Annotated in this window: 17 protein-coding genes; 5 read left to right on the top strand and 12 right to left on the bottom strand. The window is 73.2% G+C overall.

Annotated features, from left to right (window positions below; all coding sequences use genetic code 11):
- Nucleotides 1-80: 80 nt before the first annotated feature.
- Together AB0M59_RS41165 and AB0M59_RS41160 are read right to left on the bottom strand one after the other, a co-directional pair.
- Nucleotides 81-929 (bottom strand): ABC transporter permease, encoded by an 849-nt coding sequence (locus AB0M59_RS41165; RefSeq protein ID WP_364626743.1) that lies wholly within the window; start codon nucleotides 927-929, stop codon nucleotides 81-83.
- A gap of 3 nt (nucleotides 930-932) precedes the next feature.
- Nucleotides 933-1,949 carry an ATP-binding cassette domain-containing protein gene (locus AB0M59_RS41160; protein ID WP_364626741.1) on the bottom strand — a complete coding sequence of 339 codons (1,017 nt, stop codon included), beginning with the start codon at nucleotides 1,947-1,949 and terminating at the stop codon, nucleotides 933-935.
- 181 nt (nucleotides 1,950-2,130) lie between these two features.
- Here AB0M59_RS41160 and AB0M59_RS41155 point away from each other — a divergent pair, with 181 nt between their 5' ends.
- The 4 genes from AB0M59_RS41155 to AB0M59_RS41140 all read left to right on the top strand — a co-directional run bounded on the left by AB0M59_RS41155 (nucleotide 2,131) and on the right by AB0M59_RS41140 (nucleotide 6,001).
- On the top strand, nucleotides 2,131-3,345 hold the full coding sequence (locus AB0M59_RS41155) for a macrolide family glycosyltransferase (RefSeq protein WP_364626739.1): 1,215 nt from the start codon (nucleotides 2,131-2,133) through the stop codon (nucleotides 3,343-3,345).
- A gap of 7 nt (nucleotides 3,346-3,352) precedes the next feature.
- The gene (locus AB0M59_RS41150) at nucleotides 3,353-4,537 is read left to right on the top strand and encodes a cytochrome P450 (RefSeq protein WP_364626737.1); all 1,185 of its coding nucleotides are present in this window, start codon (nucleotides 3,353-3,355) and stop codon (nucleotides 4,535-4,537) included.
- 404 nt (nucleotides 4,538-4,941) lie between these two features.
- Entirely contained in the window at nucleotides 4,942-5,634 is a 693-nt protein-coding gene (locus tag AB0M59_RS41145; protein WP_364626735.1) for a LuxR C-terminal-related transcriptional regulator, read from the top strand.
- A 220-nt stretch (nucleotides 5,635-5,854) separates the two neighbouring features.
- Nucleotides 5,855-6,001, top strand: a complete 147-nt coding sequence (locus AB0M59_RS41140) for a hypothetical protein (RefSeq protein WP_284748679.1) — start codon at nucleotides 5,855-5,857, stop codon at nucleotides 5,999-6,001.
- Between the two features lie 755 nt (nucleotides 6,002-6,756).
- Here AB0M59_RS41140 and AB0M59_RS41135 read toward each other — a convergent pair.
- Both AB0M59_RS41135 and AB0M59_RS41130 read right to left on the bottom strand, forming a co-directional pair.
- Nucleotides 6,757-7,812, bottom strand: coding sequence for a ketoacyl-ACP synthase III family protein (locus AB0M59_RS41135; RefSeq protein WP_364626733.1), 1,056 nt, complete (start codon nucleotides 7,810-7,812; stop codon nucleotides 6,757-6,759).
- A complete protein-coding gene (locus AB0M59_RS41130) occupies nucleotides 7,809-9,023 on the bottom strand; it encodes a macrolide family glycosyltransferase (RefSeq protein WP_364626731.1) in 1,215 nt (404 codons plus the stop codon). The genes AB0M59_RS41135 and AB0M59_RS41130 overlap by 4 nt, the downstream gene beginning before the upstream one ends.
- Before the next feature lie 264 nt (nucleotides 9,024-9,287).
- On the opposite strand from AB0M59_RS41130, the gene AB0M59_RS41125 reads away from it, so the two are divergent.
- Nucleotides 9,288-10,472, top strand: a complete 1,185-nt coding sequence (locus AB0M59_RS41125; RefSeq protein WP_364626729.1) for an aminotransferase class I/II-fold pyridoxal phosphate-dependent enzyme — start codon at nucleotides 9,288-9,290, stop codon at nucleotides 10,470-10,472.
- Between the two features lie 44 nt (nucleotides 10,473-10,516).
- On the opposite strand, the gene AB0M59_RS41120 is transcribed toward AB0M59_RS41125, so the two are convergent.
- The 8 genes from AB0M59_RS41120 to AB0M59_RS41085 form a co-directional block, all read right to left on the bottom strand.
- Nucleotides 10,517-11,767 (bottom strand): activator-dependent family glycosyltransferase, encoded by a 1,251-nt coding sequence (locus AB0M59_RS41120; RefSeq protein WP_364626727.1) that lies wholly within the window; start codon nucleotides 11,765-11,767, stop codon nucleotides 10,517-10,519.
- Between the two features lie 13 nt (nucleotides 11,768-11,780).
- On the bottom strand, nucleotides 11,781-12,539 hold the full coding sequence (locus AB0M59_RS41115; protein ID WP_364626725.1) for an alpha/beta fold hydrolase: 759 nt from the start codon (nucleotides 12,537-12,539) through the stop codon (nucleotides 11,781-11,783).
- Nucleotides 12,532-22,887: a type I polyketide synthase gene (locus AB0M59_RS41110; RefSeq protein ID WP_364626723.1), complete on the bottom strand. Its 10,356-nt coding sequence runs from the start codon at nucleotides 22,885-22,887 to the stop codon at nucleotides 12,532-12,534. The genes AB0M59_RS41115 and AB0M59_RS41110 overlap by 8 nt, the downstream gene beginning before the upstream one ends.
- A gap of 31 nt (nucleotides 22,888-22,918) precedes the next feature.
- Nucleotides 22,919-31,732, bottom strand: coding sequence for a type I polyketide synthase (locus AB0M59_RS41105; protein ID WP_364626722.1), 8,814 nt, complete (start codon nucleotides 31,730-31,732; stop codon nucleotides 22,919-22,921).
- On the bottom strand, nucleotides 31,729-56,061 hold the full coding sequence (locus AB0M59_RS41100; RefSeq protein WP_364626720.1) for a type I polyketide synthase: 24,333 nt from the start codon (nucleotides 56,059-56,061) through the stop codon (nucleotides 31,729-31,731). Before AB0M59_RS41100 ends, AB0M59_RS41105 begins: the two co-directional genes overlap by 4 nt.
- A gap of 37 nt (nucleotides 56,062-56,098) precedes the next feature.
- The gene (locus AB0M59_RS41095) at nucleotides 56,099-69,511 is read right to left on the bottom strand and encodes a type I polyketide synthase (protein WP_364626719.1); all 13,413 of its coding nucleotides are present in this window, start codon (nucleotides 69,509-69,511) and stop codon (nucleotides 56,099-56,101) included.
- Between the two features lie 169 nt (nucleotides 69,512-69,680).
- Nucleotides 69,681-83,996: a type I polyketide synthase gene (locus tag AB0M59_RS41090; RefSeq protein WP_364626717.1), complete on the bottom strand. Its 14,316-nt coding sequence runs from the start codon at nucleotides 83,994-83,996 to the stop codon at nucleotides 69,681-69,683.
- Nucleotide 83,997: 1 nt separating this feature from the next.
- Nucleotides 83,998-95,715 carry a type I polyketide synthase gene (locus tag AB0M59_RS41085; protein WP_364626715.1) on the bottom strand — a complete coding sequence of 3,906 codons (11,718 nt, stop codon included), beginning with the start codon at nucleotides 95,713-95,715 and terminating at the stop codon, nucleotides 83,998-84,000.
- Nucleotides 95,716-95,902 lie beyond the last annotated feature (187 nt).

Raw genomic sequence — 95,902 nt, 5'->3', positions numbered from 1 at the left:
AGGTGGGGTGGATCGCTGCGGCATCCGAGGGATAGCGATGCGCAAGCGTTCGACCCCGCCGCGGCAGACTGCTTAGGGGGTCAGGCGGAGCGGCGGAAGCCCCGCGTGGCGACGATCGCGCCGGTGAGGCCGATCAGGCCGGCCGCGCCCAGCGCCGCCAGGCCGCCGATCCCCACCGGGTTGCCCAGCGCCAGGTTGCGCGACGCGTCCACCGAGTAGGTCAGCGGGTTCACCGTCGCCACCGCGCGCAGCCAAGCCGGCAGCGAAGACAGCGGCACGTACGCCGAGGACGCGAACATCAGCGGGAACATCACCATCGACGTCACCCCCTGCATCACCTCGACGTTGCTGATCCAGACGCCGATCGCCATGAACATCCAGCTGAGCGACCAGCCCACCGCGATGCACATCAGCCACGCCAGCAGCACGCCGGTGAAGCCGCCGCCGGGCGAGAACCCGAACAGCGTCGCCGCCAGCACCAGCATGATCGCCAGCTGCAGCGCGTGCCGCACGACGTCGGCGAGGCTGCGGGCCACCAGCACCGACGCCGACGCGATCGGCAGTGTGCGGAACCGGGCCACGACGCCGTTGCGCATGTCGTCGAGCAGGCCGACGCCCGACTGCAGCGCCACCGACAGCGACCCCATCACCAGCACGGCGGGCATCAGGTAGTCGATGTAGGACACCCCGGCCGGGAACGAGCTGGTGCCGGCCAGGCTCGCGAACACCTGGCTGAACAGGATCAGCATGATGAGCGGCTGCAGCAGGCCCAGCAGCACCAGCGCGCGGGACGCCACGACCGCCCGCAGCGAGCGGCCGGTCAGGATGATGATCTGCATCGGCACGCTCGTGCCCCGCCAGGGACCGCCCGCGGCCGGACCGGACACAGTGGACCGGTCCGAAGGGGACAGTGTCGTCGGTGCGCTCATGGGTCAGTGCCTCTCGGTGTCGGTGTGGGAATCCCGTGGCCCGCCGGAGAGCGCGAGGTACACGTCGTCGAGCCGGGGGTCGACCAGCGCCAGCTCGACCGGCTCGACCGCGACGTCGTCGAGCGCCCGGACGACACGCACGAGGTCGGTGGACTTCTCCACCGGCACCGTCAGCGCGAGCCCGGCCAGTTCGTCCACTCCGGACACCCGCGGGTCCATCCCGGCGAGGCGCACCGCGTCCGCGGCGCGTTCGGCGTCGGCCGCGTCGGCCAGCGTGAGGGTGACCGTGCGCTTGCCGACCTGCGCCTTGAGCGAGGCGGAGGTGCCCGCGGCGATCACCTTTCCCTGGGCCAGCACGACGATCTTGTCGGCGAGCCGGTCGGCTTCGTCGAGCATCTGGGTGGTGAGCAGCACGGTCGAGCCGTCGCGCACGAGCTGTTCCACGATCTCCCACATGGCGATCCGGGCGGCCGGGTCGAGGCCCGTCGTCGGCTCGTCGAGGAAGATCACGTCGGGGTGGCCGACGAGACTGGCGGCCAGGTCGAGCCGCCGCCGCATGCCCCCGGAATACGTCTTCGCCGGGCGACCGGCCGCGTCGCGCAGGCCGAACGCGGTCAGCAGCTCGTCCGCGCGTTCCTTGGCCGCCTTGGTGGACGCGCCGAGCAGGCGGGCGATCAGGATCAGGTTGCGGAAGCCGGAAAGCTGCTCGTCCACCGACGCGAACTGGCCCGTGAGGCCGATGCGGCTGCGCAGGGCCACGGCGTCGCGCTGCACGTCCAGCGCGGCGACACTGGCGCGGCCGGAAGTCGGTGTCACCAAGGTGGTCAGCACGTTGACCAACGTGGTCTTGCCCGCGCCGTTGTGGCCCAGCAGCCCGCACACGGTGCCGCGCGGCACCTGCAGGCTGACGTCGTCGAGCGCGCGGACGTTGCCGAAGTTCTTCGTGACCCCTTCGACTTCGACCATGACGTCGGCGGTGGCGGCGACCGGCGCCGGCACCACGGGCAGCGTGCCGGTCACGGCGCGAACCTGCCGGAGATCGGGTGCACGATCAGGATCACGACCGGTTCCTCCAGTTCGCCGAATCGGACATGTCTACGGGTAGCACACGGCGAATCCCCTTTTCCCTGCTCACCGCGCGACCCGAGGGGTTCGCCTAGACATGGTTGACTGGCCGCCGGGCCCGACTAGCTTTCGAGACATGACTCCCCCGCCGGGAAGCCACGTCGCCTTCCTCACCTATCCCGCCCACGGGCACCTCAACCCGACGCTGCCCGTCGCGGCCGAGCTCGTGCGGCGCGGCCACCGGGTGAGCTACGTCGTGGCCGAGCAGTACGCCGATGCCGTGCGCGCCACGGGTGCCACCGTGCTGCCGTACGAGTCCCACGTGCCGAAGTCGTGGGACACCGTGGCGATCCCGGAAAAGATCACCGGTGACGTCGTCGCGGAGGCGGGTCTCGCCCAGGCGCTGGAAGGCTTCGCGCCGCTGCGGACCGCGCTCGGCGCCTTCGAGACCGACCGGCCGGACGTGTTCCTGTACGACGCTTTCGGTTACCCCACCGGACGTCTGCTGGCGCGCAAGTGGGAGATCCCGGCTCTCCTGCTCTGCTCGACGTTCGTCGCGAACGAGAAGTTTTCGCCGTACGCCTCGATGGCGGGCAAGGTCCCCGCGCCCGATCCGGCGCACCCCGCGCTGGCCAAGGCCGCGTCGGTCGTCGGGGACGTGCTCGCCGAGCACCTGCCCGGCACGTCCGCGGCCGAGTTCGCGGAAGCCCGCGAGGACACCAAACTCGTGTTCCTGCCCCGGGAGTTCCAGCCCGGCGGCGACACGTTCGACGACGGGTTCGCCTTCGTCGGGCCGTGCCTCGGCGACCGCGCGGGCGGCTGGACCCCGCCGGACGACCGGCCGGTGCTGCTGATCGCCATGGGCAGCTTCGGTTACCACCACCAGCGCGAGTTCTTCGCCTCGTGCCTCGAAGCGTTCGCCGGGTCGCCGTGGCACGTCGTCATGACGATCGGGCGCTTGGTCTCGCCGGCGGAGCTGGGCCCGGTGCCGCCGAACTTCGAGCTGCACCCGTGGGTGCCGCAGCCGGCCGTCCTGAGCCGGGCGAGCGGGTTCGTCTCGCACGCCGGCATGGGCAGCACCATGGAGTCGCTCGCCCTGGGCGTCCCGCCGGTGGTCGTGCCCCGCACGCTGGAGCAGGAGATCGTCGCCGACCGGCTCGCCGAGCTCGGTCTCGGGGTCCGGCTGAACCCGGACGACGTCGACGCGGCGTCGCTGTGGAAGGCCGTCACCGGACTCGCCGAGGATGCCGGCGCGCATGAGCGGGTGGCCCGGATGCGCGAGCACATCATCGACGCCGGGGGCGCCGCGGCGGCCGCCGACCGCGTCGAGGCCCGACTGACCTGGGAGTGATTTCCACGTGGACACCACCGAGCCGACCGCTGCCCCGGAAATCGCCCCGGACGGCGGCGCTTCCCTGCTCACCTGGCTGGAAAAGATGCGGGCCGACACGCCCGTCTGGCAGGACGAGGCCGGCGCCTGGCACGTCTTCCGGTCCGCCGACGTCCGCCGCGTCAGCACCGACGCGCAGCTGTTCTCTTCGGACACGACGCGCCTGACCTCGCCCGGTGACCAGGCGCCCCCGGGCACCCTGCTGGTCATCGACCCGCCCGAGCACCGCAAGCTGCGCCGCCTGGTCAGTCAGGCGTTCACGCCGAAGGTGGTCGCCGACCTCGCGCCGCGGATCACCGAGCTCACCCGGGAGCTGCTGGCCGCGGTCGAGCCGGGCGCGACGGCGTTCGACCTGGTCGACGTGCTGGCCTACCCGCTGCCGGTGATCGTCATCGCCGAGCTGCTGGGCGTGCCCGCCGGCGATCGCGCGCTGTTCCGGGGCTGGGCCGAGGCGCTGATGGCCCTGCAGGTCGACGACCCCAGCACCGGCGAGAAGCTGGCCATCGCGATCGAGGAGATGGAGGCGTACCTCAACGCCCAGATCGCCGACCGGCGTGCCCAGCCGCGGGACGACCTGCTGACGCGGCTGGTGGAGTCGTCGATCGACGGCGAGCGGCTGACCGACGAGGAGGTCGGCAACTTCACCGCGTTGCTGCTGCTCGCCGGGCACGTCACCACCACCATGCTGCTCGGCAACGTGCTGCTCTGCCTGGAGGACGCCCCCGGTGTCTACGAGCAGGTCCGGGCCGACCCGTCGCTGGTGGAGCCGCTGCTCGAGGAGGTGCTGCGGCTGCGGCCGCCGTTCCCCCGGGTGGTCCGGGTGACCACGGCCGACGCCGAGGTGGCCGGCACGGTGATCCCCGCCGACTCGATCGTCTGGGCCTGGGTGGTGTCGGCGAACTACGACGAGCGCGAGTTCACCGACCCCTGGCGGTTCGACCTGACCCGCAAGCCGAACGCGCACGCCGCGTTCGGGCACGGCATCCACTTCTGCCTGGGTGCGCCGCTGGCGCGGCTCGAGGGGCGGATCGCGCTGGAGCTGCTGTTCGAGCGCTTCGAGCACCTGCGGGTCGCCCCGGGTGCGGAGGTCCCGTTCCACGCCGGCGGCGTGTTCGGCGTCCAGCAGCTGCCGGTCACGACGACCGCCCGCTGACCGCCGGCCGGCGTCGCGCGAAACTGCTCCCGAGCGGAGGGTGAACGCGCCGTGGCGGGCCGGTACCGCACTACCGAAGGTGCGCCGCGGGGTGCCGTACCTCCGGCCGGGCGGACCCCAGTGTTAGCCCTCAACCCTCCGACCGGCATTGACGGGCCATACCCCGTTGGCTAGCGTACGAGACGTCGTTTGGTTTGTTTCCAACGAAACGGACCGAAGCGGACCTGTTCGGGTGGACTCGAGGATCCTTCTGGGGAAGGGCTCGAGGTTTCCGCTGGGGTGGTGTGAATAACCCATCCGGACAGGTGCCGTTGACCCTCTTGAGGGGAGCTCGGGGGTCGTTGACGCCTTTTGTCCGTGGACAATGCCTCGAAACGTAGAACGAATCTGGGGGTTCGAACTCGATGAACACGCGTGTCGATTCCTTGGTCGAGCGGCCGGCGGCGGTCCCGCACGGCCTCCCGGCCGTCGCCGAAAGACAGAACCAGAACGTCCCCGCCTTCGACCTGTCCGATGTCTGCATCGCGAATCTGGGACCCGACCTCCGGGTGATCGAGGCCAATGGCGATTTTCTCCGTCAGCTGGGCCGAACCGCGTCCGACGTTTTTGGACAGAGCTTTGTGGACTTCGTGCACCCGAGTGCCGAACAGTTCACCCTCCAGCAGCTGGCGCGGCTGAACGAAGGCCGCCGGGACCGCTTCAGCGCGCGTCTCGTGGGCGTGCGGCCCGCGCAGCCGGTGCTCTCCGGCGGGCTGACCGGCATCGCGGTGCGCAGCAAGTCCGGCCAGGTCACCACGATCGTCGTGCTGATCAAGCCGGACCGCGCCGCGGAGACCCCGCGGCCGGCGATCGAGAAGACCAAGCTCCTCAGCGAGCTGGACGCGAAGGTCCTCGAGGGCGTCGCAGCCGGGATTTCGACCGTGCAGCTGGCCTCGAAGCTGTACCTGAGCAGGCAGGGCATCGAGTACCACGTCGGCGCGATGCTGCGGCAGTTCAAGTCGCCGAACCGTTCGGCGCTGGTCTCGAAGGCGTACTCGCAGGGCATCCTGTGCATCGGCCAGTGGCCGCCGAAGGTCACCCCGCAGTACATCCGCTGAACGCTTTCCCCAGGGCCGGCCGGGCACGCCCGGGCGGGATCGATGTCCGGTTTGCACCGGTATCGACACCGCCCCGGCGTGCCCGGCCGGCCCTTTCCCGCGGGGTGGAAATCCCCTCGAATGCGGGTCGCGAAGGGTGCGCCCGGCAGTACCCTGCGCTATCCTTCTAACGCTGGGGTGGATTTTCTCAGCGGCCGACGCAAAGAAGGGATGAGGCGCAGTGGGTATTTTCGGAAAAAAGGAAGACGATTCCAAGAAGAAGCCTTCCGACTCCAAGGCGGACAACGCCAAAGCCGACGACGAAAAGAACCGCAAGCGCCGCAGCCGCCTTCTGGGCGGCGCGTACGGCGGCGGCAGCGGCGGCTGATCCGGCACGCACAGCCGACGAAGTGAATCGGGTGGGCCGAGGGAGACCTCGGACCACCCGATTCGCGTTTCCGGAGGTTTCGTACGAGATGTTCACGGACTGTTGGTCAGTTTCCACCCGCCGCGGCGTCTGGCTACTGTGCGGCAGCTGTGGTCATACCCGGAGTAGCCGGCGTGGGCGGTTCAGGGCTGGGTCCGGCGTGGTCCGTACGGGTGGGTGCGGGGTAGCCCGGGCGGGTCAGTGGCGGTCGTGCGGGCGAAGGTCATGAAAGGGTCGTTCACCTCGTCCGGCGAGGTGAACGACCCTTTCATGACGTCCGGACCGCCGCTCTCACCGACTGCCGCGCTCCTCCGGCGGCTGCCGCGGTGTCTTGAATGAGTCATTCAGGGCCTGGGAGGTCCTGAATGACTCATTCAGGACGTGGCGGCCGGTCGCGGCTTGCTCCGCCGGCGGGAAACTCGCCCCGGTGGAGTCCGCGGCGCCGGTGAAGCCGGCTTCGCACGCTCGGGAGGGTTTCGGGCCGCAGCAAGCCTGCCCGCCTAACCCGCCGCACCGCCGCACCGCCGCACCGCCGCACCGCCGCACCGCCGCACCGCCGCACCGCCGCACCGCCGCACCGCCGCACCGCCGCACCGCCGCACCGCCGCACCGACCATGCAAGCCTCGCCCATCGCACCCCGACGCCGCACCCGCGCACGCGAAAGGCCGCCGCCACCGAACCGCGTCCGGTGAAGGCGACCTGAGACCCGCCTGCCTCAGCCCCTGGGCACGACCGGCCCAGCCCACTCCGGCACATCCAGAATCTCGACGACCGCACCAGCCACACTGACCCCCGGCGCGATCCCGACCATCAGCACGTGATCCCCCGGCGCCAGCTGCCCCGTCCCGAGCATGTTCGCCAGCGACGCCACCTGGTCACTCGCCCCGAGGTGCCCCAGCCCGCGCCCGAAGTCCCAGTTGGACTTCTCCAGCGGGATGCCCAGCATCGCCAGCAACCCGTCCTCGACGTACTTGCGCGAGCCGTGGTTGTACGCGATGCGGCTGACCCCGTCGATGCCGATGCCCGCCTCGGCCAGCACCCGGTCGATCAGCTCCGAGCGCGTCTTCAGCAGGTTCAGGCCACTGTGGAGCATCGTGTCGCGGTTTTCGAACCCGAAGAAGTCGATGCGCTCGGCGAAGTCCATGAACCGGCCGATCGTCGCGCCCGGGGGGAACATCGGTTCGTCGCCGCGGTGCATGCCCTCCAGCTCCGGCACCGTGATCGAGTTAGCCGACTTCAACCGCGCGAAGCCGGATGTCGTGTTCAGGACCACCGCCGTCGCGCCGTCGCCGATGACGAAGTCCGGGCGCAGGCAACGCCAGCGGTTCACCAGCGGGGACGTCGAGTTGTCCGACGCGACCGTCATCGCGGTCCCGCCGCCGCGGGCGATCAGGTACGCCGACGCCAGCTCCAGCGCCCCGAACATGCCGTTGCAACCCTGGCGCAGCTGCGCCGCCAGCAGATCACCGCCGACCAGGTGCCGCTGCAGCCAGAACTGCGGGAACCAGCCGTCGGGGCCGGAGTGGTAATTGTCCGCGTACAGCAAAACGTCCAGCGCCTCCGGGTCGACGCCCGCCCGGGCCACGGCTTCCTGCCCCGCCCACAGCGCCATGTCCGGGGCCGGGGTCTCGCCAGCGCAGGCCGCGCCGGTCAGCCCGGACGTCTCGGCGTCCTCGGCGGTCATCCACCCCTGCTCGATCGCCGCCTCGACGCCGGTGGTCGGCGGCACGTACGTGCCGATCCCGCTGAGGTAGACCTCCGCCAGCTTCACTTCGCCTCCACTTTCGCTCGCAGCCACGACTCGACGGCGTCGGCCGCCCGGGTTTCCCCGCCGGCCAGCGCGACCTGCTCGCTCATCCACCGGACGCGCCGGGCGACCACGGGATCGGACGCGGTCGCGGTGACCGCTTCGAACAGTTCCGCCTCGGTGACGTCGGTGCGCGACACCACCCGGCCCAGCCCGAGGTCGGCGACCCGCGCCGCGGTCACCACCTGGTCGCTCTGGGACGGCGTCATCACCATCGGGACGCCGTAGTGCAGCGCCTCCATGGTGCTGCCGAGCCCTCCGTGGGTGACGAAAACCCGGGTGTGCGGCAGCAATGCCGCGTGCGCGACGAACGAGTGTGCCTCGATGTTGGCCGGCAACGGGCCCAGCTCAGCAGGGTCGACCCACCGGCCGAGCGTCAGCACGACGTGGTACGGCTGCCCGGTGAACGCGCGCACGCACTTGCGGAAGAAGCCGACCTGCTCCCGGCTGCGCGAGGTGCCCAGCGAAATCAGCACGAGCGGCAGGCCGTCCGCGGGCGGGGTCCACTCCCCCGGTGGCACCGTCCGGTCGAAACACGGTCCGATGAAGGCGAAGCGGTCGTCGAAGGTCTCGCCGCGAATCTGGAACGCCTTCGGCAGGTAGACGAGATGGTAACCGGGGTCGCCGCCACTGGTGTCCACATCGGACAGGCCGTGCTCGGCCAGCAACCGCCGGGTTTCCTCCACGAACGTCGTCAACGCGGGGTCGGTGAGGTCCGGTGGCCCGGCGGAGTCCGACTCGGCCTGCGCCTCGTTCAGGCGGAAGTGCTCGTTGGAGGCGAACTCCGGGCACGACTGCACCGTGGGCACCGACCACTTGCACGCGATCAGCCGCGCCGTCTCGGACGCCGCCAAGTCGTGGACGACCAGGTCCGGCGGGTCGTCGGCGAACCGTTGCATCGCCGCGGGAAGCGGCGCGAGGCCCTCGCCCATGAACGCCAGCATGGCCCGCAGCGCGTACCCCTCGGAGGCGGTGTCGCCCAGCCCGGTCGCCCACGGGAACGTCGAGGTGTAGGGCAGTACTTCGGCGCCGGTCGCCGCCACCGTCCCGGCGAACTCGTCCACCACGGCGAAGGTGACCCGGTGACCGCGGCGCACCAGCTCGGCGACGATCGGGAGGATCGGCGCGACGTGGGCGTACGCGGGGAAACTGAAGACGGCGATGTGCCTGCTCACCGCTGCATCGTCGGGCACCGGGACGCCGGGACGCACCGGCTACCACGCAAGTTCTGGCTATTTCCCCCCAAAACGGCTTTGAACGTTTCTACGCCGGGACGACTAGGGGGTTCCACAGAGTTTCCCGGCAAGATCCGTCACTCCCCCGCGGCGTACCTATCCTGCAGACGACCGTACGAGGGGGGTCTCAACAGCTGTTGCAAAGCAACGAAATGCACGTCATCGCGGGAAAGGGCAGACCGCGACCCTGGGGAAGGACCTTTCATGAAGACGAGCGTTGACGACCTGGCACTGTTCGGCGGCCCGATGGCCTTCGAAAAGACCTTGGTGGTGGGGAAGCCGAGCACCGGGGACCGGGCGAAGTTCTACGAGCGGCTCGAAGTGGCCCTCGACAGCGGGCGCCTCACGAGCGGCGGCCCGCTGGTCAAGGAGTTCGAAGCGCGGATCGCCGACCACGCCGGGGCGAAGCACTGCGTCGCCACCTGCAACGGGACGATCGCGCTCGAGGTGATGGCCCGGGCGGCCGGGCTGACCGGCGAAGTCATCATGCCGTCCATGACCTACGTCGCGACCGCGCACGCGATGCGCTACCTCGGCCTGACGCCGGTCTTCTGCGATCTCGACCCGGCCACCGGCTGCATCGACCCCGAGCAGGTCGAGCGCCTGATCACCGAGCGCACGACCGGGCTGGTCGGCGTGCACCTGTGGGGCCAGCCCGCCGCCGTCCAGGAGCTGGAGAAGATCGCCGAGCTGCACAATCTGACCCTCTTCTTCGACGCCGCGCACGGCATCGGCTGCAGCTTCGGCTCCCAGCCCCTCGGCGGGTTCGGCAAGGCCGAGATGTTCAGCTTCCACGCGGCGAAGGTCGTCACCACCTTCGAGGGTGGCGGGATCGTCACCAACGACGACGACTTCGCCCAGCTCGCGCGCTACACCCACAACTTCGGCTGGGGCGAGGAGCACGTCACCGAGTTCGCCGGCACCAACGCCAAGATGAGCGAGGCGTCGGCGGCCATGGGGCTGACCTCGCTCGACGCACTGCCCGCGACCATCGCCGCCAACCGCGCCCACTACGAGCAGTACACCGCGGAGCTGGACGGGCTGCCCGGCCTGGAGATGCACCGCTACGACGAAGAGAACCGCAACAGCTACCAGTACAACGTCGTCAAGGTCGACGAGGAGGTGTGCGGCCTGTCCCGTGACACCATCCTCGACCTGCTGCGCGCGGACAACGTGCTGGCGCAGCGCTACTTCTCCCCGTGTGTGCACGAGTGCGAGCCTTACCGGACCGAGCGTCCGGTGTCGCTGCCCGCCACCGACGCGTTCTCCGCGCGCGTGCTGACGCTGCCGACCGGACCTTCGGTCACGAGTGCGCAGGTCCGCGAGGTTTCGGCGATCGTGGCCTTCGCGATCGAGCACGCGCCCGAGATTCGCCGCCGCCTGGGTTAGAAGAGGTCGTGAGTGAGAAACAGTGTTCTAACCCTGTTTCTCACTCACGACCGTTCGGCGACCAGCTTCTCCAGATCCGCGACCAGCTCGGCCGGGGTCGGCTGGGCCAGCGCGAGGTCGCGCAGGCGACGCGCGTTGGCCGTGAACTCCGGTTCCCCGACCAGCCGGGCCACCGCGGACCGCAGGTCATCGGCGGTGAAACCGTTGTGGGTGAACAACAGTCCCGCGCCCTCGTCGACCAGGCGCTGGGGACGCAGGAGGTGGTCGGCGATCGGCGTGGTCACCGTCAGCTGCGGGACCCCGGCCACCAGCGCCGCGCCGTAGCTGCCGAAGCCGCCGTGGTGCACGATCGCCGCGCAGCTCGGCAGCACTGTGTGCAACGCGACCGACTCGACGACGCGGACGTTGCCGGGGACCTCGTCCAGCAGCTTCCGCTGCTCGGGCACCAGCGCGGCGATCACTTCGATGTCCAAAGTAGACAAAGCGGCCAGGATCTCGGGGATCGAAACGTAGTCGCCGCCGAACGCGTCCGTGTTGGACGAACCCAGCGTCAGGCATACCCGCGGCCGCGACGGCGGATCGCGCAGCCAGTCCCAGACGACCGCCCGGCCGTTGTAGGGCACGTGCCGCACCGGCAGCCGCCGGACGCCGGAGCGCGCGCCGAGCGACTCCGGCAGCGGGTCGATCGTCGCCTGGCCGGTGACCAGCTCCTCGTCGAAGTCCACCCCGTACGGCTGGCCGGTCAGCTCCAGCCAGTCGTAAAGCGGGTCTTCCTGCTCCTCGGCCGGCTGTGCGGCCATCACCTTCAGGAAGGTCGCGCGCATGGCGCACCAGACGTCGGCCCAGCACAGCTGCCGGACGTGCGCGGCGCCGCACGCCTTCGCCGCGATCGCCCCGGCGTAGGTCAGCGCGTCCCAGACGACCAAGTCGGGTTTCCACGACAAAGCGTGGGCGACCAGGTCCCCGACCATCTCGTCGTTGTAGATGGCGAACCCGGCCCACACGGTGAACGTGTAGCGCTGGTGGAGGGCCTCCCAGGTGTGCGACGCCGGGTCCGTGTCGTTCCAGTTCGCGATGTCGGCTTCCTGGGCGTCGCGGTTCTGCTTCATGCCCTCGTGCATCGTGTTGTCCACGCCGACCGGGACCGCGGTCAGCCCGGTGCCGGTGATGACGTCGGCGAACCCCGGCGACGCCGCCACCCGCACCTCGTGCCCGGCCGCGACGAGCGCCCAGGCGGCCGGGACCATGCAGTACAGGTGGGACTTCTCGTCCAGCGTCACGAACAACACGCGCACGGCAGGATGCCTTTCAGTGGTGGCCGGAGAACGTGCCCGCGAGCCGCGCGGAGATCAGCCGCAGCACTTCGGGCTGGTGGTCGGCGAGGAAGAAGTGCCCGCCGGCGAACACCTTCAGCTCGAACTCGCCGTCGGTGTGCTCCTGCCAGGCCCGTGCCTCGTCCAGCGTGGTCTTCGGGTCGGCGTCGCCGGTCAGCACGGTGATCGGCGTGGCGAGCTTCGGTCCCGGCTGCTTGACGTAGGTCTCCGCGGCCTTGTAGTCGTTTCGGATGGCGGGCAGAGCCATCCGCAGGATCTCTTCGTCACCCAGCACGGCCGCGTTGGTGCCGCCGAGCTTGCGCACTTCGGCGATCACGCCGTCGTCGTCGAGCAGGTGCACGGACTCGTCGCGGCGGCACGCGGGCGCCCGCCGGCCGGAGGCGAACAGGTGCAGCGGCGACACCCCCGCCTGCTCCAGCCGGGCGGCGACCTCGAACCCCAGCGTCGCGCCCATGCTGTGGCCGAACAGCGCGAACGGCCGCCGCGTCCGGTCCGCCAGCACCTCGGCGACCCGGTCCGCGAGCTCGGGCAGGGTGTCGATCCCGGGCTCCAGCCGGCGGTCCTGGCGGCCCGGGTACTGCACGGACAGGACCTCGACCGAGCGGCCGAGCCCGGCGGACATCGGGAAGTAGAAGCTGGCCGAGCCGCCCGCGTGCGGCAGGCAGAACAGCTGGACGGCGCCCTCGTCCGCGTCGTGGTAGCGGCGGAGCCAGAGCTCCGGGTTCTCAGTCATGCGTGAACTCCGTCTTCAGGGTGGTGCCGAGCCAGCCGCGCACGGTCTCGGCGGTGGTGGCGGCGTGGTCTTCGACCATGGTGAAGTGGTTGCCCGGCACGTCGACGACGAAGTCCGCGGTGGCCCAGTGCGTCTGCCACTCCTCGGGGGCCAGCCGCTCGTCGGCGACCGGCGGCTCGGACGAGCGGACCAGCAGGAGCGGCACCGAGAGCTTCGCGGGCGACCAGCCGGCCATGAGCCGGAAGTACCAGCTCATCGCCGACAGCCGGGCGACGTCCATCGGCGCGAACACCTCCTCGCGGTCGAACATGCCGCCGAACAGCTCGTCGCGGAACCGATCGAGGGGCGAGTCCTCGCGCGGCAGGTAGCTGTCGAGCAGCACGACGGCCAGTGGCGGGGTGCCCCGCTCTTCGAGGAGCTCGGCGGCGGCGTGCGCGAGCATCCCGCCCGAAGAGGATCCGAGCAGGACGAACGGCGCGCCGTCTGCGACGCGCAGCACCGAGTCCGCCTGCACCTCGGCGACCGCGCGGACGCTGTTCGGAAGTGCCTCGCCCTTGACGAACCCCGGCGCCGGCAGCGCGTGCACGTCGAGGTCACCGCGGAACGGCGAGGCGAACCGGGCGTACTGGTGCACCCCGGCCAGCGCCACGTACGAGCTGAAGCAGATGAGTTTCGGCGTGCGCTCCCCGGCCGCGAGCTGCACCGAGCCCGGCTGCTCGGCCAGGTCGGCGGCCGCGTCGAAGGTGGGCCGCAGCAGCGCCGCGTTCTGCAGCAGCTCGAAGCCCTCCTTCATCTTGCCGAGCTCGCAGGCCGTGCGGAACAAGGCGCTCAGCGTCTCCCCGGAGTCCACAGTGGACTTCTTCGGCGCCGCGGTCGCGCTGACGTTCAGCTCCGCCCGCAGGTGTGCGGCGAGGTCCGCCGGCGCTGGGAAGTCGAAGACCAGCGTCGGCGGCAGCCGCAGGCCGGTGGACGCGCCGAGGGCGTTGCGCAGCTCGACCGCGGTCAGCGAGTCGAAGCCGGCGATGAGGAACCCGACGTCCGGGCGCACAGCCTCGGGACCGGCGTGCCCCAGCACCGTGGCCGCGGTGACCCGGACCAGGTCCAGCAGCATCGCTTGCTGGTCCGGCTCCGGTTTCCCCGCCAGGGCGGTGCGCAGGGCGGCCTCGCCGGACACCGGAGCGGCAGCCGACGCGGCCCGCCTGGCCGGGCGCACCAGTCCTTTGAGGACGGAGGCGACCTGGTCGCCCAGCCCCGTCAGGTCCAGCTTCGCCGGGACCAGCGCGGGTTCGGCGAGCGCGGTGGCGGTGTCGAACAACGCCAGCCCCTGCTCGACCGGCAGCGCGTGGACGCCGCCGCGCGACATCCGTTTCCGGTCGGCGGAGTCGAGCGCGGAACTCATCCCGGTCTCCCACAGGCCCCAGGCCAGCGCTTGGGCGGGCAGGCCGCGGGCGGCCCGGTGGGCGGCGAGCGCGTCGAGGAAGGCGTTAGCCGCGGCGTAGTTGCCCTGCCCGGGTCCGCCGAAGGTGGCCGACACCGAGGAGAAGAGCACGAACGCCGAGAGGTTCCGGTCCGCGGTCAGCTCGTGCAGGTGCCAGGCGGCGTCGACCTTGGGCCGCAGCACGGCGTCCATCCGCTCGGGGGTGAGCGAGGACAGGACACCGTCGTCGAGCACGCCGGCCGCGTGCACGACCCCGGCCAGGTCGGGAACATCCGCGAGCAGCTCGGCGAGCGCGGCCCGGTCCGCGGTGTCGCAGGCGGCGAGGCGGACGTCGGCGCCGAGAGCGGTCAGCTCGGCCCGCAGTTCGGTGGCGCCGGACGCGTTACGGCTGGTCAGCACGAGCCGCCGGACGTCGTGCGAGGTGACCAGGTGGCGGGCCAGCACGCGGCCCAGGCTGCCGGTGGCGCCGGTGAGCAGCACCGTGCCGTCCGGCCCGAACGGGCGCTTGGCGGTGGCGGCTTCGGTGGTCGCCCGGGTCAGCCGGGCGGCGAGCAGCGCACCTTCGCGGACGGCGAGCTGCGGCTCGTCGGCGAGAACGGCCGACGGCAAAGCCGCGACGGACTCGTCGTGGTCGTCGAGGTCGATGAGCCGGACCCGGCCGGGGTGCTCGGACTGCGCCGAGCGGACCAGGCCCCACACCGGCGCGCACGCCAGGTCGGGGACGTCGTCGCCGGCCGTGGCGGCCACCGCGCCCCGGGTCACCACCACCAGGCGGGACGCGGCGAACCGTTCGTCGGCCAGCCACTCCTGCAGCAGGGAGAGCACGTCGTGCGCGGTCGCCCGGGCGACGTCCGGCAGTGCGCCCGCGGCCGGGGTGCGGACGGCCAGCACCGCTTCCGGCACGGCCATGCCGAGGCCGGTCGCGGCACCGAGCGCCGTCAGGTCCACATAGGACTCGCACGTGACGCCGGACGCGTCGAGCACCGGCCCGACCTTCAGTTCGTCCTCGCCGACGACGGCCCATCGCCGGGTGACGGCGTCGACCGGGGCCGGCGGGACCGGCCGCCAGTCGAGCCGGAACAACGATTCGTGCGCCTTCCGGACCGGGCGCACCGCACCGGCGACCAGCGGGCGCAGCACCAGCGCGTCGACAGACGCCACCGGACGGCCGGTGGGGTCGGCCAGGCTCAGCTTCACCGTGTCGTGGCCGTTCGGGGTCACCGTGACCCGGACCGCGGTGGCACCGCTCGCGTGCAGCGTCACCCCGCTCCAGGAGAACGGGAGGTAGTTGCGGCCCGCCCACTCGGCGACCGTGCCGAGCACGTGCAGCGACGCGTCCAGCAGGGCCGGGTGCAGGCCGGACCGGGCCGCGTCCGCGCGCTCCTCGGGCCGCAGCGCCACCTCGGCGTGCACCTCGTCGCCGAGCCGCCAGGCCGCGCGCAGCCCCTGGAAGGCCGGGCCGTAGCCGAACCCGCCGTCCGGGCCCTCGGTGTAGAGGCCGTCGAGGTCCAGGGGCTCGGCCCCGGCCGGCGGCCACTCCGTCAGGTCTTCGGGGACCGGACCGGGTTCGGCGGTCAGCCGGCCGCTGGCGTGCCGGGTCCAGGACTCGTCGTCGAGTCGCGAGTGGACGGTGACCGGGCGTATGCCTGTCTCGTCCGGCACACCGAGGACGACCTGCAGCTGGACGCCGTCGCGGGCGGGCAGCGGCAACGGCGTTTCGATGACCAGTTCGTCGATGCCTCCCGCGCCGACCTGCTCGGCCGCGCGCAGGACCAGTTCGACGAACCCGGTGCCGGGGAAGAGCGTGCTGCCCGCGACGACGTGGTCGGCGAGCCAGGGGTGGGTGCGCGGCGAGATCCGGCCCGTGCACACCACGGCGCCGTCCTCGGCGTTCGTGACCGACGCGCCCAGCAGCGGGTGGTCGGGGCGATCGAGGCCCGCCATCGTGACGTCGCCGGCCGGCGCGAGGGAGAACTCGGGCCAGAACCGCTCGTGCTGGAAGGCATACGTCGGCAGCTCGGACGGATCGCCGGGTCCTCCGAGGACAGTCGCCCAGTCCACGGTGGATCCGCTGACGTGTAATTTCGCCAGCGCCGCCAGCAGATCCTGAGGCTCGTCGCGGTCCTTGCGCAGCAGTGCGGTGACCAGCGCCTGGTCGTCCAGTGTGGACGCCGTCATCGCGGTGAGGACGCCGTCCGGGCCCAGCTCCGCGAACCGGGTCACGCCCAGCCCGGCGAGGGTGGTGACGGCGTCGGCGAACCGGACGGTCCCCCGGGCCTGGCGCAGCCAGTACTCCGGCGAGGTCAGCTCGGTAGCGGGCTCGCCGGTCAGCGTCGAGACGATCGGGATCGCCGGCGCGGCGAAGGTGACCCCGGCGAGAACCCGACCGAACTCGGCGAGCATCGCGTCCATGGCCGGCGAGTGGAAGGCGTGCGAGACGCGCAGCCGCCGGGTCTTGCGCCCGGCCCAGTGCCGTTCGACCGCCAGGACGCCGTCCTCGGGGCCGGAGATCACCACGGACGCCGGTCCGTTGACCGCGGCGAGTCCGACCCCCGCGGGCAGCGTCGGGACGATCTCGGCTTCGGTCGCCTCGATCGCGAGCATCGCGCCGCCGGTCGGGAGAGCCTGCATCAGGCGGCCTCGTGCGGCGACGACCGCGCAGGCGTCGGGCAGCGACCACACGCCCGCGACGTGCGCGGCGGCCAGCTCGCCGATCGAATGCCCGGCAAGCCGGTCCGGGCGGACGCCCCAGGATTCCAGGAGCCGGAAGAGGGCCACTTCGACCGCGAACAGCGCGGGCTGGGTGTAGCCGGTCTGGTCGAGCAGCTCGGAGTCGATGATCTCCGCGAGCGGCCGATCGAGGTGGGTGTCCAACTCGGCGCACACCTCGGCGAAGGCTTCGGCGAACACCGGGAACTCGCGGCGCAGCCCGGCACCCATGCCGAGCCGCTGCGCACCCTGGCCGGTGAAGAGGAACGCGGTGGCACCCTCGGCACGCACGCCGGTGGTGACGCCGGGCGCGGGACGGCCGGCGGCCACGGCGGCCAGCCCCCGCACCAGCTCCTCACGGTCGGTGCCCACGACAACCGCGCGGTGCGCGAAGGCCGTACGACCCGCCAGCGCGGCGCCGATCTCGGCGGGCTCGGCCGCGTGCGCCGCGACGTGGCTCAGCAGCCGCTCAGCCTGCGCGCGCAAGGCTTCCGGGGTGCGACCCGACACAGTCCAGGGCACCCAGCGCCCCAATGTGGCGTTCGGTGCGTCAGGCGCACCCAATGTGGCGTTCGGTGCGTCTGACGCACCCAATGCCACGTTGGGGCGCTCCGGTGCCTGCTCCAGGATGACGTGGGCGTTGGTGCCGCTCACCCCGAACGAAGAGACACCGGCGCGGCGCACACGGTCGTCGTCCGGCCACGGCACGGACTCCGCCAGCAGTCGCACGGAACCGCCGGACCAGTCCACATGCGACGAGGGCACGTCGGCGTGCAGGGTCTGCGGTAGCAGGCCGTGGCGCAGGGCCAGCACCATCTTGATGACCCCGGCGACACCGGCCGCCGCCTGCGTGTGGCCCACGTTGGACTTGATCGAACCGAGCCACAGCGGACGGTCACGATCCCGGCCGTAGGTGGCGATCAGCGCTTGGGCCTCGATGGGGTCACCCAGCGACGTGCCGGTCCCGTGTGCCTCGACGGCGTCCACATCGGACGGTTCGAGACCGGCGTTCGCCAGCGCCGCCCGGATCACGCGCTGCTGCGAAGGACCGTTCGGGGCGGTGAGGCCGTTCGACGCGCCGTCCTGGTTCACCGCGCTGCCGCGCACGACCGCGAGCACCGGGTGGCCGTTGCGGCGCGCGTCGGAAAGCCTTTCCAACACCAGCATTCCGGAGCCCTCGCCCCAGCCGGTGCCGTTCGCGTCGTCGGAGAACGCGCGGCACCGGCCGTCCGGCGACAGGCCCCGCTGCCGGCTGAACTCGACGAACGAGCCCGGCGTCGACAGCACGGTGACGCCACCGGCGAGCACGAGCGAGCACTCCCCGGTGCGCAGCGCCTGGATCGCCCAGTGCAATGCGACCAGCGATGACGAGCACGCCGTGTCCACGGTGACCGCCGGACCTTCGAGCCCGAGTGCGTAGGAGATCCGGCCCGAGAGCACGGACGCGGCGTTGCCGGTGCCGAGGTAGCCTTCGGCGCTCTTCGGCGACAGCGCGAGCAGGGCCGGGTAGTCCTGGCCGTTGGTCCCGGCGAACACGCCGACCGGCTGTCCCCGCAGCGACTCCGGGTCGATCCCCGCACGTTCGAGGGCTTCCCAGGACGTCTCGAGCAGCAGCCGCTGCTGTGGGTCCATGGCGAGGGCTTCCCGGGGCGAGATCCCGAAGAAGGCCGGGTCGAACAAGACGGCGTCGTCGAGGAAACCGCCTTCGCGGGCGTACGACGTGCCCTCGCTGTCGGGATCCGGGTCGTAGAGGGCGTCGAGGTCCCAGCCGCGGTCGGCCGGGAAGCCGCCGATCGCGTCGCGGCCCTCGGCGAGCAGCGTCCACAGCTCGTCCGGGGTGTGGACGCCGCCGGGGAACCGGCAAGCCATCGACACGATCGCGATCGGCTCGTCGTCGGTCCGGGTCGTGACGGAGACCGGCGCCGCCGTTCCGGTGTCGCCGGTCAGGTGCGCCGCCAAGGCCCTCGGAGTGGCGTAGTCGTAGATCAGCGTGGCGGGCAGCCGCTGCCCGGTGGTCGCGGCCAGCCGGTTCCGGAGTTCGACGGCGGTCAGCGAGTCGAAGCCGAGATCCTTGAACGCCTGGTCCGGCTCGACGGCCGCCGCGTTCGTGTACCCGAGCACCAGCGCCACGGCGGTGCGGACGACGTCGAGCACGTCGGCCGGCCGGTCCGCGGCCGGCTCGGCGACCGGTCGCGGCGGGACGAGCCCGGCGAACACCGGCGGCAGGGCCGGAGCGGCGCCGAGCACGGCGAAGTCGAACCGGATCGGCAGCACCGCGGGCTCCCCGGCGCGGCAGGCCGCGTCGAACAGCCGGAGACCTTCCCCGGTGGACAGCGGGATCATGCCGGTGGCGCCCAGTCGGCGCCGGTCGCGGTCCGCGAGGGTGCCGGTCATGCCGCCGGCCTGCTCCCAGAGCCCCCAGCCGAGCGAGAGCGCGGGCAGGCCGTGGTCGCGGCGGTGCCGGGCCAGCGCGTCGAGCCAGACGTTGGCCGCCGCGTAGTTCGCCTGCCCGGCCGGGCCGAGCGTGCCGGAGATCGAGGAGAACACGACGAACGCGGTCAGGTCGGCCTCGGCGGTCAGCTCATGCAGGTTCGTGACGGCGTCGATCTTGGGGCGCAGCACAGCGTCCAGGCGCTCGGGAGTCAGCGCGGAGACGACTCCGTCGTCGAGGACGCCGGCGACGTGGACGACGCCGGTCAACGGCCGGTCCGCCGGGATGTCCGCCAGCAGGGCGCCCAGGGCTGTCCGGTCGGCGGCGTCGCAGGCCGCGACGACCGGTTCGGCGCCGAGTTCGGTCAAATCCGCGATCAGCTCGGTCGCGCCGTCGGCGTCCGGGCCCCGACGGCTGGCCAGGAGCAGGTGCCGTACCCCGTACCGGGTGGCCAGGTGGCGGGCGACGAGTGCGCCCAGCGCCCCGGTGCCGCCGGTCACGAGCACCGTCCCATCCGGACCGAAGGACGCGGACGGTCCGGCTTCGGACGAGGTCAGCTTGGCCAGGCGCGCGGCCCGGATCTCGCCGTCGCGCAGCAGGAACTCGGGTTCGCCGGTGGCGAGCGCGGCGGGCAGCAGGCGCGCGGCCGCCAGGTCGTCGACGTCGGCGAGCACGAACCGGCCCGGGTTCTCGGCCGCCGCCGAGCGCACCAACCCCCACACGGGGGCCTGCGCGAGGTCCGCCACTCCGTCGGCGACGGCGGCGTTCCGCGTCAGCACGACCAGGGTGCGGCCGTCGAACCGCTCGTCGGCCAGCCACGACTGCACGAGCCGCAGCGCGCGACGAGCCGCCTCCCCCGGCGTGACACAGCGGAACGGGGCGACCAGGACGTCAGGCAGCGCGCCCGCTTCCGCGACGCTGTCGAGATCGGGGTGGCAAGCCAGCGCACCCAGCTCGGCGAACAGGGCGGCGCCGAGTTCGCGGTTGCCCGAGCCGAGCAGGGCCCACGCCGCGGGAACGGGCTGCCCCGCCGGGACGGGCACCCAGTCGAGCTTGAGCAGGCTGTCGCGGGTGGCGCCGCCGACCGGGCGGGGCAGCTCCGGCCAGTAGGTCTCGCGCTGGAACGCATAGGTCGGGAGTTCGCACGCCCGCGCGCCGGGAAACAGCTCGCCCCAGTTCGCCCGCGCGCCGCGGACGTACACCGTCGCGACGGCGGTCAGCGCGGTCCGGACCTCGTCGCGGTCCTTGCGCAGCAGTGAGGCGACGGTCGCGCCGGGCAGGCACTCCTCGGTCATCGCGGCGAGGACGCCGTGCGGGCCCAGCTCGAGGAACCGGGTGGTCCCGAGGTCCGCGAGCGCCGCGACGGCGGTGGCGAACCGGACGGGCTCCCGGACCTGGCGCACCCAGTAGTCCGGCGTGGCCAGCTCGTCGGTCACCGGCGCCCCGGTCACGGTCGAGACGATCGGGAGCCGCGGCCGGGCGTAGGTGATCCGCGCCGCGACCTGCGTGAACTCGGCCAGCATCGGGTCCATCAGCGGGGAGTGGAAGGCGTGGGAGACGGTGAGCCGCCGGGTCCGGCGGCCGAGGGCGGTGAAGTGCCGCTCGATCTCTCCCGCGGCCGTTTCGTCGCCGGACACCACGACGGAGTCCGGGCCGTTGACGGCCGCGAGCGAGACGGCGCCGGTCAGCAGCGGCGTCACCTCGTCTTCGCTGGCCTGGACGGCGACCATCGCCCCGCCGCTCGGCAGCGCCTGCATGAGCCGCCCGCGCGCCGCGACCAGCTCGGCGGCGGCGGCGAGGGAGAACACGCCCGCGACGTGCGCGGCGGCCAGCTCGCCGATCGAGTGCCCGGCGAGGTGGTCGGGCGTCACGCCCCAGGACTCCAGCAGGCGGAACAGCGCGACCTCGACCGCGAACAGCGCGGGCTGGGTGTAGGCCGTCTCGTCGAGGGTGTCACCGGACCAGATCACCGTCTTCAGTGGACGGTCGAGGTGCCGGTCGAACTCCGCGCAGATCTCGTCGAAAGCGTTTGCGTAGGCCGGGAAACGTTCGTGCAGCTCGCGTCCCATGCCGCCGCGTTGCGCGCCCTGGCCGGTGAACAGGAACGCGGTCAGCCCCTCGGCGACCGCGCCGCGGACGAGCCCGGGCACGTCGTCGCCCTTCGCGAGCGCGCGCACGCCGTCGGCCAGTTCGGCCGCGTCGCCGACCAGCACGGCCCGGTGTTCGAAGGCCGACCGGGTGGTGGCGAGCGCGAGCCCGATCCCGGCGGGGTCTCCGTCGACCGCGGCCAGCCGAGCGGCCTGGGCCCGGAGTGCGGCCTCCGACCGTCCGGAAAGGACCCACGGCACGACCGACGGTGTGGTTTCGCCTTGTGGTGCGGCTTCTTCGGCCGGGGGTGCGGCCAGGAGCACGTGTGCGTTGGTGCCGCTCACCCCGAACGCCGAGACGCCCGCGTGGCGCACCCGTCCGTCTTCCGGCCACGGGACCGGTTCGGTCAGCACGCGGACGTCGCCGGCCGACCAGTCCACTCGCGACGTCGGCTGGTCGACGTGCAGGGTCTTGGGCAGGACGCCGTTGCGCAACGCGAGGGTCATCTTGATGATCCCGGCCACGCCGGCGGCAGCCTGGGTGTGCCCGAGGTTCGACTTGATCGACCCGAGCCAGAGCGGGCGACCGGCCGGCCGGTGCTCGCCGTAGGTGGACAGCAGGGCCTGCGCCTCGATCGGGTCGCCCAGGCTCGTCCCCGTACCGTGCGCTTCGACGGCGTCCACATCGGACGGTGACAGGCCCGCGTCGGCGAGCGCGGCGCGGATGACGCGTTGCTGCGACGGGCCGTTCGGGGCGGTGAGCCCGTTCGACGCGCCGTCGGAGTTGATCGCCGAGCCCGCGACGAGCGCGAGCACGGGGTGGCCGTTGCGCCGGGCGTCGGACAGCCGTTCCAGCAGCACGACGCCGGCGCCCTCGCCCCAGCCCGTGCCGTCCGCACCGTCGGCGAACGCCTTGCACCGGCCGTCCGCGGCCAAGCCCTGCTGCCGGCTGAAGCCGATGAACGCCCCGGGCGTCGTCATGACCGTGACGCCGCCGGCGAGCGCCAGCCCGCACTCCCCCTCGCGCAGCGCGTGCGCCGCCCAGTGCAGCGCGACCAGCGAGGACGAGCACGCCGTGTCGACGGTGACGGCCGGGCCCTCCAGGCCGAGCACGTAGGAGATCCGTCCGGAAAGGACACTCGCCGCGTTGCCCGTGCTCTCGTAGCCGTCGCCGACGCCGGGCGCGAGGCTGAGCAGGCCCGGGTAGTCCTGTCCGTTGGTCCCGGCGAACACGCCGACCGCCTCGCCCCGCAGGGACGCCGGGTCGATCCCGGCGCGTTCGACGGCTTCCCACGACGTCTCGAGCAGCAGCCGCTGCTGCGGGTCCATCGCCAGGGCTTCCCGCGGTGAGATGCCGAAGAAGGCCGCGTCGAACGCACCCGCGTCACGGACGAACCCGCCCTGGTCGACGTAGCTCGTACCGGGGTGCTCCGGGTCCGGGTGGTAGACGGCGTCGAGGTCCCAGCCGCGGTCGTCCGGGAAGTCCGTCAGCGTGTCGGTGCCGGCTTCGAGCACCCGCCAGAGGTCCTCGGGCGTCTCGACGCCGCCGGGGAACCGGCAGGCCATCGCCACGATGGCGATCGGCTCGGACGTCGCGGATTCGGCCTCCCGCAGACGTTCCCGGGTCTCGTGCAGGTCGGCGGTGACCTTGCGCAGGTACCCGAGCAGCTTCTCCTCGTTCACGTCGCACCCCGCCCGCCGGCGAACCCGCGCGTCACGCGAGTCCCAGCTCGTTGTCGATGAAGTCGAAGATCTCGGTTTCGCTGGCCGTCTCGAGCTTCTGCCGCGTGTCTTCCGCCGGGCCGGTGCCCAGCCGGCCCAGCAGTGCCTGCAGCCGGGCGGTGACCCGGGTGCCGGCGAGCTGCTCGGCGGTCAGTGCGGCGAAGGCCGCCTCGATCCGGTCCAGCTCGGCTTCGGCCGCCGCGGCCGGGTCGGCCGGACCCAGCTCGCGGCCGAGGTGCCGGGCCAGCGCCGCCGGGGTGGCGTAGTCGAACCCGAGCGTCGCGGGCAGCGACAGACCGGTGACGGCGGCGAGCCCGTTGCGCAGCTCGACCGCGGTGAGCGAGTCGAGGCCCAGCTCCTTGAACGCGAGTCCGGGGTCCACTGTGGACGGGCTCGCGTACCCGAGCACAGCAGCGACCTCGGCGCGCACCAGGTCGAGCAGCGCGCGCTCTCGTTCGGGCCCGGTCAGCGTGTCGAGTTTCGCCCGGAGGTCCGGCTTCTCCACCGTGGTGAGCGCGCGCCGCGCCTCGGGGAGGTCGTCGAGCAGCCGCGCGGTGGGGACGGTGGTGGCGAACACGGCCCAGTCGACGTCGGCCACGGCGACGACGGGCTCATTTCCGCTCATGGCTTTGCGCAGGGCCGCGGTGGCCAGGTCCGGAGCCAGTGGGCGGATCCCGCCGCGTTCGGAGCGGGCGCTGTTTCCGGCCGCCATGCCCGCGCCCGCCCACGGGCCCCAGGCGATCGAGGTGGCGGGCAGGCCGAGGCCGGCCCGGTGCTCGGCGAGCGCGTCCAGCACGGCGTTGGCCGCGACGTAGTTGCCCTGCCCGGCGGCGCCGAGGGTGGCGGCCAGGGAGGAGAACAGCACGAACGCCGACAGGTCGCGATCGCGCGTCAGCTCGTCCAGGTTGACCGCGGAGTCCACTTTGGACCTCAGGACGGTCGCGAGCCGCTGCGGCGTCAAGGAGTCCAGGACGCCGTCGTCGAGGACACCGGCGGCGTGCACGACGGCGTCGAGGTCGGGCTGCGAGTCGAGGAGTTCGGCGGCGGCGTCCCGGTCGGCGAAGTCGCAGGCGGCGATCGTCACCTTGGCACCCAGCGCGCTGAGCTCGGCTTCCAGCTCGGCGGCCCCGGGCGCGGCGGGTCCGCGCCGGCCGGCGAGCACGACGTGCGGCGCACCGGTGCGCGCCAGCCACCGGGCGACCTCGGCGCCCAGCGCACCGGTGCCGCCGGTGACCAGCACCGGCCCAGTCGGGGTCCAGGGCTCGGCGTGCTCCTCGACGGGGGCGCGCACGAGCCGCCGTGCGAAGGTTCCGCCCGGGCGGATCGCGAGCTGGTTCTCACCGGAGGTGCCGGAGAGGGCGGCGATCAGCCGGGTCAGCTCGGGTTCACCGGGCTCGGCGGGCAGGTCCGCGAGGCCGCCCCAGCGGTCGGGGTGCTCCAGTGCGGCGGTCCGCCCGAGGCCCCAGATCCCGGCGGACAGCGGCTGAGCGGGAGTCTCGGACTCGACGGCGACGGCGCCGGTGGTGACCGACCACAGCGGCGCGTCGAGGCCCGCGTCGCCGAGGGCTTGGAGGAGGGTGGTGCTCAGCGCGAGGCCGAGCGGCACAGACGGCTGGCCCGGCGTTGCGTGGACAGCGAGGCCGAGCAACGAGAGAACGCCGACGACCTGTCCGACGCCGAGCAGCTCGGCGGCGACAGCCTCGCGATCGGGCTCGCTCAGCGTCACCCGGACCACTTCGGCACCCGCCTCAGCCAGCGCCGGGAATACCACTTTGACCAGCGGCTCCTTCTCATACCCTGCCGGAACCACCACGAGCCGGCGACCCGGCAGCCGCACCCGGGGCTGGTCCGGGATCGGGCGCCACGACACTCGGTACTGCTTGTTGTCCGCCGGCGCCGCGACCGGAACCAGCGGCTCCGGCCAGAACACCTGACGCTCGAACGGGTAGGTCGGCAGCGCGATGTTCCGGTTGCCGGAGACCAACGGCGCCCAGTCCACGGCGGCCCCGCTGACGTGTAGCGAAGCCAGCGCCAGCAGCGCCGTCGAGACCTCCGGGCGGTCCTTGCGCAGCATCGGGGTGGCCCCCGTCAGCGCGCTCAGCGTCCCGTCCGGGCCCAGCTCGACCAGCCGCGTCACCCCGGCCTCGCGCAGCGTCTCGACAGCCAGAGCGAACCGCACCGGCTCGCGCACCTGCCGCACCCAGTACTCCGGATCCGTCAAGTCGGCGGTCCCGGTCACCGTGGACACGACGGGGATGCGCGGCCCGGCATAGCCGATCCCGCGCGCCACCTCGGCGAACTCCTCGAGCATCGCGTCCATATGTGCCGAGTGAAACGCATGCGAGACCCGCAAATCCCTAGACTTCACGCCGCGCGCGGTCAGCTCGGCGGCGATCTCGGCCAACACCTCGGCGTCGCCGGAGAGCACCGTGGCCAGGGGCCCGTTCACCGCGGCCAGGTCCGCGCGGCCCGCGGCGACCTCGAGGACGTCCTGCTCGGCGGCCTGCACGGCGAGCATCGCGCCCCCGCCGGGCAGCGCCTGCATGAGGCTCGCCCGCGCGGCGACCAGCTTGCCGGCGTCCGCCAGCGAGAACACCCCGGCGACGTGCGCCGCCGCCAGCTCGCCGATCGAATGGCCGGCCAGGTAGTCCGGCTTGACGCCCCACGACTCCAGCAGCCGGAACAGCGCGACCTCGATCGCGAACAACGCGGGCTGCGTGTAGCCGGTCTGGTCGAGCGCCACCGCGTCACCGAACACGACCTCACGCAACGGCCGATCCAGCGAAGGGTCGAGGACCGCGCACACCGCGTCGAACGCGTCCGCGAACACCGGGAACCGCGCGTACAGCTCGGCCCCCATCCCGACACGCTGCGACCCCTGTCCGGCGAACAGCAGTGCCGTCGCCCCGTCGGCGACGTGTCCGGCGACCACGCCGGGGTGCTTCGCGCCCGAGGCGACGGCGGCCAGCCCGGCGAGCAGGTCGGCGCCCGTCACGACCGCCCGGTGGTCGAACACCGCCCGGGCGGCCAGCGAACGGGCGACATCCGCCGGGGCGACGTCCGAGGCTGAGACGAACTCCGCCAGCCGCCGGGCCTGCTCGCGCAGTACCGCCTCCGACCGGCCCGACAGCGTCCAGACGACGTCCGCGGCGGGCGCGTCCACCACTTCGGAGGCAGGCGGCTGTTCGAGGATGACGTGCGCGTTGGTGCCGCTGAAGCCGAAGGACGACACGCCCGCCCGCCGCGGCCGCTCCGAAAGCGGCCACGGGGTGGTCGAAGTCAGCAGTGCCACCGCGCCGCTGTCCCAGTCGACGTGCCGCGACGGCCGGTCCGCGTGCAGCGTCTTCGGCAGCACGCCGTGCTCGAGCGCGAGGATCATCTTGATGACGCCGGCGATCCCGGCCGCCGCCTGCGTGTGCCCGATGTTGGACTTCAGCGACCCCAGCCACAACGGCTGCTCGCGGTCCCGGCCGTAGGTCGCCAGCAACGCCTGCGCCTCGATGGGGTCGCCCAGGGCGGTGCCGGTCCCGTGCGCTTCCACGACGTCCACATCGGACGGTGTCAGGCCCGCGTTCACCAGTGCCGCCCGGATCACCCGCTGCTGTGAGGGACCGTTCGGCGCGGTGAGGCCATTCGACGCGCCGTCTTGGTTCATTGCCGAGCCGCGCAGCACCGCGAGCACCGGGTGCCCGAGCCGCCGCGCGTCCGAGAGCCGTTCGACCAGCACGACGCCGGCGCCCTCGCCCCAGCCCGTGCCGTCCGCCTCCTCGGCGAAGGCCTTGCACCGGCCGTCCGCCGCGAGGCCGCCCTGGCGGGAGAACTCGACGAACGCGCCGGGCGTCGCCATCACCGTCACGCCGCCGGCCAGCGCCATCGCGCACTCGCCCGAGCGCACCGACTGCGCGGCCAGGTGCAGTGCCACCAGCGACGCCGAGCACGCCGTGTCCACGGTCACCGCCGGGCCGCCGAGGCCCAGCACGTACGACACCCGGCCCGAGACGACCGAAGCAGCGTTGCCGGTGCCGACGAACCCGCCGAAGTCCTCGCCCGAGCCCGCGAGCACCGCCGGGTAGTCCTGCCCGTTGGTGCCGAGGAACACCCCGACGTCCGGGCCGCCGGCCGGGTCGACCCCGGCGCGTTCGAGGGTCTCCCAAGCGGTTTCCAGGACGAGCCGCTGCTGCGGGTCCATCGCCAGCGCCTCGCGCGGCGAGATGCCGAAGAAGGCCGGGTCGAACTCCGTGACACCATCGACGAACGCGCCACCACCCGTGACGACCCCGGCCGCCGCGAGGCCCGCGAGGTCCCAGTGCCGGTCGACGGGGAAGCCCGAAACCGCGTCGCCGCCGGACAGCAGCAGTTCCCACAGGTCTTCCGGGGTGCGCACTCCGCCGGGGAAGCGGCAGCCCATGGCCACGACGACGATCGGGTCCTCTGTTGACGCCACCGCCCGCTCGACGGCCGGTGCTTCGTCCGTCGTGCCCGCGAGGTGCGCGGCCAGGTCGGCGGCCGTCGGGTAGTCGTAGATCAGCGTCGCGGGCAGCTCGGTCCCGGTGGCCGCGCCGAGCCGGTTGCGCAGTTCGACGGCGGTCAGCGAGTCGAACCCGAGATCCTTGAACGACTTGTCCGCGGCGACCTCTTCGGTGTAGCCGAGCACCGCGGCGACCTGGCGCCGCACCACGGTCAACATGTCCACCGTGTCCATATCGGACAGCTCCACCACCGGAGCACCGGCCGCCTCGGGAAGCTCGCTCAGCAGGCGGCTCGGTCGCACGGCGGTGAGCGCGGGACCGTAGACCGCCCAGTCGACGTCGGCGAGCGCGACCGCGACGTCGCCGGCGCCCAGTGCCCGGTCGAGCGCGGACAGGGCGAGTTCCGGGCCGAGGGGCGTGAGGCCGCCGCGGCGCAGCCGGTCGCGGACCGCCTCGTCCGCGGCCATTCCGGCGTCGGCCCACGGTCCCCAGGCCAGCGAGGTCGCCGGAAGCCCGCGCGATCGCCGATACGCGGCCAGCGCGTCGAGGTAGGCGTTCGCCGCCGCATAGTTGCCCTGTCCGGCCGAACCGACCGTGCCGGCGAGCGAGGAGAACAGCACGAACGCCGACAGGTCGCGGTCCGCGGTGGCCTCGTGGAGGACCCGGGCGGAGGTCGCCTTGGCGCGCAGCACCCGGTCGAGCTTTTCGGGGGTGAGCCCGTCGAGGACGCCGTCGTCGAGGACCCCGGCCGCGTGCACGACGACGCTCAGGTCCGGCAGGGAGTCCACCAGCGCGGCGACGGCGGCCGGGTCGGTGAAATCGCAGGCCACGACCGTGATCTCGGGCCTGGCCGGTTCGGTCGCCGCCGGTCCGCGACGGCTGGCCAGCACGACGCGCGACGCGCCGCGCTCGACCGCCCAGCGCGCCAGGTGGCCGCCGAGCGCACCGGTGCCGCCGGTGATCAGTACCGTCCCCGTGACCGTCCACGGGGGACAGTCGCCGATAAGCGGCGCTCGCACGAACCGCCGGGCGAAGACGCCGGAGGGCCGGATGGCGACCTCGTCCTCGGCGCCGTCGGCGAGCACGCCGCACAGCCGGTCGAGGCCGCGTTCGTCGAGCTGTGCGGGCAGGTCGGCCAAACCGCCCCACCGGCGCGGGTGTTCCACCGCGGCCGACCGGCCGAGGCCCCACACCTGAGCCTGCTCCGGGTGCGTGAGCGGATCGGATCGACCGGTGGAGACCGCGCCCCGGGTCGCGCACCACAGCGGCGCGGACCAGCCCAGCGCGCCGAGGATCTGCACCAGCGTGAGCGTGTCCGCCACGGCCAGCAGCGAAAGGATCCCGGCGGGTTCGTCTCCCGGCAGGGCGGCGCCGGCCGGGACGTGCAGCACGTCCGCGCCCCGGTCGCGCAGGCCCTCGACCACGTCGTCGGCACCTTCGCCCACCACGAGCCAGCGCCCGGACAGCCGGGTCGCGGTGGTCCCGGTGACCGGCCGCCAGCCGATCCGGTACCGCCAATTGTCCGCTGTAGACTGATCGTGCGCACGACGGCGCCACGCGGCCAGCGCCGGGAGGACATCGCTCAACGGCGTCTCCGACGGCACCTCGAGAGCGCTCGTCACGGCGACGAGGTCCTCGCGCTCGACCGCCGACCAGAACTGCTCGGCGCCGGTGTCCACGACCTCGGAAGACTCCGGCGAGGTGAGCCAGAAGCGCTCGCGCTGGAAGGCATAAGTCGGCAACTCGACCCGTCGGGCGCCGCCGAGCAAGGGCGTCCAGGCGGGCGCTCCGCCCCGCACGTACAGCTCGGCCAACGCGGCCAAGACCGACTCCCGCTCGTCGCGCCCGGCACGCAGCATCGCCACGACCGGCACACCCGCCATCCCGGCGAGGGTCCCGTCCGGGCCGACCTCGACGAACCGCGCGGCGCCCCGGGCTTCCAGGGCCGCCACGCGGTCGGCGAACCGGACCGGCTCGCGCACGTGCCGCACCCAGTACTCCGGGTCGGTCAGGTCGGCGGCTTCGCCGGTGACGATCGGGATCTTCGGCGCCGAGAACGTCAACCCGGACACCACCTGGCGGAACTCGTCCAGCATCGGGTCCATCAGCACCGAGTGGAAGGCGTGCGACACGGAGAGCCGCTTGGTCTTGCGCCCACGGGAAGCCAGTTCGGCCGCCGCCGCGAGGACGGCGTCCTCGTCGCCGGACAACACGACGGAGTCGGGCGCGTTGACGGCGGCCAAGTTCACTCGCTCGCCCAGCAGCGGGGTGACCTCGCCTTCGGTCGCTTGCACGGCGACCATCGCCCCGCCGGCGGGGAGAGACTGCATCAGCCGGGCGCGCGCCGCGACCAGCTTGCACGCGTCGGCCAGCGAGAGGATTCCGGCAACGTGCGCCGCGGCCAGCTCGCCGATGGAGTGCCCGGCCAGGAAGTCCGGCTTCACGCCCCAGGACTCGAGGAGCCGGAACAACGCGACTTCGACGGCGAACAGCGCGGGCTGCGTGTAGCCCGTGTCGTTCAGGGACTCGCCTGAGATCGCTTCGGCCAGAGGAAAGTCGAAGCCTGCGCACACCGCGTCGAACGCTTCGGCGAACACCGGGAACTCACGACGCAGTCCGGCACCCATGCCGATCCGCTGAGAACCCTGGCCGGAGAACAGGAACGCGATCTTGCCGGCCTTCCCCGCCACACCGTCCACAAGGGACGGGGAAGGCTCGCCGGCAGTGAGAGCGTCCAGGGCCGTCGCCGCCCCGGCAGCGTCGGCGGCCAGCACGACCGCCCGGTGCTCGAACGCCGACCGTCCCGTGACCAGCGACAACGCGGTGTCCGCGAGCGGCTGGCCCGCCGCCAGGTGTTCCCGCAGCCGGGCGGCCTGTTCGCGCAGAGCTTCGCGGGAGCGCGCCGAGAGCGCGAGCGGAACCAGCCCGCCGACCGTGGTCGCCGCGGCCGGCGCGGCGTCGTAACTCTCCAGGACCACGTGCGCGTTGGTCCCGCTGATGCCGAACGACGACACGCCGGCGCGGCGCGGGGTCTCCCCCGCCGGCCACTCGACGTTGTCGGTGAGCAGTTCGACGGCTCCGGCCGTCCAGTCGATGTGCGGGGACGGCGAGTCGACGTGCACCGTGCGCGGCAGCAGCCCGTGCTGCATGGCCAGCACCATCTTGATCACGCCGGCCACGCCCGCGGCGGCCTGGGTGTGACCGATGTTGGACTTCACCGAGCCGAGCCACAGCGGCCGGTCGCGGTCCTGGCCGTAGGTCGCCAGCAGCGCGTGCGCCTCGATCGGATCGCCCAGCGTGGTGCCGGTGCCGTGCGCCTCCACGGCGTCCACATCGGACGGTGTGAGCCCGCCGCTCGCCAGTGCGGCCTGGATGGCCTGCTGCTGCGCCGGGCCGTTGGGGGCGGTGAGGCCGTTGGACGCGCCGTCGGAGTTGACCGCGGACCCGCGGACCACGGCCAGCACCGGGTGCCCGTTCGCCAGGGCGTCCGACAGCTTCTCGACCAGGACAAGACCGACGCCCTCGGACCAGCCGGTGCCGTCGGCCGCGGCCGCGAACGGCTTGCAGCGGCCGTCGGGCGCGAGCCCGCGCTGACGGCTGAACTCCAGGAACATGCCGGGCGTCGACATCACCGTCACGCCGCCGACGAGCGCCAGCGAGCACTCGCCGCGCCGCAGCGCCTGGGCGGCCCAGTGCAGCGCGACCAGCGAAGACGAGCACGCGGTGTCCACGGTGACTGCCGGGCCCTTGAGCCCGAGCTGGTAGGCGACCCGGCCGGAGATCACCGCGGTCGAGTTGCCGGTGAGCAGGTACCCTTCTACGCCGTCCGGCAGCGCGGTCAGTCCGGAGCCGTAGCCGGTGGACGTGCCGCCGACGAAGACTCCCGCCTTCGTGCCGCGCAGCGAAAGCGGGTCGATCCCGGCGCGTTCGATGGTCTCCCACGCCGTTTCGAGCAGCAGCCGCTGCTGCGGGTCGGTGGCCAGCGCCTCGCGGGGGCTCATCCCGAAGAAGCCGGGGTCGAACTCCGCCGCGTCGTAGACGAACCCGCCCTCGCGGACGTAGCTGCTGCCCGCCTGGTCGGCGTCGCCGGAGTACAGCGCCGCCGGCCAGCCGCGGTCGGTGGGGAAGCCCGCCATGCCGTCGCCGCCGGCGGCCAGCAGCTGCCACAGCTGCTCGGGGGTGCGCACGCCGCCGGGGAAGCGGCAGCCCATGCCGATCACCGCGACCGGTTCGGCGTCCCGGTCCTCGACCTCGCGCAACCGCTGGTTCGCCGTCCTCAGGTCGGTGGTGACCTTCTTGAGGTAGTCGAGCAGCTTCTTCTCGTTGTCGGAGGTCACGCCCCGAACTCCTTGTCGATCAGGTCGAACAGCTCGTCGGCGGACGCGGCCGCGACGTCGTCCGATTGCGGTTCTTCGGGGGTGGTGCCGGTCCACCACGCGAGGAGGCTCTGGAGCCGCTCGGTGATCTCGTCGCGGCCTTCGTAGCCCTCGGGCAGAGCTTCGAGCAAACCACGCAGGCCGTCGACCAGGCCGTTCGCCGAAGGTGCGGGCGGCGCGATGTCTTCGAGCAGGTAGCCCGCCAGCTCGGCGACCGTCGGGTAGTCGAACACCAGCGTCGCGGGCAGCCGCTTCCCGGCGACCGCGCCGAGCCGGTTGCGCAGCTCGACGGCGGTGAGCGAGTCGAAGCCCAGTTCGCTGAACGCCTTGCCGGGGTCGATGTCCACTGTGGACGCATGACCCAGCACCGCGGCGACTTGACCGGTCACCAGGTCCACCACCAAGTCCTCGCGGTCGGCGACCGGCGTCGCGGCCAGCCGTTCGGCCAGGCCCACGGGCTCGGCCTTCGCCACGGACGCCGCCGCGCGCCGCGCCGGGGCGGTGACGAGCCCCCGGAACAGCGGGGCCACCGCGCCCGAGGACGCCAGCGCGGCCGTGTCGACGCGCATCGGCACCACGGCCGCCTCGCCGGAGGCCACGCCCGCGTCGAGCAGGGCGAGGCCGAGTTCGGCGGACAGCGGCAGCAGACCCGCACGAGCCATCCGGCCGAGGTCCGCCTCGGTCAGGCCGCTGGTCATCCCGACGGCGGCCGACCACGGGCCCCACGCCAGGGCCACCGCGGGCAGCCCGAGGGCGTGCCGGTGGGTGGCGAAGGCGTCGACGAAGGCGTTCGCGGCCGCGTAGTTCGCCTGTCCCGCGCCGCCGAAGAGCCCGGCGGCGCCGGAGAACAGCACGAACGCGGTGAGGTCGGCGTGGCGCGTCAGCTCGTCGAGGTGCACGGCGGCGTCGACCTTGGGCCGCAGCACCTTGTTGAGGCGGGCCGCGTCCAGCGAGCCGACGACGCCGTCATCGAGTACCCCGGCGGTGTGCATGACCGCCCGCAGCGGGTGTTCCGCGGGGATCCCGGCGAGCAGCTCGGCCAAGGCGTCGCGGTCGGCCGCGTCGCACGCCGCCACGGTGACGGTCGCGCCCAGCCCGGTCAGCTCGTCCCGCAGCTCCGCCGCCCCGTCGGCCGCGAGACCGCGACGGCTGGTGAGCAGCAGGTGCCGCGCGCCGTGCTCGGTGACCAGGTGCCGGGCCAGCAGCCCGCCGAGGCCGCCGGTGCCGCCGGTGATCAGGACTGTGCCCTCGGGGTCGAGCGGCGCCGGCACGGTCAGCACGACCTTGCCGACGTGCTTGGCCTGCTGGAGGTGCTTGAACGCCGCCGGCGCGCGGTGGACGTCCCAGGCGGTGACCGGGGTCGGCCGCAGCACCCCGCGGCCGAGCAGGTCGAGGATCTCCCGCAGCATCTCGGCGATGCGGTCGGGCCCGGCCTCGATGAGGTCGAACGCCTGGTACGCGACGCCCGGGTGGGCGGCTGCGACGTCGGCGGGGACCCGGACGTCGGTCTTGCCCATCTCGAGGAACCGGCCGCCGCGTGGCAGCAGCCGCAGCGACGCGTCGACGAAGTCCCCGGCCAGGGAGTCGAGCACGACGTCGACACCACGGCCCTCAGTGGCCGCGAGGAACCGCTCCTCGAAGTCGAGTGTCCGCGAGGAGGCGATCCGGTCGTCGGCGAGGCCGTGCTCGCGCAGCGCGCCCCACTTGCCGGCGCCCGCGGTGCCGAACACGTCGGCGCCGAGGTGCTTCGCGAGCTGGACGGCGGCCATGCCGACGCCGCCGGCGGCCGCGTGGACCAGCACGGTCTCCCCCGGCTGAACGCGGCCGAGGTCGACCAGCGCGTAGTAGGCGGTGAGGAACACGATCGGCACGGACGCCGCCTCGGCGAACGACCAGCCCTCCGGGACGCGGGCGACCAGCCGCTGGTCGGCCACCGCGACCGGCCCGAACGCGCCGGGGAACATGCCGAGCACCCGGTCGCCCGCGGCGAGCCCGGTGACGCCGGGCCCGACCTCGGTGACCACGCCCGCGCCTTCCAGGCCCATCGCCCCGGCCTCGCCGGGGTACATGCCGAGCGCGTTGAGGACGTCGCGGAAGTTCACGCCCGCCGCGCGGACGGCGATCCGCACGTGCCCGTCCGGCAGCGGTCCGGCGACCTCGGGGCACGGCAGCAGGGTGAGGTTCTCCAGGGTGCCCTTGTCGATGATGTCGAGCCGCCAGTGCCCGTCCTTCGGAGCGCGGAGCACCCCGCCGGCCGCTTCGGCGCGGACCAGCCGGGCCGCGTGCGGCTCACCGTCGCGCACGGACACCTGCGGCTCACCGGCGGCCAGCGCGGCCGGGATCGCGCCGTAGGACGCTTCCTTGCCGTCGACGTCCACCAGCAGGAACCGGTCCGGGTTTTCGGCCTGGGCCGAGCGGACCAAGCCCCAGACGGCGGCGTTGGCCAGGTCGGTCACCTCGCCGCGGTGGGCCACCGCGCCGGAGGTGACGAACACGAGTTTCGCGCCTTCCAGGGCGTCTTCGGCGAGCCATCGCTGCACGGTGGCCAGGGCCAGGCCGGTCGCGGCGCGGACCGCCCCGGGCAGGTCGGCCGCACGGTCCGGCACCAGCGGAGCGAAGACCACCTCCGGAGGCGTGCCGCCCTCGGCGACCAGCGCATCTATGTCCACGTAGGACTTCAGCGGACCGGACGTGCCGAGCTGGACGCCGAGCTTGTGCGGATCCGGGCCGAGGACGGCCCAGGTTCCGGTGTCCGGTTCGGACCCGGTGGTCAGTGGGACCCAGTCCACTTGGAACAGCGAGTCGCGCAGCCGGCTGGGCTCGGTCAGCATTTCCGCCAACACCTGGCGCATCGCCAGGGAGCCCACGGTCGCGACGGGGTTGCCCGACGGATCGGCGATGGTCAGCGCCAGGGCGTCCGCACCGGCGAGACTCAGCTTGACGCGCAGGGCGTCGGCGCCGGACGCGTGCAGGGTGACGTCCGACCAGGAGAACGGGAGCCGGCTCTGCCCGGCCCCTTCCAGAGGCAGGTACAGCAGCGCCTGCAGGGCCGCGTCGAGCAGGGCCGGGTGCAGGCCGAAGCGGCGCGCGTCGGCGCGAGCCGACTCGGGCAAGGCGATCTCGGCGAACACGTCGTCGCCTTGTCGCCACGCGGCGGTGAGGCCACGGAAGGCGTCCCCGTAGGCGAACCCGCCCGCCGCGTACGTGTCGTAGAAATCCTCCACGGCAATGGGTTCCGCCTTCGCGGGCGGCCACTCGGTCAGCGGTTCGCCGGGTTCACCGGCGTCGACGGCGAGCAAGCCGGTAGCGTGCAGGGTCCAGTCGTCGGTGCCCTCGACTCGCGAGTGCGCGGTGAAGGTGCGCGTGCCGTCTTCCGCGGGCGTCCCGACCGAGCACTGCAGCTGGACGCCGCCACGCTGGGGCAGCACCAGCGGCGCGGCCAGCGTCAGCTCCTCCACCCGGGCGCAACCGGCCTGGTCCGCGGCGCGGACGGCCAGCTCCAGGAACGCCGTGCCCGGCAGGAGGACCTGGCCCATGACCTCGTGCCCGGCCAGCCACGGGTGCGTGGACAGCGCGAGCCGGCTGGTGAACAGCAGCTCGTCGGAGCCGGCCACGGAGACCGCCGCACCGAGCAGCGGGTGGTCCACGGCGGTGAGCCCGGCTGCGGTGACGTCACCGAGGGGCATGCCGGACAGGTGCGGCCAGAAGCGCTGGTACTGGAACGCGTACGTCGGCAAGTCGACCCTGCGCGCGCCGGTTCCGGCGAACACGGCCGTCCAATCAGGACTCTGTCCGTGGACGTGCAGCTCGCCGACGGCGGCCAGCACGCTGACGCGTTCGTCTCGGCCCTTGCGCAGGGTGGGCACCACCACGGCCGCGTCGACCATCGGCGCGAGGACGGCGTCCGGCCCGATCTCGACGAACCGGTTGACACCCAGGCCGCGCAGGGTCATGACGGCGTCGGCGAACCGCACGGCCGCGCGGACCTGGCCGACCCAGTACTCCGGCGCGACCACGGACGCGACCGCACCGGTCACCGTGGACACGATCGGCAGCTTCGGTTCGGCGTACGTGATCTGCTCGGCCACCTTCGCGAACTCGGCCAGCATCGGGTCCATCAGCGGCGAGTGGAACGCGTGGGAGACCGTGAGCCGCTTGGTCTTGCGGCCCAGCGCGGTGAAGTGCTGCTCGATGCCGTCGAGGTCGTCGCCGGAGACCACGATCGACGTCGGCCCATTGATCGCGGCGATGCTCACCGTGTCCGTGAGCAACGGCGTGACCTCGTCCTCGGTGGCCGACACCGCCAGCATGCCGCCGCCGCGAGGCAGCGCCTGCATCAACCGGCCGCGCGCGGCGACCAGACTGCACGCGTCCGCCAGGGAGAACACTCCGGCGACGTGCGCGGCAGCCAGCTCGCCGATCGAGTGCCCGGCCAGGTACTCCGGACGCACGCCCCACGACTCCAGCAGACGGAACAGCGCCACCTCGACCGCGAAGAGCGCGGGCTGGGTGTAGCCGGTCTCGTTCAGCAGGTCCTCGTCGCCGAAGACGACGTCGGCCAGCGGCCGGTCCAGCTCGGTGTCGAAGTGCGCGCACACCGCGTCGAACGCCTCGGCGTACACCGGGTACTCGGCGTACAGCTCGCGGCCCATGCCGAGCCGCTGCGCGCCCTGTCCGGTGAAGAGGAACCCGATCCGGCCTTCGCTCGTCGTGGCGGGGAGCGGGCCGTCGACGAGGTCGCGCAGGCCTCGCAGCAGTTCCTCGGTTTCGGTGCCGATCACCACCGCGCGGTGCTCGAAAGTCGACCGGCCGGTCGCGAGGGACCAGCCGACATCGGCCGGCCGCTCCCCTTCGAGGCGGTCGGCCAGCTGTGCGGCCTGGGACCGTAGCGCGGCTTCGGACCGTCCCGAAAGGACCCATGGCACCGGGCCGGACCACGTCGGTTCGGCCACCGGCGACTCTTCCGGAGCTTGCTCGACGATCACGTGGGCATTGGTGCCGCTCACGCCGAACGACGAGATGCCGGCCCGGCGCGGGTGCCCGTTGGGCGACCACTCGACGGCGTCGGACAGCAACGCCACGTCTCCCGACGTCCAGTCCACATGGGACGACGGGACGTCCGCGTGCAGCGTCTTCGGCAGCAGGCCGTGGCGCAGCGACAGGACCATCTTCATGATCCCGGCCGCGCCGGCGGCGGCCTGCGTGTGCCCGATGTTGGACTTGACCGAGCCGAGCCACAGTGGCCGGTCGCGGTCCTGCCCGTAGGTGGCGAGCACGGCCTGTGCCTCGATCGGGTCGCCGAGGACCGTACCGGTGCCGTGCGCCTCGACGGCGTCCACTTCGTACGGGTTCAACCGCGCGTCGGCCAGCGCCGCGCGGATGACCCGCTGCTGCGAGGGTCCGTTCGGGGCGGTCAGGCCGTTCGACGCGCCGTCCTGGTTGACCGCCGAGCCGCGCACCAGCGCGAGCACCGGGTGCCCGTTGCGGCGCGCGTCGGACAGCCGTTCGAGGAGCACCATGCCGGCGCCCTCGCCCCAGCCGGTGCCGTCGGCGTCGTCGGAGAACGCCTTGCAGCGGCCGTCGAGCGCGAGGCCGCGCTGGCGGCTGAACTGGATGAACCCGGACGGCGTCGACATGATCGTGACGCCGCCCGCCAGCGCGAGGGAGCACTCCCCCGACCGAAGCGCCCGCGCGGCGAGGTGCACCGCGACCAGCGACGACGAGCACGCCGTGTCGACCGTGACGGCCGGCCCTTCCAGGCCGAGCGCGTAGGAGATCCGGCCGGACACCACGGATCCCGCGTTGCCGGTCATCGTGTAACCCTCGACGCCCTCGTCGTCGCCGAGCGCGAGCAGCGGGGTGTAGTCCTGGCCGTTGGAGCCGGCGAACACGCCGACCGGGCCGCCGCGCAGCGACGCCGCGTCGATTCCGGCGCGTTCGATGGCCTCCCATGCGGTCTCGAGCAGCAGGCGCTGCTGCGGGTCCATGGCCAGCGCTTCGCGCGGGTTGATGCCGAAGAACGCGGCGTCGAACCGGCTCGCGCCGTCGAGGAACCCGCCGCGGCGGGTGTAGGACGTGCCCTGGTGGTCGGGGTCCGGGTCGTAGAGCGCGTCGAGGTCCCAGCCGCGGTCGTCGGGGAAGTCGGTGATCGCGTCCGCGCCACCGGAAAGCAGCGCCCACAGGTCCTCCGGCGAACGGACGCCGCCGGGGAACCGGCACGCCATCGAGACGATGACGATCGGGTCGTCCTCGATGGACTTCGGCGTGACGTCCACTATGGACACGGTCTCGGCCGGTTCGCCCAGTTCGCCCTTGAGGTGGGTGACCAGGGCGGTCGTGGTCGGGTAATCGAAGATCAGCGTCGCGGGCAGCTTGAGCCCGGTGGCCGCGGACAGCCGGTTGCGCAGGTCGACGGCGGTCAGCGAGTCGAACCCGAGGTCGGTGAACGCGCGGTTCGGCTCGACGTCGCCCGGCCCGGCGTACCCGAGGACCCCGGCGACCTGGGTGCGGACGAACTCAAGCACGTCCCGCTCGCTCAGCCCGACGGCCTGGGTGCTCTCCCCCGCGGCTTCGATCGCCGCGCGGGCCTCGGGGATGCCGAGCAGCAGCGGGCTCGGCCGGACGGCGGTGAACGACGGGACGTACCGCGCCCAGTCGACGCCCGCGACGGTGAGGGTGGTCTCGCCGTGGTCGAGGGCCTGCTGCAGCGCCGAAATCGCCAGCTCCGGGTCGAGCGCGTGGATGCCGCCCAGTCGCTGCCGTTCGGCGACGGCGGTGGCGTCGGCCATGCCGGTGTCGGCCCACGGCCCCCACGAGATCGACGTCGCGGCCAGCCCGAGCGAGCGCCGGTGGTCGGCGAGCGCGTCGAGGTAGGCGTTGGCGGCGGCGTAGTTGCCCTGGCCGGGGCCGCCCCAGACGCCGGCGGTGGACGCGAAGGAGACGAACGCCGACAGGTCCAGGTCCTTGGTCAGCTCGTGCAGGTGGAATGCGGCGAGGGCCTTGGGCTTGAGGACGCCAGCGAGCCGATCCGGGGTGAGCGAGGACAGCACGCCGTCGTCGAGGACACCGGCGGCGTGGATGACCGCGGTCGGCGGATATTCGGCGAGCACGGCGGCCAGTGCGTCACGGTCGGCGACGTCGCAGGCCACGACGGTCGCCTCAGCGCCGAGCCCGGCCAGCTCCTCGCACAGCTCCGCCGCGCCTGGGGCGTCCGCGCCGCGACGGCTGGTGAGCACCAGCCGCTCGGCACCGCGGCCGGCCAGCCAGCGGGCGACCTTCGCACCCAGGCCACCGGTACCACCGGTGATCAGGACCGTTCCTTCCGGCGTCCACTCGCGTGCCGGGGTCGTCGAACCGAGCGGAGACCGCAGGAGCCGGCGGGCGAAGACCCCGGAAGCGCGGACGGCTACTTGGTCTTCCTCCCCGGTGATCGCGGCGGTCACGCGGGCGAACGCGCGCTCGTCGAGGTCGGCGGGCAGGTCGAGCAGACCGCCCCAGCGTCCGGGGTGTTCGAGGGCGGCGACGCGGCCGAGGCCCCACACCGGCGCCTGTGCCGGGTTGCGGAGCGCGTCGGCTTTGCCGGTCGACACGGCTCCACGGGTGAACGTCCACAAGGGAGCGTCAAGCTCACCGAGGGCCTGGATCAGGGTGAGCGTGTCGACGAGTCCGCGGTAGGACTCGTCGGTGCCGAGCAAGGACAGGACGCCCGCCGGTTCGACGTCGCCGATCCGCTCGACCAGTGCGTCCCGGCTGATCCCGACTTCGGCTTCGACGGTGACGGTTTCGGCACCGAAGCGGTCCAGGGGCAGCGCGGTCTCGTCGTCCGGGCGACGCACGACGAGCCAGGTGCCTTCGAGACGCGGAGCGGCGTCGACGGTGACCGGCTGCCAGCCGACGCGGTAGCGCCAGTTGTCCACTGTGGATTCTTCGCGCCGTTGCCTGCGGTAGGCGGCCAGCGCGGGCAGCAGGCCTTCGACGGCTCCCGATTCGAGTCCGAGCGTCTTCGCCAGCTCGCCGGCGTCGTCGCGTTCGACGGCCGACCAGAACCCGGCGTCGGCGGCGTCGGAAGCCGCGGCGATGTCACCCGGGCCGGGCAGCGTCGGCCAGTAGCGCTGCCGCTGGAACGGGTACGTCGGCAGGTCCACGACTCCGCCGTCGAGCACGGACGAGAAGTCGACCTCGGCGCCGCGCGCCCACAGCTCACCGGCCGAGGTCAGGAAGCGGGCGAGCCCACCTTCGTGGCGGCGCAGCGATCCGGTGACGACGACGTCTTCGAGGGTCCCGGCGATCGCGGTGCCCAGCACGGGGTGCGCGCTGGACTCGACGAACACGCCGAAGCCCTGCTCGCCGAGCGCCACGGTGGCGGGCGCGAACAGCACGCGCTGCCGCAGGTTGCGGTACCAGTAGGCGGCGGTCAGCTCGGTGGTGTCGAGCCAGTCGCCGGTGACGGTCGAGTAGAACGGGATCCGCGCTTCACGCGGGGTGACCGGCGCGAGGACGTCCAGAAGCTCGGCCTCGATCGCCTCGACGTGCGCGGAGTGCGACGCGTAATCGACCTGGACCTTGCGGGCCCGGACACCGTCGGCGACGCAACGGGCCACCAGCGCGTCGACCTGGTCCGGGTCGCCGGAGACGGTCACCGCGGTGGTGCCGTTCAGCGCGGCGATGGACAGGCCGGGCAGCAGCTCGACGTCCTCGGCCGGCAGAGTCACCGACGCCATCGCGCCCCGGCCCGCCAGCGACGTCCGGATCACCTGGCTCCGCAGCGCGACAACACGAGCACCGTCCTCAAGCGACAGTCCGCCGGACACACATGCCGCAGCGATCTCACCCTGGGAGTGCCCGATCACGGCGTCCGGCCGGACGCCGAAGGACTCCCACAGCGCGGCGAGCGACACCATGACGGCCCAGCAGGCCGGTTGCACGACGTCGACCCGCTGGAGCAGGTCGGCGTCACTCAGGACGTCGGTCAGCTGCCAGTCCACGAACGGTTCGAGCGCGGTGGCGCACTCGGCGAGCCGGTCGGCGAACACCGGCGCGGCTTCGGCGAGTTCGAGAGCCATGCCGACCCACTGCGAACCCTGGCCGGGGAACACGAACACGGTCTTGCCGGGCGTCCCGGCGACCCCGCGCACGGCGAGGTCGGTCAGCCCGGTCAGGAGCGCATCCCGGTCGGCCCCGACAACGACGGCCCGGTGCTCGAACGCCGACCGCGTGGCCCCCAGCGACCACGCGACATCGGCGACATCCTCGGTGGCCAAGACGCTGGCCAGCTGCTCAGCCTGACTCCGCAGCGCCTCGGCGCTCCGCCCGGACAGCAGCAGCGGCACCGGCCCCGAGCGCCCCAATGTGGCCTTCGGTGCGTTCAACGCACCCAAGGCGGCCTTCGGTGCGTTCAACGCAACCAAGGCCACATTGGGGCGCTCCGGAACCTGCTCCAGGATCAGGTGCGCGTTCGTCCCGCTCATTCCGAACGAGGACACGCCCGCGCGGCGCGTGCCCTCGGGCCACGGGCGAGTCTCGGTGAGCAGGCTGACGTCGCCCGCGTCCCAGTCGACGTGCGGCGACGGGACCTCGGCGTGCAGCGTCTTCGGCAGCAGCCCGTGCCGGATGGCCTGGACCATCTTGATCACGCCGCCGACGCCGGAGGCCGCCTGCGCGTGCCCGACGTTGGACTTGAACGACCCCAGGTACACCGGCCGGTCCGCGGGCCGCTCGCGGCCGTAGGTGGCGATGATGGCCTGCGCCTCGATCGGGTCGCCCAGCTTGGTGCCGGTGCCGTGCGCCTCGACGACGTCCACATCGGACGGTGTCAGCCGCGCGTTGGCCAGCGCCCGCCGGATCACCCGCTGCTGCGACGGTCCGTTCGGGGCGGTGAGGCCGTTGGACGCGCCGTCGGAGTTGATCGCGGAGCCCTTGATCACCGCGAGGACGCGGTGGCCGTTGCGCTCGGCGTCGGAAAGCCTTTCCAGCAGCAGCATCCCGGCGCCCTCGGCCCAGCTCGCGCCGTCGGCGTCGGCCGAGAAGGGCTTGCTGCGTCCGTCCGCGGCCAGCGCGCGCTGGCGGCTGAACTCGACCAGCGACACCGGGGTGGACATGACGGTCACGCCGCCGGCGAGGGCGAGGGTGCAGTCGCTGTCCCGCAGGGACTGGCACGCCCAGTGGATCGCCACCAGCGACGACGAGCACGCGGTGTCGATCGAGACGGCGGGCCCCTCCAGGCCGAAGGTGTAGGCGACGCGGCCGGAGAGCACACTCGGCGAGTTGCCGGTGCCGAGGAAGCCCTCGAAGCTGTCGGTCGCGGCGCCGAGCAGGCCGCCGTAGTCCTGGTAGGTGACGCCGGCGAACACGCCGGTGCGGCTGCCGCGCAGCGTGGCCGGGTCGATGCCGGCGCGTTCGAGGGACTCCCAGGACACCTCCAGGAGCAGGCGGTGCTGCGGGTCCATCGCGACGGCCTCGCGCGGGCTGATCCCGAAGAAGCCGGGGTCGAACGCGCTCGCGTCGTGCAAGAAGCCGCCCTCGCGGGCGTAGCAGGTGCCGGGCGCGTCGGGATCGGTGTCGTAGAGCGCCTCGAGGTCCCAGCCGCGGTCGGTGGGGAACGGCGAAATCGCGTCGCCGCCCTCGGCGACCAGCCGCCAGAGGTCGTCGGGGTCGGCGATGCCGCCGGGGTAGCGGCAGGCCATGCCGACGATCGCGATCGGCTCGTCGACCCGCGTGACGGCCTCTTCGGCGACGTCTTCCTCGCCGAACAGCTCCGCGTGCAACGCCTTCGCGAGGGCGATGGGCGTCGGATGGTCGAAGACCGAGGTCGCGGGCAGCCGCAGGCCCGTCGCGGTGTTCAGGCCGTTGCGCAGCTGGACGGCCGTCAGCGAATCGACGCCCAGTTCCTTGAACGCGCGGTCGGCGCCGACCGCCTCCGGCCCGGCGTGCCCGAGCACCAGCGCGGCCTCGGTCCGGACGATGTCGAGCAGCGCCCGGTGCCGGTCGGTTTCGGGCAGCCGGGCGAGCTTCTGGTGCAGCGCGTTGCCCGCGTCGGCCACCTGGGTGACCACGCGGCGGGTCTTGGCCTTCGCCGGGGTGTGCTCGACGACGCGGAGCGCGCCCCTCGTACCCAGCAGGTCGAACGTCTCACCGGGACGGCAAGCGAGCGCACTGTGCGCGACGGCTTCGAGCACCGCGGTCTGCGCCGCGACCAGGCCCTCGCCGCCGGCGGCGGTCAGCACCACGAGGTGGACGTCCAGCTCGGCGAGGTTGAGGGCGATGTCGGCGCGGTCGCGCAGGTCGGCCGCGCCCTCGGCGAGTCCGATGTGGACGGCCGTGGTCACGTCCGGGACGTCCCGGAGCGCTCGCGCCAGTTCGTGCCGGTCGGCGGGGTCGCAGGCGATGACGTCGGCGCCCGGCAGAGTTGCCTCGCCGAGCACGACGAGCCGCTGGACGCCCCGGTCCTCGACGAGGTGCCGTGCGACGGCGGCGCCCAGCTCGCCGGACGCCCCGGTGAGCAGCACGGTCCCCTCGGGTTTCCAGGCGTCCGGCGTGACCGCGGTGGTCCGTGGCTCATAAGCAACGTCACCGCGGATCGCGAGCCGATCCGCGCCCGGCTCGACGGGGGCCCCGTCGACGAGGGCGAACCGGCCGGGGTACCGCGCCAGCACCGGCTCCACGGCACCCCAGACGGCGGCTTCCACGACGTCGGGAACTTCGCCATCGCGCACGGCGACCGCGCCGCGGGTGACGAAAACGAGCCGCGAACCGGCGAACCGAGGGTCGGCCAGCCAGGCCTTGACCAGCGCCAAGGCCCGCTGCGCCGAAGCCCAGACGGCCCAGGTGAGGTCATCGGTGTCCTCGGGCCGGCAGGAGGCGAACACCACCTCGGGCACCTCATCGGCGGCGGCCAGTTCGGCGAACTCCTGGTAGGTGGGCAGCTCCCCGAGGCCGAGCACGTCTCCGAGCACGGCGGCACGCGAGAGGTCGAGGTGCTCCCCCGCGGCCGGTCGTGAGTGGGAAACAGGGTTAGAACACTGTTTCTCACTCACGACCCACTCCACGCGGTGGTGCGTGGTGGCCGCGCGGCGGGTCGCCGGGCGCAGGACGACGGCGTCGGCCGTCGCGACGACCTGGCCCGTCGAGTCGGCCAGCGTCAACCGGACGGCGCTTCCCGTCCGGCGCAAGCGGACCCGCAGCTCGGTCGCGCCCGTCGCGTGCAGGCTGACGCCCGACCACGAGAACGGCAGCATGTCCGGCAGGTCGGCGAAGGCCAGTGCGTGCAACGCCGCGTCGAGCAGTGCCGGGTGCACTCCCCAGCCGTCGGCCGAAGTCCCCGTAGGCAGCGCCACCTCGGCGTAGACGTCGTCGCCCGCGCGGTACGCCGCCCGCAGACCCTGGAACGTCGGCCCGTAGGCGAACCCAGCGGCCGCGCGCTGGGCGTAGAAGTCCTCGACCGGCAGCGCTTCCGCCGGTGGCCACTCCGTCAAAGCATCCGAAGTGGACAGACCGGTCCCCAGAAAACCGCTGGCATGCCGGACCCAGCCGTCGCCACGGGTGTAGATACCGAACGCCCTCCGAGCGCCTTCCGGAGCCTCGACGCGGACCTGCACCGGCACGCCGCCGCGCTCGGGCAGGACCAGCGGGGCTTCCAGGACCAGCTCTTCGACCTGGTCGCAGCCGGCCTCGTCGGCCGCGCGCAGTGCCAGCTCCACGAATCCCGCGCCGGGGAACAGGATTTCGCCGTCGACGCGGTGTTCGGCCAGCCACGGCGAAGCATCGACCGACAGAAGCCCGGTCAGCACGACGCCGTCCGCGCCCGCCAGTTCCACGGCCGCACTCAACAAGCCGTGCTCAGCGCCGACCTGGCCGAGCGATGCCGGGTCGCCGTCGACGTCCGGCACCTCCAGCCAGTACCGCTCGCGTTGGAAGGCGTAGGTGGGCAACTCGACGCGCGTGCCCGCCCGCAGTACCTGAGCCCACTCGACGCCGCCGCCGTCGACCTGCAGTTCGGCGAGCGCGGTGAACAGAGTGCGGACTTCGGGACGGTCGGCGCGCAGCAACGGCACGGCGACCACGTCACCGTCCCAGCACTCGGCGACCATCGCGGAGAGCACCCCCGCCGGACCCAGCTCGAGGAACCTGGTCACGCCGCGTCCGGCCAGCGCGCGGACGCCGTCGGTGAACCGGACCGTCGCGCGGACCTGCCGGACCCAGTACTCCGGGTCGCCCAGCTCGGCCGCCGAAGCGAACGAGCCGGTGACGTTCGACAGCACCGGCACGCTCGGCTCGTGGTAGGTCAGCCCCGCCGCGACCTCGCGGAACTCCGCGAGCATGCCGTCCATCCGGGCCGAGTGGAACGCGTGACTCACCCGCAGGCGGCGGGTCTTCTCGAACATCGCGGCGACCGCCAGCACGGCGTCCTCGTCGCCGGACAGCACGACCGACGACGGCCCGTTGACCGCGGCCAGCGACACGCCGTCGGTCAGCAGCGGCGTGACCTCGTCCTCGGTGGCCGCGACAGCCACCATCGCCCCGCCCTCGGGCAGAGCCTGCATCAGGCGCGCCCGAGCCGCGACGAGCGTGCACGCGTCCTCGAGCGAGAGCACACCGGCGACGTGCGCGGCGGCCAGTTCGCCGATGGAGTGGCCGCCGACGAAGTCGGGACCCACGCCCCAGTCCTCCAGGAGCCGGTACAGCGCCACCTCGACCGCGAACAGCGCGGGCTGGGTGTATTCGGTCCGGTCCAGCAGCTCGCCGTGCTCGATGACGCCTCGCAGCGGCCGGTCCAGCTCGACGTCGAAATGCGCGCACACCGCGTCGAACGCCGACGCGAACGCCGGGAACTCGCGGTACAGCTCGCGGCCCATGCCGATCCGTTGCGCGCCCTGGCCGGTGAACAGGAACGCCGTGCGGCCGGGCGCGCTCGTCCCGCGCACGACCGCCGCGGACTTGATCCCGTCGGCCAGCGCCGCGAGCCCGGCCCGCAGTTCGGCGTCGTCCCCGGCCAGCACGACGGCGCGGTGTTCGAACGCCGAGCGGGTCGTCGCCAGCGACCAGGCCAGGTCGGCCGGGTCGGTGGCCGGGTGGTCGAGCAGCCGCGCGGCCTGCGCCCGCAGCGCCGCCTCCGACCGGCCGGACAGCGCCAGCGGGACGAGCCCGGTGCGGCGCGGGCGCGGCAGTTCGGGGTCGGTCGCGGGGGCCTCTTCGATGATGACGTGCGCGTTGGTACCGCTGACGCCGAACGCCGAAACCCCGGCCCGGCGCGGACGATCGTCGGCCGGCCAAGGCATCGCCTCGGTCAGCAGCGAGACGCTCCCGGCCGTCCAGTCCACTTCGGACGAAGGCTGCGCGGCGTGCAGGGTCTTCGGCAGCAGCTCACCCTGCAAGGAGAGCACCATCTTGATCACCCCGGCGACCCCGGCCGCGGCCTGGGTGTGCCCGAGGTTGGACTTCAGCGAGCCGAGCCACAGCGGGTGCTCGCGGTCACGGCCGTAAGTGGCCAGCAGGGCGTGCGCCTCGATCGGGTCGCCGAGCCGGGTGCCGGTGCCGTGCCCCTCGACGGCGTCCACATCGGACGGTTCGAGACCGGCGTCGGCGAGCGCGGCCCGGATCACCCGCTGCTGAGACGGGCCGTTCGGGGCGGTCAGGCCGTTGGACGCGCCGTCGGAGTTGACCGCAGAGCCGCGCACTACGGCGAGCACGGTGTGCCCGAGCCGCTGGGCGTCGGACAGCCTTTCCAGCACGAGCATGCCGACGCCTTCGGACCAGCCGGTGCCGTCGGCACCGTCGGCGAACGCCTTGCAGCGGCCGTCCGGTGCTAGGCCGCGCTGGCGGCTGAACTCGACGAACGCGCCGGGGTTGGCCATCACGGCAACGCCGCCGGCCAGCGCGAGCGAGCACTCGCCCGAGCGCAGGGAGCGGGCGGCGAGGTGCAGCGCGACCAGCGAGGACGAGCACGCGGTGTCCAGCGTGACGGCCGGGCCCTCGACGCCGAGGTGGTAGGCGATCCGTCCGGAAAGGACACTGCCGGCGTTGCCGGTGAGCAGGTGACCGCCGAGGCCTTCGGGGGCTTCGCGCAGGCCGGCGGCGTAACCCGACACACCCGCGCCGACGAACACGCCGGACGCGCTGCCGGCCAGGGACCGCGGGTCGATCCCGGCGCGTTCCAGGGCCTCCCAAGAACTTTCGAGCAGGAGCCGCTGCTGCGGGTCGGTGGCCAGCGCCTCGCGGGGGCTCATCTCGAAGAAGGCGGCGTCGAACTCGCCGGCGCCGGTCAGGAAGCCGCCGTCGCGGGAGTAGCTCTTGCCCTCGGCGTCGGGGTCGGGGTCGTAGAGGTCCTCGACGTCCCAGCCGCGGTCCTCGGGCCAGGCCGAAATGGCGTCACCGCCGTCGGCCAGCAGCCGCCACAGCTCTTCCGGCGAAGTGATCCCGCCGGGCAAGCGGCAGCTCATGCCGACGATCGCGATCGGTTCGTCGACGTCTTCCGCGCGGTGAACCGGGGCGACGGCGGCTTCGGTGCCGAACAGCTCGGCGCCCAGGAAGTCCGCGAGGACGGTGGCCGACGGGTGGTCGAAGACGAGCGTCGACGGCAGCTTCATCCCGGTGACCGCGCTCAGGCGGTTGCGCAGCTCGACGGCGGTCAGCGAGTCGAAGCCCAGGTCGCGGAACGGCCGGTCCACCGCGACGGACGCCGGGTCGGCGTGCCCGAGGGCAGCGGCGGCTTCGCGCTGGACGAGGTCCAGCAGCTCGCCGGCGGACAGCTCCCGGCGCCGGGTCTCCTCGACGGGGACGTCCAGGGCGGCCCGGACCTCGGGCAGGTCGCCGAGCAGCGCGCTCGGGCGGACCGAGGTGAACCCGGGCGCGAACCGGGCCCAGTCGACGTCGGCGACGGTGACGGCGGTGTCGCCGGAGTCGAGGGCCTGACGCAAGGCGGTGATCGCCAGTTCGGGGGCGAGGGGCCGGAGGCCGCGACGGCGCAGGTGGTCTTCCGCGCCCTCGTCGGCGAGCATGCCGCCACCGGCCCAGGGGCCCCAGGCCACGGACGTCGCGGCCAGTCCGGCCGCGCGGCGGCGGCGAGCGAGGCCGTCGAGGTAGGCGTTCGCGGCCGCGTAGGCGCTCTGGCCGCCGCTGCCCCAGACGCCCGCGATGGACGAGAACAGCACGAACGCGTCGAGTTCACGGTCGCCGAGGACGGCGTCCAGGTTCTCGGCACCGGCGAGCTTCGCGGCGGTGAACCCGGCGAATTCGGCCACGCCGAGCCCGTCAAGAAGGGCGGACTGGGCGACTCCGGCGGCGTGCACGACGGCCCGAAGCCCGTCGATGCCCGCGACCAATTCGGCGACGGCTTCGCGGTCGGTGACGTCGCAGGCCGCAACGGTCACAGTGACGCCGAGCGCGGACAGTTCATCTCGCAGTTCCGGTGCGCCGGCGGCGTCGAGGCCGCGGCGGCTGGTCAGGACGAGGTGTTCGGCGCCGTCGCGGGCCAGCCAGCGGGCGACCTCGGCGCCGAGCGCCCCGGTCCCGCCGGTGATCAGCACGGTGCCCCGCGGCCGCCACGACGACCCGCCGGCACGAGCGGGGGCGCGTTCGAGGCGTGCGGCGAAGACGGCGGAGTCGCGGACGGCGACCTGGTCCTCGGTCCCGCCCAGGACGCCCGCCAGCCGGGTGACCGCGCGGTCGTCGACGACGGCGGGGAGGTCGATCAGCCCGCCCCAGCGGTCGGGGTGTTCGACGGCGGCGGTGCGGCCGAAGCCCCACAGCGCCGCCTGGGCCGCGCTGCGGACCGCGTCCGCGCGGCCGACCGAGACGGCGCCCGAAGTGGCGCACCACAGCGGCGCTGCGTCGCCGAGCGCCTGCACGAGTTTCAGGGTCGCGGCAAGGCCGATCGTGATCTCCGGGGCGTCCGGCGCGGGCCGCTCGTCGAGGGCGAGCAGCGACAGGACGCCCGCGTAGTCACCATCGACCGGCAGGTCGGCGACGTGCACCGGGACGCAGTCGAGGCCCGCGGTCAGCGCTTCGAGGAGGTCCGGCTCGACGCCGTGCTCGGGGAGCACCAACAACCAGGTTCCGGACGTTCCCTCGACCTTTCCGGTCAGCGGGCGCCAGTTCACGGCGTAGCGCCACTGATCCACAGTGGACATTCCGACGCGGTCGCCGTGCCACCGGGCGAGCAGCGGCAGGGCGGTTTCGAGACCGCTCAGCTCGGCCTCGGCGACGTCCAGGGTCGAGGCGAGCGCGGACAGGTCCGCGGTTTCGACCGCCGACCAGAACTCGCCGTCAACCCTGCGCACCGGGGCAGCGGCTTCGGGGACGCGCGGCCAGTAGCGCTCGCGCTGGAAGGGGTAGGTGGGCAGCACGACGAACGACGCCGGGCGCAGCACCGTGGACCAGTCCGGGCCGCGGCCGGAGACGTGCAGGTGGGCCAGCGCGGCGAGCAGCGTCCGCTCCTCGGGCCGGTCCTTGCGCAGCGTCGCCGTCGCGGGCAGGGTCTCCTGCGCCAGCGCGGCGAGGACCGCGGCCGGGCCCAGCTCGACGGACTCGGCGACGCCCAGCCCGCTCAGCGCGGCGACGGCGTCGGCGAACCGCACCGGCTCGCGGACCTGACGCACCCAGTACACCGGCGTCAGGATCTCGTCCCCGGCCAGGCGGCCGGACACAGTGGACACCAGCGGGATCTTCGGCGCGTGGAAGGTGAGTCCGTCGGCGACGGCCGCGAACGCGTCCAGCATCGGGTCCATCAGCGCGGAGTGGAACGCGTGCGACACCGTGAGCCGCCGGACCTTCCGGCCCAGCGTGGCGAAGTGCTCCTCGATCAAGGCGACCGCGTCGACCTCACCGGATACAACCGTCGCTTGTGGACCGTTGATGGCCGCAAATCCCGCGCCGTCACCCAGTACGGCGGCGACCTCGTCCTCGGTGGCCTCCACGGCCAGCATCGCCCCACCTGCGGGCAGCGCCTGCATCAGACCGGCCCGGGCCGCCACCAGCGTGCAAGCGTCCTCAAGGGACAGCACCCCGGCGACGTGCGCCGCGGCCAGCTCGCCGATCGAGTGCCCGGCCACGTAGTCCGGCCGGACGCCCCACGACTCCAGCAGCCGGAACAACGCGACCTCGATCGCGAACAGGGCGGGCTGGGTGTACCCGGTCTCGTCAAGCGCCGACGCATCGCCGGAGACGACCTCCCGCAGCGGCCGGCCCAGCGAAGAGTCCACCAGTGCGCAGACCGCGTCGAACGCGTCCGCGAACACCGGGTACCGCTCGTACAGCTCAGCACCCATCCCGACGCGCTGCGAACCCTGGCCCGAGAACAGGAACGCCGTCTTCCCGGCGTTCTGCGTGCCCCGGACGAGGTTCGCCGCCGGACCGCCGGCCGCGAGGGCCTCCAGGCCGGTCGCCAGCTCGGCGAAGTCCGCGCCGAGCACGACGGCCCGGTGCTCGAACGCGGCGCGCGCACCCAGACCGGCAGCGACAGCAGTGACGTCAGTGTCCCCCAGTCGCAGCAGGTCCCGGGCAGCGTCCTGCAGGGCGGCCTCGGACCGTCCGGACAGGACCCACGGCACGAGCCCGGCCTCGGTAGGCGGCATTTCGGCAACGGGCACGCCCTCGAGGATGACGTGGGCGTTCGTGCCGCTGACACCGAACGAGGAGACGCCCGCACGACGGGGACCGCCGTGCTCGGGCCAGTCTCGCGATTCGGTCAGCAGTGCCACCGCGCCGCTGTCCCAGTCGATGTGCCGCGAGGGCCGGTCGACGTGCAGCGTCTTCGGCAACAGGCCGTGACCGAGCGAGAGGACCATCTTGATGATCCCGGCGACGCCCGCCGCCGCCTGCGTGTGCCCGATGTTGGACTTCAGCGAACCCAGCCACAACGGCTGCGAGCGGTCCCGGCCGTAGGTCGCCAGTAGCGCCTGCGCCTCGATCGGGTCACCCAGCGTCGTGCCGGTGCCGTGCGCCTCGACGGCGTCCACATCGGACGGTTCGAGTCCTGCGTTCGCCAGCGCCGCCCGGATCACCCGCTGCTGCGAAGGGCCGTTCGGGGCGGTGAGCCCGTTGGACGCGCCATCCTGGTTCACCGCGGAGCCGCGGACCAGGGCCAGTACTGGATGCCCGTTGCGGCGGGCGTCGGACAGCCGCTCGACGAGGATGAGGCCGACGCCTTCGCCCCAGCCCGTGCCGTCCGCGCCGTCGGCGAACGCCTTGCACCGGCCGTCTTCGGCCAGGCCGCCCTGCTTGCTGAACTCCAGGAACGCGCCCGGCGTCGTCATCACCGTCACGCCGCCGACCAGCGCCATCGAGGATTCGCCCGAGCGCAGCGACTGCGCGGCCCAGTGCAGCGCGACCAGCGACGACGAGCACGCGGTGTCGACCGTGACGGCGGGGCCCTCCAGGCCCAGCACGTAGGAGATCCGGCCGGAGACGACCGATCCGGCGTTTCCGGTCCCGGCGTGGCCTTCCGAGCTGCCTTCACCGGCTTCGCGCAGCAGCGCCGCGTAGTCCTGGCCGTTGGTTCCGATGTAGACACCGACCTGCGAGCCGCGCAGCGACCGCGGGTCGATGCCCGCGCGCTCGAACGTCTCCCACGACGTCTCCAGCAGCAGCCGCTGTTGCGGGTCCATCGCGAGGGCCTCGCGCGGCGAGATCCCGAAGAAACCGGCGTCGAAGTCGGCCACGCCGTCGAGGAAGCCGCCGTGGCGCGTGTAGCTGGTGCCCTCGTGGTCGCGGTCCGGGCGGTACAGGTCGGCCAGGGGCCAGCCGCGGTCCTCGGGGAACGTGGTGACGGCATCGCGGCCGCCCGCGAGCATGTCCCACAGGTCTTCGGGTGATCGCACGCCGCCGGGCAGGCGACAGGCCATCGAGACGATGGCGAGCGGTTCGTCCTCGACGGGCGCGGTGGGCCGGATGACGACCGGCGTCGCGGCCGACCCGGCCAGCTCTTCGCGCAGGTAGGTGGCGACGGCGGCCGGGGTCGGGTAGTCGAACACCAGCGTCGCGGGCAACGCGCGCCCGGTCGCGGTGCCGAGGCCGTTGCGCAGTTCGACGGCGGTCAGCGAGTCGACGCCGAGGTCCTTGAACGCCCGCTCGGGCTCGACCGCCTCCGGCCCGGGGTAGGCGAGCACGGCGGCGGCTTGGGTGCGGACGACGTCGAGCAGAAGCGCCTGCCGGTCCTCGGTGGACAGAGCGGCCAGCCGCGCGACCAGAGGCTGTTCCTCGGGGACGTGCATCGCGTCCCGCGCCTCGGGCAGGTCGCCGAGCAATGGGCTGGGACGGGTGGTGGTGAAGCCGGGCACGAACTTCGCCCAGTCGACGTCGGCGACGATGGGGTTGGCTTCCCCGCCGCCGATCGCGCGGCGCAGGGCGGCGACGGCCAGCCGCGGGGGCATCGGCGGCACGCCACCCCGGCGCATCCGGTCGGCGACCAGGTCGTCGGCCGCCATGCCGCTGCCGCCCCACGGGCCCCAGGCCACGGAGGTGGCGGGCAGCCCGGCGGCGCGGCGCTGCTCGGCCAGCGCGTCGAGCCCGGCGTTGGCGGCGGCGTAGGCGGCCTGCCCGACCGCGCCGAGGCTGCCGGCGAACGACGAGAACAGCACGAACGCGGACAAGGGGCGGTCGCGGGTCAGCTCGTCGAGGTGCCGGGCGGCGGCGAGTTTGGGCCGGAAGACGGTGTCGAGCTGCTCCGCGGTGACGCCGTCGAGCACGGCGTCGTCGAGGACGCCGGCGGTGTGGATGACGGCGTCGAGGTCCGGCAGTTCGTGGAGAAGTACGGCCAGGGCGTCACGGTCGGCGACGTCGCAGGCGGCGACGGTGACCCGGGTGCCGAGCGCGGTCAGCTCGTCCCGCAGCGCCGTCGCGCCCGGGGCGTCGAGACCGCGGCGACCGGCCAGGACGAGGTGTTCCGCCCCGGCTTCCGCGAGCGTGCGTGCGACGACCGCGCCCAGCGCGCCGGTGCCGCCGGTGATCAGCACGGTCCCGGCGGGCGACCACGGCTCGGCGGCCGGGCCGGTGATCCGTTGCAGCCGTCGGGCGAAGACCCCGGACGCGCGCAGCGCCACCTGGTCCTCGGCCGAGGTCAGGACGGCCGTCAGCCGGTCGAGGGCGCGGTCGTCGAGGGTTTCGGGCAGGTCGACCAGACCGCCCCAGCGCTGCGGGTACTCCAGCGCGGCGACCCGGCCGAGGCCCCACAGCGGAGCCTGGTCCAGCACGGTCAGCGGGTCGGACTGCCCGGTGGAGACGGCGCCCCGTGTCGCGATCCAGACGGGGGCGGTCGCGGTGCGGACCAGCTCGATGGTGCGCAGCAGAGCCGTAGCTTCATCAGCCAAGGCCAGTAGCGAAAGCACACCGTCCACATCGGAGTACTCGGGCAGCTGATCGAGCGTGACGGGAGCGAACCCGCGGCTCACCAGGGCGTCGAGCACCGGGGACGTGAAGTCTTCCGGGACGACGGCCAGCCAGATGCCGGAGAGAGGCTTCGGCGGGGTCGACACCGGTGTCCAGCCGATGCCGTACCGCCAGGCGTCCACAGTGGACTTCTCCTGGCGCTTGGCACGGTAGGCCGACAGGGCGGGCAGCAGGTCGCCGACCGCGTCGACCGGCAGGTCCAACACCTCGGCGAGGGTCCCGGAGTCCACAGCGGACCAGAACGCGTCGTCGCCGGTTTCGAGGGGCGCCGAGGGCTCCAGCCAGTAGCGCTGACGCTGGAACCGGTACGTGGGCAGGTCGACCTGACGACCGGTCAGCACGGCCGACCAGTCGGGTCCGTGGCCGGACACGTGCATCCGGGCCAGGCCGGTCAGCGCGGCCGGCACCTCCGGCCGGTCTCGGCGCAGGAGCGCGGCGACGGCCACGCCGGCCGGCACGCAGTCCGGGGCGAGCGCGGCCAACGCGCCGTCGGGCCCCAGTTCGAAGAAGCCGGTCACCCCGGCCTCGCTCAACCAGCCGACACCGTCGGCGAAGCGAACGGCCTCACGGACGTGCGAAACCCAGTATTCAGGCGAGGTCAGCTGATCGGCGAGCGTGCCGGTGACGTTGGAGACCACCGCGATCCGCGGCGGGTGGAAGGTGAGGCCGTCCAGGACCTCGCGGAACTCGGCGAGCATCCCGTCCATGCGGGCGGAGTGGAACGCGTGCGAGACGTCGAGGCGCTTGGTCTTGCGGCCGAGGCCGGCGAAGTGCTCGGCGGCGGTCAGGACAACGTCCTCGTCGCCGGACAGCACGATCGACGACGGCCCGTTGACGGCCGCGATCGAAAGCCCGTCGACCAGGTCGATTTCGCTTTCGGTCGCCTGGACGGCGACCATCGCCCCGCCGGTGGGCAGCTCCTGCATGAGACGGCCACGGGCCGCGACCAGCGTGCACGCGTCGGCCAGCGAGAGAACTCCGGCCAGATGCGCGGCGACCAGCTCACCGATGGAGTGGCCCAGCAGGTAGTCCGGCTGGTAGCCCCAGGACTCGGCCAGCCGGTACAGCGCCACTTCGACCGCGAACAGCGCGGGCTGGGTGTACGCCGTCTCGTCGAGGTGCTCACCCGAGTTGATCACCGTCCGCAGTGGACGGTCGAGGTGGCGGTCGAACGCCGCGCACACCTCGTCGAAGGCGGCGGCGTAGACCGGGAACCGCGCGTGCAGCTCACCACCCATGCCGGCTCGCTGGGAACCCTGGCCGGTGAACAGGAACGCCAGCTTCCCCGGCCGGATCGAGCCGCGCACCAGGCCCGGCGCGACGCCGTCCGCGGCGAGCGCGTCGAGGCCACGCAACAGCTCGTCACGGTCGACGGCGAGGACGACCGCGCGATCGTCCAAGGCCGCCCGGCCGGTGCCCAGCGACCAGGCGAGGTCGGCCAGGTTTTCTTCCTCCGCAACGGGCCGAAGGGTCGCGGCCTGCTCGCGCAGGGCCGCTGCACCCCGCGCGGAGACCAGGAACGGCCACGGTCCGGTCGAAGCCGGGACTTCCTCGGTCTCTTCGGCCGCGGGCGGTTCGGAGAGCAAGACGTGCGCGTTGGTGCCGCTGACGCCGAACGCGGACACCCCGGCGCGGCGGGGCGCGGCGCGCTCCGGCCACGGCATCGGCGTGCCCAGCAGCTCGACCGACCCGGCGGCCCAGTCCACGTGGGACGACGGTTCGTCCAGGTGCAGGGTGTGCGGCAGGTGCCCGTGCCGCAGGGCGAGGACCATCTTGATGACGCCGGCCGCGCCGGAGGCGGCCTGGGTGTGCCCGATGTTGGACTTGACCGCGCCGACGCGCAGCGGCCGGTCCGCCGGGCGGTTCTGCCCGTAGGTGGCCAGCAGCGCCTGGGCTTCGATCGGGTCGCCGAGCGTGGTGCCGGTGCCGTGCGCCTCGACGACGTCGACGTCGCCGGGCGAAAGTCCCGCGGCGGCCAGGGCCGCGCGGATCACGCGCTGCTGCGACGGGCCGTTCGGCGCGGTCAGGCCGTTGGACGCGCCGTCGGAGTTGACGGCCGAGCCCTCGACCACGGCGAGCACGGGGTGGTTGCGGCGCCGCGCGTCGGACAGGCGCTCGAGCAGCAGCAGGCCGACGCCCTCGCCCCAGCCGGTGCCGTCGGCGGCTTCGGCGAACGGCTTGCAGCGGCCGTCGCCGGCGAGGCCGCCCTGGCGGGCGAACTCCAGGAAGACGGCCGGGGTGGACATGATCGTCGCGCCGCCGGCCAGCGCGAGGGAGCACTCCCGCTTGCGCAGGGCTTGGCAGGCGAGGTGCAGCGCGACCAGCGCGGACGAGCACGCCGTGTCGACGGTGACGGCGGGCCCTTCCAGGCCGTAGCTGTAGGCGAGCCGGCCGGACAGGACGCTGCCCGCGTTGCCGGTGAGCAGGTGCCCGGCGACCTCGCCGGTCTCGCTGCCCAGGCCGTACCCGGACGGCGTCGAGCCGACGAAGACCCCGGCGGAGGTGCCGGTCAGGGAGCCGGGGTCGATCCCTGCTCGTTCGAAGACCTCCCACGACACTTCGAGCAGGAGCCTCTGCTGCGGGTCGGTGGCCAGTGCCTCACGCGGGCTGATTCCGAAGAACGCCGGATCGAACGTCGTGGCGGTGTCGATGAATCCGCCGGTGCGCGCGTAGTCGCCGCCGGTGATGTTCCAGCCGCGGTCGGCCGGGAACGCCGACATCGCGTCGGTCCCGCCGTCGACGAGGTCCCAAAGCTCCTCCGGGGAGGTCACGCCGCCGGGGAACCGGCAGCCCATCGCGACGATCGCGATCGGCTCCTTCTCCCCCGCCTCCAGGTCCTGGAGGCGTTGCCGGGTCTCGGCGAGGTCGGTCGTAACCCACTTCAGGTAGTCCCGGAGCTTCTCTTCGTTCACCAGCGCCCTCGCCTGTGGTCCTCCACCGGCGAGGGCATTACGACCTGCCGAGCTCCCGGTGGATGAAGTCGAAAATTTCGTCGTCCGTCGCGCCTTCGAGCTGCTGGGCGGCCCGAGGGCGCCCCTCGGGCGCCCGCGCTTCTCCCAGCTTGTTCAGCATGGTCTGAAGTCGACTGGTGATTTGGCCAAAGGTGTCATCGTCTGGGGAAACCCCTGAAACCAGCGCCTCGATCCGGTCCAGCTCCCCCAGGACCGAGACTTCGTCGCCGACCAGCGCCGAGAGCAGGAACCCGGCCAGCGCCGACGGTGTCGGGTGGTCGAAGACGAGCGTGGCGGGCAGCTTGAGCCCGGTCGCCCCGCGCAAGCGGTTGCGCAGCTCCACCGCGGTCAGGGAGTCGAAGCCGATCTCCTTGAACGGCCGGTTCGCGTCGATCTCCTCGGCGCCCGCGTGGCCGAGCACCCGGGCGATGGCGTCGCGGACGTGGTCGAGGACCACCCGCTCCTGTTCGACGGGCGGCAGGCCGGTCAGCCGGCCCGCGAAGTCGGCCGTCTCGGCTTCGGCTGGCTGGGCCTCGATGGCCCGGCGGACCGCGGGGAGGTCGTCGAGCAGCGGACGCGGGCGCGCGGCGGTGAAGCCCCGCACGAACCGCTCCCAGTCGACGTCGGCGACGGTGAGGACGGTCTCGTCGCGGTCGATCGCCTGCCCCAGCGCGAGCAGCGCCCGCTCCGGCGGCATCGCGCCCACGCCGCGACGGCGCAGGTGCTCCTCGGCGTCGTTGTCGCCCGCCATGCCCGCGCCCTGCCAGGCGCCCCACGCGACCGACGTCGCGGTGAGCCCGCGGTCCCGGCGTCGCTGGGCGAGCGCGTCGAGGAAGGCGTTGCCCGCGGCGTACGCGCCTTGCCCGCCGCTGCCCCAGACGCCGGCGTTGGAGGAGAACAGCACGAACGCGTCGAGGTCGTCGAGGAGTTCGTCGAGGTGGATGGCGCCGGCGACCTTGGCTTTCACGACTTCGGCGAACTCGGTCAGCTCGGTGTCGTCGAGGGCGGTGCCCCGCACGATTCCGGCCGCGTGGAAGACGGCCCGCACGGGCTCGTCCAGCTCGTCGAGCAGCGCCTTCAGGGCCGCGCGGTCGGCGACGTCGCACGCGGCGATCGTCGTGTTGGCGCCGAGCGCGGCCAGTTCCTCGCGGAGTTCGGCCGCGCCGGGTGCCGCGTCGCCGCGCCTGCTGGTGAGCACCAGACGCTGCGCGCCACGGCCGGCGAGCCAGCGGGCGACGTGGGCGCCGAGCGCGCCGGTGCCGCCGGTGATCAGCACGGTGCCGTCCGGCCGCCAGTCGCGGGCCGGGGCGCCGTCGCCGAGCGGGGCCGGCACGAGGCGGCGGGTGAGTACCCCGGCCGCCCGGACGGCGACCTGGTCCTCGTCGCCCGCCCCGGCCAGAATGCCGGTCAAGCGTTGCCGGTCGTGCTCGTCGGTGGTTTCGGGCAGGTCGACGAGGCCGCCCCAGCGGTCGGCGTGCTCCAGGCCGATGACCCGGCCCAGCCCCCAGACCTGGGACTGCGCCGCGTCGGTCACGGTGTCGGCTCGGCCGGTGGCCACCGCGCCCGCCGTGGCGAGCCACAGCGGGGCGGCGATCCCGGCGTCGCCGAGCGCCTGGGTCAAGAGCAAAGTGTTCGCGAGGCCGCGCGGAAGCTTCTCTTGCGCGGCCCGGTCCAGTGCGAGCAGGGACAGCACGCCGTCCACCGGGGCGAGGTCGACCAGGCTCTTGCCGAGCGCGGCGCGGTCGGTGGCGCCGACGGTGATCGGGACGACGGTGGCGCCCGCGTCCTCGACGGCCCGCCGCGCCGCGTCGAGCCACGCGTGGTCGCCGTCTTCCGGCGTCACGACCAGCCAGGTGCCGTCCAAAGACTTTTCTTCAATGGTTAGGGGTTTCCAGGTGATGCGGTAACGCCAGCCGTCCACAGTGGATCTCTCGAGCCGAGTGCGGCGCCAGGACGCGAGCGCGGGCAGGACGTCGCCGAGGGGTTCCGGCGCGATGGCGAGGGTGTCGGCGATCGACGCCAGGTCCTCACGTTCCACGGCTTCCCAGAACCGGTCGTCGACCGGGTCACCGGTCGTTACGGCCTGCGCGCGTTTCGGCCAGAAGCGCCGGTGCTGGAACGGGTAGGTGGGCAGGCCGACCGTGCGCGTCTCCGGGACGAACGTCCGCCAGTCGACGTCGTGTCCCTGCGTCCACAGCTCGGCGACCGAGGTCAGGAACCTTTGCGGGCCGCCTTCGCCGCGTCGCAGCGTCCCGACGACGACGCCCGGGGTGTCGTCGAGGGTCTCCTGGATCGCGCTGAGCAGTACCGGGTGCGGGCTGACCTCGACGAAAAACCGGTGTCCCCGCTCGACGAGCGCGTGGGTCGTGTCGAGGAAGCGGACCGGCTCACGCAGGTTCCGGTACCAGTAGCCGGCGGCGAGGGTCGCGGTGTCGACCGGCTCGGCGGTCACCGCGGAGTAGAACGGGACGTCGCCCGTGCGGGGGTTCAGACCCGCCAGGACTTCGCGAAGTTCGTCGCGGATGCCCTCGACGTAAACGGAGTGGGAGGCGTAGTCGACCGGGATGCGGCGGGCCCGGATGTCCTTTTCCGCGCACTGGGCGATCAGCTCGTCCAGTGCGGTCGGGTCGCCGCAGACCACGGTGGAGGTCGGGCTGTTGTAGGCCGCGATCGCGACGCCTTCCGGCAGCACGTCCGTCACGCGTTCGGCGTCGAGCGCGACCGAGGCCATGGCGCCTTGGCCCGCGAGCCCGGCGGCGATCTCCTTGCTGCGCAATGCGACGACCTTCGCACCGTCCTCAAGAGACAGTCCACCTGCGACGACCGCGGCCGCGATTTCGCCCTGGGAGTGCCCGGCGACGGCGTCGGGCTCGATCCCGTGCGCCCGCCAGAGTGCGGCCAGAGAGACCATCACGGCCCATGACGCCGGTTGCACGACGTCGACCCTGGCCAGTGCGTCCGCGTCGCTGAGGACGTCGGTCAGCGACCAGTCCACGTGCGGGGCCAGCGCGGCGGCGCACTCGGCAATCCGTTCCGCGAAGACCGGCTCGTCGAGCAACTCGACCGCCATCCCGACCCACTGCGCACCCTGACCCGGGAAGACGAAGACTGTCTCGCCCGCGGCACTCGCGGTCCCGGTGACCACCGCCGAGCCGGGTGCGCTCAGCCCGTCGCGGTGGTCACCGAGGATGACCGCGCGGTGCTCGAACTGGGAGCGAGTACTGATCAACGACCAGCCGATCTCGGCGACGCTCCCAGGTACGTCGGCCAGCGCGGCGGCCCGGTCGCGGACCGCGGCTACCGTTCGGGCGGAGATCACCCAGGGCACCGAGCGCCCCAATGTGGCCTTGGTTGCGTTCAACGCACCCAAGGGGCCCTTCGGTGCGTCTAACGCACCGAAGGCCACATTGGGGCGCTCGGGAACCTGCTCCACGATGATGTGCGCGTTGGTGCCGCTGACACCGAACGACGAGATTCCGGCGCGGCGCGGTCCTTCACGCTCGGGCCACGGCCGCGGCTCGGTCAGCAGCGACACCGCGCCGCTGTCCCAGTCGACGTGCCGCGACGGCTGGCCGACGTGCAGGGTCGCGGGCAGCACGCCGTGCCGCAAGGCGAGGACCATCTTGATGACCCCGGCGACGCCGGCCGCGGCCTGCGTGTGCCCGACGTTCGACTTGATCGAGCCGAGCCACAGCGGTTCGTCCGCGTCGCGGTCCCGGCCGTAAGTCGCCAGCAGGGCCTGCGCTTCGATCGGGTCACCCAGCGTCGTGCCGGTCCCGTGCGCCTCGACGGCGTCCACATCGGACGGCGCCAGGCCCGCGTTCGCCAGCGCCGCCCGGATCACCCGTTGCTGCGACGGGCCGTTCGGCGCGGTCATGCCGTTGGACGCACCGTCCTGGTTGACCGCGCTGCCCCGGACGATCGCGAGCACCGGGTGGCCGTTGCGGCGCGCGTCGGAAAGCCGTTCGACGAGCAGGACGCCGACACCTTCGCCCCAGCCGGTGCCGTCCGCCTCGTCGGCGAAGGCCTTGCACCGGCCGTCGGAAGCGAGGCCGCGCTGCCGGCTGAACTCGACGAACAGGCCTGGAGTCGACATGATCGTCACGCCGCCGGCGAGCGCCAGCGAGCATTCGCCCGCGCGCAGCGACTGGGCGGCGAGATGCAGGGCGACGAGCGACGACGAGCACGCCGTGTCGACGGTCATCGCCGGGCCTTCGAGTCCCAGTTCGTAGGCGATCCGTCCGGAAAGGACACTGCCCGCGCTGCCGGTGGCGAGGTAACCGTCGACGCTCTCCTCGCCGAAGTGCAGCGCCGCGGTGTAGTCCTGTCCGTTGGTCCCGGCGAATACCCCGACCGGCGCGCCACGCACGGACAAGGGGTCGATGCCTGCCTGCTCCAGGGCTTCCCAGGACGCTTCCAGCAGCAGCCGCTGCTGGGGGTCCATGGCCAGCGCCTCGCGCGGCGAGATCCCGAAGAACTCGGCGTCGAACTGGTCGGCGCCGGCCAGGAAACCGCCTTCGCGCACGTAAGTCGTTCCGTTGTGGTCGGGATCGGGGTCGTAGAGGGCGTCGGTGTCCCAGCCGCGGTCGGCGGGGAACTCCGAGACCGCGTCACGGCCGTCGGCGAGCAGGGTCCAGAGTTCGTCCGGGTTCCGGACTCCGCCGGGGAACCGGCAGCTCATGCCGACGATGGCGATCGGCTCGTCGGTGTTCTGGACGACCACAGCCTGTTCGGCCTCGGCGTCTCCCAGTAATTCGGTGCGCAGGTACGCGGATAGGGCCGTCGCCGTCGGGTAGTCGAACGCGAGGGTGGCCGGGAGCCGCAGCCCGGTGGCGGTGTCCAGGCGGTTGCGCAGCTCGACGGCGGTCAGCGAGTCGAAGCCGAGTTCCTTGAAGGTGCGGCCGGCGGCGACGTCGTCGGCCGAGCGGTGGCCGAGGGCCAGGGCGACCTGCTCGCGGACCAGCTTGAGCAGCAGCCGGTCGGCGTCCGTCGTGGACAGTCCGGCGAGCTTGAGCGAGCCCGTCGTGGCCGGTGTGAGCTGCCGCACCTCGGGCAGGCCGGCGATGAGCGGGCTCGGGCGGTGCGCGGTGAGCGCGGCCGCGAACCGCTCCCAGTCGACGTCGGCGACGGTGACGGCCGCGCGGCCGCTGTCGATCGCGGACCGCAGCGCGGCGATCGCCCGGTCGGGCCGCAGCGGGGCAAGCCCGGTGCGGCCGAGGTGCTCCTCGGCGGCGGCCGCCGTGGCCATGCCGCCGTCGGCCCAGGGTCCCCAGGCGATCGACGTCGCGGCCAGGCCTTGGGCGCGACGCTGTTCGGCGAGGGCGTCGAGGTAGGCGTTGGCGGCGGCGTAGTTGCCTTGGCCGGCCGCGCCGAAGGTGCCCGCGCAGGAGGAGAAGAGGACGAACGCCTCGAGTCCGGCGGTGAGTTCGTGCAGGTGCCGGGCGGAAACGGCCTTGGCGTCGACGACTTCGGCCAGGCGTTCGGGGGTGAGCGCTTCGAGGACGCCGTCGGCGATGACGCCGGCGGTGTGCACGACGGCGGTGAGGTCGCCGACGGAGGCCAGGGTCGCTTCGAGCGCGGCTCGGTCGGTGACGTCGCAGGCCAGGACGTCGACCCGGGCGCCGAGTTCGGTCAATTCGGCCACGAGGTCCTCGGCACCGGGGGCGTCGGGACCCCGGCGGCTCGTCAGGACCAGACGCTCGGCCCCGGCGCCGGCCAGCCACCTCGCGACGTGCCGGCCGAGGGCGCCGGTGCCGCCGGTGACGAGGACCGTGCCGCTCGGCTGCCACGGGGTCGCCGGCCGTGCGGTGCGCCGGACGAGCCGGCGGGCCAGTACCTGCGTCCCGCGGACGGCGACCTGGTCTTCGCCGGTCGCGCCGCCCAGGATCGCGCGGAACGTCTCCTCGTCGGCGTCGGCCGACAGATCGACGAGACCGCCCCAACGGTGCGGGTGCTCCAGCGCGACCGTGTGCCCGAGACCCCAGACCATCGCCTGCGCCGGGTCCGGCACGTCACCCTCGGCCGCGGCGACCGCGCCGCGGGTGACGCACCACAGCGGTGCGTCGATCTCCGCGTCCCCTAAGGCTTGCACGAGGGCGAGCTGACCTTCGACGTCCAAAGTAGACACCACGCCGGTGAGTTCCCGGCCCCGTAGAAGCGCCGCGAGGGAGGCTCGATCGTCCGCGGGGGTGACTTCGAGAACGTCGTCGAGGAGGTGCGGGCCGGTGCCGACGGGCACCACCGCGAGCCACCGGCCGGAAAGCGCGCCCGGGCCGGGGTCGGGTACCGGCTGCCAGGTGACTTCGTACTGGCCGACCGGGGCTTGGCCACGCTCACGCCAGGTCGTCAAGGCCTCGAGGTCACCGCTTTCGACGGCGGCCCAGAACCGCGCGTCCGGCGCCGGCCGGGTCTCCAGCCAGTAGCGCGTGCGCTGGAACGGATAGGTCGGCAAGGTGACGACCCCGCCGGGACGGCCGGGGTGCGCCGCGTGCAGGACCGCCCGCCAGTCGACGGTGTGGCCCCGCGTGTGGGTGTCGGCCAGGGCGGTGAGCAGGCTCCGGTATTCGGCACGGTCCTTGCGCAGCAACGGAACCGCGGGGAAGGCCGCCAGCGCCGACAGCACACCATCGGGTCCGAGTTCGAGGCCCCGCGTGACGCCGAGCCCGGCGAGGGCTTCCGAAGCATCGGCGAACCGGACAGTCTCTCTGACCTGGCGCACCCAGTACTCCGGGGTCAGGATCTCGTCTCCGGCGAGCCGTCCGGACACAGTGGACACCAACGGGATCTTCGGCGCGGCGAAGGACAGGGAAGCGGCCACGCGAGCGATCTCGGCCAGCATCGGGTCCATCAGCGCGGAGTGGAACGCGTGCGACACCGTGAGCCGCCGGACCTTCCGGCCCAGCCCGGCGAAGTGCGCCTCGACCACCCCGACCGCGTCGGCCTCGCCGGAGACCACCACGGACGACGGTCCGTTCACCGCAGCCAGGCCGACGCCGTCGGTCAGGACCGCCGAGACCTCGTCCTCCGTGGCCTCCACGGCCAGCATCGCCCCGCCCGCGGGCAGCGCCTGCATCAAGCCCGCCCGGGCGGCCACTAGCCGGCAAGCGTCCTCGATGGACAGCACCCCGGCGACGTGCGCCGCGGCCAGCTCGCCGATCGAGTGGCCGGCGACGTGGTCCGGGACCACGCCCCACGACTCCAGCAGCCGGAACAACGCGACCTCGATCGCGAACAAGGCGGGCTGCGTGTAGCCGGTCTCGTCGAGCAGCTCGGAATTCCCGAAGACGACCTCACGCAACGGCCGGTCCAGCGAAGAGTCGATCAGCGCGCACACCGCGTCGAACGCGTCCGCGAACAGCGGGAACCGTTCGTACAGCTCCGCGCCCATCCCGACCCGCTGCGAACCCTGGCCGGAAAACAGGAACGCCGTCTTGCCCGGCTCTGCCAGTCCGGGGGTCATCGCGTCGAGCCCGGCGAGCAGGTCGTCGCGACCGTGTCCCACGACTACGGTCCGGTACTCGAAGGTCGACCTCGCGGCCAGCGCGAGCGCGATGTCCAGCGGGTCGCCGTCCGGTAGTCCGCGGGCGGCGTCGCGCACCGCCTGCTCGGTCCGGCCGGACAGCACCCACGGCACGACGTCGGTGCAAGGTTCACTGTGGACAGTCGGGACAGCCGGCGGCTCTTCGAGGATGACGTGCGCGTTGGTCCCGCTGACACCGAACGACGAGACACCCGCGCGGCGCGGCCGGTCGCCTACGAGCCAATCCTGGGCCTCCGTCAGCAGCCGCACCTCGCCGGACGTCCAGTCCACCCGGTCCGACGGCCGGTCCACGTGCAGTGTCTTCGGCAGGGCTCCGCCGCGCATCGCGAGGATCATCTTGAGCACGCCGACCGCACCCGACGCGGCCTGCGTGTGGCCCACATTGGACTTCACCGAGCCGAGCCACAGCGGCCGGTCCCGGTTCTGGCCGTACGTCTCCAGCAGCGCCTGTGCCTCGATCGGGTCGCCCAGCGCCGTGCCCGTCCCGTGCGCCTCGACGGCGTCCACATCGGACGGTGCCAGGCCCGCGTTCGCCAGCGCCGCGCGGATCACGCGCTGCTGTGACGGGCCGTTCGGGGCGCTCAGGCCGTTCGACGCGCCGTCCTGGTTCATCGCCGACCCGCGCAGCAGCGCGAGCACCGGGTGGCCGAGCCGCCGCGCGTCCGAAAGGCGTTCGACCAGCACGAGCGCGACGCCTTCGCCCCAGCCGGTGCCGTCCGCCGCGTCGGCGAAAGCCTTGCACCGGCCGTCGCCGGCCAGCCCGCCCTGCTTGGCGAACTCCTGGAACGCGCCCGGCGTCGCCATCACCGTCACACCGCCGGCCACCGCCATCGACGACTCGCCGGAGCGGACCGACTGGGCGGCCAGGTGCAGCGCCACCAGCGACGACGAGCACGCCGTGTCGACGGTCACCGCGGGGCCTTCGAGACCGAGCACATAGGACACCCGGCCGGACACGACCGCGCCGGCGTTCCCGGTGAGCAGGTGCCCTTCGACCTCTTCCGCCGCCTCGGTGTGGCCGGTCGCGTAGCCCTGCGTGCCGCAGCCGACGAACACGCCGGCCGCGCTGCCGCGCAGCGAACGCGGGTCGATCCCGGCGCGCTCGAAGACCTCCCACGCGCTCTCCAGCAGCAGCCGCTGCTGCGGGTCCATCGCCACCGCTTCCCGCGGTGAGATCCCGAAGAAGCCGGCGTCGAACTCGTCGGCGTCGTGGACGAAGCCGCCGACACCGTCGAGGTCCCAGCCGCGGTTCACCGGAAAGGCCGTCAGGCCCTCGGCGCCCGCGGAAACCAAGTCCCACAAGTCTTCCGGCGAACGCACGTCGCCGGGCAGGCGGCACGCCATCGAGACGATGGCGATCGGCTCGTCGGTGTCCACCCGGGACACAAGCTGATCGGCCGCCACGGGGCCGGCGTCGAGCAGCTTGTGCCCCAGCAGCGCGGCGAGCCGCCGCGGGTCCGGGTGGTCGAACAGCACGACGGCGGGCAGCTTGAGCCCAGTCGCCGCGACGAGCCGGTTGCGCACCTCCAGCGCGATCAGGGAGTCCACGCCCAGGTCGCGGAACGCCCGGTCGGGGTCGACCGAACCCGGCCCGGGATAGCCCAGGACGGCGGCGGTCTCGGCGCGCACGAGGTCGAGCAGCGCCTCCACTCGCGCGGCCTCGGTAAAGCCGGAAACCCTTTGCGCGAAGGAAGAATCGGCTGCGACGACAGGCTCGGCTTCGAGGACGCGGCGAACCTCGGGCAGTTCGTCGAGCAGCGGCCGCGGGCGGGCGGCGGTGAAGGCCGGCGCGAACCGGGCCCAGTCCATGTCCGCGACGGCCAGGAAGGTCTCGTCCGCGCCCAAGGCCTGCCGCAGCGCGGTGAGCGCGAGCGCGGGGTCCATCGCGCGGATGCCCCGGCGGCGCAGCTGCTCCGAGGAGCCGTCGGCGGTCATGCCCGCGCCCGCCCAGGCGCCCCACGCCACGGAGGTCGCGCGGAGACCGCGGTCCCGGCGGTGCTGGGCCAGGGCGTCGAGGTAGGCGTTGGCCGCGGCGTACGCGCCCTGGCCGCCGCCACCCCAGACCCCCGCGTTGGAGGAGAACAGCACAAAGGCGTCGAGGTCGCCGGTGAGCAGCGCGTCCAGGTTCGCGGCGCCCGCGACCTTCGCGCGCATCGTGTCGGCGACCTCGGCGTGGTCGGTGTCGGCCAGGGCGGCCGAGCGGCCCACGCCGGCCGCGTGCACGACGGTGCGGGGCTCGATGTCGGCGAGGAGGGTGGCCAGGGCGTCGCGGTCGGCGACGTCGCAGGCGGCGATGGTCACCTCGACGCCGAGCGCCGTCAGCTCTTCGCGCAGCTCGGCGGCGCCGTCGGCGTCAGGACCCCGACGGCTCGTGAGGACGAGGTGTTCGGCGCCGGCTTCGACCAGCCAGCGGGCCACGTGCGCGCCGAGGGCGCCGGTACCGCCGGTGATCAGCGCGGTTCCACTCGTCCGCCATTCCCGTGCGGTACGGCCGAGCGGCGCCGGGACCAAGCGGCGGACGAGCACCCCGGACGCGCGGATCGCGACCTGATCCTCGCTCGCCTCGGTGAGCACCCGGGCCAGGCGGCCGATTGCGCGCTCGTCGAGGTCTTCGGGCAGGTCGACCAGGCCGCCCCAGCGGTCCGGGTGTTCCAGGCCGGCGACGCGGCCCAGGCCCCAGACCTGCGCTTGCCCGGGGTCGGTCAGCCGGTCGGAGCGGCCGGTGGAGACGGCGCCGCGGGTCAGCAGCCACAGCGGCGCGGCCACCGCCCGGACCAGCTCGATGGTCGTGTAGAGGCCGTCGTCGGCAAAGGCGAGCAAGGACAGGACGCCGGCGACGCCTTCGGTGGGCAGCTCCGGGAGCCCCGCGCCGGGCTCGACGGTCAACAGGACCGGCTCGGCGCCGTGCGCGGCCAAGCCCTCGACGAGGTCGCCTGCCGGGTATCCGGCGGGAGCGATGACCAGCCAGCGTCCGCTGAGGTCCTTTTCGGACAAGGTCGTCGGCTGCCACGCGATGCGGTAGCGCCAACCGTCCACGACGGACTGGTCGTGCCGGCGTTTGTGCCACTGCGCGAGACCGGGCAGGACGTCGGCGAGCGCGGTCGCGTCCACGTTCAGGGAGCCGGCCAGCGCGTCGACGTCGCCACTGTCCACAGCGGACCAGAACTGGTCGTCGGCCGCGCCGGCGGCCTTCTCGGCGGCGGTCAGCCAGTAGCGTTCACGCTGGAAGGGGTACGTGGGCAGATCCACGATCCGCGCACCGGGGAAGAGCCCCGCCCACTCGACCGCGGCACCGCGGCTCCACAGCTCGGCCAGCGACGTCAGGAAGCGCGGCAGGCCGCCCTCCCCGCGGCGCAGCGAGCCGACGACGACCGGCTCGTCCAAGGTCTCCTCGACGGCGGCGGCGAGCACGGGGTGGGCGCTCACCTCGACGAACGTGGTGAACCCCGCCGCGGCGAGGCCGCGCAAGGCAGCGTCGAACAAGACTGTCCGACGCAGATTGCGGTACCAGTAGCCGGCGTCCATGGCGCTGGTGTCGATCCGCTCGCCGAGCACCGAAGAGTGGAGCGGGATCGCGGCTTCGCGCGGGATGATCGGGGCGAGCGCGGTGAGCAGTTGGTCCTCGATGGCCTCGACGTGTGCGGAGTGCGACGCGTAGTCCACCGGGATCCGGCGAGCTCGAATTCCTTCGGCGGCAACGGTTTCGATCAGCTCGTCAAGCGCTTCAGGCTCGCCGGAGAGCACGACCGAGCCCGGGCTGTTCACCGCGGCCACGCTGATCCGCTCGTCCAGCCGGGCGGTGATCTCGGCGAGGGACAGCGCGACCGAGGCCATCCCGCCCTTGCCCGCGAGCCGCTCGGCGATGAGCTTGCTGCGCAGCGCGACCACGCGCGCACCGTCCTCAAGGGACAGTGCGCCCGCTACGACGGCGGCCGCGATCTCACCTTGAGAGTGCCCGACGACGGCGCCGGGCTTCACGCCCGCCGACTGCCACAGCGAGGCCAGGGAAACCATCACGGCCCAGGAAGCCGGCTGCACGACGTCTACTCTGGCCAGCGCGTCCGTGTCGCCCAGGACGTCGGTGAGCTTCCAGTCCACGTGGGGTGCGAGCGCGGCCTCGCACTCGGCGACCCGGGCCGCGAAGACGGGCTCGTCGAGTAGGCCGACGGCCATCCCCGCCCACTGCGCACCCTGGCCGGGGAAGACGAAGGCGGTCTTGCCCATCGGCGTGGCGACGCCTTGGACGACCTCGGCCGACGGCGTCGCGTCCGCGAGTGCGTCCAGGCCGCGGACCAGGTCTTCGACGGTGCTTCCGACCACGGCGGCGCGGTGTTCCCAGGCCGTGCGGGCGGTAGCGAGCGACAGGCCGACGTCGCCCGGCCGGACGTCTTCGGTGACGTGCTTGCGCAGCAGATCGGCCTGCTCGCGCAACGCTTCGGCGGTGCGGGCGGACAGCACCCAGGTCGAAGTTCCTTGCGGCGCTTCGGTTTGCTCGGGCGCGGGGGCGGGGGCGGCTTCGAGGACGACGTGGGCGTTGGTGCCGCCGACGCCGAACGACGAGACCCCGGCCCGGCGGGGCGCGCCGGTTTCGGGCCACGCGGTGTGCTCGGTCAGCAGCTCGACCGAGCCGCGCGTCCAGTCGACCTGGGTGGATGGCTCGGTGACGTGCAGGGTTCGGGGCAGCTCGCCGTGGCGCAGGGCCAGGACCATCTTCATCACGCCGGCGACACCGGCGGCGGCCTGCGTGTGCCCGATGTTGGACTTGATCGAGCCGAGCCGGAGCGGGTGCTCACGGTCCCGTCCGTAGGTGGCCAGGAGGGCCTGGGCCTCGATCGGGTCGCCCAGTGTGGTGCCGGTCCCGTGCGCCTCGACAGCGTCCACTTCGGACGGTTTGAGGCCGGCGTTCGCCAGCGCGGCGCGGATGACGCGTTGCTGCGAAAGGCCGTTGGGGGCGGTGAGGCCGTTGGACGCGCCGTCGGAGTTGACCGCGGAGCCGCGCAGGACCGCGAGCACCGGATGGCCGTTCCTGCGGGCGTCCGACAGCCGCTCGACGAGCAGCACGCCGGCGCCCTCGCCCCAGCCGGTGCCGTCGGCGGTGTCGGCGAACGACTGGCAACGCCCGGACGCGGAAACCCCGCCCTGGCTGGTGAACTCGACGAACACGGCGGGCGTGGCCATGACGGTGACGCCGCCGGCGAGTGCCATCGAGCACTCCCCCGCGCGCAGGGCCTGCACGGCGAGGTGCAGCGCGACGAGCGAGGACGAGCAGGCGGTGTCGACGGTGACGGTGGGGCCTTCGAGGCCGAAGGTGTAGGCGATCCGCCCGGACGCGACCGACACGGCGCTGCCGGTGAGGAGGTGGCCGCGGACCTCGTCGGGGAGGGCGTCGAGGTCGGTGGAGCCGTAGGCCTGGTTGCTGCAGCCGATGAACACGCCGGTGTCGCTGGCTTTCAGGGCGTTCCGGTCCAGCCCCGCGCGTTCGAAGGCCTCCCAGGAGACCTCCAGGAGCAGGCGCTGCTGCGGGTCCATGGCGAGGGCTTCGCGCGGCGAGATGCCGAAGAAGCCGGGGTCGAAGTCGGCGGCTTTGTCGACGAAGCCGCCCTCGGCGGTGTTGCTGCCGGCCAGCTCGCCGGCGGTCCAGCCGCGGTCTGCGGGGAAGCCGGTGATGGCGTCGGTCCCTGTGCGGAGAAGATCCCACAACGCCTCGGGTGAGTCGACCCCGCCGGGGAAGCGGCAGCTCATCGCGACGACGGCGATCGGTTCCCTGGAGGCGGCCGCGAGCCGGTCGTTCTGCTCCCGCAGCCGCTTGTTGTCCCGCAAGGACGCCCGGAGCGCTTCGACGACCTTGTCCTTGTCCGAAGACAGTGCCACCAGGTACCTCCAGGTTCGCGGCGTGGTCGCCTCGAGTGAAACGCATGGGGCACCCGCAAATCCCTAGACTTCGCGCGCGGCCTCGCGCGAAGGTCTTGAATGAGTCATTCAGGACCTACCAAGACCTGAATGACTCATTCAAGACACCGCCCGGCCGGGCGCGAGCGGGTCAGTCGAGGTCCAGCTCGTCGATCAGCGCGAACATCTCGTCGTCCGTCGCGGACTCCAGCCGCTCCTCGACCGCCGTCGCCGGGCCGGAGCCGTTCACCCGGGCCAGCAGCTCCTGCAAGCGACTCCCCAAGGTCTCGCGAGCCTGCGCATCCGCCAGCAGTTCCGGCAACGCGAACTCCACCCGATCCAACTCGGCCAAAGCGGGAAGGATCGCCGCCGGGACGTCCGGGACCAGCTCGGACCTCAAGTACTCCACCAGCACCGTCGTCGACGGGTAGTCGAACAGCAGCGTCGCCGGCAGGCGCAGCCCCGTTGCCGCGCCCAGCAGGTTCCGCAGCTCGACCGCGCTCAGCGAGTCGAAGCCCAGCTCCAAGAACCCTCGGTCCGGCTCGATCGCGTCCGGGCCCGCGTAGCCCAGGACCGTCGCCGCGTGGGTGCGGACCAGGTCCAGCAATGCTCCGTCGCGCTCGGCCTCCGACATCCCGGCCAGGCGGTGGGTCAGGCTGTCCGCCGGGTCGGCCGGGGCCGTCGTCGCCCGGACCGCGCGGCGCACCGGCGTGCGGATCAGGCTGCGGAGGATCACCGGGATCGCGTCCTCGCCGACGCGGTCGCGCATGGCCTCCACGACCAGCCGCACCGGCAGCAGCACCGCCTCGTCGAGGGTGCACGCGACGTCGAACAGGTCCAGCCCCTCCTCCGACGGCATCGGCTCGACGCCGCCGCGGGCGAGCCGCGACAAGTCGGCCTCGCCGAGCTTGCCGGTCATGCCGCTGCGCTCGGCCCACAGACCCCACGCCAGCGACAGCCCGGGCAGCCCCTGCGCCCGGCGCACGTGCGCCAGCGCGTCGAGGAACGCGTTGGCCGCCGCGTAGTTCGCCTGGCCCGTGCCGCCGAACGTCCCGGCGAGCGAGGAGAACACGACGAACCCGGCCAGGTTCATGCCCGCGGTCAGCTCGTGCAGGTGCCAGGCCGCGTCGACCTTGGGCCGCAGCGCCGTGTCCAGCTGGCGGGTGGTCAGCGCGGACACGACGCCGTCGTCGAGGACACCCGCGGTGTGCACCACCGCGGTCAGCGGGTGTTCGGCGGGAATGGCCGCGAGCAGCGCGGCCAGGGAATCCCGGTCGGCGACGTCGCAGGCGGCCATGGTGACGTCCGCGCCCCACGCCGTCAGCTCCTCGACCAGCTCCCGGGCGCCTTCCGCCGCTGGCCCGCGCCGGCTGGTCAGCACCAGCCGCCGGGCGCCGCGCGCGGTCACCAGGTGCCGGGCGACGAGCGTGCCGAGCGTCCCGGTGGCGCCGGTGATCAGCACCGTGCCCTCGGGGTCCCACTCGGAGACCGGCGCCGGGCTGGTCGCCGGGACGCGGGCGAGGCGCGGCACCTGGATCGCGCCGATCCGGACCGCGACGTGCGGTTCGCCGCAGGCCACGGCGGACGGGAGCGCCGCGTAGGAGACTTCGCGGTCGTCGAGGTCGACCAGCACGAACCGGCCGGGGTTCTCCGACTGCGCGGAGCGGACCAGGCCGACGACCGCAGCCGTCGCGAGGTCGGTGATGCCTTCGCCGACCCGCGTCGCGATCGCGCCCCTGGTGACGAACACCAGGCGTGATCCGGCGAACTGCTCGCTCGCCAGCCACCCCTGCACCTGCTCCAGCGCGCCGTGGGTGGCGGTCCGGACGGCGCGCGCGACGTCCTCGTCCTCCTGCGGGCCGCTGGTCATGACGACCACCTCGGGCACCGGGGCACCCGCCGCCACGGCCGCGCCGAGCGCGTCGAAGTCCGGGTAGGACTCCACCGGGACACCGGCCGTGCCGAGGGCCTTGGTGACGCGGACGCCGACGTCGTGTCCGACGACCGCCCAGCGTTCGGCCGCGGAGTGGCTGACCGGGGTGATCGGGGCCATCACCCAGCCCACCCGGAACAGCGATTCGTGGTACGCCGACCGCGCGACGTCGAGCTGTTCGGCCGAGACCGGCCGCAGCGTCAGCGCACCGATGGTGGCCACCGGCAGGCCGTCCTGGTCGGCGACCGCCAGGGCCACCGTGTCATCGCCCTGCCCGGTGACGCGTACGCGCAAGGCCGACGCGCCGCCCGCATGCAGGGTCACCCCCGACCACGCGAACGGCAGCACCGCCCGGCTTTCGTCGCGCAGCGCGACGGTGTGCAGGGCCGCGTCCAGCAGCGCCGGGTGCAGACCGAAGCGTTCGGCTTCTGCCCGCTCCTCCTCCGGCAGGTCGACCTCGGCGAAGATCTCGTCGCCGACGCGCCACGCCCGGTGCAGGCCCTGGAACGCGGGCCCGTAGGCGAACCCGTTGGCCGCGATGCGGTCGTAGAGCCCGTCGAGGTCGATCGGCTCGGCGCCGGCCGGCGGCCAAGCCCCGGTCAGGTCACCGGCCGCGGGGGCCGCCGCCGCGGCGAGCGTGCCGCTGGCGTGCGTGGTCCACGGCTCGTCCTCCATGGCCTCGTCGGCGCGGGAGTAGATGTCGATCGAGCGGGTGCCGAACCGGTCCGGCCCGCCGACCGCGACCTGCAGCCGGACGCCGCCGGTCTCCGGCAGCACCAGGGGCGCGGCGAGGGTGAGCTCCTCGACGCGTTCGCAGCCGACCTTGTCCGCGGCGTGCACGGCCAGCTCCATGAACGCCGTCCCTGGCAGCAGGACACTGCCGAGCACGACGTGTTGCGCCAGCAGCGGGTGGCTCGTCGCCGACAACAGACTCGTGAACAGCGCGCCATCGGAACCGGCCAGCGACACCGCCGCGCCCAGCAGCGGGTGGTCCGCTTCGCTGAGCCCGGCGCCGGTGACGTCGCCGGTCACCGGCGGGACGTCCAGCCAGTACCGCTCACGCTGGAACGCGTAGGTCGGCAGTTCGACGTGCCCACCGCCGGCCAGCACGGCGGCCCAGTCGACGTCGGCGCCGGCGGTGTGCAGCCCGGCGAGCGCCATGAGCAGGGAGCGCTCTTCGTCGTGTCCCTTGCGCAGCACCGATCCCACGCTCAGCTCGGCCGGTCCGGCGCAGTCCGGGACGAGCGCGGCGAGCACCGCGTCCGGGCCCAGCTCGACGAACCGGTTCACGCCTTCCGCGGCCAGCCCGCGGATGCCGTCGGCGAACCGGACGGTCTCCCGCACGTGCCGTACCCAGTACTCCGGCGTCGCGACGTCACCGGCCGACACGACCGGAATCCGCGGCTGCTGGTAGGTCAGACCCTCCGCGACCGTGGCGAACTCGGCGAGCATCGGGTCCATCAGCGGCGAGTGGAACGCGTGCGAGACCTCCAGGCGCTTGGTCTTGCGGCCCAGCGCCGCGAAGTGCTCTTTGAGGCCCAGCACGGCTTCGGTTTCACCCGAAACGACAACGGCTTCGGGTCCGTTCACCGCGGCCAGCGACACCCGGTCGTCCAGCAGCGGGACGACTTCGGCTTCGGGAGCACCGATCGCCACCATGGCCCCATCCTCGGGCAGCGCCTCCATTAGCCGGCCGCGCGCGGCGACGAGCTTGGCCGCGTCGGCGAGCGAAAGCACCCCGGCGACGTGCGCCGCGGCCAGTTCGCCGATCGAGTGGCCCGCGAGGAAGTCCGCGCGGACGTCCCAGGATTCCAGGAGCCGGAACAACGCCACCTCGACCGCGAACAGCGCGGGCTGGGTGAAGCCGGTCCGGTCGAGCCGGGCGGCGTCCTCACCGAAGACGACATCCCGCAACGGCAGATCGAAGTGCGCGCACACCGCGTCGAAGGCGTCGGCGAAGACCGGGAAGCGCGTGTACAGCTCCTGGCCCATGCCGAGCCGCTGCGCGCCCTGCCCGGTGAACAGGAACGCCGTCCGGCCGGTGCGCGCGGTGTGCTGCCGCAGCCCGGCGGCGGGCCGGTCCGCGGCCAGCGCGGCCAGTCCGTCGCGCAGTTCGCCCAGGTTCTCGCCGATGATTACCGCGCGGTGCCCGAACTTCGCACGGGCAGCCAGGGAACGCGCGACGTCGGCAGCGTCCACTTCGGACTCGGTGAACGTCAGGAGCCGCCGGGCCTGGCCGCGCAGCGCGGCTTCGGTCCGGGCCGAGACCGGCCAGGCGGTGAACCGTTGCGGCGTAACGACTTCCACCGGCTCATTCGACGAGGGTGCCTCTTCGAGGATCGTGTGGACGTTGGTGCCGCTGACCCCGAACGAGGACACCGCCGCCCGGCGGGGGTGGCCGTTCGCGGCCCATTCGACCGGCTCCGACAGCAGCTGGACCTGTCCGGCGGACCAGTCGATGTGCGGCGACGGCGTCTCGGCGTGCAGTGTCCGCGGCAGGACGCCGTTGCGCAGCGCCTGCACCATCTTGATCACGCCCGCGATGCCCGACGCGGCCTGGGTGTGCCCGATGTTGGACTTCACCGAACCCAGCCACAGCGGCCGCTCACGGTCCTGGCCGTAGGTCGCGATGAGCGCCTGCGCCTCGATCGGGTCGCCCAGCGTGGTGCCCGTGCCGTGCGCCTCGACGGCGTCCACATCGGACGGGGCGAGCGCCGCGTCGGCCAGCGCCGCGCGGATGACCCGCTGCTGCGCGGGCCCGCTCGGCGCGGTCATGCCGTTGGACGCGCCGTCCTGGTTGACCGCGCTGCCCCGCACGACCGCGAGCACCGGGTGCCCGTTGCGGCGGGCGTCGGAAAGGCGTTCCACCATGACCATGCCGACGCCCTCGGCCCAGCCCGCGCCGTCGGCGTCCGCGGAGAACGCGCGGCACCGGCCGTCCGGCGACAGCGCACGCTGCCGGCTGAACTCGACGAACGTGTCGACCGAGGAGATCACCGTGACACCGCCAGCCAGGGCGAGGTCGCACTCGCCGGAGCGCAGCGCCTTGACCGCCCAGTGCAGCGCCACCAGGGACGACGAGCACGCCGTGTCGACCGTGACCGCCGGGCCTTCCAGGCCGAAGGTGTAGGCGATCCGGCCGGACGCGACACTGCCCGCGCTGCCGGTCGCGAGGTGGCCTTCGAACTCGCCTGGCGCGTGCCGCACCCGGGCGCCGTAGTCGTGGTAGTTGGAGCCGACGAACACGCCGGTCCGGCTGCCGCGCAGCAGCGCCGGGTCGATGCCCACGCGCTCGACGGCCTCCCACGACGTCTCCAGCAGGAGCCGCTGCTGCGGGTCGATTGCGGGGGCCTCGCGCGGCGCGATCCCGAAGAACGCCGGGTCGAACTCCGCCGCGTCGTGCAGGAAGCCGCCGCCGCGCGTGTAGAAGGTGCCGGGCTTGTCCGGGTCGGGGTCGAAGAGCCCGTCGACGTCCCAGCCGCGGTCGGCCGGGAACTCCCCGACCGCGTCGACGCCGTCGGCGACGAGCCGCCACAGGTCCTCCGGGCCGGTCACGCCGCCGGGGTAGCGGCAGGACATCGCGACGATGGCGATCGGCTCGTCGGTGCCCGCCACCAGCGGAACCGCGGTGTCGATGACTGTGCCGCCCACCAGCTCCCGCCGGACGTGCCCGGCGAGCGCGACGGCGGTCGGGTGGTCGAAGACCAGCGTGACCGGCAGCCGCAGGCCGGTGACCTCGCCGAGCCGGTTGCGCAGGTCGACGGCGGTGAGCGAGTCGAAGCCGAGGTCGCGGAAGGCGCGGCCGGGTTCGATCGACTCGGGTCCGGGGTAGCCGAGCGCCACCGCGGCCTGGGCCTGGATCAGCTCCAGGACCAGTCGGTGCTGCTCGGCTTCGCCCAGACCGTCCAGGCGCCGGCCCCAGCCCGTTTCGACCGCTTCCGGCGCCGCCGCTTCGGGGATTCCCAGCAGCGCGGCGCTCGGCCGGCCCTGGGCCAGGGTCTTGCGGTAGCGGTCCCAGCGGATGTCGGCGACCGCGAGCACGGTCTCGTCCTCGTCCAGGGCCTGCTGCAGCGCGAGTACAGCCAGCTCGGGCGCCATCGCGGGCAGCCCTTGCGCGGCCAGGCCCTCACCCCGGCCGCCGCTCCACGCACCCCACGCCACCGCGGTCGCGGGCAGGCCGGCGGCGCGGCGCTCGCGGGCGAGCGCGTCGAGGTAGGTGTTGGCCGCGGCGTAGCTCGCCTGGCCCGGGCCGCCGAGCGTGCCCGCCAGCGAGGAGAACAGGACGAACGCCGAGAGGTCGCGGTGCGCGGTCAGTTCGTGCAGGTGCCGCGCGGCGTCGGCCTTGGGGCGCAGCACGTTGGCGATCCGGTCGGCGGTGAGGCGGTCGAGGACGCCGTCGTCGAGCACGGCGGCGGCGTGCACCACCGCGGTCAGGTCCGGCAGCCCCGCCAGCAGCTCGGCGAGCTGGTCGCGGTCGGCGACGTCGCAGGTCGCGACGGTCAGCTCGGTGCCGAGGTCGGCCAGTTCGGCGGTCAGCTCGGGGACGTCCTGGCCGCGTCGGCTGGTCAGCACCAGCCGGTCGGCGCCCGCCCGGGCGAGCCAGCGGGCGAGGTGCGCGCCGATCCCGCCGGTGCCGCCGGTGAGCAGCACGGTGCCGGACGCCTGCCACGGTGGTGCCGTGCCGCCGGCCGGTGCCGCGCGGACCAAGCGGCGGCCGAAGACGCCGGAGGCGCGCACCGCGACCTGGTCCTCGGGGCCGGGTGCGCCGAGGATGGCGGCGAGCCGGGCGATTCCGCGGGCGTCGAGGTCGGCCGGGAGGTCGACGAGACCCCCGAAGCGCTGCGGATACTCCATGGCCGCGATCCGGCCGAAGCCCCAGGTCAGGGCCTGGTTGGTGGCCCGGATCGGGTCGGTGGCGCCGGTACTGACCGCGCCGTTGGTGGCCCACCAGAGCGGTGCGTCGATGCCCGCGTCGCCGAGGGCGTGCAGCAGCGTCAAGTTCGGGACGAGACCATCGAGCAGGGAGAGCACACCCTCGAACGGGCCCGCCTCGCGAAGCAGCTCGGCCCACCGCTCACGGTCCACTTCGGACGGTAGCGCCAGCAGCCGCGCACCGAGGCCGTCGGCGAGGCCGTGCGGGTCGGGTCCGACGACGAGCCAGCCCGCCACGGTGGTGCCGGTCGCGACGGTGAGCGGCGTCCACTCGACCCGGTACCGCCAGCTGTCCACAGTCGACTTGGCCTGCCGGTTGTCGCGCCAGGCGGCGAGTGCCCCGAAGTCGGACTGCTCGACGGCGGCCCAGAACTCGTCGTCCAACGCGCCTGCGCTCTGGGTGGGCGCGTCGAGCCAGTAGCGCTGGTGCTGGAAGGCGTAGGTGGGCAACGGGATCTGAGCGGCACCCGGGAACGCCGGGGTCCAGTCGACGTCGACGCCGCGGACGTGCAGCTCGGATAGGGACGTGCGGAAGCGCGTCAGGTCGCCTTCGCCGCGCCGGAGCGTGCCGGTCGCGACGGCGTCCGGGACGGCCTCCGCGATCGCCGACGTGACGACCGGGTGCGGGCTGACCTCGACGAACACGGAGTGCTGGCGCGCCGCCAGCGCCTCGATGGTCTGGGTGAACAGGACCGGCTGACGCAGGTTGCGGTACCAGTACCCGGCGTCCAGCGTCGCCGTGTCGATCGGCTCGGCGGTCACCGTCGAGCAGAACGGGACATCGCCGGTCCGCGGTTCGATCGCGGCGAGCACGTCGCGCAGTTCGCTCTCGATCGCTTCCACGTGCGCCGAGTGCGACGCGTAGTCCACCGGGATCAGTCGGGCGCGAACGCCGTCGGCCACGCATTGGGCGAGCAGTTCGTCCAGAGCGTCGGGCTCGCCGCAGACGACGGTCGACGACGGGCTGTTGAAGGCCGCGATCGTGATCCGGCCGGCCCACTCGGCCAATAGCTTCTCGAGCTGCTCGGCGCCGAGCGCGACCGACGCCATCCCGCCTCGGCCGGCCAGTCCGGCGGCGATCGCCTTGCTGCGCAACGCGACCACGCGCGCACCGTCCACCAGCGACAGTCCACCCGCGACGACGGCCGCGGCGATCTCGCCCTGGGAGTGACCCACCACGGCGTCCGGCGAGACCCCGTGCGACTGCCACAGCGCGGCCAGCGAAACCATGACCGCCCACGACATCGGCTGCACCACGTCGACGGGCTCCAGCGAAGACTCGCGCAGAACGTCGAACGGCGACCAGTCCACAAAGGATTCCAGCGCCGCCGCGCACTCCGCGAACCGCTCGGCGAACACCGGCGACTCGTCGAGCAGTTCGGCCGCCATTCCGGCCCACTGCGCGCCCTGGCCCGGGAACACGAACACCGTGCGCCCCACCGGACCCGCGACGCCGGTCACCACCGACGCGCTCGGTGTCCCGGTGGCCAGACCGCCGAGCCCGGTCAGCAGCTCGTCGCGGTCCGAGCCCAGCACCACGGCCCGGTGCTCGAAGGGAGTTCGTGTCGAAGCGAGAGACCAGCCGATGTCCGCGATGTCCGCGGCCGCGGAGGCGGCCAGTTTCGCCGCCTGCGCGGGCAGTCCGGCCGCCGAGCGGGCCGAAAGCACCCACGGCACCGGTCCCGCTACCGGCACGCGCTCGGCGATCGGTTCGGGCGAGGGGTCGTGTTCAAGCACGACGTGGGCGTTGGTACCGCCGACGCCGAACGAGGACACGCCGACGCGGCGCGGTCCCGGCTTGTCCGGCCACGGCGTGGCCTCGGTGAGCAGTTCGAGGGCCCCGGACGACCAGTCGACGTGCGGCGACGGGTGTTCCGAGTGCAGCGAGCGGGGCAGGACGCCGTGACGCATGGCCAGGACCATCTTGATGACGCCGGCGGCGCCCGCGGCGGCCTGGCTGTGGCCGATGTTCGACTTGACCGAACCGAGCCACAGTGGGGCCACGCGGTCGCGGCCGTAGGTGGCCATCAGCGCCTGCGCTTCGATCGGGTCACCGAGCGTGGTGCCCGTGCCGTGCGCCTCGACGGCGTCCACTTCGGACGGTTCGAGGCCGGCCGCGGCGAGCGCGGACAGGATCACGCGCTGCTGCGACGGGCCGTTCGGGGCGGTCAGGCCGTTGGACGCGCCGTCCTGGTTGGTCGCGGTGCCGCGGACCACGGCCAGCACCCGGTGTCCCTTGCGCTTCGCGTCGGACAGCCGTTCGACGAGCAGCATGCCGACGCCCTCGGCCAGGCCCATGCCGTCGGCCTCGGCGGAGAACGGCTTGCTGCGGCCGTCGGCGGCGAGCGCGCGCTGGCGGCTGAACGCGACGAACGGCGCCGGGGTCGACATCACCGCGACGCCGCCGGCGAGCGCGAGGTCGCACTCCCCCGACCGCAGCGCCTGGCCGGCCAGGTGCAGCGCGACCAGCGACGACGAGCAGCCGGTGTCGATCGTGACCGCCGGGCCTTCGAGCCCGAAGGTGTAGGCGACGCGGCCGGAGGTGACGCTGCCGGTGCCGCCGGTGACCAGGTGGCCCTCGACGCCTTCGGGGACTTCGCGCAGCCGCTGGCCGTAGTCGTGGCCGCTGGCGCCGACGAACACACCGGTGCGGCTGCCGCGGACGGCGGCCTGGTCGAACCCGGCGTCTTCGAAGGCTTCCCAGGAGGCTTCCATGACGACGCGCTGCTGCGGGTCCATCGCGAGGGCTTCGCGTGGGCTGATGCCGAAGAAGCCCGGGTCGAACTCGGCGGCGTCGTAGAGGAAGCCGCCCGCGCGGGTGTAGCTGTGCCCGGCACTGTCGGGGTCGGGGTCGTAGAGCGCGCCGGGCTGCCAGCCGCGGTCGCCGGGGAACTCGCCGATGGCGTCGGCCTCGGCCATCATCAGGTCCCACAGCTGCCGCGGGCTCCCGATGCCGCCGGCGAACCGGCAGCTCATGCCGACGATGGCGAGGGGTTCGTCGGTCGCCACGACCGGCGCGGCGACAGCGGGTGCCGGGGCGCCGAGGACCTCGGTGCGGATGTGCCGCGCGAGGGTCGTCGCGTTCGGGTAGTCGAACACGAGGGTGGCGGACAGCTTCAGGCCGGTGGCGGCGGTGAGCCGGTTGCGCAGCTCGATCGCGGTCAGCGAGTCGAAGCCCAGCTCGCGGAACGCGCGGGAGGAGTCGACGTCGTCCGGGCCGGCGTAGCCGAGCACGGCGGCCGCGTGCTTGCGGACCAGTCCGAGCAGCTCGCGGTCCTGGTCCTCTTCGGACAGTGCGGACAGCTTGGTGCGCAACGCACCCGCGGCGCCGGTCTCCTCCTCGGTGACCTCCGCCTCGGCGGCCAGCACGGCCGCGACCTCGGGCACCTCGGACAGCAGCGGCCGCGGGCGGGCGGCGGTGAAGACCGGGACGAACCGCTCCCAGTCGATGTCGGCGACGGCCAGGAACGGCTCGTCGTGGTCGAGCACCTGGCCGAGCCCGAGCAGGGCCGGTTCCGGGGCCATGAACGGGATCCCGCGCCACTTGAGCTGGTCGGCGACGACGTCGGAGACCATGCCGTCGCCGGCCCAGATGCCCCAGGCGACCGAGGTCCCGGCCAAGCCGCGGGCGCGGCGGCTCTCGGCGAGCGCGTCGACGAAGGCGTTCGCGGCGGCGTACGCGCCGTGGTCGCCACTTCCCCACACCCCGGCGACCGAGGAGTACAGCACGAAGGCGTCGAGGTCGGCCTCGCCGAACAGCGCGTCCAGGTGGCGGGCGCCGGCGAGCTTCGCGCGGGCGCCCTCTTCGAACTCGGGCAGCGTCGTGTCGGAGAGCGGGGCCAGCAGGCCGACGCCGGCGGTGTGGACGACCGTGCGGACCTCTGTCAGGCCGCTGACCAGCGACGTCAGCGCCTTGCGGTCGGCGACGTCGCAGGCGGCGATCGTCACCTCGACACCGAGCGCCGTGAGTTCTTCGCGCAGCTCGGCGGCGCCGGGCGCGTCGGGACCGCGGCGGCTGGTGAGCACGAGGTGCTCGGCCCCGCGGCCGACGAGCCAGCGGGCGACATGCGCCCCCAGCCCGCCCGTGCCGCCGGTGATCAGCGCGGTGCCGCTCGTCCGCCACTCGGGAGCGTTGCCCTCGACCGGAGCGCGCCGCAGACGACGCTGGTACAGCCCGGTCTCGCGGACGGCCAGCTGGTCCTCGTCGCCGATCCCGGTGAGCGCGGCGCAGAGCCGGGCCGCGGCCTGCTCGTCCAGGGTTTCCGGCAGGTCGACGAGCCCGCCCCAGCGGTCGGGGTGCTCGAGCGCGAGGACCCGACCGAGGCCCCAGGTCGTGGCCTGACCCGGGTTCGGCGCCTCGTCGCCGGGCACGACGGCGGCCGTCCCCTGCGTCGCGAGCCACAGCGGCGCGGTGATCCCGGCGTCACCGAGAGCTTGCGAGAGCAGAAGGTTCGCGGCGAGCCCCTTGGACAGCACCGGGTGCGCGGCGTGAGCACGCTCGTCGAGCGCGAGCAGCGACAGCACGCCCGCGAGATCGGACTCGCCGCGCAGCCGCTCGGCCAGCGACGCGCGATCGTCGGACTCGTCGATGCGCAGGGTGCGGACGACCGCGCCGGCCTTCTCCAGGGCGTCGAGGCAGACGTCGGGCGCGTGCACGACCAGCCAGGTCCCGGACAACTCGGGTGCCGGTGCGGCGACCGGGTGCCAGGTGATCCGGTACCGCCACTGGTCCACTGTGGACAACTCCGTGCGGCGGTGGCGCCAGTCCGCGAGCGCGGGCAGCACCTCCTGCCAGGGCGTTTCCGCAGTGACGCCCAGCTCCTCGGTGAGCGCCCCGTCCGACACGGCGTCCCAGAACTCCGTATCGGCCTCGGCGGTCTCGACCGGCGTCTCCAGCCAGTAGCGCTGCCGTTGGAAGGGATATGTCGGCAAAGCGACCGGCCGCGCGTCCGGGTAGACGGCCGACCAGTCGACGTCGTGACCCTGCGTCCACAGCTGAGCCACCGAGGTCAGGAACCGCGCCAAGCCGCCTTCGCCACGCCGGAGCGTGCCGACGACGGCCGCCGAACCGGGGTCGAGCGCGTCGTCGAGGGTCTCCTGGATGCCGCCGCCGAGGACGGGGTGCGGGCTCGACTCGACGAAGAACCGGTGCCCGTCGGCGATGAGGGTCTTGGTGGCGTCCTGGAAGCGCACGCGCTGCCGCAGGTTGCGGTACCAATAGGCCGCGTCGAGTGTCTCGGCGGTCTCACCGGTGACGCTGGAGACGAACGTGATCCGCGGGGCTCGGGGTGCGAGGTCCGCCAGGGCTTCGAGCAGTTCGGTTTCGAGGACCTCGACCACGGCGGAGTGCGACGCGTAGTCCACCGGGATCCGGCGGACGCGCAGTCCTTCGGCTTCGGCGCGGGCCAGGACCTCTTCGACGGCGGCGGTCTCGCCGGAGATCACCACGGACGCGGGCCCGTTGACCGCGGCGATGGAGACACCGTCCGCGAGCAGCGCCTCGACCTGGGCTTCCGGCGCCGCGACCGACGCCATCGCGCCGAGACCGGCCAGCCGGCCGGCGATCAGCTTGCTGCGCAGCGCGACGACCTTCGCGCCGTCGGACAACGACAGCGCACCGGCGACGACGGCGGCCGCGATCTCGCCCTGCGAGTGCCCGACAACCGCGTCCGGCGTGACGCCGTGGGCCGCCCACAACGCGGCGAGCGACACCATGACCGCCCACGAAACCGGCTGGACGACGTCGACGCGTTCGAGGGCCGCCGCGTCACCGAGGACGTCGGTCAGCTTCCAGTCCACAAAGGACGCCAAGGCGGCCTCGCACTCGGCCATCCGGCCCGCGAACACCGGTGAGGACGCCAGCAGGTCCACGGCCATCCCGGCCCACTGGGCGCCCTGGCCGGGGAAGACCAGCACGGTGCCGCCCACGACCTGGGCCTCGCCACCGACCACCGCGCCACCGGCGGCCGTGCCGGATTCGGCGATCTCACGGAGGCCCTCCTCCAGATCCCCGCCGATCACCGCGGCGCGGTGCTCGAACGCCGAGCGCGTGGTGGCCAGGGACCAGCCGACGTCGGCCACATTCACGTCGCGCAGCTCGCCCAGCTCCGACGCACGGGCCTTCAGCGCGGCATCGGAACGACCCGACAGCACCCACACCGCCGTGTCCACAGTGGACTCCGAGGCGACCTCGGGCTCGTCGGTGACGCCCTCCAGCACGACGTGCGCGTTGGTGCCGCTGCCGCCGAACGAGGAGACCCCGGCCCGGCGCGGTGCACCCGTCTCGGGCCACTCCTGCTGCTCGGTGAGCAGCGAGACCGCGCCCGCGGTCCAGTCGACGTGCGGGGTCGGCTCGCCGACGAACAGCGTCTTCGGCAGGACGCCCGCGCGCAGCGCCAGGACCATCTTGATCACCCCGGCGACCCCGGAGGCGGCCTGGGTGTGGCCGATGTTCGACTTGACCGTGCCGAGCAGCAGCGGCCGTTCGCGGTCGCGGCCGTAGGTCGCCTGCAGGGCCTGCGCCTCGATCGGGTCGCCCAGCTTGGTGCCGGTGCCGTGCGCCTCGACGACGTCGACCTGCTCGGGCGCCAGCCGCGCGTTGGCCAGCGCCGCCTCGATCACGCGCTGCTGCGAGAGTCCGTTGGGGGCGGTCAGGCCGTTCGACGCGCCGTCCTGGTTGATCGCCGTGCCGCGGATGACCGCGAGGACCGGGTGGCCGTTGCGGCGCGCGTCGGAGAGCCGTTCGAGCAGCACGACGCCGACGCCCTCGCCCCAGCCCGTGCCGTCGGCGTCGGCGGAGAAGGCGCGGCAGCGGCCGTCGGCGGACAGGCCGCGCTGGCGGCTGAACTCGACGAAGTTGCGGGGGTTGGCCATCACGGTCGCACCGCAGGCCAGCGCCATCGAGCACTCGTCGTTGCGCAGCGCGGAAACCGCCAGGTGCAGGGCGACCAGCGACGACGAGCACATGGTGTCGACGGTGACGGCCGGGCCCTCCAGCCCGAAGGTGTAGGCGAGCCGGCCGGACAGCACGGCGGCCGAACCGCCGGTGAGCAGCAGTCCCTCCAGGCCCTCGGGCGCGGTGACCATGCCGCCGGCGTAACCCTGGTTACTGGCCCCGACGAACACGCCGGTCGAGCTGCCGCGCAGGGCCGCCGCGTCGAGCTTCGCCCGCTCGAAGGCCTCCCAAGTGGTCTCCAGCAGCAGCCGCTGCTGCGGGTCCATCGCCACGGCCTCGCGCGGGGAGATGCCGAAGAAGGCGGGGTCGAACTGCGCGGCGTCGGTCAGGAAGCAGCCGTCGCGCACGTAGCTGCGGCCGACCCGTTCGGGGTCGGGGTCGTAGAGGTCCGGGTCCCAGCCACGGTCGGCGGGCCACGGCGAAACGGCGTCCCGCCCTTCGGCGAGCAGGTCCCAGAGCTGCTCGGGGTCGGTCACCCCGCCCGGGAACCGGCAGCTCATCGACACGACGGCGATCGGCTCGCTGCGGCGCTCGGTGACGTCCTGCAGGCGGCGGTTGGCCAGCTTGAGATCGGCCGTGACCCGCTTGAGGTAGTCACGGAGCTTGTCCTCGTTGCGCATCTGCGTCCGCTCCTGGTATTCGGTCACGTCAAGAGATTCCGAGTTCTCGGTCGATCGCCGCGAACATCTCGTCGTCGGTCGCGGTGTCGAGTTCCAGGCCGTCGTCGTCGCTGTCGTCGCCCGCGTCGTCCCACTTCCACAGCAGCTTCCGCAGGCGGGCGGTGACCAGCTCGGCCGGCAGGGCTGCCAGCGCGGCCTCGATCCGGTCCAGCTCGTCGGCTGCGGTGTCCTCGGTGAAGAGGCCTTCGAGCACGTGCTGCGCGACGGCGGTGGGCGTCGGGTAGTCGAAGACCAGCGTGGCGGGCAGCTTCAGGCCGGTCGCCGCGGCGAGCCGGTTGCGCAGGTCGAGCGCGGTGAGCGAGTCGAAGCCCAGCTCCTTCAACGTCTGCGCAGGCCGGACGGCGTCGCGGCCGGGGAAGCCGAGCACCACCGCTACTTCGCCGCGGACCAGGTCGAGCACCACCCGCTCGCGTTCGCTTTCCGACGCCGCCCGCAGCCGCTTCACCAGCTCGCCGTCACTGTCCACAGGGGATTCTTGCTGCGCCTCGGGCAGTTCCCGCAGGAGCGGGCGCTGCCGCGACGCGGTGTAGAGCGGGGTGAACTTCGCCCAGTCGATGTCGGCGACGACGCTGGTCGGGCCGCCGGTGTCGACCGACGGCTGGATCGCGGTGACGGCCAGTTCGGGCCGCATCATCGGGACCCCGCGCCGCTCGAGCTGCGCGCCGACGTTCTCGTCCACCATGCCGCCGCCCGCCCAGGCGCCCCAGGCGATCGACGTCGCCGGGAGCCCGCGGTCGCGCCGCTGCTGAGCCAGTGCGTCGAGGTAGGCGTTCGCGGCGGCGTAGCCCGCTTGGCCCGCGTTGCCCCAGACGCCGGCGCCCGAGGAGAACAGGACGAACGCGTCCAGGTCCCCGCACAGCTCGTCGAGGTTCCGCGCACCCCGGACCTTGGCCTCGGCCAGCTCCGCGAAGTCGGCCAGGGTGACGGCGGTGATCGGTCGTTCGACGTCCACCGCGCCCGCCGTGTGGACCACGGCGTTCACCGGCGGCAGCTCCGCGAGCAGCTCGCGCAGCGCGTCCCGGTCCGAGACGTCACAGGCGGCGACGGTGACCTTCGCTCCGAGCGCGGACAGCTCGCCCCTGAGTTCCGCGGCCCCGGGCGCGTCTTCGCCCTTGCGGCTCACGAGCACCACGTGCTCGGCACCGTTCGTGGCGAGCCAGCGGGCGACCTGCCCGCCGAGCGCGCCGGTACCGCCGGTGACCAGCGCGGTGCCGTGTGGCCGCCAACGGACGGGCGGGGACGCGGCCGCGCGGACCAGCCGGCGGGCGAACACCCCCGATGGCCGCAGCGCCACCTGGTCCTCGCCGTCGTGGCCGGTGAGGACGGCCGCGAGCCGGCCGGCGGTCGTGACGTCGGCGACCGGCGGCAGATCGACGAGGCCACCCCAGCGGTCGGGCTGGTCGAGCCCGAGGATCCCGCCGAGACCCCAGGCCATCGCCTGGGCGGCGTTCACCAGGGGTTCGCCCGGCTCGACCGAGACGGCGCCGCGGGTCGCGAACCACAGCGGGGCGACGATCCCGGCGTCAGCCAGGGCTTGCGTGAGCAGGACGTTGCCGGCCAGGCCCGCCGTGAGCACGGGGTGTTCGGCGTGCGGCTCGTCGTCGAGCACCAGCAGGGAGACGACCCCGACGGGCGGCGCTTCGACGGCCAGCAGCTCCGCCAGCTCCTCACGGTCCTCAGTGGACACTTCGAGCAGACGGACGTCCGGGCCGAGCAGCTCCCGGAAGTCGTGCCCGGCGGGCACGACGGCCAGCCAACCGGCGTCGAGCGTCGCGGCCCGCGGGGTGGTCACCGGGCTCCAGCGGACCTCGTAGCGCAGAGTGTCCACAGTAGACCGGACGACCGGAGCCGAGGAGCGCGGTTCGAGCCAGAACCGCTGTCGCTGGAACGGGTAGGTCGGGAGTGAGACCGTGCGCTTGACCGGATAGCGGACCGACCAGTCGACGTCGTGGCCGTGGGCCCACAGCTGGGAGAGGGAGGTCAGGAATCGTCGGAGGTCGCCCGCGTTGCGGCGCAGGGTGCCGACGACGGCGGCGCTCTCCTCCGTCTCGTCGAGGGTCTCTTCGATGCTGCCGCCGAGCACTGGATGCGGGCTGACCTCGACGAAGAACCGGTGTCCCTCATCGATGAGCGTCTTCGTGGCGTCGTGGAACCGCACCGGCTGACGCAGGTTGCGGTACCAGTAGCCGGCGTCGAGCGTTTCGGTGTCGATCGGCGTGCCGGTGACGCCGGAGACGTAGGTGATCGCCGAGGGCCGGGGCCGGATCGGCTCGAGGACCTCCCGCAGCTCCACCTCGATCGCCTCGACCGCCGCCGAGTGCGAGGCGTAGTCCACCGGGATCCGGCGGACCCGCAGGTCACCGGCGCCGGTGATCAGCGCTTCCAGAGCCTCGACCTCGCCGGAGACGACGACCGAGCCCGGCCCGTTGACCGCGGCGATGGCGATCTTGCCGTCGTGGGGTTCGAGCAGCGGGGTGACCTCGGCTTCCGGGGCGGCGATCCACGCCATCCCGCCGCGTCCGGCGAGTCCGGCCGCGATCGCCTTGCTGCGCAACGCGACCACCCGGGCACCGTCCTCGAGGGACAGTCCACCCGCGACGACGGCGGCGGCGATCTCGCCCTGGGAGTGGCCGACGACCGCGTCGGGCTCGACGCCGTGCGCCCGCCAGAGCGCGGCCAGGGACACCATCACCGCCCACGACGCCGGCTGGACGACGTCGACCCGTTCCAGGGCGTCGGCGTCGCCCAGGACGTCGGTCAGCGACCACTCCACGTGCGGGGCCAGCGCAGCTGCGCACTCGGCGATCCGGTCCGCGAAGGCGGGCTCGTCGAGCAGGTCGACGGCCATGCCCGCCCACTGCGCGCCCTGACCGGGGAAGACGAAGACGGTCTCCCCCGCGGTCCCGGTGGTCACGGGGCCTCCGGCGGCCAGCTCGCGCAGCCCGGCCAGCAGCTCGTCCCGCTCGCCGACGACCGCGGCCCGGTACTCGAACGCCGAGCGGGTGGCGGCCAGCGACCAGCCGACCTCGGCGACACCATGCTCGGTCTGCGCCAGCGCCGCCGCCTGCTCGCGCACGGCCGCTTCGGAGCGGGCCGAGAGAACCCACGTGCCCACGGTGTCCGGCAGTGCGTCCACCGGAGGCTCTTCGGGTGCCTGTTCCAGGATGACGTGCGCGTTGGTGCCGCTGATGCCGAACGCGGATACGCCCGCGCGCCGCGGGGCGCCGGTCTCCGGCCACGCCCGGTCCTCGGCCGTCAGCTCCACCACTCCGGACGACCAGTCGACCTCCGCGGTCGGCTCGTCGAGGTGCAGCGTCTTCGGAAGCTGCCCGTGCCGCATCGCTTCGACCATCTTGATCACGCCGGCGACGCCGGACGCGGTCTGGGTGTGCCCGAGGTTCGACTTCAGCGACCCGACCAGCAGTGGCCGTTCGCGGTCCGGTCCATAAGCGGCGATCAGGGCCTGCGCTTCGATCGGGTCGCCCAGCGGGGTCCCGGTCCCGTGCGCCTCGACGACGTCCACTTCGGACGGTCGCAGACCCGCGCCGGCCAGCGCGGCGCGGATGACCCGCTGCTGGGACCGGCCGTTGGGGGCGGTCAGCCCGTTGGACGCGCCGTCGGAGTTGATCGCCGACCCGCGCAGCACCGCGAGCACCGGGTGCCCGTGGCGACGAGCGTCGGACAGCCGCTCCACCAGCAGGACGCCGCCGCCCTCGGCGAGGGCGAACCCGTCGGCGGCGGCGGCGAACGGCTTGCAGCGGCCGTCGGGCGCGAGGCCGCGCTGGCGGCTGAAACCGAGGAACTGGCTCGGCGTGGACATCACCATCGACGCGCCGGCGAGCGCCATCGAGCACTCGCCGGAGCGCAGCGACTGCGCCGCGAGGTGCAGCGCCACCAGCGACGACGAGCACGCCGTGTCGACCGTGACGGCCGGGCCCTCCAGGCCGAGGACGTAGGCGATCCGGCCGGAGGCGACGCTGGACACCGCGCCGGTGACCAGGTAGTCCTCGCCCTCGGTGCCGCCGCCCGAGCCGTAGGCCTGGTCGGTCATGCCGACGAACACGCCGGCTTGCGTGCCGTGCAGCGCGGCGGGGTCGATCCCGGCGCGTTCGAACACCTCCCAGCAGACCTCGAGGAGCAGCCGCTGCTGCGGGTCCATCGCGACGGCTTCGCGCGGCGAGATCCCGAAGAACGCCGGGTCGAACCGGGTGGCGTCGGCGAGGAACCCGCCGTGGCGGGCGTAGGTCGTGCCGGGCCGGCTCGCGTCGGCGTCGTAGAGCGAGCCCAGGTCCCAGCCGCGGTCGGCGGGCAGGCCGGAGATCGCGTCGACACCGTCGGTCAGGAGAGTCCAGAGCTGTTCGGGCGTGGTGACGCCGCCGGGGAAGCGGCAGCCCATCGCGACGATGGCGATCGGGTCGTCGTCGGCCGGCTTTGTGGGCAGAATGTCCACAATGGACGCAGGTTCGACCGATGTCAGCAGGTGTTCGGTCAGCAGTGCGGCCGTCGGGTGGTCGAACACGAGGGTGCTCGGCAGCTTCAGCCCGGTCGCCGCGTTCAGCCGGTTGCGCAGCTCGACGGCGGTGAGCGAGTCGAAGCCGAGGTCCTTGAACGCGCGGCGGACGTCGACGGTCTCCGGGCTCGCGTGCCCGAGCGCCGCGGCGACCTGCTGCCGGACCACAGTGGACACCAGCTTCTCGCGCTCCGGCGGGGCGAGGGCGGCGAGCTGCTCGATCCAGCCGGACGAGTCCGGGGTTTCTTCCCGGAGCTGCTGCACCTCGGGCCGCTCGGCGAGCAGCGGGCTCGGCCGGACGGCGGTGAAGACCTCGGAGAACACCGGCCAGTCGATCTCGGCCAGCGCGACGAACGCCTCGTCGTGGTCCAGGGCCTGTCCGAGGCCGGCCAGAGCGGGCTCGGGCTCGATGACGGGGACGCCGCGGCGGGCGAGGACGTCGTGCAGCGTCTCCGCGATCATGCCGCCGCCCGCCCAGGGACCCCAGGCCACCGACAGAGCGGTCCGGCCGAGCGCCCGGCGGCGCAGGGCCAGTGCGTCGAGGTAGGCGTTCGACGCGGCGTAGGCGGCGTGGTCGGCGACTCCCCAGACGCCGGAGATCGAGGAGAAGAGCACGAAGGCGTCCAGCTCGCGGTCGCCGAGGACGTCGTCGAGGTGCTGGGCGCCGAGCACCTTGGCCCGAAGGACGTCGGCGATCGCTTCGGGATCGGTGTCGTCGAGCGCGGCGAGCGTGCCGACGCCCGCCGCGTGGACGACGGTCCGGAGATCGTCGATGCCGTCGACCAGCTCCCGGAGGGCGTGCGCGTCGGTGACGTCGCAGACCACGACGCTTACCCGCGCGCCCAGCTCGGTCACGTCCGCGTCGCGGCGGGCGGTCAGGACGACGTGTTCGGCTCCGCGCGCGATGAGCCACCGGGCGAGGTGCCTGCCCAGCGCACCCGTGCCGCCGGTGACCAGGGCCGTGCCGCGGGTCTCCCAGGTCCGGGCCGGGGGCTTCCCACGCAGGGACGCGGGGACCAGCCGGCGGGCGAACACCCCGGACGGCCGGATGGCCACCTGGTCTTCGTCGCCGGACAGCACGGCGGTCAGCTTGTCGGCGGTGCCTGCGTCCCAGGTCTCGGGCAGGTCGATCAGCCCACCCCAGCGGCCGGGGTGCTCCAGCGCGGCCACCCGGCCGAGGCCCCAGATCGCGGCCTGCGCCGGATTCGGCGCCGAGTCGGTGTCGAGCGGAGCGACCGCGCCGCGGGTCAGGCACCACAGCGGGGCGCCGATCCCGGCATCGCCGAGAGCTTGGACCAGCACGGCGGTGCTGGTGACCGCGCGGATCGGGTCGTCGTAGGTAGTCAGCGCGAGGACGCCGTCAGGCGTCCGCCCGGCCAGCCGCTCGGCGAGGGAGGCGCGGTCGTCGTCCGCGGTGACGAGCACCTCGACGACATCGAGCCCGGGGAGCGCGCCCGCGGTGGGCGTGAGCACGAGCCAGGTGCCGGTGAGCGGGGTGGCGGGCGGCTCGGGCAAGGCGCGCCAGGCGATGCGGTGGCGCCAGCTGTCCAGATCGGCTTGGCGCCGCCATCGGGCCAACGCGAGCCGTGCGTCGCGCCACGGTGTGTCGTCGGCGAGGCCGAGCGTGTCGTCGGCGAGCGCGGTCCAGAATCCGCTGTCGTCGGCGGTCTTGGCTGTCGGTTCGATCCAGTAACGCGTGCGCTGGAAGGGGTAGGTCGGTAGCGGGACCGTGCGCTGGTGCGGGTAAAGGGCCGACCAGTCGACGTCGTGGCCCTGGGTCCACAGCTGGGCCAGGGACAACAGGAACCGGCGGAGGCCGCCTTCGCCGCGGCGGAGCGTGCCCACCACGGCAGCGTTTTCGAGGGTCTCCTGGAGCCCGCCGCCGAGCACCGGGTGCGGGCTGACCTCGACGAAGAACCGGTGACCCTGCTCGGCGAGCGCGGCGGCGGTGTCGCGGAACAGGACCGGCTGACGCAGGTTGCGATACCAGTACCCGGCGTCGAGGGTTGCGGTGTCGATCGGCTCGGCGGTGACGGTCGAGTAGAACGGGATCTCCCCGGTGTGCGGCCGGATATCCGCGAGCACGTCGAGCAACTCGGCTTCGATCGCCTCCACGTGCGCCGAATGCGACGCGTAGTCCACCGGGATCATCCGGGCCCGGACGCCGTCGCGTTCGCAGCGCGCGACCAGTTCGTGCAAGGCAGCGGGGTCGCCGGCCACGACGGTCGACGACGGGCTGTTGAACGCCGCGATCGAGATCCGGTCGTCGAGCAGGGACTGAACCCGCTCGGCGTCCAGCGCGATCGACGCCATCCCGCCGCGCCCGGCCAGTCCGGCCGCGATGGCCTTGCTGCGCAGGGTGACCACCTGAGCGCCGTCCTCAAGGGACAGTCCACCTGCGACAACGGCCGCGGCGATCTCGCCTTGGGAGTGGCCCACGACCGCGTCCGGCGTGACGCCGTAGGACTGCCAGAGCGCCGCCAGCGACACCATCACCGCCCAGGACAGCGGCTGCACCACGTCGACCCGGTCCAGCGCTCCTTCGCGCAGGGCGTCGAAAGGCGACCAGTCGACAAAGGACTCGAGCGCCGCCGCGCACTCCGCGAATCTTTGAGCGAAGACCCCGGATTCGTCGAGCAGTCCGGCCGCCATGCCAACCCATTGGGCGCCCTGTCCCGGGAACACGAAGACCGTGCGTCCCACCGGACCGGTGACACCAGTGACCACGGACGCGCCCGGAGTCTTAGTGGCGATCTCGCGCAAGCCCTCCAGAAGCTGGGCGCGTTCGCCGACCACGGCGGCGCGGTGCTCGAACGCGGTCCGCGTCGCCACCAGGGACCAGCCGACGTCGGCGATGCCGTGCTCCGTCTCCGCCAGCGCCGATGCCCGGTCCGCCACCGCGGCTCCGGAGCGGCCGGACAGCACCCACACGCCCAAGCCGTCCTCTTCGGACACTGTGGGCGCGGGTTCCGGGGCCTGCTCGACGATGACGTGCGCGTTCGTCCCGCTGATGCCGAACGACGACACCCCGGCCCGGCGAGGCGCGCCGGTCTCCGGCCACGGCTGCTCCGCCGCGGCAAGGGACACCGCGCCGGCGGTCCAGTCCACTCGCGGACTGGGTTCGTCGGCGTGCAACGTCCGCGGCACGACGCCGTGGCGCAACGCCTGCACCATCTTGATGACGCCGCCGATGCCCGCCGCGGCCTGCGTGTGCCCGAGGTTCGACTTCAGCGAGCCGAGCAGCAGTGGCCGTTCGCGGTCTTGGCCGTAGGTGGCAATGAGCGCCTGGGCCTCGATCGGGTCCCCGAGCGGGGTTCCGGTGCCGTGGGCTTCGACGACGTCCACTTCGGACGGTGCGAGCCCGGCGTCGGCCAGCGCGGAGCGGATCACGCGCTGCTGGGACGGGCCGTTGGGCGCGGTCAGGCCGTTGGACGCGCCGTCGGAGTTGACCGCCGTGCCTCGCACGACGGCAAGCACGGGGTGGCCGAGCCGCTGGGCGTCGGACAAGCGCTCGACCAGGACGATGCCGGCGCCTTCGGCCCAGCCCGTGCCGTCGGCGTCGGCCGAGAAGGCCCGGCACCGGCCGTCGCGGGAAAGGCCGCGCTGGCGGCTGAACTCGACGAGCATCCCGGGACTGGCCATCACGGCCGCGCCGCCGGCCACCGCCAGCGTGCACTCCCCCGCGAGCAGTGCGCGCACGGCGAGGTGCAGCGCGACCAGCGAGGACGAGCACGCGGTGTCGACCGTCAGCGCCGGGCCCTCCAGGCCGAGGACGTAGGCCAGCCGGCCCGACGCGACGCTGCCGGTGGTGCCGGTGAGCAGGTGCCCGTCGAAGCCTTCGCCGCCTTCGAACAGGCGCGGGCCGTACTCGGAACCCGTGGCGCCGACGTAGACGCCGGTGCGGCTGCCCTTCAAGGACGCCGGGTCGATGCCGGCGTGCTCGAACGCCTCCCACGTGGTCTCGAGCAGCAGCCGCTGCTGCGGGTCCATGGCGAGGGCTTCGCGCGGTGAGATGCCGAAGAAGTCCGCGTCGAACTCGGCGACGTCGGTGAGGAAGCCGCCGTGACGCGCGTAGGACTTGCCGGGCTTGCCCGGGTTGGCGTCGTACAGGCCGTCGAGGTCCCAGCCGCGGTCGGTGGGGAGGCCGCCGATGACGTCGCGGCCGTCGGCGACGAGCTGCCACAGCTCGTCGGCCGAGCGCACCCCGCCCGGGTAGCGGCAGCTCATCGCGACGATGGCGATCGGCTCGTCGGTGGGGGTCGCGACTTCGGTCCGGACGGTTTTCGAGCCGCCGGTCAGCATCACCGCGAGCCGGGCGGGAGTCGGGTGGTCGAAGACCGATGTGGCGGGCACCTTCAGGCCGGTGGCGGCCGAGAGACGCGTGCAGAACTCGACGCCGATGATCGAGTCGAACCCGAGGTCCTTGAACGTGGCCGCGGGATCGATGGCGGCCGGGCCGGGGTGGCCGAGCACCAGCGCCGTGTGGGCGCGGACGGTTTCCAGGAGGTCCCGGACCGGCTGCGGGCGCGCCTCCGGCCCCCGGTTTCCAGCGTAGCGGTGGAGACCGACAGTTTCGGCGGCGTCGGTGGTTTTAGCGGTGTTCCCGTCGAGCCAGAAGCGCTGCCGCTGGAAGGCATACGTCGGCAGGTCGACCGGGTTTCCACCGGGGATGGCGGCCGTCCAGTCGACGCCGCCGCCCCGGGTCCACAGCTCGGCCACCGAAGTGCGGAAGCGCGCGGGGCCGCCGTCGCCCCGGCGGAGCGTGCCGGCGGCGGCGGCGGGCCGGTCGTGGTCGGCCGCGGTCGCCAGTAGACCGCCGACGAGCACCGGGTGCGGGCTCACCTCCGCGAACACGCCGATTCCCGCGTCCAGCACCGCTCGCACGGCCGGGTCGAACAGCACCGGCTGCCGCAGGTTCGCGAACCAGTGACTCGCGTCGAGGCGTTCGGTGTCGAGCAGGCCGCCCGCGGTCGAGGAGTAGAACGGGATGTCGGACGCCATCGGCCGGATCCCGTCAATGAGCCGCAGCAGCTCGTCTTTGAGCGGCTCGGCCTGCGCGGAGTGGGAGGCGTAGGCGATGGCGATCCGGCGCGAACGCACCTCGCGCGCGGCCAGCTCGGCCTGGAGTTCGTCGAGGGCGTCGAGGTCGCCGGAGACCGCGGTGGTCGCCGGGCCGTTGACCGCGCCGATCGAGAGCCGGCCCGAGTACGCCGTAAGCAGCTCGGTCACGGCCGTGACCGGCAGGTCGATCGACAGCATGCCGCCGTGGCCCGCCATCCGGTCGGCGAGCAGCTTGGCGCGCAGCGCGACGATCCGTGCCGCGTCGTCCAGCGACAACGCGCCCGCGACGACGGCCGCGGCCAGCTCGCCCTGGCTGTGGCCGAGCACGGCGGCGGGTTCCACCCCGTGCGCCCGCCACTCGGCGGCCAGGGACACCGCGACCGACCAGAACACCGGCTGCAGCACGTCGGTGCGGTCGAGCGAAGGTGTCCCCTGACGGAGGACGTCGACGACGTCCCAGTCGAGGTGCGGCGCGAGCGCGTCACGGCACTCGGCCAGCCGCGCGGCGAACACCGGCGAGGCGTCCAGCAACTCGGCGGCCATTCCGGCCCACTGGCCGCCCTGGCCGGGGAAGACGAAGACGACGCGGTCGTCGCTCGTGGCGGCGACACCCTGGGTGACGCCCATGCCGTCCGCGATCGCGCGCAGTGCGTCCCGGCTGTCGGCGACCGCGCGGTGCTCGAAGGCCGTGCGGCGGTTCGCCAGGGACCACCCGATGTCCACAGCGGACCGTTCCGGGTATTCGTCCACATGCGACAGTAGGCTGGCCGCCTGTGAACGCAGTGCCGTGGCGGTGCGGGCCGAGAGCAGCCAAGGCGCCGTCGCGTTCGTCGCCTCGCGGGGTGCGACCGGATCGGCCGCTTCGAGCACGACGTGGGCGTTGGTCCCGCCCATGCCGAACGAGCTGACGCCGGCGATCCGGCGCTCGGCGTCCCACTCGGCGTTCTCCGCGACGACGCTGAGATTCAGGTCTGCCAGGGGGATCGCCGGGTTCGGCGTCGCGAAGTTGAGGCTCGCGGGGAGCGTGGCGTGCCGCACCGCGAGTACGGCCTTGAGCAGCCCGGCGATGCCCGCCGCGCCCTCCAGGTGCCCGATGTTGGTCTTGACCGACCCGACCGGCAGCGGCTCGTCGCGTCCGGCGGCGAAGACCTCGCCCAGCGCGGCCGCCTCGATCGGGTCGCCGACCTTGGTCCCGGTCCCGTGCAGCTCGACGTAGCCGACGGCGGACGGCTCGATCCCGGCGTCGGCCTGGGCGCCGCGCACCACCGCCCCCTGGGCCTGGGCGTCCGGAACGGTCAGGCCGTCGCCGGCGCCGTCGTTGTTGACCGCGGTGCCGCGGATGACGGCGAGGATCTCATCGCCATCGGCCTGGGCCCGCGAGAGCGTCTTGAGGACGACGAGCCCGCCGCCCTCGCCGCGCACGAACCCGTTGGCGCGGGCGTCGAAGGTGAAGCACTGGCCGTCCGGCGAAAGCCCACCGAAGCGAGCCGTGGTGACGGCGTTGCCCGGCGAGAAGATCAGGTTGACGCCGCCCGCCAGCGCGACCGGGCACTCGCCGCGGCGCAGGCTCTGCACCGCCAAGTGGACGGCGACGAGCGAGGACGACTGGCCGGAGTCGACGGTGAAGCTCGGGCCGTGCGCGCCGAGCAGGTGGGAGACGCGGTTGCCGAGCAGGCTGCGGTGGACGCCGGTGATGGTGTGGTGGGTGATCGCTTCGGGGTCGCTCGCGTGCACGAGCGCGGCGTAGTCGTCCCACATGGCGCCGACGAACACGCCGGCGGAGGTCCCGCCGAGGCTCGCGGGCACGATCCCGGCGTGTTCCAGGGCTTCCCACGCGAGTTCCAGCACGAGCCGCTGCTGCGGGTCCATCGCGGTGGCTTCGCGCGGCGAGATGCCGAAGAACGCGGCGTCGAAGCGGTCGACGGCGTCGAGGAATCCCCCCTGGCGGACGCCGGTTTCCGCGACGTCCCACCGGCCGGCGGGGACGTCGGTGATCGCGCTGCGGCCTTCGGTCAGCAGCCGCCAGAAGGCCGCGGGCCCGTCCGCGCCCGGGAGGCGGCAGGAAAGCCCGACCACGGCGATCGGCTCGCCCGGAGTGCTCGCAAAACCCGTCATCTCACGCTCCATCGGCGGGGGAGATTCCTTCCTATGGCGACTGCTCGACCTTCACGGCAACACAGGCGTCACGACGCTGTCCACGGCGGACAGGTCAGGTCTAGTGCGGTGCCTAGGGGTCGTGAGTGAGGCCGGTTCCTCGGCCGCTTCATCGGGCGGGTGGTCGCCGGGCTGGTCGACGCGGCCG

The organism is Amycolatopsis sp. NPDC051371, assembly GCF_040682155.1.
Lineage (GTDB): Bacteria > Actinomycetota > Actinomycetes > Mycobacteriales > Pseudonocardiaceae > Amycolatopsis.
Note: the sequence above shows the minus strand (reverse complement) of the source record. Positions and strands in the feature narration are given on the sequence as shown.

Bases quoted from the DNA above. Each gene is read 5' to 3' on its own strand.
- AB0M59_RS41165 (WP_364626743.1), bottom strand. From the start codon at position 929: ATGAGCGCACCGACGACACTGTCCCCTTCGGACCGGTCCACTGTGTCC.
- AB0M59_RS41155 (WP_364626739.1), top strand. From the start codon at position 2,131: ATGACTCCCCCGCCGGGAAGCCACGTCGCCTTCCTCACCTATCCCGCC.
- AB0M59_RS41145 (WP_364626735.1), top strand. From the start codon at position 4,942: ATGAACACGCGTGTCGATTCCTTGGTCGAGCGGCCGGCGGCGGTCCCG.
- AB0M59_RS41125 (WP_364626729.1), top strand. From the start codon at position 9,288: ATGAAGACGAGCGTTGACGACCTGGCACTGTTCGGCGGCCCGATGGCC.
- AB0M59_RS41115 (WP_364626725.1), bottom strand. From the start codon at position 12,539: ATGACTGAGAACCCGGAGCTCTGGCTCCGCCGCTACCACGACGCGGAC.
- AB0M59_RS41085 (WP_364626715.1), bottom strand. From the start codon at position 95,715: ATGACGGGTTTTGCGAGCACTCCGGGCGAGCCGATCGCCGTGGTCGGG.